Raw genomic sequence first — 114,150 nt, 5'->3', positions numbered from 1 at the left:
GGGTTTAACCAGATGAGGCTAGAAATAGCACGAGGTGTGTTCCTGGTCGGGGCGTTGGGCATTGCAGCCCTCGCCCTGGCTGCGTGGGAACAGCCTCGCACACAGGTACTCAGTGCGGCGCAAGGCGGTGGGCTATGCCTGCAGCCACGTGTCGCCAAGGTCAGTGTGGCGGCCAAGCCCGATCATGAATTGCTGTTATTCATGTTCGGGATGTCTCAAGCGATGAGGCCGCAGAGTTGAAACGATTGAACCCCCCAGGAAGGGCTTCGCGATGCGAGGCCCTTTTTTTTGGGACTCAGCGGGGGCAATCGGGTGAGCGCAAGTCACTGCAGTGAACTGAAGGCGCACCCACCGATCACGCTATTGAGGGGGCACCTTGTCAGCTTTGGTCAGCGCCGTGTACACCGTCGGCAGGACGAACAGGGTGAATAGGGTACCAATCGACATGCCGGTGGCGATCACCATGCCGATATCGAACCGACTGACCGCACCCGCACCGCTGGAAAAAATCAGCGGGACGACGCCCATCACCGTTGCCAGTGTCGTCATCAGAATCGGCCGCAGGCGAATCGCAGCCGCTTGTTCCACCGCAGCGCGCGCGCACAGGCCTTTTTCCTTGCGCAGTTGATTGGCGAACTCGACGATCAGGATGCCGTGCTTGCTGATCAAGCCGATTAACGTGACCAGCCCGATTTGCGTGTAGATATTCAGGGTGGACCAACCCAGAAACAGTGCGACCAATGCACCGCATACCGACAGCGGCACCGTCACCAGTATCACCAGGGCATCGCGCAGGCTTTCAAACTGCGCCGCCAATACCAGGCCGATGAATGCCAACGCCAGGCCAAACGTGCCCCATAGCGCATTTCCCTCCTGCACGAACTGACGTGTCGCGTTGCGGTAATCGAAGGTATAGCCCGCTGGCGCCTCCTCCTGGGCGATGGTTTGCAGGGTCTGCAGTGCGTTGCTCATACCCACAATCGGAAAGGCCGACACCGTGACTGAATTGAGCTGCTGGAACTGATTCAACTGCCGTGGCCGAACCTGTGGGCTGGAGACTGTGGTCAGCGTCGACAAGGGCAGTAATTGGCCCTTGGCGTTTTTGACTGCGTACTGGCTCAGCCAGGCGGGGTTGTCCCGATAGCTGCGCTCCACTTGAGCAATCACTTTGTAGAGATGACCGTCAATACTGAATCGGTTGATTTCCGCTTCAGCCAGCAGGGTGCTCAAGGTCAGGTCCAGATCCTCCATGGACACGCCCATCTGGGCGGCCTTGGTCCGGTCAATTTCGACCGTTACTTCAGGTCGGTCGAAGGCCAGGTCGATATCCACGTAGGCAAACTTTCCTGAGTCGATCGCGCGTTGTTTGATGCGCTCGGCCACGCCGATCATCGAGTTGTGGTCCTGCTGGGAGCTGATGACAAAGCCAAAGGGCAGCCCTTCACCTGTGCCTGGCAAGGAAGGCAGGTTGAACGCGAAGACTTGCAGGCCGGGGTTGTTGTCGAGTTTTTCACGCAAGGGTGTCAGGACGCTCATCTGTGTACGTTCACGTTCCTCCCAGGGTTTGAGCAGGAAGCCGCCAACGCCTGAATGTACGCCGTCCAGGCCGTTGATCTGGAAGGATGCCTGGTATTCGGGAAAGGTTTTGAACGGTTCGATAAAGTCCCGGGTGTAGCGGTTCAGGTACGCCAGGTTGGTCGGTTGGGGCGCATTGGACAGGATAAAAATCAGGCCCTTGTCCTCGTCGGGCGCCAACTCCGAGAGGGTGAACGTGAGCATGACGGGGATCAGGCAGAGTACGAGCGCGGCGAATACCACTACCACGGACTGCGCTTGCATGATCTGGTGCAGACGGCGCTGATAGCGCGTTTTCAACGCGTTGAAGAATCGGTCCAGCACCCGCGTCAGGCCCTGTGGCTGTGTTTCAGGGCGCAGCAAAATGGCACACATCATCGGTGACAGCGTCAACGCCACGATCCCGGAAATTACCACAGCGCCGGCCAGGGTCAGGGCAAACTCTTTGAACAGCGCCCCGGTCAGGCCCTGCATGAAACCGATGGGTGTATAGACTGCGGCCAGCGTGATGGTCATCGACACCACCGGGATGCAAACCTCTCTTGCCCCCTTGATCGCGGCCTCAAGTGGGGATTTACCCTGTTCAATGTGGCGGTGAATGTTTTCCATCATCACGATGGCGTCATCGACCACCAGGCCGATCGCCAGAACCATGGCCAGCAGCGTCAGGACGTTGATGGAATAGCCCATCAGCTGCATGAGGAACAAGGTGCCAATCAGCGACAGCGGAATGGTGATGACGGGAATGATCACCGAGCGCAAGGAGCCCAGGAACAAAAACACCACCAACACTACAATCAGTACGGCTTCTACCAGGCTGGACAGCACTTGGTCGATCGAGGCATTGATGTAAAGCGTCGAATCGTAAGCGATATCCGAATGCAAGTCGGGCGGGAGCTGCGATTGCAGGTGTGGGATCAGTTCGCGGACACGCTTGCCTAACTCCAGGGGGTTGGCGTCGGGTGTGGCTTGAATACTGATATAAACCGCAGGGGTGCCATTGAAGGTGCTGAAACTGTCGTAATTTTGCGAGCCCAGCTCCACGCGTGCGACGTCTCCCAGGCGCACCTGATTGTCGCCGTCGGTTTTCACGGGAATCGCACTGAACCCCTCGGCCGATTGCAGTTCGGTGTTGGTGGTCGCACTGGTGACGACATATTCGCCGGTAAGGTCCCCCGCGACAGATTGTACGTTGTAGCGTCTGATTGCCTGGGTCACGTCAGCGGCGCTCAGACCAAACCCTGCGAGTTTTATCGGGTCGAGCCACAGGCGCATGGCGAAGCTCTGGCTGCCGATGATCTGCGCTTGCGCCATGCCCGGCAGTGTCACCAGTCGCGGCTGGACCACGCGCTGCAGGTAGTCCGTGATCTGAGCATTGTTCATGGTTTTGCTGGAAAAACTCAGGTACATCAGCGCGGTGCTGTCCACTGCAACTTTGCTCAGCACCGGATCCTCAATCCCGCTGGGCAACTGGTTCCTGACTTCATTGGACTTGGCCAGCAGCTCGGTGAACAAGCGGTCACTGTCGGCGTCGAGCCGACTATAGATAGAGATAATCGAGATATTCTGGCGACTGGAAGACGTCATATAGTCGATGCCCTGTGCGCTGGCCAGGCTTTGTTGCAAGGGTTGTGTGATGTAACTCTGGATGGTGTGCGCACTCAGACCCGGGGCGACGGTGGTGACAGTGATCAGCGCGTTCTGCATCTGCGGAAACTGGCGCAGCTGCAGTTTTTCGTAGGCCTGACAGCCCAGCAGCACGATCAACAGACTGACCACCACGGCCAGTACCGGGCGACGGATGAACCGGTCGGTGAAGGTCATTCTGCGCCCTCCTGATGTGGCATCGGCTGCCCATCCGGCTGGCTTCGGTCAATGCTGATCCGCACGGGGGTGCCGTGTTTCAGTTTGAGCTGGCCGGCGGTGACCACCTGTTCGCCCTTGCTCAGCCCCTTGGAAACCACCACCAGGCCATTGCGACGCTCGCCCGTTTCGATCAAGCGCTGCTCGGCTATCAGTTGCGGTGTATCGCCGTTATCGGAGGCCTGCGGCTCGCCGTTGTTGCCTCGGGTTATCACGTAAACGTACTGACCATAAGGGTTGAAGGCGATCGCACTTTCCTGGATCACGGTTTGCGCAGTCGGTTCGTCCAGCAGCACCCGTAAATGGGCGAACATTCCCGGGAGCAGGTCGTCGCGTTGGTTGGGCAGCGTCGCGCGCACCAGCACATTTCGCGTGCTGTCATCGACGATCGGGTTGATGGCGCTCACCTCGGCGAGGCTGAAGGTGCCTGGGCGTGCCGAGACTTCAACCTGAACCGGCTGCCCGATCCTGATCAGTTGAACGGCTTGCTCGGGCACATAAAAGTCCACGTAAAGGCGGCGAGTGTCCTGCAGGCTGGCGATAACCTGGGTACTTTGCAGGTAATCACCCACGTTGACCTGGCGGATGCCGATGGTGCCGGTGAAAGGGGCGGTGATGTGTTTCTTTTCCAGCGCTGCGGTGCGCTGTGCAACGAGGGCAGTGTTGCGGTTGAGTTCAGCACCGAGCCGATCGAATTCGCCTTTGGAGATGGCGCTGATGTCCACCAGTTTTCGACCGCGCTCAAAGTTCTGACGGGCCAGGCGCTGGTCGGCCTTTGCCACGTCCAACTCTGCCTGTTGGGTTTGGTGCTCGAGCTGCAGCAGGGTCTGTCCAGCCTCGACCCTTTGCCCTGACTCAAAGTGCAACTGTGTGACGACACCGGGCACCTCAGTGCTCAGGTTGATACCTTGCAACGCCTTGAGCGTGCCCGCGGCAGGCATTTGGCGCTGCCAGGGGATTTCAAAGGCATTGGACGTCGCCACACTGACGGGTGGCGTTGGCCCATGCAAACGCTGCAGTTGCTGATAAATCCAGTACGTCTTGTAGCCGGCGAGCATCAGCACGACTGACAGAACGAGGCTGAGCATGATAATCATCCGGCGGCCCGGCATGGTCATAATGGAGTCCTTGTGAAGACGTGTGCAGGGTTAACGAAACGCGAGCACGCACGACCAGGCGGCACTGCGCTGAGCGCCGCAGTCTTCGTCAGAACAAGGAAGGGGATAAGGGGTAGCTTCGCAAGTTGTTGTGGGACAAGTCTCTCGGATGAGAAGCAATTCCACAGACTGCGTAGGTGATGTGCCAGGCGTTGGCGGTTGTCGGCGGATAGGCTCCTGGGCGTCGGCGCAGGAGCCTTGAGATCGAGGCGGGTGGTTACGTCATAAGGTGCAGGTGGTTATCCCATAACCCTGCAGGCAAGGTCAGCGGCGTCGCTACCGGCTGTTTCTGACGACAATCGTATAGGCGGCAGCGCCCTTGGCCCGAGGTCACGACAAAGCCGTCCGCCACCGCGCCGACCCCGGCGCAATCGGGCAGCGGGCCGTCCAGGCGCAACTCGCCACTGTCCATGTCCCAGATAAAAAACCGATTACCACGCGGCGCCGTCAACGCCACCAGCCGCAGCTCACTGTGCACCGCGACGCTGGCGGTGTAGTGCCCCATCGCCTGCAACTGCGCATCGGCCACCGCAAAGGCCACGAATGGCTGGCCCGGACGCTTGATCGCGAGCAGCTCGGAGCGCTCCTGGGACGGCCCCATGAACTGCTGCCCGGTGAGGATGGTGCCATCGCTGGCGATTCCCATATGGCGCACGCTGTTCATCTGCTGGCCCAGGGTTTCCTTGCTGATCAGGCTGCCGTCGCGGTGCATCAGCACCAGGCTCGGTTCCATGGCGTTGAGGTTCATCTCCACACGGCTTTCGGCTTCGGTACGAATGCCGCCGTTGGCCACCACCAGGGTTTCGCCATCGGGCATCCAGGAGACCTGGTGCGGGCCGATGCCATGGGTGGAGATTTCCCCGCTGTGCACCAGCCGCTCGCCTTCGAACCGGTACACCCCGAGCAAGCCACGGCCGGGATCGGACGTGTCGTTCTCGGTGGCGTACAGCCAGTCACCGCTCTTGTGGATCACCGCGTGCCCGTAGAAGTGGCGATTGGGGTTCGAGGTGATGGTCTGCAGGAGCGCGCCGTCACGCAGGTCTACCAGGTAACTCTCGGTGCCCGGGCGGCGGGCGACGAACAGCGCGATCGGCAGCGTCGGGTGGTTGACGATGTCGTGGCAGCGCTGGCCGACCTGGGTGGCGAACACCTGCGTGCCGTCCAGGCGATAACCGACGGCGTAGTGCTTGCCGTCGGCGTCATCCCGCGCCGACAGCAGCAGGGGGCTCTTGTCTTTCTGCTTGAACAGCGTCCAGCCGCCCAACGTCAATGCACTGAGCAGCACGCTGCCTACCGCCAAAGCCTGTCGCCTGAGCATCATCAGTCACCGTCGTTGGCGTTGAAGCCCAGTTGGATGCCCAGCGCCTTGGCCAACTCGCCTTCATGCAGGCGATGGACCACGTTGAGGCTGTCGTAGAGATCATTGAGCTGCTGGCGCCCGGCGTCATCGTTCAACAGTTCGTTGAGGGAGCGCTGGTTGCTGGCGAACAGTTTCAGTGACGCGGCATACGCGGCGTCGATCTTGTCGGCCAGGGCTTTCTGATCGGCCGGCAGCAGGCCGCGCAGGCCTTTGTTGTCGACGCCTACCCATACGGTCTGGGCCGCCGCGAGGCTGGCTTCCAGGCTTTGCAGGGACGACTGGCTGCGCCAGGCATCGGCCTGGAACGGTTGCGGGATGCCCTTGGTCTGGCGGCCCATCGGCGTGCCGAGTTTTTTCTTCAGGGTATCCAGGGCGGTCACTTGCACGCGCAGCAGGTCGGCAATCGCTTCGTGGGAATCGGCGTAGCGCTGGTTCGGAAACTTGCTCATCTGCGCCAGCATGCCGTCGGTGCTGTTCCAACTGGCCAGGATCTCTTCGGCCAGGGCTTTCTGGCGTTCGCCGATGGCCATCAGCAGCGGGCAGTAACGGGCTTTCTGGGCTTCGTCGGCGACGTCAGGCTTGGCGTCGTAGAGGATATATTCGTAGGCCGACAGGCCTTGCACCACCACGCTGGATTTAGCGAGGGCGGCGCCGTCGATCTGTGGCTGGCTGGCGACCAACTGTTCGACCTGGCGACCCACCAGGTTTTTCTTGTCCGGCCAGAACTGCACTTGCCATGCGCGGTTGCCTTCGGCCAGCGGGCCGATCAGCAGCGGTTGCAGCTCGGCCCAGGCTTTTTGCGCGTGGAGGAAGTCGGCACGGGCGGTGTCCAGGCTTTCCTTGCCCTGGCAGTAGGCCAGGGCGCTGACGGCCAGTTGGCGGTCGGCTTCAACCCAGCGGCTGTAAGTGGGCAGGATGACTTGCTTGGCGATGGCCGCCGAGGTCACCGCTTGCGGGTCCTGGGGCGAGCAGGCGCCGAGGGCGAGGGCGGCCAGGCTGGTGAACAACAACTTGGGACGGAACATGTCGAGCTCCCTTCTGTAATTGGGGCAAAGCTTATAGAGAATTCAGGAACGCCAGCAACGCGGCGCGCTGCTCGGCGTTGAACGACAACACATGCTGCTGCGCCGCTTGCGCTTGCCCGCCATGCCAGAGCACGGCTTCGAGCAGGTTGCGGGCGCGGCCGTCATGCAGGAACTGGGTGTGACCACTCACGGTTTGCGTCAGGCCGATGCCCCACAACGGCGGGGTACGCCAGTCGCGGCCACCGGCCTTGAATTCGGTACGGTTGTCGGCAAGCCCTTCGCCCATGTCGTGCAGCAGCAAGTCGCTGTAGGGGCGGATCACTTGATTGGCCAGCTCAGGTTCGGCGGCGTTGGCGGCCGTGGTGAACGTCGGCTTATGACAGCCCTGGCAGCCGGCCTGGTAAAACAGGTTTTTACCGGCCAGCACCTGGGGCGCATCGACGTCGCGGCGCACCGGCACGGCGAGGTTACGCGTATAGAACAGCACCAGGCGCAGGATGTTGTCGCTGACTTCCGGCTCGCCTTCGGGGCCGTTGCCGTTGGGTGCCTGTTTGCAGGCGACTTGGGCGTCGGTGCAGTCATCGAAGGGTCTCAGGGAGGTGGTGAGGCCCATATCACCAGAAAACGCGTGAACATTTTGTTGATTGAGGTTGGGTTGCCCGGCTTTCCAGCCAAATCGCCCCAGCACGGTTTTTTGCGCGGCGTCATCCCACACCCGATTCGCCCGGCCGACGATGGCCTCACGGTCAGCGGTTTTCGGATCGGTGTTGCGCAGAATATCGGCGTCGCTGATGGCTTCGAGCAGCCCCAGGCCGATCATCGGCGGGGCGATGCGTGCAGAGAAACGCGTGTCGGGGTGCATCGGGCCGTAGGCGAGCTGGGTGATCTGCAGGTCGGGCTTGCGCAACTCGACCACCGTACCGTCCTTGAACTGGACGTTGACCGGTGTGTAATCGACCCGCACCTTGCCTTCCGGCGCCACGCCGGGCACGGCCATGTCCTGCAGTTGCCCGCCGTACACCGGCTCGGGCACTACGCCGAGCTGTTTGATGAGTTTGGCGTAAGGTGCTGCATCCGGGATAGATAAGCGGACCAGCATCGATACGGCATTGGGCGCATCGGCCAGCGGCGGGTGGCCCCGGCCGTCCTTGATATGGCAGTTCTGGCACGCGTTGGTATTGAACAGCGGGCCCAGGCCGTCACGTGCGGTGGTGGTCGAGGGCGCGATCACCCAGGGGCTGCGAAAGAAACTGTTGCCGACGCTGAAGTCCAGGCGGCGGGTGGGCGCCAGGTTGGCCGAGGGCAGGGAAAACGCGTTCTGGTCGCGCTTGTTCACCGTGGTAGCACCGCCAGCGCGCGCTTCACCCGGCTCGGCCTGGGTAAACTGCGGGGCGTCGTCGCAGGCGGTCAGGCCCAGGGCCATCAACGCTGCGCACAGGTGAAGTAACGAACGGAACATCGAGTTTCCTGAACGAAGGCGGAAAATGTGGGGGCAAAGTCTAACAGGGCGGGGCAGTTTGAATAAGAGCAATTATCGTTTGGTGGCATCCCGTTTCATTCCGCTAGAATGAGCGCACATTTTTTCTGGAGGTGGCCAATGCAGGCTCTCGACGCTTTGCTCAACCGTGTTTCCGTGCCGCGTCTGCTGGAACCGGCACCGACCCAGGAGCAGCGCGACGTGCTGTTCGCCGCCGCCATGCGCGCGCCCGACCACGGCCAACTGCGCCCGTGGCGCTTTCTCACCGTGGAAGGCACGGCCCGCGAGCGGATGGGCACGCTGCTCGCCGAAGCTGCGCGCTTGCAGGATGCCGACGCCCCGCAAGCCGCCATCGACAAAGCCCAGAACGGCCCGTTGCGCGCGCCGCTGGTAGTGGTGGTGATTGCCCGTCTGCAGGAGCACTTCAAGGTGCCCAAATCCGAACAACTGCTGGCAGCCGCCTGCGCGGCCCACGGCATTCTGCTGGCGGCCTACGCCCAGGGGATTGGCGCGGTGTGGCGCACGGGTGAGTTGTCCTACTCGGCCCACGTCGCCAAAGGCCTGGGGCTGGTACCCGGCGAGGAAGTGATTGGCTTCCTCTACCTGGGCACCCCCCAGAACCCGCCGCGCACCGCGCCGAAGGAAGACCTGACCGCGTTCGTCCAAGCCTGGACCGGCCTGTAAGGAAAAAGGTGATACCAGTGTGGGAGGGGGCTTGCTCCCGATAGCAGAGTGTCAGCCGACTTATCTGTCACTGACACATCGCTATCGGGAGCAAGCCCCCTCCCACAGTGAGGTGTGGTGTTATTTAGACCTTGAACTGATCCATCAACTTCATTTGCTGGCTGGCCAGGGCATTGAGCTGGCTGCTGATGGCTGCCGATTCGGTGGCTTGGCCGGTGAGGGTTTCGGTGACGGTGCGGATCGCGGAGACGTTGCGATTGACCTCTTCTGCCACCGCGCTTTGCTGTTCGGCGGCGCTGGCGATTTGCAGGTTCATGTCGCTGATCACCGTCACCGCGTCGCTGATTTTGCCCAGGGCCTGCACGGCCTGGTGGATCTGCCCGGCATTGCTTTGGGCCTGGTGCTGGCTCGAATGCATGGTCGCCACCACGCCACGGGTGCCGCTCTGGATGCGTTCGATCACTAGGCGAATTTCCTCTACCGAATCCTGGGTGCGCTTGGCCAGGTTACGCACCTCATCGGCCACCACCGCAAAACCGCGTCCGCTTTCCCCGGCGCGCGCCGCTTCGATCGCCGCGTTCAACGCCAGCAGGTTGGTCTGTTCGGCGATGCTGCGGATCACCTCCAGGACTGAACCGATCTGTTCGCTGTTGACGGCCAACGCCTCGACTTCGCCGACGGCCTTGCTGACTTCTTCAGCAAGCGTGGTGATATCACGAGTACTTTGTTCGATGATCGACATGCCTTCGCGGGCCGACTGATCCGCACCGCGTGCCGCGCTGGCGGCGTTGGAGGCGCTGTTGGCGACGTCATGGGCGGTGGCGCTCATCTCATTGGACGCGGTGGCCACCTGGTCGATTTCGCGAAATTGCACTTGCATGCCTTCGCTGGTCTGGCGCGCAATGGCCGAGGACTGGTCGGCAGTGCCGCGCGCTTCGGTGATGCTTTGTTTGATCTGCGCGATGGTTGGTTGCAGCTTGTCGAGGAAGCGGTTGAACCAGTTCACCAGCTCGCCCAGTTCGTCTTTTTTGCTGTAGGCCAGGCGCTGGGTGAGGTCGCCGTCGCCGCTGGCGATGTCTTTGAGCATGGCCGCCACGCTGTTGATCGGGCGGGTCACGCCGGTGGCCGTCAGCCAGATCAGCAGCAGGCCCACCAGGGCGGCGGCAGCCGCTACCAGCAAGGCCTTGAGGGTGCCTGTGGCCTGTGCCTCATCAAGCACAGCTTGCAGCTTTACGTTATCGGCCAGCATCACCGCTTTGGGCAGTTTGATCACCACGCCCCAGGATTTGGCGTCGGGAATCGGCTTGACGGGGTACACGGCGCGAATAGTCTCGTCCTGTTCGCGGATCATGGGGCGGTCGTTGGCAAGCAGTTGCACGATCTCTTTGCCTTCGGCGCCAAGCGTGTCGATCAGGTTCTTGCCCACTCTGGCCGGTTCACCGCTGTAGGCCGCGATCAGGCCGGTGCTGGACAGCACCTCCAAGTGCGCCGCGCCGTTGAACAAGTCTTTCTGCGCCGCGTCGGTGACCGCTTGCAGGGCGTTGAGGGCGATATCGACACCGACGACGCCGATAACCTTGCCATCCACGATCAAGGGCAGGGAGATGGTGGTCATCAGCACGGGTTTGCCGGCCACCGTGTCTTCGTACGGGTCCAACAGGCACGTAGTCCGAGTGTCCCGTGGGCAGGTGTACCAAATGTTGTAGGGCGTGCCGCTGAGGTTGAGGCTGGTTTTCGTCAGGTCATCTTCAACCATGATCGTGTTCAGGCTGTCGCCGCCGGCCCGGCTCCAGTAGCTGGAGAAGCGGCCTTTTTCGTTGGAAACGCGCGCTTTGTCGTCGATGAACTCGCTGTCCTTGCCATCCAGTCCGTTGGGTTCGAACGACAGCCAGATGCCCAGCACCTTGGTGTTACGCTCAAAAGCGGTTTTTACGCTCTGGTTGATGTCTTCGCGCAGGGCACCCGCGTCCAGCGAACGCTTGGCCCCTAGGGTGCGCAGGTCTTTGACTTGATCGGCGAGGGCGGTGACCACCAGCAGGTTTTCGTTGAAGGTTTTCTGCAACTGCACGGCCTGTTCGGCCGCCTTGGCTTGCAGCAGTTGTTCTACGCTGGCAGTCAGCATTCGTGAGCTTGAGTCACTGACCAACTGATCGTTCTGGTTGGTGTTGTAGATATTGATGCCAACCACCAGTGCGATCACCCCTAACAGGCAGAGGCCGGACAGCAGCACGATTTTCAAGCGGATGGAGAGGGTGTCGAACATAGGTTCACTCACAAATGGACTTGTTGAGATGCGCAGAGCCAAGTCCATTCGGCGCCATGTCTGAAACATCGGCGTCACAAATCAATTCATGAATAACAGGCGATGAGCGGTAGGAAAACCCCTACACGCAGCGTTATACGGGCCGTGCAAGCTGCTCGGGGCGCGACCAGATCCACAGGTTGCCCAAGCTCATGCCGGCGATTGCCAGGTAGATCGGCCAGCCGTGATCGAGCATCACCAGCATCAGGGCGGCGCACAGAACCATGCTGACGGTGGCGCTGACTTTGGCCCGGCGCGCGATGATCTTGCCATTGCGCCAATTGAACAGGATCGGCCCGAACAGACGGTGGTTTTCCAGCCATGCGCTGAGGCGTGGCGAGCTTTTGGTCGCGGCCCAGGCGGCAAGCAGGATGAATTCGGTGGTGGGCAAACCCGGTATGACAATCGCCACCAAGCCGATCCCCAGGCTGACGTAGGCCAGCAGGCCGTAGAGGATCTGCGCGATTTTCGAGGTGGATTGGGTTTTGCCGGTCATGGTGTGTGCAATCAGGAGGTCACAAGAAATCAGCTTGAAATAGGGTCGAAGTGTGGGAGGGGGCTTGCTCCCGATGAGGGCGTGTCAGTCACTGAATGCGTCGACTGATACGCCGCCATCGGGAGCAAGCCCCCTCCCACAGTTGATTGCATTTCAATTCAGGATCACGCCAGTTCAGGGGCGCTAGCGTACGCCTGTTCCAGCAAGACGGTGAAGCGCACAAACGCATCGATGGCGCCTTTATCCATGGCGGCTTCTTCCTCGGCGCTCAATTGCATTGCATCGAGGGTGCGAGTGAAGCTTTTCCAGCCTTCGGCACGGCCGCCCGCCGGCTCGCCCAAGTGACGCGCGCCGAAGGTTTCGCTCAGGCCCAGGCCCACGGCACGTTTGATCAGGAAGGCAGCCCCCAGTTTGGAGCCTTCGGAGACGAACAGCCAGCCCAGGGCTTGGGCCACACTCGGATTGTTCACCGCCCCGGCAACCGGGGCCGGCACGTCGGTGTCGAGGTCGCCCAGGTCGAGTCTGGCGGCGTCTGCGCGGCAGCGTTCGGCCAGGTTCGGGATGATCCGGTTCAGTTCGGCATCGTTGTACAGCGCCACCAACTCCGATTGGAACAGGTATTGCGCCACCACGAAGCGGGCAAAGTTGGCCTGGGTTGCAAACGGGGCGTGGGCCTTCACCAACGCGTCGAGCCTGGTGTGTGGCGCGTGGGTGATCTGGTTCAGGCGCTGGGAGCGCAGGCTTGGACGTTCTGCGGTAGGAGAAGCGGTCATGAAAAAGTCCTTGAGAGGGGGAGCGCCTTTCTGGCTCTGAAGAGAGCGGTTATCAACTAGACGAACAGGAAGACGCGGCACAGTAAAAATTCCGCATCTCGCCGCTCGATCATTGCGGCGAGATGCAGCGGGTGGCGTCAGATGTCCCAGATCACATTGATCGCGAAGTTGCGACCCGGCTGGGTCAGGCGATCAAGGTTGGCCGGGCCGGTCACCGCGGCTTCGCCGACGCTGTCGTAGCTGCGCACGTCGTCCCAGTTCCAGTACTTCTTGTCGGTGAGGTTGTAGACGCCGCCGTTGATGGTCACGTCGTGGGAGACCTTGTAGTAAGCGCTCAGGTCGAGAATGCCGAACCCCGGCGTCTTGAACGGGCCGCTGGTGTCGCCGTCCGGGGCGTGGAAGGTGCTGCTGTCGACGCGATTCTGTTTCTTCACCAGGGTCCAGCTCAGCAGGCCGCCGTAGCTGTCCTGATCGTAGCCCAGGCCGAAGACGCCCTTGAGCGGGTTGACGCTGTTGAGCGGCTGGCCGTTGTCGTCGTTGCGGCCATGGGCGTAGGACACCGCTCCCTGGGTATACAGGCCTTGCGGTGCACCGAAGGCATCCAGGTTCAGGCGGCCCTTGGCTTCGGCGCCCTTGATGGTGGCGCGTTTGATATTCACCGCCTGGAACTGCTCGACGGTGCCGCCGACCACCGCGTTGTCTTCGTCGATGAAGTCGCGGTATTTGTTATAGAACACCGCGATTTCAAACGAGCCCTCGTCGAACTTGCCGCGAAGCCCGGTTTCGATGCCCTTGCTGGTTTCCGGCTTGAGGTCGGGGTTGGGCTCCACGGTGTAGCCCAGGTTGAGGTTTTCGAAGCGGCCGTACAGCGCTTTGGCGGACGGTGTGCGGAAACCTTCGGCGTATTGGCCGAACCAGGTGTATTGATCGGTCAGGGCATAGGTCAGGCCGAACTTGGGCGTGACGCGGTGCCAGGTTTTGTCCTTGCCGTCGACCGCATATTCACCGGTGGGGTTCACGGTGCTGAGGAATTCCTCGGTCAGCTTGGGCTTGAGCCGGGTGTAGTCGTAGCGTACTGCGGGCAGGAAGGTCCATTTATTCCAGCTGATCTGGTCCTGGGCGAACAGCGAATAGGTGTTGATGGTCGGGTCGGGGAAATCGCTGGATTTCTTCACGCTGTCGCCGGCCGACGGGCTGGGCGCGCCGATGGCGGTGCAGCCGCTGCCGACCGCCAGGCAAGTGGCGCTGCCTTCACGCGAACCGGTGACTTTCTGCTGCTTGAGGGTGGTGCCGTAGGTCACCTGGTGCTCGGTGTCGCCAAGGCTGAAGGCCTTGTCCAGCTGTGCATCGAAGACCCACTGCTTTTCTTCGTACAGGGTGTCGCGGGTGCGCAGTACGCGACGGCCCGACTGATAGATTTCAGCGGTGGTCTGGTCGGTCTTGGCGATCTGGTAATTGAGGCTGGTCTTGATGCGGTCGGCCATCGGCGAGTCGAGGGCGAAGCTGTTTTCCAGGCCGAAACGTTCACGGGTAATGGTGTCGTTGCCGCGACGGTCACGGTAAAGGTTGAAGCCGCGCCCACCAATGAACGGGCCGCCCACCGCATTCTTCAGGTTGATGTCGCGATCGTCCTTGTACTTCTCGTACGTCAGGCCCAGGCGGTTATCGTCGCCATAATTCCAACCCAGTTTGGCCAGCACGTTGGTGGTGCGTGCGTCCTCCGGGTTGGCGCCGGTGCGGGCCAGGCCGGTGGCGTTGTTGCCATCATAGGTCTCGGTTTCGTGGCCGTTGCGCTGGCTCAGGTGCAGCAAACCGTCGACGTCCTGCACACGGCCGGCTACGGTGGCGGACGTCAGCCAGCTTTCGTCGGCGGAGCTGTAGCCGGTCTTCAGGCGGGCGCCGACGTCCTGCCCGGGCTGGATGATGTCATCCGGGTCGAGGGTGAAATAGCTCACCGCGCCGCCAATGGCGCTGCTGCCGTACAGGGCCGAGGCAGGCCCGCGCAGGATCTCCACGCGCTTGACGATTTCCGGGTCGACGTAGTTGCGCCGGGTCTTGGCGTAAGGGCCATTGAAGAAGTTGTCCGGCACTTCCACGCCGTCGACCTGGGTCAGAATGCGGTCGCCGTCGATACCGCGAATGTTGTAGCCGGCATTGCCCGAGCGCGTGCCGGCGCCGCCCACCGACACGCCCGGTTCGTAGCGCACCAGCTCACGGGTAGTGTTGACGTTCTGGCGGTCCAGTTCCTGGCGGTCGTGCACGCTGACCATGCTCGGTACGCTGTCCACATCCTGCTCGGTACGGGTGGCGCTGATGGTCACCTGCTGCAGGTTGAGGGCGCCGCCGGCGGCACGTTTCTCCAGGACGATGTTGTTGTTGCCCAGCTTGCGATAGCTCAGGTTGGTCCCCACCAACAGCCGCTCCAGCGCTTTCTCCGGCGACAACGCACCGCGCACCCCAGGGGACGACACACCCTGGCCCAACTCAGCCGGCAGCCCGACTTGCCAGCCGGTCACGCCGGTGAAAGCGTTCAACGCCGACACCAGGGGCTGCTGTTCGATGCTGAAAGTGTAGGTGCCTTGGCTGCGCGGTGCGGGTTCGGCGGCAGTGGCGGCCATTGCCGGCACGCCGGCCATCAGTATGGCAGCGGTCAGCAGAGACAGGACGGGCGAACAAGACCGGCGGTTGAAACGAGAGGACATCGAGAGCGCTCCGGAGATACGAATCTTATAGTTGCGAACTGAACCAAATAGGAATCAGTTGCATTGGCTATAACGAGACGTATCGCCGGTCAGCATCGAGTAAAAATAATTCTCATTTAGTTCAAGATCACCAGCGCCGGGTATTCCGACAGCTTGGCCGAGGTGATGTGGGCCAGGGAACGCACCACGTCCAGCGGTTGGTCGAGGCGATAGTTACCGGTGACGGCGACACTGGCGAGCCTGTCGTTGTTGTTGACGATCCAGCCCGGGTAATAGCGACGCAGCTCTGCCAGCACTTCGCCCATCGGGCAGTTTTCGAATACCAGCCGGCCCTGGACCCAGGCCAGGTCCTTGCCGGCGTCCAGCTTGGCCGGCTGGCCGAAGCCCTTGGGGCCGATACGGATGCTTTCACCGGCACTCAGGCGCACCCGGGCGTCGTCGACGGTGTTGCTCAGGTCGACATCGCCGCGCTGCACTTGCACCTGGGCTTCGCCGTCGAGATAGCGCACGGCAAACGCGGTGTCACGCACGCTGGCGCGCACCGGGCCGGCGTCGATTTCCAGCGGCAGGCCACGGCTGGGGGCGATGTCGAAAAACGCTTCGCCCTGGTAGAGGCGGGCAATGCGCTGGTGGTCCTTGATGCGGCTGGAAAACGCCGAATTGGTGTTCAGCAATACGTTGGCGCCCTCGTCCAGTTGCAGGCGCTGGCGTTCACCGACCACGGTGAGGTGGTCGGCCTGCAGGCGTACCGGCAGGTTGCTGAAGCTGAACAGGCCGAGCAGCAGCACGGCGGCGGTGGCCAGGGGTTTCCAATGCGGTTTGATCCGGCGCCAGGCGCTCGGTTTGCGTGGTGCGGCCAGGGCCACGGCGGCGCTGTGTACGGGCGCGGCACCCCAGGCGGCCTGGGCTTTGCTGAAGGCGTGGGCGTGCGCGGGGTCCTCGGCCAGCCAGGCTTGGAACGCAGCTTGCTGGCCGGGTTGCGCGCACTGCAAGGCGATCAGCCAATCGAGGGCTTGGTCCATGGCCGTGTCTTGCAGCACCTCGTGAGCCAGCTCGTGGGGGCGCAGTTTATTCGGGTCCGTCACGGTGTTCCTCGGGTCTTCGCCACGTTCTATTCATTTTTCCTACAGCCTGGATCGACACCTCTGTCGGCGTGAAGCTTAAGGCTGATCCAGCCGTTCGGCCACACCTACACAGATGGCCATGATCAACTTCAGTTCCTTTTGTACGGTGCTCAAGGACACCTGCAACTGATCGGCGATTTCCTGGTAGCTGCAACCGTGCAGGCGGCTGAGGATGAAGATCCGCTGCTGGCGAGCACTCAACTGGCCCAGGCTGACGCTCAGGTGCTCGAGCAATTGCTCGGCCTGGGTCGCGTCTTCGGGTGTGCTGATCGGGGCGGCAACGCTTTGCAGGATATCCAGCGGTACATCTTCCTGCAGGGTGCGGGCCTGGATCCTGCGCGAACGCAAATGATCCAGCGCCAGGTTGCGCGCGGTCTGGTAGACGAAGGGTTCAAGGTGGTCGATCGGCCGCTCACTCAGGGCCCGGGTCACGCGCAGGTAGGTTTCCTGCAACAGGTCCTCGGCGGTGCTGTGGTTATTCACCATGCGTTGCAGCGTGCGCAGCAGAATCACCCGTTGGGTGAGAAAGACGTGGTTGAAGCGAGATTGGCTCACAGTGATACCAGACCGATTTGCAGTTAATGATAATGCTTATCATCAACTCAAATGGCAAGTGGCTTGATCGTTCCCACGCTTTGCGTGGGAATTCATCCTGTGACGCTCCGCGTCACGACCTCCGGAGCGGGACGCAGAGCGTCCGGCGTTGCATTCCCACGCAGAGCGTGGGAACGAGCAGGTCGTGTTATTCAGCGTTACACAGCGCCAGGCAGTTATCCAGCATCCGGTTCGAGAAGCCCCACTCGTTGTCATACCAGGCCAGCACTTTAAGCAACTTGCCGCTCACCTTGGTGTGATTGGCATCGAAGATCGAAGACAGCGGGTTATGGTTGAAGTCGCTGGAAACCAGCGGCAGGGTGTTGTAGCCGAGGATTTTCGAGTGCTGGCTGGCGTGCTTCAACAGCGCGTTGACTTCATCGGCCGTGGCTTCTTTTTTCAGCTGCACGGTGAGGTCCACCAGCGACACGTTGATCACCGGCACGCGCACGGCCATGCCGGTCAGCTTGCCCGCCAGTTCCGGCAAGACCAGGCCGACGGCTTCAGCGGCGCCGGTCTTGCTCGGGATCATGTTCTGGGTGGCCGAACGCGCGCGGTACGGGTCGGTGTGGTAGACGTCGGTGAGGTTCTGGTCGTTGGTGTAGGCGTGAATCGTGGTCATCAGGCCGCTTTCGATGCCCAATTCGCGGTGCAGCACTTGGGCCACCGGCGCCAGGCAGTTGGTGGTGCACGACGCGTTGGAGATGATCTGGTGCGATTGACGCAAAATGTCATGGTTTACGCCGTAGACCACGGTCGCATCCGCGCCCTTGGCCGGGGCAGAGATGATCACCTTGCGCGCACCGGCGCTAATATGGGCGGCGGCCTTGTCACGATCGGTGAACAGGCCGGTGCATTCGAACACCACGTCAATCTTGTGCGCGGCCCACGGCAGGTCGGCCGGGTTGCGAATGGCACTCACGGCGATCCGGTCGCCATTGACGGTCAGGCTTTCCTGATCGTGGGCGACCTCTGCTTCGAATGTGCCATGCACGGTGTCATATTTGAGCAGGTGGGCATTGATCGAGCTGTCGCCCAGATCATTGATGGCGACGATCTGCAAATCCTGGCGGTAGCCTTGGGTATACAGTGCGCGCAGAACATTACGGCCGATACGGCCAAAACCGTTGATTGCGATACGTAGAGTCATTGGAAAGTGCCTATCGTCGATTTGTTGTAAGAATTACAAGATTATTCGCATAAAAATAGAAAACAAGCCTTTTTAGTGGCAATATTTTGTTCAATCTACAACGAGTGACCTGAATCAACTGGTCCGATGATCCAAACGACTGCCTGCCATCCATGCGCTGCGGGCGTTTGATCAGCATAGACACTCAGGTCGCCACATCCGTTAGCCTGGAGTTCTATACATGCATCCCCGCGTCCTTGAGGTCACCGAACGGCTTATCGCCCGCAGCCGCGCCACCCGCGAGGCTTACCTTGCGCTCATTCGCGGCGCAGCCAGCGACGGTCCGATGCGCGGCAAGCTGCAGTGCGCCAACTTCGCCCATGGCGTGGCCGGTTGCGGCACCGAAGACAAAAACAGCCTGCGCATGATGAATGCCGCCAATGTGGCAATTGTTTCTTCGTATAACGACATGCTCTCGGCGCATCAGCCGTACGAACATTTCCCTGAACAAATCAAGAAAGCCCTGCGCGAAGTCGGCTCGGTCGGCCAGTTCGCCGGCGGCACGCCCGCCATGTGCGATGGCGTGACCCAAGGCGAGCCGGGCATGGAGCTGAGCCTGCTCAGCCGTGAAGTGATCGCCATGTCCACGGCGGTAGCGCTGTCCCATAACATGTTCGACGCCGCGCTGATGCTGGGCATCTGCGACAAGATCGTCCCCGGCCTGATGATGGGCGCGCTGCGCTACGGCCACCTGCCGATGATCTTCGTGCCCGGCGGGCCGATGCCGTCGGGCATCTCCAACAAGCAGAAAGCCGATGTGCGCCAGCGCTACGCCGAAGGCAAGGCCACCCGCGAAGAGCTGCTGGAATCGGAAATGAAGTCCTACCACAGCCCCGGCACCTGCACCTTTTATGGCACCGCCAACACCAACCAACTGTTGATGGAAGTGATGGGCTTGCACCTGCCGGGCGCCTCGTTCGTCAACCCGTATACGCCGCTGCGCGATGCACTCACCCGCGAGGCCGCGCACCAGGTCACACGCCTGACCAAGGCCAACGGTAATTTCACGCCGATCGGCGAGATCGTCGACGAGAAGTCACTCGTCAACTCCATCGTCGCCCTCAACGCCACGGGCGGGTCCACCAACCACACCCTGCACATGCCGGCCATCGCCATGTCGGCGGGCATCATCCTGACCTGGCAGGACATGGCCGACCTCTCCGAAGTGGTGCCGACCCTGTCGCACGTGTACCCGAACGGCAAGGCTGACATCAACCACTTCCAGGCGGCGGGCGGCATGTCGTTCCTGATCCGCGAACTGCTCGAAGCCGGCCTGCTGCACGAAGACGTCAACACCGTGGCGGGCAGGGGCTTGAGCCGTTACACCCAGGAACCGTTCCTGGTCGACGGCGAACTGATCTGGCGCGACGGCCCCATCGAAAGCCTCGATGAAACCATCCTGCGCCCCGTGGCCCGTGCGTTTTCGCCCGAAGGCGGCCTGCGGGTGATGGAAGGCAACCTCGGCCGTGGCGTGATGAAAGTCTCGGCAGTAGCGCCGGAGCACCAAGTGGTCGAAGCGCCGGCGGTGGTGTTCCAGGATCAACAGGACCTGGCCGACGCCTTCAAGGCGGGCCAGCTGGAAAAAGACTTTGTCGCGGTGATGCGCTTCCAGGGCCCGCGCTCCAACGGCATGCCCGAATTGCACAAAATGACGCCGTTCCTTGGCGTGTTGCAGGACCGTGGGTTCAAAGTCGCCCTGGTGACAGACGGGCGTATGTCCGGCGCCTCGGGTAAGATTCCCGCCGCGATCCACGTCAACCCCGAAGCCCAGAGCGGCGGGCCGCTGGCGCGGGTCCAGGATGGCGATATCATTCGCGTCGATGGCGTTACCGGCACCCTGGAGCTTAAGGTGGACGCCGAAGAATTTGCCGCGCGCACGCCGGCCACGGGCCTGTTGGGCAATAACGTGGGCGCCGGTCGCGAGTTGTTTGCATTCATGCGCTTGGCCGCAAGCTCCGCAGAGCAAGGCGCCAGCGCCTTTACCTGTGCCTTGGAGACGCTTAAGTGAAGTTAGCGCTGGTCGGTGACATCGGGGGTACCAACGCCCGTTTTGCGTTGTGGCGGGATCAGGCACTGCATTCGATCCGCGTGCAGGCCACGGTGGATCACGCCAGCCCTGAGGAGGCCATCAAGGTCTATCTCAGGGAGGTAGGCCTGGCGCTGGGTGACATTGGCGCGGTGTGCCTGTCGGTGGCCGGCCCGGTGAGCGGCGATGAATTCAAGTTCACCAACAATCACTGGCGCTTGAGCAAGACGGCTTTCTGCCAGGCGTTGCAGGTAGACGAATTGCTGCTGGTCAACGATTTCTCGGCCATGGCCCTGGGCATGACCCGCTTGCAGCCCGATGAATTTCGCGTGGTGTGCGAAGGTACCCCGGAGCCGTTGCGCCCGGCCGTGGTGATCGGCCCGGGCACCGGCCTGGGCGTCGGTACCTTGCTGGACCTCGGCGCAGGCCGTTGGGCGGCGTTGCCGGGGGAGGGTGGCCATGTCGACCTGCCCCTGAGCAGCCCGCGTGAAACCCAGTTGTGGCAACACATCTACAGCGAGATCGGCCACGTCAGCGCTGAAACCGCGTTGAGCGGTGGCGGTTTGCCGCGCCTGTACCGGGCGATTTGTGCGGTGGACGGGCACACCCCGGTGCTGCACACGCCCGAGGCCATCACGGCGGCGGGCCTGGCGGGCGATCCGGTGGCGCTGGAAGTGCTCGACCAGTTCTGCATCTGGCTGGGCCGAGTGGCCGGCAACAATGTGCTGACCACGGGCGGGCGTGGCGGTGTGTATATCGTGGGCGGGGTGATACCGAGGTTTGCCGACTTCTTTATCCGCAGCGGTTTCGCCAGGAGCTTTGCCGACAAAGGCTGCATGAGTGACTACTTCAAGGGCATCCCGGTGTGGCTGGTGACCGCGCCGTATTCCGGCTTGACCGGTGCGGGTGTGGCGCTTGAGCAGGCATTTGCTTAGGCTGTGACGGCTTCATAACAACAAGGAGGACCCCGTGAGCGTAATCAGTAAATCGATTCTCCTCGTCGACGACGACCAGGAAATCCGCGAATTGCTGCAAACCTACCTCAGTCGCGCCGGCTTCCAGGTCCGTGGCGTGGCCGATGGCGCGGGGTTCCGCCAGGCGATGAACGAGGCGCCGTGCGACCTGGTCATCCTGGACGTGATGTTGCCCGATGAAGACGGTTTCAGTCTTTGCCGCTGGATCCGCCAGCACCCGCGCCAGGCGCAGGTGCCGATCATCATGCTCACCGCCAGTTCCGACGAAGCCGACCGCGTGATCGGCCTGGAACTGGGCGCCGATGACTATATCGGCAAGCCGTTCAGCCCCCGCGAGCTGCAGGCGCGGATCAAGGCGCTGCTGCGGCGCTGCCAGTTCGGCCAGGAGCGCAGCAGTGGCGGCGAGGTGTTGGCGTTCGATGAATGGCGCCTGGATATGATCAGCCATCGCCTGTTTCACGTGGACGGCGAAGAGGTGATCCTCTCCGGCGCCGACTTTGCCTTGCTCAAGTTGTTTCTCGACCATCCGCAACAGATCCTCGACCGCGACACCATCGGCAACGCTACCCGGGGCCGCGACCTGATGCCGCTGGACCGCATTGTCGACATGGCCGTCAGCCGCCTGCGCCAACGTCTGCGCGATACCGAAAAACCACCCCGGCTGATCCGCACCGTGCGCGGCAGCGGCTATCAACTGGCAGCCAGCGTGGTTGCCGGCAATGCCCACTGAACGCCTGCGTGAACTACGCCGGCGGATCCCGGTACCGCGTTCGCTGCTGGGGCGGATGTTACTGCTGACCCTGTTGGCGGTGCTGTTTGCCCAGGCGTTATCCAGCGTGATCTGGGTGTCGCAACTGCGCGCTACCCAGCTCGAAGGCCTGGTGACGGCTGCCCGTAGCCTGGCGCATTCGATGACCGCCAGCGTGAGTTACTTCCGTTCATTACCAGTGGCCTATCGCCCGCTGGTGCTCGACCAGTTGCGCAGCATGGGCGGCACGCGTTTTGTGGTGACCCTCAACGATCGCCCGCTGGATATGCAGGTATTACCCGAAACCCCGCGCAAGCAGGCGGTGCTGGTGGCCGTAGACGACGTGCTGCGCCAGACCCTCGGCGCCGATGTGCATATCTCGGTGGAATTCGTCAGCGCCGAAGACCTGCGCATCTTCAATGCCGGGCTTAAGCTCGACGAACTGCCGCGCTCCTGGGCTCACTACGCGTTGACCCTGGAGCCGGTCAACCCGCCGGTGCTGGTCACCCAGATCCAGCTCGCTCCCGGTGAATGGTTGTACATCGCCTCGCTGCTGCCAGAACCCTACACCAGCCTTGAAGAACAAGGCCTGCCGGCCCAGCAAGTGTGGTTTATCGTATTGACCAGCGGTTTCCTGCTGCTGTTCATCGGCCTGCTGGTGCATTGGCAGAGCCGCCCGCTCAAGCGCCTGGCGCGGGCGGCGCGGGACATGTCCCTGGGGGCGGATGTTGAGCCGGTGGCCGAAGGCGGCGGCAGTGAAGTGGTGGAAGTCGGCCGTGCGTTCAACGCCATGCGTGAGCGCATCAGCCGTTACCTGACTGAGCGCAGCCAGTTGTTCAGCGCGATTTCCCATGACTTGCGCACACCCATCACACGCCTGCGCCTGCGCGTGGAATTGCTCGAAGACGAAAACCTGCAAGCCAAATTCGGCCGCGACCTGGATGAGCTGGAATTGCTGGTCAAAGGCGCGTTGCAATGTGTGAAAGACACCGATATTCACGAGAACATCCAGCCGGTGGACCTCAACCACGTGCTCGAATGCCTGGTGGAACCCTACCTTGCGCCCAACGGCAATGGGCGAGTGACCCAGCATGGGCAGGCCCTGACCACCTATCCGGGCAAGCCGCTGGCGCTCAAGCGCTGCATCGGCAACCTGATCGACAATGCGCTGAAATACGGGCAGAACGCGCATTTGCACATCGAGGACGATGGCGCCGAGTTCGTCCTGCATGTGGACGACGAAGGCCCCGGCGTGCCGGAGCAGCGGTTGGAGCAGGTGTTCGAACCGCACTTTCGCCTGGCCGGGCAGCAGCAGGGCTATGGGCTGGGGTTGGGGATTGCACGCAATATCGCCCATAGCCATGGCGGTGAGGTGAGTTTGCAGAATTTGCGCGAGGGTGGATTGCGGGTGACCCTCCAGCTGCCCCGCGGCCTCGACTGAACATACGCAGGACCCAATGTGGGAGGGGGCTTGCTCCCGATAGCAGTGTGTCAGTCAGCTGATGTGTAGCTGATACACCGCCATCGGGAGCAAGCCCCCTCCCACATTTTGATCTTCATTGCATCAGATGCTTTGGCGTAACCGGGCCAGGTCCCGCAAAGGCGGCGCGCCAAACAACCGGCTGTACTCCCGGCTGAACTGCGACGGGCTTTCATATCCCACCCGATACCCCGCCGCCGAGGCCTCCAGCCCTTCGGCAATCATCAGCCGCCGAGCTTCCTGCAAGCGCAGTTGTTTCTGGTATTGCAACGGGCTCATGGCGGTGATCGCCTTGAAACGGTGGTGCAGGGTCGAGACGCTCAGGTTCACTTCCCGCGCCAGGTCATCGATTCGCAGCGGCTGTTCGTAGTTGCCGTTCAACCACTTGATCGCCTGGCTCACCCGGTGGCTCTGGCTGTTGGCCACGGCAATTTCATACAGGCGATAGCCTTGGGGCCCGCGCAACAAACGGTAGAGAATTTCGCGGTTGATCAGCGGGGCGAGCATCGCGATATCTTTGGGCGTATCCAGCAGGCGGGTCAGGCGTAGCACGGCATCAAGCAACTGATGGTCGATGCGGTCGACGTACATGCCTCGGGAAGTCGGACGCGACGGCACGCCCATCGGGCCGGCCTCGGCGATCAGTGCGGTGAGCTGGGCCGGGTCGATATTGATGCGCACCGACAGGTTGGGGTCTTCGGGGGTGGCGTCGATTATCCGCCCGGACACCGGCATGGCCACCGAGAACACCAAATAATTGAGCGGGTCGTAGGCGAAGATTTCGTCGGCCAGGCGTACTTCCTTGCTGCCACTGGCGAGGATGCACAGTGCCGGCTCCACCAGCACCGGCATGAAGTCACGCGGCGTGTTGTGGCGGTTCAGGTACAGCGAAGTGATCGCCGTGCCGTAGGAGCCATCTTCCCAGGTATGGCGGTGCACGATGCTGGCCAGTTCGGCACGCTGCTTTTCCATCTCGGCATCGAGGGGCATGGACTTGAGGTCGGGCGACGACATGGGGCGTCCTCTACACACTGGTTGAATGGTGCTCAGCTTAGTGGTGGGTATTCAAAAAGTGTTACGTCGATTCTGCACAATCCTTGCCTGATCCTGCGGCTTAGCGTGAATCAGGCAAGCAAGGCGGCTGTCATCTCCCTGAAATATGCCGTTCGGGGCTGGAATAAATCCAGCGCTGGAACGTCCTGCCTACGCTTCTCGCAGGATTGTGCAATAAGCCTGCAGGAATTGACTAACCGTGCCCACACCGGCGCCGCTATCTTTGATCCTGTGGCAACACGCCCTCACAGTGCTTGCCGAGCATCACTTCTCAACGGGAGAGTCGAACATGTCCACCCCCATTCCCGCGAGCCATATGGCCTTTGTCCGTGCCCGTACCGGGTACAGCACCGAACTCGGTGCACGCTTGAGCAGTTTGATCGAACCGGGCCGACAGGCCCAGGGTTGCCTGCAATTTACCGTGCAGCATTCCCAGACCGACCCCGATGTATGGCTGATCTCGGGCTTCTGGAGCAGCGAGCAGGCGATGAGCGCCTACTTCAATTCCCCGGCCCTGATGATCTTCACCGAGTTGCTGAACGACATGGTCGTGCGCAGCATGGACTTCCAGACCTTCACCGATGCATCCGCCGTCAAAGCCTACGGCGAGTACCTGCAACTGGCCGGCTAGAACGTTAGAATGGCCGACTTTTCATTGGCCAGGACGTTCAAACATGGCACGTAAACAATTTGCCCGCCACGAAGCCGTTTCCGCCGTAGTACCGGAAGAGGGCGGCTACAGCGCCGCCGTCGCCGTCAAGGCACTGGACGGCATGGGCGCACCGCGTTTTCACAAGATTCTCGATGGGCAGACGTTCAAGACGGCTTCCGACGCCGATGATGCGGCGGCGGTGCAGCTTGAACACTTGGTCGACGTGGACGCAGACGGTCAACTCGCCTGGGCAACTGCCTCCAACTAAAGACCACCGACGATCCAAATGTGGGATGGGGCTTGCTCCCGATAGCGGTGTATCAGCTACACATTAGTTGACCGACACACCGCAATCGGGAGCAAGTCGAATCGTCGCACCGCCCCTCCCACAGTTTGACTGTATGTTAGTCAGGCTTTGGTGGCGCCTGGGCGGTACAACTTGAACAGCGCCTCCGGCCCCAGCTGGAAATAATCCGCCGGGCCGCCACCGCGCAAAATCGGCTCGGCGGCGGCGGTGTCGTAGATCCCGTCCTTGAGCAGCCATTTGGCGATGTGCACCGCAACCACTTCGCCCAGCACCAGCCAGCTGGGTACCAACTGCTGGTCGGCGCGTTGCAGCTGGATAATCTGCGTCACCTTGCATTCGAACGACACCGGGCTCTCGCCCACTCGCGGTACGCCGACGACTTTCGACGACACCGGCGTCAGGCCAGACAACTCGAATTCATTCACCTCTGGCGAAACGGCCGCGCAACTCTGGTTCATCTGCTCGGCCAGTGGGCGGGTCGCCAGGTTCCACACAAACTCGCCGGTCTGCTCGATATTGTTCAGGCTGTCTTTGCGCCCCACGCTGGAAAATCCAATGATCGGCGGAATGTAGTTGAACGCATTGAAGAAGCTGTAGGGCGCCAGGTTCAGGCGGCCCTCGCGGTCGTGGGATGAGATCCAGCCGATCGGGCGTGGGCCGACGATGGCATTGAACGGGTCATGGGGCAGGCCGTGGCCGTTGGCGGGTTCGTAGAAGTGGATATCGTCGGACATGGGCCAGTTCTGCTCTCGGTTTCGGGGCAAACATCATACCCAATGTGGGAGGGGGCTTGCTCCCGATAGCAGGGTGTCAGTCAGTAATATATTGATTGACCCACCGCCATCGGGAGCAAGCCCCCTCCCACAGGTTTTATCTCATCATCCAGTTAGTCGGTGGTGATGCGCGAGTGTTTGCGTGTGTCCTTCATGGTCACATAGACCACCAACGACACCGCGATACACGCAGTCACATACCAGTAATAGCCGGTTTCCATGCCGATGCTCTTGAACCACAGCGCGATGTATTCAGCGGTGCCGCCGAAGATCGACACGGTGAGGGCATACGGCAGGCCTACGCCCAGGGCGCGGATTTCAGTCGGGAACAGCTCGGCTTTTACCACTGCGTTGATCGAGGTATAGCCGCTGACGATGATCAGCGCCGCCATGATCAGGAAGAACGCGCCCCACCAGCTCTGGATGGTGTGCAGGGTGGTGAGGATCGGCACCGTGAACAGAGTACCAAGGATGCCGAAGGCGATCAGGATCGGCCGACGGCCAATCTTGTCCGACAGGCCGCCCACCAGGGGTTGCAGGCACATGAACAGAAACAGCGTCGCCGCCGAGATGGTGGTGGAGTCGGAGATGCTCATGCCGACGGTGTTCACCAGGTATTTCTGCATGTAGGTGGTGTAGGTGTAGAACGCCAGGGTGCCGCCCATAGTCAGGCCGACCACGGTGAGCAGTTCCTTGGGGTGGCGCATCAAGGTGCGCATCGCGCTTTCCTTGGCTTTTTCCTTCTTGGTGAACGACTCGGTTTCTTCCATGCCGCGCCGCAGGTACAGCGCAACCACTGCGCAAAGCGCGCCGATGGCGAACGGGATGCGCCAGCCCCAGGCATACAGTTGCTCGGTGGTCAGCACTTGCTGCAGCACGATCAGCACCGCCAGGGCGATGAGCTGGCCCGAGATCAGGGTGACGTACTGGAAGCTGGAATAGAAACCACGGCGCTCCTTGGTCGCCATCTCGCTGAGGTAAGTGGCGGAGGTGCCGTATTCGCCACCGACCGACAGCCCCTGCAGCAGGCGGGCAAACACCAGCAGGATGGGCGCACCGATACCGATAATTTCATAGCCTGGGCTCAGGGCAATCAACAGTGAGCCGAAGCACATCAGGTAGACCGAGGCCATCAGGGCTTTCTTGCGCCCGACCTTGTCGGCGTACAGGCCCATCAGCCAGCCGCCGATCGGGCGCATCAAAAAGCCCACGGCGAAGATCGCGGCGGTATTGAGCAATTGGGCGGTGGTGTCGCCTTTGGGAAAGAAGGCTTTGGCGAAGTACAACGAGAAAGCGGCGTAGACGTACCAGTCGTACCACTCGACCATGTTGCCGACGGAGCCGCTGAAGATCGATCTGATCCGGCTGGAGGTTGTGCGTTCTTTTGCCGGCGCAGCCGCCGACCCCAGAGGCAAGGTGTTGGAGTTATCCATTGAAGGATCCTTCATCTAGTTGTTTTTATGGAGCGTGCCTGAGCACTGCCTGGCTTGGGCTGTAGCAGAAGCTGTGCCAGGTAGAGGAAGGCCCGGAATAGAAGGGTTTCAAGGTTTTTTTGAGCGGAAAGTTGCTGATGGTTTTGGAGTGATGAGCGGAAATCCGCTTATGGCAGCTTGCCCCCGATGGCGATCGGAAGGCCGCTAGAGAAACATCTCCCTTGCCAACCCATGCCGCTGCATCTTTTCATTGAGAGTCCGGCGCGGCAGTTGCAGTTCGGCCAGCACCGCCTTGATATCGCCTTTATGCCGGGTCAGGGCAGCTTTCAGGCAATGCGCCTCGAAGGCTTCCTGCTGCGCCGCCAAGGATTGCCCGGCCTCGATGCCCTCCGGTTCCGGCTCGCCAAGCCCCAGCACCTGGCGTTCGGCCGCGTTGGCCAGTTCGCGTACGTTGCCTGGCCAGTCATGACTGAGCAGGCGTCCCAGCGCGGGGCCGCTCAGCGGCTCGGCGCTGCGGCCCAGGCGCTGGGCGGCGTCCTGGGCAAAATGCTCATACAGCAGCGGAATGTCTTCGCGGCGCTCGCGCAGCGGCGGCAGGCGCAGTTGCGCGACGTTGAGACGATACGCCAGGTCTTCGCGAAAGCGCCCGGCGCGGGCCTCTTCCAACAGGTCCGGCTTGGTGGCCGCGATGATGCGCAAATCCACATGAATGCTCTGATTGGAACCCAGGCGCTCCAGCTTCTGTTCTTGCAGCACGCGCAGCAGTTTTACCTGCTGGGCCAAGGGCATGCTTTCGATTTCATCGAGGAACAGCGTGCCGCCGTGGGCGTATTCCAACTTGCCGATCCGCTTGCCCTGGGCGCCGGTGAATGCGCCGCTTTCATGGCCGAACAGCTCGGCTTCGAACAGCTGCTCGGGGATCGCTGCGCAGTTGAGCGCGACAAACGGCTTTTTCGCTCGCGGGCCGAAATCATGCAGGCAGCGCGCAACCAGCTCTTTGCCGCTGCCGGTCTCGCCGCGGATCAACACATTGACCGGCAGCGTCGCCAGGTCCAGCACTTGGCGTCGCAGGGTTTGCAGGCTCTTGGATACGCCGAGCAGACTGGACTCCAGCTGGGCGCGATGATCGGCTTGGCGATGCAGGCGGCGGTTTTCCAGGATCAGCCCGCGTTTATCCAATGCACGGCGCAGGCTATTGAGCAGCGCATCCGGGCTGAAGGGTTTTTCCAGGAAGTCGTAGGCGCCGTCGCGCATGGCTTCGACGGCCATCGGCACGTCGCCATGGCCAGTGAGCAGGATGACCGGCAAGTCGACATCGCGCCGCTGCACTTCGGCCAGCAGCTCCAGGCCGCTGAGGCCGGGCATGCGCACGTCGCTCAGGATCACGCCGGGGAAGTCCCTGGGCAACTGCGCCAGGCATTCCTCGGCACGGCTGAACAACTGCACCGCAAACCCGGACAGGCTCAACCATTGTTCGACGGCCGTACGAATGCTGGCTTCGTCATCCACCACAATCACCGCGTTCAACATAGGTCGGGCGTCTCCAGCGCGACAGGCAAGGTCAGGGTAAATATCGCGCCGTCGCCCCGGTTGCCGGCGATCAGGCGTCCGCCCAGTTCATGCACGATAGCGTAGGACACCGCCAGCCCCAAGCCGAGCCCGTCACCCACCGGCTTGGTGGTGAAGAAGGGGTCGAATACGTTATTCAAGTGTTCTTCGGCAATCCCGCCGCCGCTGTCGCTGACGCTCAACTGCCAGAGCTGCTGGTCGGCGTGCAGGCGGATTTCCAGGCGTTTGCGCGGCTTGTCGGCCATGGCATCCAGGGCGTTGCGCAGCAGGTTGATCAGCACCTGCTCCAGGCGGATCGCGTCGCCGCGTACCCAGGCCGGGCGGGTCAGGTCCAGCACCACGCCGATGGCTTCATCGCGCAAGCGTGCGTCGAGCAGGTGCAGGGATTGATCGACCACGGTGGCCAGGTCCAGGCGTTCGCGCAGGCCGCTGGGGCTTTTACGCGCGAAGGTCTTGAGATGGCCCGTCAGCGCGGCCATGCGGGTGAGCATGTCATCCAGCGGTGTGAGTGCCTTGTAGGCATCGTCCACGCGGCCGTGGTCGAGCAACAGCCGCAGGGTCGCCAATTGCATGCGCTGGGCGGTCAGCGGTTGGTTGATTTCATGGGCGAGGGCAGCGGACATCTGCCCCAGTGCCGCCAGCTTGGCCGACTGCACCAGGCCATCCTGGGCGGTGCGCAGGGCCTGGGTGCGTTCCTCGACCAATTGCTCAAGCTCTTCACGGCTGCGTTGACGCAGGCGCGCCAGGCGCCAGCGTTGGCTCAAGAACAGCACGAGGAACACCAATGCCAGCCAGGAGCCGGCGGCGGCCAGGCCGGCGTTGCGTTGGTCTTCAAACGGGAACTGAGGTTTGCGCAGCAGGTGCAGGGTCCAGCCTTCGGCTTTGAGCGGCAGCGATTCCCAGATGTAGTTGGCGTTGCCGTCGGGGCCGTTGACGCGCATCAGGTGGCTGTTGTCGCCGAAGCGCTGCAAGGTGCTGGTCTCCAGCGGCTGCAGGTGTTTCTTGTCGTATTGGCGGGTGGCCTTGAGTTCGGCCAGGTCGCTGGCCGACAGCGCACGCAGGTTGCGGTAGCGCCAGCCCGGCTGGTTGGCGATGAACACGATCCCGCGCGCGTCGCTGACCAGCAACAGGTCGTTACCCTGGGCCCATTCACGCTCAAGCTCAGGGAATTCGAGCTTGACCACCATGGCGCCGAGAAACTGCTCGTGTTCGTCGACCACGGCGCTGGAAAGAAAGTAACCCGGTATGCCGGTGGTCACCCCCACCGCGTAAAAGCGCCCGGTGCCCTGGCTCAGGGTCTGGCTGAAATACGGCCGAAACGCGTAGTTGTGCCCCACATAGCTGCTGGGCAGGTTCCAGTTGCTGGCGGCCACGGCCAGGCCGGTGCGGTCCATCAATTCGAGGGTGGAAGACTGGGCGGCGCCATTGATGCGTTCCAGCTTGCGGTTGAGCAGGTCCTGGGTGGTGGCGTCCAGCGGGCCTTTCAAGGCGTTGATCATCTCCGAGTCCAGCGCCAGCACGGCGGGCAGGGCACGGTAGCGTTCGATCAGGGTGTGCAGCGAGTTGGCATACAGCGCCAGCTGTTGATTGGCACGGGCGGCGTCGTCCACCAAGGCCTGGCGCTCGGCATGGCGCGTGGCCAGCGCCGCAGCCAGCAGCGCACCGGCGACGATCAGCAGGGAATAGAAGGTCAGGCGCAGGGGGCGAGGGATTGCGATCATACGAGGATGAACAGGCGCAGTGGGGGCGAGCACCATAGCATGAGCTGCCCGGATCTTGTGTGGGAGGGAGCAAGGCCCCCTCCCACCTTTACTTATTGGACTTCCACCGCCAGGCTTTCACTGATCTTCTTCTGCCAGATCGCAGGACCGGTGATGTGTACGGATTCGCCCTTGCTGTCCACCGCAACGGTGACCGGCATGTCCTTCACGTCGAACTCGTAGATCGCTTCCATGCCCAGTTCGGCGAAAGCGACGACGCGCGATTTCTTGATGGCCTGCGCCACCAGGTAAGCGGCGCCGCCCACGGCCATCAGGTACACGGCCTTGTGGTCCTTGATCGCTTCGATAGCGGTCGGGCCGCGCTCGGATTTGCCGATCATGCCCAGCAGGCCGGTTTGCTCGAGGATCTGACGGGTGAACTTGTCCATCCGCGTCGCAGTGGTCGGGCCCGCCGGGCCAACCACTTCTTCGCGCACCGGATCAACCGGGCCGACGTAGTAGATGAAACGGCCCTTGAGGTCCACCGGCAGAGTTTCGCCCTTGTTCAGCATCTCGACCATGCGCTTGTGCGCCGCGTCGCGACCCGTGAGCATCTTGCCGTTGAGCAACACCGTTTCGCCCGGTTTCCAGCTCTGCACTTCTTCGGGTGTCAGCGTATCGAGGTTGACGCGACGGGCCGATGGGCCGGCTTCCCAGACGATTTCCGGGTAGGCGTCCAGCGGTGGCGCTTCCAGCGACGCCGGGCCCGAACCGTCAAGCACGAAGTGCGCGTGGCGGGTGGCGGCGCAGTTGGGGATCATGCACACCGGCAAGGACGCGGCGTGGGTCGGGTAGTCCATGATCTTTACGTCGAGCACGGTGGTCAGGCCACCCAGGCCCTGGGCGCCGATGCCCAGTTGGTTGACCTTTTCGAACAGCTCCAGGCGCATCTCTTCGATGCGGTTCTGCGGGCCGCGCTTTTTCAGCTCGTGGATGTCGATGGATTCCATCAACACTTCCTTGGCCATCACCGCAGCTTTCTCGGCGGTGCCGCCGATGCCGATGCCGAGCATGCCCGGTGGGCACCAGCCGGCGCCCATGGTCGGAACGGTCTTGAGCACCCAGTCGACGATTGAGTCGGACGGGTTGAGCATGGCCATTTTCGACTTGTTCTCGGAACCACCGCCCTTGGCGGCCACGTCCACTTCCACGGTGTTACCCGGGACGATGGAGTAGTGGATCACCGCCGGGGTGTTGTCCTTGGTGTTCTTGCGCGCGCCCGCCGGGTCGGCAAGGATGGAAGCGCGCAGGACGTTTTCCGGCAGGTTGTAGGCGCGACGCACGCCTTCGTTGATCATGTCGTCCAGGCCCATGGTGGCGCCATCCCAATGTACATCCATGCCCACGCGCACGAACACGGTCACGATACCGGTATCCTGGCAGATTGGCCGATGGCCGGTGGCGCACATGCGCGAGTTGATCAGGATCTGGGCGATGGAGTCACGGGCGGCCGGCGATTCTTCGCGCAGATAGGCCTCGTGCATCGCCTGGATGAAATCAACGGGGTGGTAGTAGGAAATGAATTGCAGGGCGTCGGCAACGCTCTGAATCAGGTCGTCTTGCTTGATCACGGTCATGAGTCGCGCTCCTCTATAAGGGAACATTCAATAAGGTGGCTTCAGTGAGGGTGCATCGGTCGGCTGAAACCACCTTTCCAAGGCACGCCACTGGTGCAGGCGCGACGCTAAAAAGGCGCGGCAGTATAACCCGGCACGGTGGCTGATACACCCGACTATGGTCAAACTGTCGCAGGCATGATTCCCTGTGCGCGCCCCTTGTGATTGAGTCCTTGTATGCCTGAACTGTACGTCGGCGAACGCCATTGGCCGGTGACTACCGGCAGCAACCTGCTGGACGCCTTGAACCAGGCGGGGGTGGCTGTGCCCTTCAGTTGCCGCGCCGGAAGTTGCCATGCCTGCCTGGTGCGTTGCCAGGGCGAGGTTGAAGACAAGCAACCTCAGGCGTTGAGCCCGGCGCAACGCCAGGACGGCTGGCGCCTGGCGTGCCAGTGTCGGGTGGTCGGCGACCTTCGGGTCGAAGCCTTTGACCCGCTGCGCGACGGCATGGCGGCGCAGGTGGTGGGCGCCGATTGGCTGAGTCCGACGGTGCTGCGCCTGCGCCTTCAACCCGAGCGTGGCCTGCGATACCGCGCCGGGCAGCATCTGGTGTTGTGGGCAGGGCAGGTGGCACGTCCGTATTCCCTGGCGAGTTTGCCCCAGCAGGACCCGTACCTGGAGTTTCATATCGATTGCCGTCAACCCGGGGCATTCAGTGATGCCGCTCGCCACTTCAAGATCGGCGATGCTTTAAACCTGGGTGAGTTACGGGGCGGGGCGCTGCAGTATGATCCCGACTGGCAAGCCCGGCCGCTTTGGCTGCTGGCCTCCGGCACTGGGCTGGGTCCGTTGTGGGGGGTGTTGCGTGAAGCGTTGCGCCAGGATCACCAAGGTGCCATCCGCGTCATTCACCTGGCTCATGATGCCCAGGCTCACTACCTGGCCGAACCCCTGACGGCGCTGGCCGCGCAGCATCAGAACCTTACGGTGGAGTTGTGGACCGCAGATGAGTTGGCCCAGGCATTGGGGCAGCTGCGGCTTATTTCGAGGCAAACGCTGGCCTTGGTCTGCGGGCATCCTGACAGCGTCGAAGCCCTTTCCAAGCGCTTGTTTCTGGCAGGACTGCCGCGCAATCAACTGCTGGCCGATGTGTTCCTGCCTCGTGGTTGAGTACTGAATCCTACCGCCGCGAGATTCGCCTTGACTGACGCCATTGCAGGCCACAGTCGACCGAGTTGTTTGAAAGGTGCACGTTCAAATGTGGGAGGGGGCTTGCTCCCGATAGCGGTGGATCAGTCACACATAAACTGACTGATACACCGCTATCGGGAGCAAGCCCCCTCCCACATGTTTTTCAGCGTGTCACTCAGTACTGCGGGTCGCCCACGTGCAGGATCTTCATGCCATTGGTGCCGCCGGTGGTGTGGTAGCTGTCGCCCTTGGTCAGGATGACCCAGTCACCTTTCTCGACGACGCCGCGCTTGACCAACTCGTCGATAGCTTTCTGGCTGACTTCGTTCGGGGCCAGCGAAGCCGGATCGAACGGAATGGTATAGACGCCACGGAACAGCGCCGCACGGGCCTGGGCTTCGCGGTGGGGGGTGAACGCGTAGATCGGCACCGACGAGCGGATGCGCGACATGATCAACGGCGTATAGCCACTTTCGGTCAAGGCGATGATCGCCTTAACGCCCGGGAAGTGGTTGGCGGTGTACATGGCGGCCAACGCGATGCTCTGGTCGCAGCTTTCGAAGACCTTGCCGATGCGGTGGCTGGAGGTCTTGCTGGTGGGGTGCTTTTCAGCACCGACGCAGATACGCGCCATGGCCTGGACGGCCTCCAGCGGATACGGGCCAGCGGCACTTTCAGCCGAGAGCATCACGGCGTCGGTGTAGTCGAGCACGGCGTTGGCCACGTCGGACACTTCGGCGCGGGTCGGCATCGGGTTCTGGATCATCGACTCCATCATCTGGGTCGCAACGATCACCGCTTTGTTGTGGCGGCGTGCGTGCAGGATGATCTTCTTCTGGATACCGATCAGCTCGGCATCGCCGATTTCCACGCCCAGGTCGCCACGGGCAACCATGACGGCGTCGGAAGCCTTGATCAGGCCATCCAGGGTTTCGTCATCAGCCACGGCTTCGGCACGTTCGATCTTGGCCACCAGCCAGGCGGTACCACCGGCTTCGTCGCGCAGTTTACGTGCGTATTCCATGTCGGCGGCGTCGCGCGGGAAGGACACGGCGAGGTAGTCCACTTCCATTTCGGCGGCGAGCTTGATGTCTGCCTTGTCTTTTTCAGTCAGGGCTGGTGCCGTCAGGCCACCGCCGCGACGGTTGATGCCTTTGTGGTCGGACAGCGGGCCGCCGATGATCACGGTGCAATGCAGTTCGGTCGGGGTAGCGGTGTCGACGCGCATTACCACGCGACCGTCGTCCAGCAGCAGTTCGTCGCCGACGCCGCAGTCCTTGACCAGATCCGGGTAGTCGATGCCTACGACGTCCTGGGTGCCTTCGGTCAACGGATGGCTGGTGGAGAAGGTGAATTTGTCACCGATCTTCAGCTCGATCCGCTTGTTGGCGAATTTGGCGATACGGATCTTCGGGCCTTGCAGGTCACCCAGCAACGCCACGAAGCGGCCGTGTTTGGCAGCCAGGTCCCGCACCAGCTTGGCGCGAGCCTTGTGCTCGTCCGGGGTGCCGTGGGAGAAGTTCAGACGGGCAACGTCCAAACCAGCCAGAATCAGCTGTTCGAGGACTTCCGGCGAGTTGCTGGCCGGGCCAAGGGTGGCGACGATTTTGGTACGACGGACGGACATGCACAGACTCCTGAGTTCAAGCGCTGGGGAAGGCTACTATGCTCTTTCGTTGTAGTCATTGTTCGTTTGCACTACTTATCGACGATCGGCTTGTTTTTGCTGCGGTGCAAAGGTGAACGCCCTTGAAGATTTTGGGCGATAGGTCGATACACTGCACAAGACAGGAGAACCCCCATGCGAATTTTGCTCGTTGCTGCCCTGGCCGTCAGTGTTGTCGGCTGCACCCGCTGGTCGATGGACCATCATTTGAACAACGCTTACCGCGCCTATGGGGTGGGTGACTGCGCACGGGTCACCCTGGAATTATCCCAGGTAGACCGGGAGAGCCGCACCCGCCGTTATGTGCAGCCCGAGGTTTCGATGTTGCGCGGGCAGTGCCTGGAGCGCCAGAAACTGTTCGTCGATGCTGCGCAAACCTACCAATTCATCATCAGCCAATACCCATCAAGCGAGTACGCTTACCGAGCCCAAGCCCGGCTCGATACCCTGCGCCAGCTGGGGCATTTCTCTGGCGTGACCGCGGCGCAACCACGGCCGGCGTCTTTATGATGGTATTCGTCGCTTCATAACTGGCCTCTTTCCAGTCTTGGGTTATTCTTTGAATAGATGTTTGTACAACTTTCTGTTCAAAAGAATGTAATGCCCGGATTCGGCAGCTGTCTCGTGGCAACGATTTCTTGTCACACCGATATCCAGGGAGAGCGATGGGCTTGTTCCGAATCACTGGCTTTATTGGATGGCGACCTCACCATGTTTATCGAACGACGGATCGAACGGCATCAGCTACCTTATTTCCTGCAGGTGTTCAATCGGCTTACGGACAAGCCAATCGGCTATCTGGGCGACGTCTCTGAAGAAGGGCTGATGCTGATCAGTCAGTTGCCAATGATGATCGGCGCAGATTTTGAGCTGCGCCTGAAGATTCCAGGGCCGGACGGCGAGTTCCAGGCGGTTGACCTTACCGCGACCTGTTTGTGGAGCCGTGAAGATGTCAACCCGCAGCATTACGACTCGGGGTTCCGCGTGCGTCAGGCGTGCGAAGAATACGCACAGCTGATCAGCGCCTTGTTGCATTACTTCAGTTTCGACCCTCAGCAGGCCCCTGTCTGATTATTCATGTGCAGTCGGCCATGGGGGGCCTGTGCCTACCGTGGCCGTGCGCTTGCCGTCAGAACACTCCGGCTTTTTTCCAGCGCAGGTAACGTGTCACCAACGCGGCGCCCAACTCTGACGGCAGGCTATCCAACACCGACAACCCATGAGCGCCCAGGCGATCATGCAGCTGGTTGCGCATGTTGAGGTAGTCAACCGCGCCGCTGTAAGCCAGTGCTTCGGGTAGGGTTTGTACCGGGGCCTGGCGCAGTTGGTCGAGTACTTCCTCTCGCAGACTGGCGACCAGTACCCGATGGTGTCGACCGATCCGCTTGATGGCACCCATCAATGCTTCGTCGTCTTCATCACGCAGGTTGGTCACCACGATCACCAAGGCGCGGCGTTTTTGCCGAGCCAGCAATTGGCTGGCGGCGGCCTCATAGTCAGCGGTCTGGCGTGTGCTTTCCAGGTCATAGACTGCATTGAGCAAGACGTTCAATTGGCCGCTGCCCTTGACCGGCGCCAGGTAACGCGGCTGATCGCTGGCAAAGGTACAGAGCCCGACTGCATCGCCTTGGCGCAAGGCGACATAACTCAGCAACAGGCAGGCATCCAGCGCGTGGTCGAAGTGGGACAACTCGTCGTCCTGGCTGCGCATGCGTCGGCCGCAATCGAGCATGAATACAATCTGCTGGTCACGCTCATCCTCATACTCGCGGGCAATCGGCGTGCGCTGGCGTGCCGTGGCTTTCCAGTCGATCTGACGCAGGCTGTCACCGTCGCGAAATTCGCGTAATTGATGAAACTCCAGGCCTGGTCCGCGCCGCTGGTGCTGACGTACGCCCAGTTGGCTCAGCCAGTTATCCACACCCTGCAACCGGGCACCGGATAAACGCGCGAAGTCCGGATACACGCGAGTGGCATCCGAGGCTTCGATCCAGCGTCGCGCCGACCACAGCCCCAACGGGCTGGGCAAGTGGATTTCGCAGCGGCTGAAATTGAAATGCCCACGTCGCAGGGGGCGCACGCGATAGCCCAACTCGCCGCGCTCACCGGGGCGCAGTGAGATGGATTGCGGCAGGTTATCCACTACCAGTCCTTCGGGCACGTGATCGAACACCAGCACGGTCAGCGGCTGTGGATAATCGTGTTCCAGTGACAGGCGCACTTCTCCCCAGCGCCCCAGCGCCAGGCTACCGGGCAACATCCGCTGTATACGGGCCGAAGGGCGGCGGCGCAAGCGCATGGCATCCAGTATCGCCAGCAACAGCAGGGCCAACAGCAGGCCCCAGGCGATTGCGTGCAAGGTATCGGGCACCTTGAACTGCAACGCCGCCGACGCGCCCAGCAGAATATTGAGGGCCAGCAGAACACCCAGCCAGGTCAGGAGCAGACGGGTCGGTTTCATGCCGGCGTTACTGCCTGGGGGCCGCGATCTGGTCGAGCAACTGCTTGATCACCTGGTCCACCTCCAAACCATCGATATCCAGCTCCGGCGAAAGACGCACTCGGTGACGCAGTACCGCCAGGGCGCAACCCTTGACGTCATCCGGGATCACGAATTCGCCGCCGCGCAACAGCGCCCGCGCACGGGCGCCGCGAACCAGGGCGATAGACGCTCGTGGACCGGCACCGATGGTCAAGCCTGGCCAACTGCGCGTCGCCCGCGCCAGGCGCACGGCATAGTCGAGGACCTGTTCATCCAGAGGCATGCCGCTGGCAATCTGCTGCATCTGCACCACGTCCTCGGCTTGCAGCACGGTGCGCAAAGGTTGCACATCGAGCATGTCGGCCCTGGACGAGCGGGTCACTTCGCGCACCATATCCACTTCCTGTTGCGCCTCGGGATAGTCCATGCGCACCTTGAGCATGAAGCGGTCCAGCTCGGCTTCGGGCAATGGGTAGGTGCCTTCCTGCTCGATGGGGTTCTGGGTGGCCAGCACCATGAACGGCTCGCCGATGGGCAATGCCTCGCCCTCCAGCGTGACCTGGCGCTCCTGCATGGCTTCGAGCAGTGCCGCCTGGGTTTTGGCCGGGGCGCGGTTGATTTCGTCGGCGAGCAGCAGGTGAGTGAATAACGGCCCCTTGCGCAGCTTGAACTGTTCGGTCTGCAGGTCGTACACCGCGTGGCCGGTGACATCGCTGGGCATCAGGTCCGGGGTGAACTGGATGCGGGCGAAATCACCGCCAAAACAACGGGCCAGCGCACGCACCAGCAACGTTTTGCCGAGGCCGGGTACGCCCTCGAGCAACACATGGCCACCGGCAATCAACGCGGTGAGCACGTCATCGATCACCGTGTCCTGGCCAATGACTGCCTTGCGCAATTCAACGCGCAGGGCCTGGGCCTGTTGGCTGGCGTATTGAACGTTTTTTTCGGCGTTCAGGGCTGTGGCCATTGGAGAGTCGCTCATAGGGCATTCCTGAGGGTTTGCAGGCACGCCACCTGTCGGCTGAAGTCGGCGCTGGACAGCCGTTTCAGCGCAGGTGCGCCGAGTGCCTGGCTGATGATAGGGGAAGGTTGTCGCGTCAGAAGTGCCAGCACCTGGCATTGTTCCGTCGTGTCGAGGTGTTCAAAGCCGGGGTGGCGTCGCCGGGCGGTGCGCAGGAGGTCGTGCTGCAAGGCCTGCAGCAATGCGCCCTGGCCGTTGCGGCGTAGCAGGAAGTCGGCGCTGGCGCGCAAATGCTCCTGCAGCTGTCGACGCGCCTTGGGCACGGGTGCCCGAATCGGGCCCTGGCGCATGCCGGCGTGCCAGAGTGCCAGGGCAATCAGTGCAACAAGCGCGACAAGGGCCTGGGGGAAGTAACGGATCAGCAGGGTAAGCAGGTTGTCCACGTCGCTGTTGAACAGCAAAGTGACGTCGGTACCCTGGTTCAAGTACCACAGCAGCCAGGCGTTGTCGTGTTTGCCGATGCTCGGGGTTTTCCACAGGTCGCTGTCGGTGATCACCGTGACGCGGCCCAGCCCCAGGTCCAGTTGCATCAGGTGGCTGGACTTGGCGCTGTTGGCTGAAAACTGCGCCAGGTGCCGGGGGTCGATAAGGTTGAAGTCGGTGTCGAAACTGAAATAGGCCGGCTTGGTTTCATTGTCGACATACAGTTTGGTGAGGTCTGGCGCGCTCTTTTTGCGCGGTGGCGCCGGCTCGTCGAAGTCATCACTCAAGGCCTGGCGAAGCTCGAGACGATCAAGCAGCAGGTCGCCGCTTTTGCCGGTTTCTTCATCCCATAACGCCTCGGCCACCAGTAGCAGGTGGCCCCCGGCTTTGGCCCAGGCCAGCAACTGTTCGACCTGGCGTGGGGTCATGTTGCCGCGTTCTCCCAGCAACAGCAGGCTATGGCCTGGTGCAGGCAGGTCGGCAAGCCGCTCTAGGCCGTTGGCATGCGCTACCGTCAAACCTTGCTGGCCCAGGAAATGCTCGGCCGCGAGGTAAGGATTAGCCAGCGCGTCCGGCGCCGGGCCGTGATCCACAACCTCCCCATAGGGAATTGCCTTGTGCCAGGCATACAGACCGCCCACTCCCAACAGGCAAGCCAGCAGCAGTGCCATCCACAGTAAGGGTCGCTTCATTGGCTGGCCCCGCCACTGAAGAGTGCGCGCCAGTCGCTGCAGAGCTTTTGCTGGGCGGCGCCGGGAGGCAGCCGGTGGCCATAGGCGAGGTTTTGCCAGTGCCGGGTCAACTCGTGACTGAATGCCAGCAACTGCGGTTGCTGCAACTGATGGACGCGCTCCAGTACCTGGCCCTCGGTGTCGGCACTTTTGAGCGGCAGGTTGAACTCATGCAGCAGCCGGCTGAGCAGGCCGCGGTACAGCAGGCCAAGGGCTTGCCTCGGTTGGGTGGGCCACAGCTGTTCGGCGGTGCTGGCGATGTCGTCGGGCAACGTCTCGACCCCCAGCTCCAACCCGAACAACTGGGCAGGCGCAGGTTTTGCGGCGTTGGGGCGAGGTCGCCGCCTGTGGCTGACAAACGTGCGCAGCCATTCACGGTAGCGCCAAACCACCCAGGCCAGCCCGCCGATCAGCAAGCTCCATAGCAGTATCTCCAGGCCTTGGGCCACGTGCTTGAAGGTGTTGCTGTTGAGGTTGTCGAGCAAGTGCTGGAGCCAGCCAGGTAGCTTACCGTCGCCGCCCTGGACTTTGGGGTCAGTGGCGGGTTTTTCTTCGCCAAAACGATAGCGGGTGACGGTTTGCGGATTCTTGAACGGCGGTTTTTCCAGTAATGCCTTGATCGATTGGCTGGCCGCCTGGGTGCTGAGCGGCTTTGGATCAGCCGGTTCATCCGCCATCGCCGTTGGGCTCAGTTGCGCCAGCGTCAGCCCGACGACCAGCAGCAACAGCGGCGCGACACTGCTCAGGCGTTGGCGCAACCGACGGAACACCAGCTCCAGGTCCCAAGCCTCCAGGACGGTGCGACGGTTGAGATAGAGGCTGAAACCGCAGGCGACGTAGATGGGTTCCCAGAACACCAGGATCAGCGCATAGAAGGCATTACTCAGGTGTTCCAGCCATAGCCCCTGCGGGCCTGTCGCCAATGCCAGCCGCTGCCAGTCCCAATCCAGTTCGACCTGTTCCGGGATGAATAGATAGAACAGCGCCATGCAACCGAACCACAGGCCGATTTCCAGGTGCACCCCGATGATCGTCAGCCAGCGCGCGCCACCCGCGTTGCGCTGTTGCAGTACGCCCAGGCGCTGTTGACGCGCTTGACCCTCCAGGCCTTCAAGCTGGCTCACGGGCATCACGAAGCTGCGGCTCAGGCTCAGCCGGCGCCAGGTGAGGCTGGCGAGCAGTTGCCCCTTGAGCAGGCGCGGCCACTGGCGAACGGACTGTTTCAGACTGGGCGTCTCACCAAACAGCGCCTTGGAAAGAATGTACAGCGGCAAGCGCTCGAAGGCCGGCTTCAGCCACCAGAACAAGAAGATGGCGTAGGACGGGTACTGCCACAGCAGCGCACTGAGCAGCACGAACACCGGCAGGCTGACCAGCGCCCAACTGCTCATCAGCAATACACGATGTTCCCGGGCCATCAGTACGCCGAGGTCCATGGCTTCCCAGGAGGTGCGGGGGCGGATGACCACGCTGGAGTCAGTCAGGCGCATGGCGAGTCCTGCCGGCGAAGATCAGATAGGCGGCCACGAACAGCCAAAGTACGCTGCCCACGAGGTATTTGATCCAGGGCGCAATGCTCGTGGTGGATGACCAGTAGGCTTCGATGAACGCTGCGATCAGCAGCAATAGCATGACCCCACACAGCATCTGCACGCTTTTGCGGGCCGCCAGGCGCAGGGATTCGCTACGTGCCAGGGGCCCGGGAGCGATCAGCGACCAACCCAGTTGCAGGCCTGCCGCACCGGCCAGTGCGATGGCGCTGAGTTCGAAGGCGCCATGACCGATCACGAACGACCAGAACGTCTGGCCGTAGCCGATTTCACTGAGATGCCCGCAGACCGCGCCGATGATCAAGCCGTTGAATACCAGAAAGAACACGCTGCCCAGGCCGAACAGCAAGCCGGCGGCAAAGGTCTGGAAGGCGATGCCGATGTTGTGCATCACGTAATAGCCAAACATCATCCAGTCTTCACTGGAAGCCCGTTCGGCCGCGCGCCCCAGGCGGCTGGCGGCGGGGTCGTACATGCTTTGCATCTCGGCCACTTGTTGCGGGCTGACGATGCTGTAGATCAGGTCGGGGAACAGGTACACCAATAACGCTATGCCCAGCAGGCTGCCGAAGAACAGCAGACTGGAAATCAGTACGAAGCGCCATTGCTCGCGTACCAGGCGCGGAAAACCGGCGAGGATGAACGCCAGTACGTTGGCTGTCGTTTGACTGCGATGGCGATACAGTTGTTGATGGCCGCGCAGCGCCAGTTGTTGCAGGTGGTCCACTAGGTAACTGCTATAGCCGCGCGCCTGGGCCAGGGCCAGGTGCTGGCACAGGCGTCGATATTGATAAGGGAAGTCGGTTGCCTCGCAGGCTTTGCCTTGCTCTACCTGTTTGAGCAGTTCGGCGAAGGTTTGCCATTGCTGCTGGTGGCGGCTTTCAAAAAGGCTCTGCTTCATGTCGGCCCCAACAAACCGTGGGCCACACCGTTGAGTTGCTCCACGGCGCGAGCCGGAGACACCTGCAAGGGCGCGGCGAGGATGGCAGCCAGTTCATGGACCCGCTCGGCAGACAATTCAGCCTGGCGTTCGGCGAAACCGAGTATGGCCCGCTGTTCGCTCAGCTCCAGTGCGAAGGGCAGGCGCAGGGCGGCTGCCTGAGGGATGCGCGGGCGGGCCGACGCCTGATCGCGGTAGACCACCAGCGTACCCGCTGCCAGGTCGCCGAGTCGCTTGAAGTGGGGATGTTGCAGGCAAGTAATGGCACCGAAGAAGTAGCCGAAGGGCAGCATGTCGACAAAGCGCAGCAGGTTGCGGATCAGCGACGCCGACCAGCCAATGGGGGTGCCGTCGTCCTGTACCACCCGCAGGCCCATGACCTGCTTGCCGGGAGAGCAGCCCTGGTTGAACACTTCGAACAGCACCATGTACCACCAGCTGACCAGGAACAGCAGCAGGGAGCCCAAGCCGAGCCCGAGGTTGCCAAGCAGCGCCAGGGGCACCAGCAGGACGCCCATGATCACGCCGCGCACGAGCAGGTCGAAGGCAAAGGCCACTGCCCTTGACAGCAGGCCGGCAGGGCGCAAGGGCAGGTCGATACCCTCGGGGGTCTCGATCTGGTAGCAGGTATCCAGAGGAGCTGTTGGCATTGCGATCCTTGGCAGTGCAAAGCGACTGAGAGAGACGGATGCTAGCAGTGTCGAGGCTGGAAGCAACCCTTCAAGCTTTTGCTGGATGTTTGTCCAGTAAGGTATCGCTGGCCCCTGACACCTTGCAGCGCCTAGACTTTGCCGGTCTTCAGCACAGGAACAGCCCGTGACCTCCATTTTCTGGTACGACTACGAAACCACCGGGATCAACCCACGCAGCGATCGCCCGCTGCAGGTGGCCGGCATTCGTACCGACCTCGAGCTCAACGAGGTCGGTCCGCCGATCAATCTTTATTGCCAGCCCGCCGACGATATCCTGCCCCACCCGGCGGCGTGTGCGATCACCGGTATCACGCCGCAGGTCCTGGCGCAGAAGGGCCTTGCCGAAGCGGATTTCATGACGCGGGTGCATGCCGAACTGTCTGCCCCCGGTACGTGCGGGGCGGGTTATAACACCCTGCGATTTGACGATGAAATGACGCGCTACAGTCTGTATCGCAACTTTTTCGACCCTTACGCGCGCGAATGGCAAGGCGGCAACAGCCGCTGGGACCTGATCGATGTGATGCGTACCGCCTATGCCCTGCGCCCGGAAGGGATTGTGTGGCCCGAGCAGGACGGGCGCGTGACGCTCAAGCTCGAGCGCCTGACCCAAGCCAATGGCATCGACCACGGCCAGGCCCACGATGCATTGTCTGACGTGCGCGCAACCATTGCCCTGGCGCGATTGGTGCGGGACAAACAACCCAAACTGTATGAATGGCTGTTCCAGCTGCGCAGCAAGCAACGGGTGATGGACCAGGTGCGATTGCTGCAGCCGCTGGTGCACATTTCCGGACGCTTCAGCGCCGAGCGGCATTACTTGGGCGTGGTGTTGCCTCTGGCTTGGCATCCGCGCAATCGCAATGCATTGATTGTCTGTGACCTGGGGCTCGACCCGCAGGGCCTGCTGGAACTGGATGCCGACACGTTGCGCAAGCGCCTATATACGCGGCGTGAAGAACTGGCGGAAGGTGAGCTGCTGGTACCCCTGAAGTTGCTGCACATCAACCGCTGCCCGGTCGTCGCGCCCTTGAAGGTGCTGCGCGCGCAAGATCGCGAGCGCCTGCAATTGGATATGGACGTTTATCAGGCGCGGGCGCTGCGACTAACTGACGCACAGGAAGTTTGGCGTGACAAGTTGGCGAGCGTTTACGCCGAGGAGGAATTTGCGCCGAATGCCGATCCGGAGCAGCAGCTCTACGAGGGTTTTATCGGCGACCGTGACCGACGCTTATGTGAACAAGTTCGCCTGGCAGAGCCGCTGCAACTAGGGCGTCAGCAATGGCCTTTCGATGATCATCGGTTGCCGGAATTATTATTTCGCTACCGCGCGCGTAACTTTCCTGAAACCTTGAACAATGAGGAACAACAGCGCTGGAGACTTTTCTGTCAGCAACGTTTGTCAGACCCGGTGTGGGGCGCACCCAATACCCTGTCGGCATTTAAGGCGGCGCGCCAGGAGTTGCAAAACAATGCGACAGCGTTTCAGTGCCAGGTACTGGGTGAATGGCAAGACTATGCCGACTCTTTAGCCGCTCGCCTGAGTCTGTAGCTGCATAACTGCAAAACATCCAGACAATAAAAAACGCCAGCAAGCTGGCGTTTTTAATGTGTCGCGTATCGGGTGTGGATCCGACCAGGCTTAGCCCAGCAGGGTCGCCCAACCTTCAACCACGTCACCGCCCCACTTGGCTTTCCACTCTTTCAGAGTCTTGTGGTTGCCACCTTTGGTTTCAATCACTTCACCGTTGTGCGGGTTTTTGTATTGCTTGACCTTGCGAGCACGTTTGGTGCCGGTAGTTTTCACAGCGCCGCGAGGTGCTTTAACTTTCGATTCCGGATCCAGCAGTGCGATGATGTCACGCAGGGATTTGGAGTATTCGCCCATCAGGGTGCGCAGTTTGCCTTCGAATTCCAGCTCGGTTTTCAGCTTGTCGTCTTGCGACAGGTTCTTCAAACGGGCTTGCAGCTCTTTGATAGCTTCTTCGGTGGCGCGGTATTCGTTGATCAGGGACATGTGGACTACCTTATGTAGAACGCTGATTGACAGGGTGAGTGGCCCAATAATAGTCAGGCAATTTCACCAAGTAAACATTTAAGCAGCTATTTATGTGAATTACATTGAATGTTTGTGGCAATGCGCTGCAGTCGAGTTAATTATCAGGTGAGTGGCTGAGAATAATCAGCTTAATGCGGCTAAGTGCCGAGCTTAGCCGTGCACGTACATATAGCGGTGGTAAAACCTTACGCTATTAAGGGCTGTTGCCACGGCCGGGACTCAGAATAAGCCGCAAGGAGTACTGCAGTTTTTCTGCGCAATCGCTAGAATGGCGGCCTTTGCGAAGTTCTGGAGTTTCCCCCTAATGCGCACTTTTCGGCTGGTGATTGCTTGCCCGGACCGGGTTGGCATCGTTGCCAAGGTCAGTAACTTTCTGGCCTCTCATAACGGTTGGATCACCGAGGCGAGCCATCACTCGGATGATCTCAGCGGCTGGTTCTTCATGCGTCACGAAATTCGTGCCGATACACTGCCTTTTGGTCTGGAAGCCTTTCGTGAGGCGTTTGCGCCGATTGCCGAGGAGTTTTCGATGACCTGGCACATCACCGACACGGAGCAGAAAAAACGTGTCGTCCTGATGGCCAGCCGTGAATCCCACTGCCTGGCGGACCTTCTGCACCGCTGGCACAGCGATGAGCTCGATTGCGAGATCGCCTGTGTGATCTCCAACCATGATGACCTGCGCAGCATGGTCGAATGGCACGGCATCCCGTATTACCACGTGCCGGTCAACCCGCAGGACAAGGAACCGGCGTTCGCCGAGGTGTCGCGCCTGGTCAAGCAGCACGACGCCGATGTGGTAGTGCTGGCGCGCTACATGCAGATCCTGCCGCCGGAACTGTGCCGCGAATATGCCGGTAAGGTGATCAACATTCACCACAGCTTCCTGCCTTCGTTCGTGGGGGCCAAGCCTTATCACCAGGCCTCCCTGCGCGGCGTGAAACTGATCGGCGCGACCTGCCACTACGTTACCGAGGAGCTGGACGCCGGTCCGATCATCGAGCAGGACGTGGTACGCGTCAGCCACAGCGACAGCATCGAAGACATGGTGCGTTTCGGGCGTGACGTCGAGAAGATGGTGCTGGCGCGCGGCCTGCGTTATCACCTGGAAGATCGCGTGTTGGTGCACGGCAACAAGACCGTGGTGTTCTGATCGACGCTTGTTGATTGAATAAGCGGGGGCCCGGGAGTAAAACTCTCCGGGCCCTTTTTATTTCAGGACGCGACCATGACCGACCCACTCGATAAGGCGACTTCCAGGCCACCGGCTACCCTGGGCGAGGGGTGTCTGAGTCGCTACGACCCGGACGCGCTGGGTGCCGATGATGGTACTGACTTTCCTGGCGCTGCCCAGTTGTGGGAGCAGTTACAGGCGCCTGAGAAGCCGCCCGAGGCCCCTGAAAAAGACGTTTGAGCAGCGGTTTGCCCACCATCAGCAAAAACACTGGCGCACCGGCCAGCAGATAGAAGTAGTAGGTCACTGCCCGCCAGATCAGAATCGCCGCCGCCGCCGTGGATTTGCCCACCATGGGCGCCAGCAATGCCGCCGACGTCAACTCCGCCGCCCCGGCCCCGCCTGGCAACAGGCTGAATTGCCCTGCGGTCAACGACAGCATCTGGATCAAGAAACTCCAGGCCCACTGCACGTCACCCCCCAGGCCGCGCAGCGCCAGGTACAACACGCTATAGCGTAATAGCCAATGCAGGCTGGTCAGCGCAAACACCCCGAGCAGCGTGTGCCAAGGCAATTTCAGGGTTTGGCTGAATGCCGCGAGGAAGCGCAGCAACCGGCGAGCCCAGCGCCGACGGGTGCTGACACGCACGTGCAAGGCTTTGAGTGCCAACCCGGCCAGGCGAATCAGCCGACGATGAAAGCGCACCACCAGCAGGCCAACGACGACGCCACCCACCATCGACACGGCACTGAGCCCCAGCAGCCATTCCAGGCGCGGGCTGAGGCTGTGGAACAGCGCATACAGCACGATGCCCACCAGTGCGCAGAGAAAAAACAGCAAGTCGCTCAGTTGGTCCATGGCGAACACCGCGCTGCCGTGGGCGGGTCGTATGCCATTGCGTGCCAGCAGGCCCATCAACGTCAGTGGCCCGCCGCTGCCCCCAGGCGTCGCACACATCGCGAACTCGGTCGATATCACGACGCCCAGGCTTTTACGCCATCCCAACCGGCCGCGCTGTTCGCCAAGCAACAAGCGCAGGCGCAGGCTGTTGATCAACCAGCAGCCGATGATCATGGCAAACATCGCCAGTAACTGGGGCAGGGGGAACTGCCGCAGGCGCGCAACGGTTTCGCCGCCACCCAGCCACACGGGAATCACCAGCGCGACTATCAGCGCCAGCACCAGCCAGATCAGTCGGCGCATGGCAGCGTCGACAGCCAGGCGGCCTTGGTCCGTGGCGTGCGTCCGTCGTCGAGCAGGCGCTGCAGGGTTTGCAGCCAATAATGACGGGAAAACCCGTGGCGCATGTCCACGGGGTGCAAGCCGAGCCGAATCACCGGGGCCGCCTGCCAGCGCTGTTCGCGGCGGTCGCTGAGCACTTTGGACAGGCCCCGGCGCCACGCACTGCGCGCGCTCCACACCAGGCCCGGAGCATGAATTCGCGTGAAGTCAGGCAGCCGATACAAATGCTGCGGGTCGCTGGTATAGCCGAGCGGTAACTGGCGCAGCGCCAGCCGGGTGCCTTCGCTCATCAACCAGGCGGGTGCGACGAACCCTTGCAGCGGCCAATCATTGCGCTGGAATATCTCAATGCCGTCACTCAGGCGCTGCAACGCCTCGGGCTCCGACAACTGGTAGAACTCGCCCTCATGGGTATAGATGCGCCGCATGAACCATTCTTTTGGCGTGCGCGGCCGGGGTTGTTCGTCGCAGTGGTAGTAACCGTGCAAGGTCAGTTCATCGCCTCTGGCTACGCGGCTATCAAGCAGGCGCCGGAAGTCAACGTGGGCGCCCAGGGCGTTATGGTGATGGAAGTCCGGGACGACCAGCCAAGTGATAGGCACATTGCCGATGGCATCGACGGCCTCGACAAAAGGCCGGTAATCGGCCCAGGTGTTCGGCGCCACATCGTGCAGCACCAGCATGACCGAACGTTCAGCCATGGGCGAGCATCGGTTTGTGCGTGCCCAGCACGGCGTGGTAGTGCCCTAAAAGGCTGTCCACCACCGCATCCCACGCGTACTGCTGTTCGACATGGCGCCGAGCCTGTTCCCCGAGGCGGCGACTGTCGGCGCCAAACAGTTCGCGTACCGCATCGGCCATCGCCTTGGGGTTGTTGGGCGCGCAGAGCAGGCCACAGCGCTCGTCGACGATCTCAGTGAAAGCGCCCGCCGCAACGGCGACCACCGGGATGCCACAGGCCATGGCTTCCAGAATCACCAGGCCGAAGGTTTCCTGGTCGCCGCCGTGCAGCAACGCGTCGGCGCTGGCCATCAAGCGGGCAACATGATTGGCCGGGACGAAGCCATCGACGACGGTGACGTTGTCCGGCACGCTGGCCGGCATGCCGGAGCCCACCAGCAACAAGTGGTAACCCTCGCCCAGGCGTTTCATGCAATTGAGCAGCACCGGCAGGTTTTTCTCCTTGGAACCACGCCCGGCGAAAATCAGTAGCCGGGTGTCTTCAGCAATCCCCAGTTCGGCGCGCAGGCCGGGGTCGCGTACGGCGGGATTGAAGGTTTGCAGGTCGACGCCCAGGGGTTGTACGAAGACGTTTTTCACCCCAAGCCCGGTAAGTTTATCGGCCATCACCTGGCTGGGGGCCAGTACTCGGTCAAAATTCCCATAGAGTTTGCTGACATAGGCTTCGACGTTGGGGGTAAACCAGGCGCCCATGCGGTTACGCACCAGCAGCGGTAGATCGGAGTGGTAAAAACCGATGACTGGCACATCCAGCTGGCGCCGTGCGTCGAGGGCGGCCCAGGCGGTCAGGTACGGATCGCCGACTTCGATCAGATCAGGCTGTAAATCGTGCAGGACATTTCGCCAAGGAGCCAAGCGCAGGGGGAAGCGATAACCCTTGCCGAAGGGTAGCGGTGGCGCCGGCACCTCGAAAATCCCGTCCCGCTCGCTCAAATGGGCGCCAGGCACCAACAGGCTGTGGCGAATCCCGGGCTTGAGCGCCAGGCGCCGGTGCTTGGCGTCCAGATAAGTGCGTACGCCACCGCTGGCCGGGGCGTAGAACATGGTTATGTCAGCGATATGCACGATGAACATCCCTCCGATCCATTGCTCTCTTAACGTGGACCTGAGCTAAGGATAGATGTTCGATCGGGATTGGCTGTGGGAGAGCGCAGGCCCCCTCCCACATTCGCCTCAGATGCGGAAGCTGCCCACCATTTGCTTCAAGCGTGCGGCTTGCCGTTCGAGGTCCGAGCAGGCGCGCAGAGTCGATTGCAGGTTTTCCACGCCTTCCTGGTTGAGGGTGTTGATTTCGGTGATGTCCATATTGATCGACTCCACCACCGAGGTCTGCTCCTCGGTGGCGGTGGCCACGGACTGGTTCATGCCGTCGATCTCGCCAATGCGCTGAGTCACACTGTTCAAGCGCTCGCCGGCCAGGTTGGCGATCTCCAGGCTGTCCTGGCTGTGGCGCTGGCTTTCACTCATGGTGCTCACCGAATCCCGGGCGCCGACTTGCAACTCCTCGATCATCTTCTGCACCTGTTGCGCCGATTCCTGGGTGCGATGCGCCAGATTGCGCACTTCATCGGCCACCACCGCGAAGCCGCGGCCGGCCTCACCGGCACGCGCGGCTTCGATGGCAGCGTTGAGCGCGAGCAAGTTGGTTTGCTGGGAAATACTGGTGATCACTTCAAGAATCTGGCCGATATTCACCGTCTTGCTGTTCAGCGCCTCGATATTGGTGCTGGAGGCGCTGATCATGGTCGACAGCTGGGTCATTGCCTTGATATTGCGCTCTACCACCTGCTGGCCGTCTTCGGCCAAATGCCGTGCATCACTGGCCTGATTGGAGGCTTGCGCGGCGTTGCGGGCGATTTCCTGGGCAGCGGCGCCCAGTTGGTTGATGGCAGCGGCGACGCTGTTGGTGCGGTTGGCCTGTTCGTCTGAATTGACCATCGACGAGTTGGATGCGCTGACCACCCGCAGTGCCACTTCATTGACTTGCTCGGTAGCCGACGACACTTCGCGGATCGAGGTATGAATGCGCTCTACGAAACGGTTGAACGCAGTACCCAAGGTGCCGAACTCGTCGTTGTTCTGGATGGTCAGGCGTCGGGTCAGGTCGCCTTCGCCGTCGGCGATGTCCTGCATGGCCCGGGTCATCACGTGCAGCGGTTGCAGCAACACGCGGATCAACATGCCCAGCAAGGCGATGATGATCACCACGGCGATGATGGTAGCGATGACCGCCGAGGTGCGGAATTCACTGAGCATGGCGAACGACTTGGCTTTATCCACCGAAATACCCAGGTACCAGTTCACCGAAGGCAGGCCCTTGATCGGGGTGAACGTGACGATATTGGTCTTGCCATTGGCCTGCACTTCGCTGAAGGCAGCGCTGATCTTCGGTGTGTCTTTCGGGTACACGTCAGCCAGAGTCTTCATCACCAGGGCCTTGTCCGGGTGCACCAGTACTTTGCCGTCGGCGCTGACCAGAAATGCGTAACCCATGCCGCCGAAATCCAGCGCGCCAATGTTGTCCACCAGGGTTTGCAGGCTCAGATCGCCGCCCACCACGCCGATGCTCTGGCCGGCCTTGGCACTCGGAGTGGCGATGGAAATAATCAGTTGCCCCGTTGCCGCGTCGATATAGGGCTCGGTCAAGGTCGAGCCGTTGCTGGTCTGGGCGCCTTTGTACCAGGGGCGAACGCGCGGGTCGAAACCGTCGGGCATCTTGGTGTCAGGGCGGATGGTGAAGGTGCCCTGGCTGTCGCCGACGTAGGTTGCCATGAACGACGATGTCAGCGCTTTCTGTTCCAGCAGGCTGGCAACCACCGATGGTTCGGGGTTGAGGGCAATATTCTGCGCGGCATTTTCTACCAGGGCGATGCGCCCGGTGAGCCAGGTCTGAATACTGCCGGCGGTGACGTCGCCCATTTCATGCAGGTAGTTATCGAGGTCGTCACGGATCGCGTTGCGCTGGAGGTAGTCGTTATAGAGGGTAAATAACGCGAAGGCGGCGATGACGATAAGGGAGGCTGCAAGCAAAATTTTATGGCTGAAGCGCAGGTTTTTATTCATGGCTTGTAGGGTCCGCTAAGGTCTTGATATCCGAGGCGCGTCTTTAGGGGATGCGCAAAAATGGCAGCGTCAAAAAAAGGTGTGATACTTCTGGTGCTAGCGCCAGGGGGCTCTGTGGGAAATATCTGTCCTGTTTTTAGATTTTGTGGGTCTCACAGTGCCTGTATCGACCTGGCTGCATTAAAGATTAACCAAAGGTGACGAAATGCCTGACTCCACACAACTGCTTATCGGTGCCGGCCCAGACGGCCAGCCCATCGCCCAGCCCATGCGCCTGGCCAACCGGCATGGGTTGATCGCCGGCGCCACGGGCACCGGCAAGACCGTCACCTTGCAGCGCCTGGCGGAAGCCTTCAGTGATGCCGGCGTGGCGGTATTCGCCGCCGACATCAAGGGTGACCTGTGCGGCCTGGGCGCAGCGGCCAATCCCCAGGGCAAAGTCGCCGAACGCATTGCCGGGATGCCCTTCCTTAATTACGCACCGAAGGCTTATCCGGTTACGTTGTGGGATATCCACGGGCAGTCCGGTCATCCATTGCGCACCACTATCAGCGAAATGGGGCCGTTGTTGCTCGGCAGCCTGCTGGAACTCACCGACAGCCAGCAGTCGGCGCTGTACGCGACCTTCAAGGTAGCCGACCGTGAAGGCTTGTTACTGCTGGACCTGAAAGACCTCAAGGCACTGCTCAACCACCTGCGTTATCACCCTGAACTGTTGGGCGACGACGCGGCGTTGATGACCACCGGTTCCAGCCAGGCGTTGTTGCGGCGCCTGGCGGTGCTGGAGCAGCAGGGTGCCGAAGCCCTGTTTGGCGAGCCGGCCCTGCAGCTAGAGGATATTTTGCAGCCCGCCAGCGACGGGCGCGGCCGTATCCACTTGCTGGACGCCAGCCGCCTGGTGCATGACGCGCCGAAGGTCTATGCCACGTTCCTGCTGTGGCTGTTGGCGGAACTGTTCGAGCAGCTGCCGGAGCGCGGTGATGCCGAAAAGCCGCTGCTGGCGCTGTTTTTCGACGAGGCGCATCTGTTGTTCGCCGATACGCCCAAGGCGTTGCAGGACCGTTTGGAACAGGTGGTGCGGTTGATTCGCTCCAAAGGGGTGGGGGTGTACTTCGTCACTCAATCTCCGGGGGATTTGCCTGACACGGTGCTGGCGCAGCTGGGGCTACGTATCCAGCATGGCCTGCGCGCATTCACCACCAAAGAGCAAAAATCCCTGCGGGCGGTGGCGGACGGTTTCCGGCCCAATCCGGCATTCGATGCCTTGGCGGTGCTGACCGAGTTGGGCACCGGTGAGGCGCTGGTGGGTACCCTGCAGGAAAAAGGCACGCCGGAGGTGGTCCAGCGCGTATTGGTCGCACCGCCACAGTCGCGGATCGGGCCGCTCACCGAGGCCGAACGTGCGGCGTTGGTCGCCAGTTCGCCGCTGCAGGGCCGTTATGACAAGCCGATTGACCGCGAATCAGCCTACGAAGTGCTGATGGCGCGCAAAGAATTGGGGCCGACCGAGGAGGCCAAGCCGGCGACCGAAGAACCCAGCTTCACCGACAAAGCCGGTGCGTTCCTGGGTACCACGGCAGGCAAGGCGCTGAAATCCGCCATGCAGCAGGCCGCCAATCAGATGGGGCGGCAGTTGGTGCGTGGCTTGTTGGGCTCGCTGCTGGGTGGCAGCAAGCGCAAGTAAGACTCAGGATTTGGGCCTGGCATGGGCGGCCAGCCGCTCCAGTGCCGCGCGCAAACCCGGATCGCTGATCCCTTCGGCGGTGGCCTGGAGGGTTTCGGCTGCCTGTTCCGACAGGTCCAGCGTATGTCCGGCCGGGCTTCGCAGCACTGTAGGCGGCTGCACTTTGAACTGGATGCGCGTCAGGCCGGCAAACTCATCGAACACCATCAATTGGCGCTGCAAGCGTTTTTGCTGATAACGCAAACGGGTGGCCCAATGCCCGTCAGTGACAATTAATAGCAAGTTGCCTTCACGCCAGGACGCCACATGGCAATGTTCGCGTGCGGCCGGTTGCAGCTGGCTTTCGAGCAGGCGTTGCAAATGCGCCAGGCGTTGCGCGTGGCCAAAGATGGCTTTCAGCGGCTTGGCTTCGCGAAGCAACACGCCGGGAGCGCGGGCTGTAAGAGGGCGAAATGCCATGTCTAGACACCTTAAGTAACAGAGCCGTCATCTTAGCAGAAAGCGCCGGTGAGCCCCGAGACCCTGCAAGGACAGGGCTTTTCTCATGAAATCAATAAGTAACTTCTGCCTTTCATGGGTTGAAGTTCCGCCAAAAGCCCTTATTTTAAACAAGCCCTCTCACAGCGCCGTGCCCGCATCGGGGAACAACGCCACTTTCCTCACCCACGATTCCGGGTAGAATGCGCGTTCGCATGCGGCCGTGAGGGCTGCTCGGGCCACTCACGGTGCGCCCTCCATCCCTATGTGTGGAAGAACCTGCCGATATGTTTGCGCCTTTGTTAAAGAAACTTTTTGGAAGCAAGAATGAGCGCGAAGTCAAACGCATGCTCAAGACGGTGCAGCTGGTCAATGCCTTCGAAGAGCAGATGGTTGCCCTGTCGGATGAGCAATTGCGCGCCAAGACCGAAGAGTTCAAGGCCCGCATAGCCAAAGGTGAAACCCTCGACAAGCTGCTCCCCGAAGCCTTTGCGGTCGCCCGTGAAGCCGGTAAGCGCGTCATGGGCATGCGCCACTTCGACGTCCAGTTGATCGGCGGCATGACCTTGCACGAAGGCATGATTGCCGAAATGCGTACCGGTGAAGGCAAGACCCTGGTGGCAACCCTGGGTGTTTACCTCAACGCACTGTCCGGCAAGGGCGTGCACGTTGTGACGGTGAACGACTACCTGGCTCGCCGGGATGCCAACTGGATGCGCCCGCTGTATGAATTCCTCGGCCTGACCGTCGGCGTAGTGACGCCGTTCCAGCCGCCCGAAGAAAAGCGCGCCGCCTACGCTTGCGACATTACCTACGGTACCAACAACGAATTCGGTTTCGACTATCTGCGCGACAACATGGCGTTCAGCATGGATGAAAAATTCCAGCGCGAACTCAACTTTGCCGTGATCGACGAAGTCGACTCCATCCTCATCGACGAAGCCCGTACCCCGCTGATCATCTCCGGCCAGGCCGAGGACAGCTCGCGCCTGTACACCGAGATCAACAAGTTGATCCCGCGCCTGGAGCAGCACATCGAGGAAGTCGAAGGCGTGGTGACCAAAGAAGGCCACTTCACCATCGACGAGAAGACCCGCCAGGTCGAACTCAACGAGGCCGGCCACCAGTTCGTTGAAGAAATGCTGACCCAGATCGGTGAGCTGGCCGAAGGAGAAAGCCTGTACTCGGCTCACAACCTGGGCCTGCTGACCCACGTATATGCCGGCCTGCGCGCCCACAAGCTGTTCCACCGCAACGTCGAATACATCGTCCAGGACGGCCAGGTCGTCCTGGTCGACGAACACACCGGCCGTACCATGCCCGGTCGTCGCTTGTCCGAAGGCCTGCACCAGGCCATCGAAGCCAAGGAAATGCTCAACATCCAGGCCGAAAGCCAGACGTTGGCGTCCACCACGTTCCAGAACTACTTCCGTCTGTACAACAAACTGTCCGGCATGACCGGCACGGCCGACACCGAAGCGTTCGAATTCCATCAGATCTATGGCCTGTCGGTGGTGGTTATCCCGCCGAACAAGCCCCTGGCGCGTAAAGACTATAACGACCTGGTGTTCCTGACCGCCGAAGAGAAATACGCGGCGATCATCAATGACATCAAGGACGGCCTGGCCAAGGGCCGCCCGATCCTGGTGGGTACTGCGACCATCGAGACGTCCGAGCACGTGTCCAACCTGCTCAACAAGGAAGGCATCGAGCACAAGGTGCTCAACGCCAAGTTCCACGAAAAAGAAGCCGAGATCATCGCCCAGGCCGGTCGCCCCGGCGCCCTGACCATCGCCACCAACATGGCCGGTCGTGGTACCGACATCCTGTTGGGCGGCAACTGGGAAGTGGAAGTGGCCTCGCTCGACAACCCGACCCCTGAGCAGATCGCCCAGATCAAGGCTGACTGGCAGAAACGCCACCAGGCCGTGCTCGAGTCCGGCGGTTTGCAGGTGATTGCGTCCGAGCGTCACGAATCGCGCCGTATCGACAACCAGTTGCGCGGTCGTGCCGGTCGCCAGGGTGATGCCGGTTCCAGCCGTTTCTACCTGTCCCTGGAAGACAGCCTGATGCGTATCTTTGCCTCGGATCGGGTGAAGAACTTCATGAAGGCCCTGGGCATGCAGTCCGGCGAAGCGATCGAGCACCGCATGGTGACCAACGCCATCGAGAAGGCCCAGCGCAAGGTAGAAGGGCGTAACTTCGACATTCGTAAACAACTGCTCGAGTTCGACGACGTCAACAACGAACAACGTAAAGTGATTTATCACATGCGTAACACGTTGCTGGCCGCCGACAACATTGGCGAGACCATCGCTGACTTCCGTCAGGACGTGCTCAACGCCACGGTCAGCGCGCATATCCCGCCACAGTCGCTGCCTGAGCAGTGGGATGTGGCCGGTCTGGAAGCCGCGTTGAAGAGCGATTTTGGCGTCGACTTGCCGGTTCAGCAGTGGCTGGACGAAGACGATCACCTGTACGAAGAAACCCTGCGCGAAAAACTGATGGCCGAATTGCTGGCTGCGTACAACGAGAAAGAAGAGCAGGCGAGTGCCGAAGCCTTGCGCACCTTCGAGAAGCAAATCGTGCTGCGCGTGCTGGACGACCTGTGGAAAGACCACCTGTCGACCATGGACCACCTGCGCCACGGTATCCATTTGCGTGGCTACGCCCAGAAAAACCCGAAGCAGGAGTACAAGCGCGAGTCGTTCACGTTGTTCTCCGAGCTGCTGGATTCGATCAAGCGCGATTCGATCCGCGTGCTGTCCCACGTTCAGGTGCGTCGCGAAGACCCGATCGAGGAAGAAGCGCGCCTGCGCCAGGAAGCCGAGGCACTGGCTGCGCGCATGCAGTTCCAGCACGACGAAGCGCCGGGCCTGGACGCACCGGAGGTGTTGGGCGAAGAGGTCGATGTGGCTCTGGCTCAAACCCCGGTGCGCAATGACCAGAAGCTGGGCCGCAATGAGCTGTGCTACTGCGGTTCGGGTAAGAAATTCAAACACTGCCACGGCCAGATCGAATAAGATTTTCGCCTGACGCTGCAACACCCCACGCCGCGACCGGCATCAGCCGTCGCGGCGTTTTGCCATTAATCCCCCGTCGATAGCGACGGCACACACATCATCTCTTCAAGGAGCGCATACATGGCTGTTGGTCTTGGTCCTTTGCCCACATTGCACCCGGTCGCCGGTTTTGAACTCGGTATCGCTTCGGCCGGCATCAAGCGTGCGGGGCGCAAGGATGTGGTGGTGATGCGCTGCGCCGAAGGCTCGACCGTCGCCGGTGTGTTCACCCTCAACGCTTTTTGCGCCGCGCCGGTGATTCTGGCCAAGCAACGTGTGGCCGGGTCGATTCGTTACCTGCTGACCAACACCGGCAACGCCAACGCCGGTACCGGCGAGCCTGGCCTGGTGGCGGCTGCGCGCACGTGCGCCAAGCTGGCCCAGCTGACCGGCGTGGATGCGAGCCAGGTGCTGCCGTATTCCACCGGCGTGATCGGTGAGCCGCTGCCGGTGGAGAAAATCGAAGGCGCCCTGCAAGCCGCGCTGGATGACCTGTCTGTGGATAACTGGGCGGCTGCAGCCACCGGCATCATGACTACCGACACCTTGCCCAAAGGCGCAAGCCGGCAGTTCGTGCACGATGGCGTGACCGTCACCGTGACCGGTATCAGCAAGGGCGCAGGCATGATCCGTCCGAACATGGCCACCATGCTCGGCTATATCGCCACCGACGCCAAAGTCTCCCGCGATGTATTGCAACGCCTGATGCTGGACGGCGCCAACAAGTCGTTCAACCGCATCACCATCGACGGTGACACGTCCACCAACGACTGCTGCATGCTGATCGCCACCGGCCAGGCCAACCTGCCGGAAATCACCTCCACCGAAGGCCCGTTGTTCGCCGCATTGAAGCAGGCGGTTTTTGAGGTGTGCATGGACGTGGCCCAGGCCATCGTGCGTGACGGCGAGGGCGCTACCAAGTTCGTCACGGTACAAGTCAACGGCGGCGCCAACCACCAGGAGTGCCTGGACGTGGGTTATACCGTGGCGCACTCGCCGCTGATCAAGACCGCCTTGTTCGCTTCCGACCCGAACTGGGGCCGTATCCTCGCGGCCGTTGGTCGTGCCGGCGTGCCTGACCTGGATGTAAGCAAGATCGACGTCTTCCTAGGCGACGTGTGCATTGCCAGCCGTGGCGCCCGCGCCGACACCTACACCGAAGCCCAGGGCTCGGCGGTGATGCAGCAGGAAGAAATCACCATCCGCATCGAGTTGGGGCGCGGCGACTGCAGCGAAACCATCTGGACCACGGACCTGTCCCACGAATACGTGAAGATCAACGCGGAATATCGCACCTGAAACCCGGAGGAAATCGGCGGTGAAACGAGTGCATGTAGCAGCAGCGGTGATCCGCGGTGTCGATGGCAGGATCCTGCTGGCACGCCGCGCCGATACCCAGCATCAAGGCGGCCTCTGGGAGTTTCCCGGCGGCAAGGTGGAGGCTGACGAGTCAGTCGCCACGGCCTTGTCCCGTGAGTTGAAGGAAGAGCTGGGCATCCAGGTCACCACGGCGCGGCCGTTGATTCAGGTGCAGCATGACTACCCGGACAAGCAGGTGTTACTGGATGTCTGGGAAGTCTCGGCGTTTGCCGGCGAGCCCCACGGGGTCGAAGGGCAGCCTCTGGAGTGGGTGGCCCCGCGGGACCTGATCAACTATGAGTTTCCGGCGGCTAACGCGCCCATTGTCGCGGCAGCGCGTCTGCCTGCCGACTACCTGATCACGCCCGGTGAGCTGGAAACCGGGCCCTTGTTGCGTGGCCTTCAAACAGCCATCGCCGGTGGCATCAAGCTGGTTCAACTGCGCGCGCCCAACGGTTACGACCCCAAATACCGCGACCTCGCCGTGGACGCCGTGGGGCTGTGTGCGGGCAAGGCGCAGTTGATGCTCAAGGGGCCGTTCGAATGGCTGGGGGATTTTCCAGCGGCCGGCTGGCACATGACCTCGGCGCAATTGCGTAAATACGCGAGCAAGGGCCGACCGCTGCCGAAGGACCGTTGGTTGGCGGCCTCGTGTCACAACGCTGAAGAACTGGCGCTGGCGCAGTTGATGGATGTGGACTTCGTCACGCTGTCGCCGGTTCAGCCGACCGAGACTCATCCCGAGGCTCAGCCGTTGGGTTGGGAACAGGCGGCCGAGCTGATCCGTGGGTTCAGCAAGCCGGTGTTTCTGTTGGGCGGGGTTGGGCCTGCGCAGCGGGAGCAGGCTTGGGCGGCTGGAGCGCAAGGTGTTGCGGGGATTCGGGCATTTTGGCCGCAAGCTTGAAGCATGATCGTTCCCACGCTCCGCGTGGTAACGCATGCTGTGACGCTCTGCGTCATGACTTTAAAGGCGGACGCGGAGCGTCCCGGGCGGCATTCCCACGCAGAGCGTGGGAACGATCAACAGGCACCTGAAAACGATCAATGGGGCTTCGCCGCCGCCTGCCACAACACCTCGGCAACCCCCTGGCGCTTGGCAATCACCCTGGCCGCTACAAACAGCAGATCCGACAGTCGATTGATATACGCCAACCCAACCCCTTCCAACGGCTCCACCGCATTCAATTGCTGACAGCGGCGTTCGGCACTGCGCGCCAGGCTGCGGCACACATGGGCCTGGGCGACCAGCGCAGAGCCGCCGGGCAGGATGAAATTCTCCAGTGGCCCCACCTCTTCATTCCAGCGGTCGATCGCCGCTTCCAGCCGATCCACTTCCGCTGCATTCAACGCCTTGTACACCGGCATGGCCAGCTCGCCGCCCAGATCGAACAAGCGATGCTGGCAGGGTGTGAGCACCTCCACCACATCGTTCAGTTCGGGGTGCTTGCCGCTCTGCTCGTCCAGGTTGGCCAATAACAACCCCAACTGGCTGTTCAGCGTATCCACCTCGCCAATGGCCTCCACCCGTGGGTGATCCTTGGGCACGCGGCGACCGTCGCCGAGGCCGGTTTCGCCCTGGTCACCGGTGCGGGTGTAGATCTTCGACAGGCGAAAGCCCATGGTCATTGCTCCAGTTGGGTGAGTTCTGCGGGGGACAATTGGCTGCCGGCCAGTGGCAGGCGCAAAGTGAAACAGGTGCCTTGGCCCAGGGTGGAGTGCACTTCCATCTGGCCCTTGTGGTTATTGGTGATGATGAAATATGACACCGACAGCCCAAGCCCGGTGCCCTGGCCGATCTCCTTGGTGGTGAAGAACGGCTCGAAGGTGCGTTTGCGCACGTTTTCGCTCATGCCGATGCCGTTGTCTTCCACCTGGATCTCGGCCCAGGGCGGGTTGAGGCGGGTGCGCAGGATGATGCGCCCCGGTTCGCTGCCGTCTTCACGCAGGTGAATCGCCTGGGCGGCGTTTTTCAGCAGGTTGAGCAGCACCTGCTCCAGTTCGTTGGCTGTGCCGGGCACGGGCCCCAGTTGCGGGTCGAACTGGCGGATGATCGCCTGGCCCTTGAAATCGAAACCGATGGCCAGGTCGAAATCGTTACCGGCGATCTCCACGGCCTGGTCGATCAGGGCCGGCAAATCGCAGGGGGCCATTTGCCGGTTGCTGCGCCGGCTGAAGCTGAGCATGTGCGTGACGATTTTCGCTGCACGCGCGCCGGCCTGTTGAATCCCATCCAGCAACTGCGGGACTTCGCGCGCTTGCAGGTATTGATTGACCAGCGCCAGCTCGATGCCCGCCTGCTCGGCGTGTTCCAGGTTCTTGGGCAGCTCGGGTGACAGGCGGCGCCGGATATTCTGCACGTTGTGCAGGATCGCCCCCAGCGGGTTGTTGATTTCGTGGGCCATGCCGGCAGCCAGCCCGCCGACCGAGAGCATTTTTTCCGATTGCACCATCATTTCTTCCAGGGACAGGCGCTGGGTGATGTCATCGATACGGATCACCACGCCGCGCCCGGCACCGCCCATCAAGGGGTAGAACGTCAGGGCGTAATGCTTTGGCTCGTCGTCCTTGACCCAGGTGACCCGCTCGATCCGCTCCACCGTGTGCTGTTCCACCGTGGCCTTGATTTGCGGCAGGTACGGCTTGAGCGGTTGGAATGCGAGAAAGATCGGCTGGTTGAGCGCTTCATCCAGGCGCGTGCCCGAAAGCGCGGTGGCTTCCTGGTTCCATTGGGTGACGTAGAGCTGTTCATCCAGGGCGATCAGCGCCGAAGGCATTGAGTCGATAATGCTGTTGAGGTAGTTCTGAAAGCCGGTGAGCTTTTTCTCGATCTTGCTGCGCACCTGCACTTCCAGTTCCAGCTTGCGGTTGGTATGGCGGGTTTCTTCGGCCAGGCCTTGGGCCTGGTCGTAGGCGGCCTGGGAATCATCCCGCGCGCGCTTGAGTTGCTGCTCGCGAGCCTCGATGCGCGACAGCATGGTGTTGAACGCTTCGGCCAGGCTGCCGATTTCATCGTGGTTGCCGGGGCCTGCGCGCAGGGCGTAGTTCTCTTCGCGAGTCACCTGGCGCGACAGTTCTTCGAGTTCATGGATCGGCCGGGTGATCAGGCGTTTGATCTGCCGGGCGATGACCAGCCACAGCAACACACTGAAAATCAGGATGCCCAGGCTTGCGGTGAGGGTGCCGGTATAGAACGCCACCGGAAGCTCGCTGCTGGCCACCAGCAGCAAATGCCCCGAAGGCTGGTCGGTGCGGGGCAGGGTGATGACCTGGTTGCTGCGAAATTCGGTGAGACGCCAGGCCTCGATATGCCGGTAGTTGTCGGGCAGGTGCAGGCGGTCGCCGTGTTGCATCTGCGCCAGGCGATTGCCTTCGCCGTCGTACAGGGCGGCGGCGCGCAGCGGTGAATAACTGGTCAGCTCATTGAGCAGCGCGTTGGCCTTGGCCGGGGATTGCAGGGCTTCAGCCGCGAGTGCCGGGTTGGACACCAGCCGACCGATGGCCTGCAAGGCCTGGGGCGCCATGCTTTCCTGGGAGATCCAGTAGGCGGCGCTGATAAAGGTCAGGTTGGCCACCAGCAACACGGTGGTCAGCAGTACCAGCAGGGCGGCCAGCAGTTTCTGCCCTACTGGTAGGTTTTCAAGACGCTGGCGCAGTGGCATCAGGTTTTTCGCAGGCAATAGACATACGGCAGGGTAGCGCGTGCCTCAGTCGCTGGGCAATCCGCGTGCAACCAACTGCTCGACCAAGCGCGTTTGCAACTGCTGCAGATGCGGCAGTACCCGTTGATGGCGGGCGGCCGCCTGGCAGACGTAGCCCAGCAGGTAGCTGATTTCGGTACGCCGTGCGTTGGCCACGTCCTGGTACATGGAGGAATAGTTGGCCGCAGTGGCCTGGATCACCCGTTGCACTTCACTGTGCAAATCTTGCGCAGCCGCAGGCTGGCCGCAGCATTCCAGCAATTCGCTCAATTCAGCGCACAGGGTGGCGACTTCACATTGATGGGCCTGCAGGCCGCCGTTGCGGCACTGATAGAGCACGGTCAACGGATTGATCGCGCAATTGAGCGCCAGCTTGCGCCACAGCCGCGTGAGGATATCGGTGCTCCATTCATGGGGGATGGCGGCGGCCTGCAAGTCATCCAGACACAGCGGCGCGGTAGGGTGAGCCGCATCCCCCAGCCAGGTGTAGCCATGGCCGGCAAAGACCACACGCCATTCGCCCTCGCGAAACGCGCCTTCGGTGCTGGAGGCAAAGATGCAACGCGCCTGTGGCAACTGGGCGGCCACCGCATCCTGGCTGCCGAGGCCGTTTTGCAGCAGGATCAGTTCCGCGTCCGGCGCCAGGCGATGCTGTAACTGTGCGACGGCACTTTGGGCATCGTAGGCTTTGCACGCCACCAACAGGCGCTGGATCGGCTCCGGGCTGTCGGATGTTTCGCCGATTACCGGGTAGGTGTGCGCAATACCGTGCTCAACCAGGGTCAGGCCGTTGCCCGACGCATAGCTGGCCAGGCGCGCCTGATCGCGCAGGATCAGCCGCACCGGCACGCCCGCGCGCGCCAGCCGCGTGGCCCAGAGGGTGCCCAGGCTACCGGCGCCGAGAATATGCCAGGTGGTCGACATCAGTGTGTGCTCCGTAAGGTCGCCAGCGGTGAACGCGGCGAAAGAACCGCTATAATGCCCCGGCATTTTAGCTCGGGCGCGCTCCATCTCTACTGAGCCCGCCCCTTATATTGGAGAAATGACATGCCTTCGTTCGACGTGGTATCCGAACTGGACAAACACGAAGTCACCAACGCCGTCGAGAACGCCGTCAAGGAACTCGACCGTCGCTATGACTTGAAAGGCAAGGGCAGCTTCGAATTCAAGGAAAAGGAACTGACCGTCAACCTGACCGCTGAAGCCGATTTCCAGCTGGAAGCGATGATCGAGATCCTCAAGCTGGCCCTGGTCAAGCGCAAGATCGACGTGCAGTGCCTTGAAGTCAAGGACGCCTATGCATCCGGCAAGCTGATGAAGCAGGAAGCCGTGCTCAAGGAAGGCATCGACAAGGAACTGGCCAAGAAGATCGTCGCGCACATCAAGGATGCCAAGCTGAAAGTCCAGGCGGCCATCCAGGGTGAACAGGTGCGTGTTACCGGCAAGAAGCGTGATGACCTGCAAGAGGCCATTGCGGCCCTGCGCGCCAAGACCTTCGACATGCCGCTGCAGTTCAACAACTTCCGCGACTGATGGCAGCTCGCGGAACCTGTGGCCGTTTTCGACGTCCCACGCCGCAGCAACAATGCCTACAATTGAGCCCTACGGGGCTCATTTGCGTTTTCAGGCAGTCAATGAAGCCGCATATCCGCACAACAGGAGAAGATAGATGGATTTGAACGCTGAAGTGGATCACTTGATCAAGACCTCACAGTCCTGGATCCCGATGATCATGGAATACGGCAGCCGGGTACTGCTGGCCGTTATCACCCTGGCCATCGGTTGGTGGCTGATCAACGTCTTTACCCACCGAGTGGGGCGCTTGCTGGCCCTGCGTAACGCCGACCTGGCGCTGCAGCACTTCATCACCAGCCTTGCGAACATTGCGCTGAAAGTCATGTTGATCGTCAGCGTGGCCTCGATGATCGGCGTGGCAACCACCTCGTTCGTCGCCGCCATCGGTGCCGCTACCCTGGCGATCGGCCTGGCCTTGCAGGGCAGCCTGGCCAATTTCGCCGGCGGCGTGCTGATCCTGTTGTTCCGTCCGTTTCGCATCGGTGACTGGATCGAAGCCCAGGGCACCTCGGGTACCGTCGACAGTATCCAGATTTTCCACACGGTGCTGCGTACCGGCGACAACAAGACGGTGATCGTACCGAACGGCATCCTGTCCAACGGCATCATCACCAACACCAACCGCCAGCCGACCCGCAAGGTGGTGTTTGACGTAGGCGTGGACTACGAGGCTGACCTGCAGAAAGCCCGTGAAGTGTTGCTGGAACTGGCCAAGGACCCGCGCGTGCTGGCCGACCCGGCGCCCGTCGCAGTGGTATCGACCTTGGGCGACAGCTCCATCACCGTGTCCCTGCGTTGCTGGACCAATACGGCGGATTATTGGGATGTAGTGTTCATGCTCAATGAACTGGCGCGCGACCGTTTGAAAGGGGCGGGGATTGATATTCCGTTTCCGCAGCGGGTTATTCGCGTGATGCAGGAAGCACCCGCTAAGTCTTGAGACAGTCTCGCATTCAAGTTGGCCGAAAGGTCAGGTTAAATGCGACAGGCTCATATAGTTACTTAGCTTGCTAGTTATTTGGTTGTTGGACATATAATTGCAATAAAAAAGCCGCTCCCTTGCAAACAGGGGAGCGGCTTTTTATTCAAGGTCGAAACCTTAAGTCATCGTTGTAATTACTCGCGTGATTACAAGATGTTCAGCGGGTAGTTCGCGATCAGACGCAGTTCGTCGATCGAAGGCGAACCGTAGTAAACGCCATCACCGGAACGATAAGTCGCTTGGCGCAGACGCAGGCTGAGGTTTTTAGCCGGGCCGCTCTGAACCACGTACTTGGCTTCGATATCGCGTTCCCACTCTTTACCGTTGCTGGTGGTGGCTGTGTTGGCGCCGCTACCGGTCACGTAACGCGTCATGAAGCTCAGGCCCGGAACGCCAAAGGTCGCCATGTTGATGTCGTAACGCGCCTGGTACGACTTCTCGCCTTCGGCGTTGAAGTCGGAACGGGCGATGGAGTTGGCCAGGAATACAGTGCCGCCGCCATCTACGCCGTAGCCGTAGTCGCCGTCACCGGTAACCTTCTGGGCAGCCAGGGTGAAGGTGTGAGCGCCGATGGTGTACGCGCCCTGCAAGCTGAATGCGCGGTTGTCGAGCTTGGTGCGCTCAGCGAACGGCAGGCTGCTGTCTTTGGAAGCACGTTGCAGGCCTTCACCTTCGCTCTTGGTGTCGTAGATGTTGAAGTCCAGCGCGAAGGACTGGTCATCGCTCAGGGCGTGGGTCCAGTTCAGGTTGCTGTAGTACTTGCGGAAGTAGTCTTCGGTTTTCGCGTAGTACAGGCTGCCGGTGACTTCCGGGGTGAAGGCATAGACGCCGCCGACGAAGTCAGTCTTCGTCAGGCCCAAGCTGTCGTGGTAGGTCTGGTTCTGCGCGACGCTGGAAGTGAAGTGACCGCCTTCGAGCTTCAGGCCCTTGATCTCGTTGCTGGTGATCGAGATACCTTGTGGCAGTTCTGGGAGCAAGCGGCTGTCATCGGAGGCGAATACAGGCGCTGTGGTGTATTGGTCACCGACTTTCAGCACAGTATTGGAAATGCGGAACTTAACCGCGCCGCCGCCTTTTGAGTACTCGTCTTGCGAACGACCGTCGGAACCGGTAGGGAACAGACCGGTGCCGGCACGGCCCTTGCCGCTGTCGAGCTTGACGCCCATCAAGCCGATCACGTCAACGCCGACACCGATGGTGCCTTGGGTGAAGCCCGATTCGTACAAGGCGTTGAAGCCCAGACCGCTTTCTTCCGCACGGCTCTGAGAGTCTGGCCCCGACGGATTGTTACGGAAATCGCGGCTGAAGTACAAAGCGCGAGTGTTGATGCTGAAAGTGCTGTCTTCAACAAAGCCCTTGGAATCGTCTTGGGCGGACGCCATTGCGAACTGCGAGGTGCCTGCTGAAACAGCCAGGGCGATCATGCTCCACTTCATCACGCGCATCGTGATTTGCTCCTTTGGTTTTAGAAGAGTACTGCCGTCCCACCTGTATTTTTATCTGGGCGGCTCTTTCTTTATGTGTGTCGGCGCAAAGTTATCTCACACCGGCGCTGTTGACGATACTTGCCAAACTATCCTTTCAGCTTCTTTACGAGGCTGTCGTAAATTGCTAGCTCCGTGTCGCAAATCACAGCCCGACGGTAACCAGGCTGACAACTTCAATGTTCTTTTCAAACACCTTCAAAGTTCGAAATCGTCCCTGGCACACATTGAAACGCTATTGTTTCTTATCGCGAAACCCTGGCATCCACCCAAGTGTCGTTGCCGACGATAGCAAGGTGAATGCAACAAGCGTGCACAAAGCGCCAACCGAATGTCATTTTTTCGTGAAAAACGTTACGGCAGTGTAAAAACCGCATAAACACGGGCCTCTCGGGCAGTCTGGTTCAGGCTCGACATTCAGGTGTTACCGTCGTGCGATGGCGCGCAAAACCTGCGCCTGAGCAAAACGTTACCGATTGACCCTCCAAAGTGGGTAGCGGCCGGCTCCCTTTGAAGCACAAGTGGGTCATTTTGGTGCATCCCTTCGAAGCCCGAGTTAGCGTGGTTCACACGTGCGACTGCTTCGAAAGGGTGCATCCATGGAATGGGTTTGCCTCAGGCTGCTCGCGCATTCGCCGTGAAGCCTCGCGCATTCGGCGGTATGCTGGGCGCCTGTAATTGACCTGCCGAACGGAGTGCCCACGTGTTCGCTTTAGATCAACGCCTGCATCAAGACACATTGGCCATTGGGGACTTCCCGCTCTGCCGCCTGCTGCTGTCCAATGATTCGAATTATCCTTGGTTCATCCTAGTACCGCGCATTGACGGTATCAGCGAAGTGTTTCAACTGGATGTCGCCGAGCAACAGACGTTGTGGCAGGAAACGACCGCCCTCGCACAGCTGCTGAACGAAGGCCTGGCCGCCGATAAGATGAACATCGGCGCGCTGGGTAACGTGGTCAGCCAGCTGCATGTGCATGTCATCGTGCGCAAGCGCGATGACGTGGCATGGCCGGCGCCGGTGTGGGGCAAGCATCCGGCCCGTCCTTACAGCGCAGAGCAGGTGGCGGCGATCCGCAGCCGATTACGTGAATTATTGCCTGCCGACTTCATTTTTACCCAGGACTGAACCATGGATCTGCAAGATCGCGTCACCGACCTGGAAAGCCGCCTGGCTTTCCAGGACGACACCATCGAAACCCTCAATGATATTCTGGTCGCCCAGCAGCAAGCGGTGGAGCGCCTGCAATTGCAGATGATCGCCTTGCTCAAGCGCCAGGAAGAGATGGGCGGCCAGTTCGAAACCTCGGAAGAAGAAGCCCCGCCGCCGCACTATTAAATGAGCGTGCAATAAAAAACCGCGATCCGGCCTACGCCGGATCGCGGTTTTTTTTGCAGCGCAGGCTGGAATCAGCGACGCGGCAGGGCAGCGATGACATCTTCAGCTTGCAGGCCTTTGTCGCGGTTCATCACCGAGAACTCCACGCGCTGGCCTTCGACCAGGACGCGGTGGCCTTCACCGCGGATAGCTCGGAAGTGGACGAAGATATCGTCACCCGAGTCGCGCGAAATAAAGCCGAAGCCTTTGGAGGTGTTGAACCACTTGACGGTCCCGGTATCCCGGTTGGTCATGTCGTAGTTTTGCGACGCGGCCGCTGGGGACGAACGGTAGAAGCTGATGACCAGGTGAAGAACGATGGCGACCACAGCGATTACCAGGCTGAGCAGGATGGCCGGGTGGCCGCCCACTTCAGGCATGGGTGCCAGCAGGGTAAGGGTTTGAACGACGACGGTCAGTACCAGCAGCGCGCTGACCAGGTTTTGCAGTTGATGACGCGTGCCTTTGTTCCAGTAGGGAATTACCGGTGCCAGGGTCAGGTTGAGAAGGCCGAACAAGGCCAGATATAGAGCGTCGTGTTGTTGCAGGTAGGGCAGGCTTTCAGGCTGCAGGCTCGGGATAAAGGACAGCAGCAAAGCTGCAACGCCCGTTAGCAGGTGGACGATTTTCAACATTTTGATTAACTCACGTTAAGACGGATCACAAGGAAGAGCTGACTGGCACGGTTCGCTTCTGAACAATGGGAGGCGTTGGGCACGTGCGCGGGTAGCAGCCTATGTGACGTGCCGCAGAAATGAACGGCAGCCACACGCCGCCTATTTAACAGCAAAGGCTGTGCCTACTCAAATCAAGCATTTCGGGGTGTTGCAATCGAGGTGGCATTTTTGCGTCGAAGGCTTGTCCTAGACAGGTGCAGGTAATTTGAGCGGCCTTTCGAGCGTTTTTCTTACAGGATGACCGGCTCTTCGGCCGCTGCCCTCGCAACCGGTGCGGGGCAATTTGCCGCACATTGCCTGGGTGCGTCGGGCTGCACGCGGCCAGCACTCTTGCTAGAGTGATCCTGCACCTGATCAATGAATGCTCGTCAATTGAAGGGGAAAAACATGGCAATCGATATTGGTATCAGTGAAGAAGATCGTAAATCCATCGTCGACGGACTTTCACGGCTGCTGTCCGATACCTATGTGCTGTACCTGAAGACCCACAACTTCCACTGGAACGTCACGGGCCCCATGTTTCGTACGCTGCACTTGATGTTCGAAGAGCAGTACAACGAGCTGGCGCTGGCGGTGGATTCCATTGCCGAGCGTATCCGTGCCCTGGGCTTCCCGGCACCGGGTGCCTATTCGATCTACGCCCGCCTGTCTTCGATCAAGGAAGAAGAGGGTGTGCCGAGCGCCGAAGAGATGATCAAGCAACTGGTGGCGGGCCAGGAGGCCGTCACCCGTACCGCGCGAGGCATTTTCCCGTTGCTCGACAAGGTCAGCGATGAGCCGACTGCGGACTTGTTGACCCAACGGATGCAAGTTCACGAAAAAACCGCGTGGATGCTGCGTTCGCTGCTCGAAAACCAATAACCGTCGAACCCGGGCGGCGTCTTCGGGGCGCCGCTCACTGGTTTCTCTGCGCTTGCTGGCGTTGTCCTACGACGCCCAGCGCCCGCGTCTTCTGGCTGCTCGTCGCTTCCTGCGGTTTTATAGGCTGACCGTCCAATGGGAGAAACCCATGGACTGCTGTTTTGGCAAGGGAGTGTCAGGTGTATGTCATGTGGTAAGGGCGTGGAAACCAGTGGTTTTCACAAGATAAAGGTCGATCCCTTCGCAAAAGGGTTCGACATGGGGCTCGCCAAGCCATTATCGCGGTCGGTGCGGCTCAACGGGTTTTCCACCTGCCTGCGGCTGGAACAGATCTACTGGAATATCCTGACGGAAATGGCCAGGATCAATACCTGCTCGGTCAGTGCGTTGTTGTCCTATGTCGATCGGGAAGTGCATTTGCGCTATGGCGGTGTGAAGAACTTCAGCGGGCTGGTGCGGGTGGTGTGTGTCGTTCACCTGTTGAAAGACCGCCTTAGCGCCTCTGGCCCCTTCTGATGGAGGCTGCAGGGCGCGGCCCTTCCTTCCGGCGGGCCGCGCCTCGGGCAGAAAGCCGGCTGCGCTGCCTCGATTTACCAGATATAATCCCGCGCTTTGTTGCGCATGCCGGGCTTTATGCACATCGGCAGGGCGTAGCGCAGTAACGATCTGATCGCCGAGACAACTCCATGCCCATGTACGACTATCAATGTGCTTCCTGTGGTCATCAGTTGGAAGCCATTCAGAAGATCAGCGCCGCGCCGCTGGTCGATTGCCCAGCCTGCCAGGCACCTGAGTTGAAAAAGATGTTGTCCATGCCGGGCTTCCGCCTGAGCGGCAGCGGCTGGTACGAGACCGATTTCAAGACCGGCGCCAAGAAGAACCTGGCGGGCGGCGACAAAGCAGACTGAGTTGAACTCTACGCGCAGGCTCCTGCATTATCCGTCCCCTGCTTTAATGTACGGTGACGAGGCACGCCTGCCACCGAATTTCGAATTACGAGAAGTGAAACCACGACCATGATGCGCAGCCACTATTGCGGCCAACTGAACGAGACCCTGGAAGGTCAGGAAATCACCCTTTGCGGATGGGTTCACCGTCGCCGCGACCACGGCGGGGTGATCTTCCTCGATATCCGTGATCGTGATGGTCTGGCCCAGGTAGTGTTCGACCCGGATCGCGCCGAGAGCTTCGCCGCCGCCGACCGCGTGCGCAGCGAATACGTCGTGAAGATCACCGGCAAGGTGCGCCTGCGCCCGGCTGGTGCCGTAAACAAGAACATGGCGTCCGGCGGCATTGAAGTGCTGGGCTACGAGCTGGAAGTGCTGAACGAGTCGGAAACCCCGCCGTTCCCACTGAACGAATATTCCGACGTTGGCGAGGAAACCCGCCTGCGTTATCGCTTCCTGGACCTGCGTCGTCCGGAAATGGCTGAGAAGCTGCGTCTGCGTTCGCGCATGACCACCAGCATCCGCCGCTTCCTCGACGAGAACGGCTTCCTCGACGTGGAAACGCCGATTCTTACCCGCGCCACCCCGGAAGGCGCACGCGACTACCTGGTACCGAGCCGTACCCACCCGGGTAGCTTCTTCGCCTTGCCGCAATCGCCGCAGCTGTTCAAGCAACTGCTGATGGTGGCCGGCTTCGACCGTTACTACCAGATCGCCAAGTGCTTCCGTGACGAAGACCTGCGCGCCGACCGCCAGCCAGAATTCACCCAGATCGACATCGAGACCAGCTTCCTCGATGAAAAAGAGATCATGGGCCTCACCGAACAAATGATCCGCAACCTGTTCAAGGAAGTGCTGGACCTGGAGTTCGGCGAATTCCCGCACATGACCTTCGAAGAGGCCATGCGTCGCTACGGTTCCGACAAGCCAGACCTGCGTAACCCGCTGGAACTGGTCGACGTGGCCGACCAGCTCAAGGACGTCGACTTCAAGGTGTTCAGCGGCCCGGCCAATGACCCGAAATGCCGCATCGCCGCCCTGCGCGTGCCTGGCGGCGCGAGCATGCCGCGCAAGCAGATCGACGACTACACCAAGTTCGTCGGCATCTACGGTGCCAAGGGCCTGGCGTACATCAAGGTCAACGAGCGCGCCAATGGCGTTGACGGCCTGCAGTCGCCGATCGTGAAGAACATCCCCGAAGCCAACCTGAACACGATCCTTGATCGCGTCGGTGCGGTCGATGGCGATATCGTGTTCTTCGGTGCCGACAAGGCCAAGATCGTCAGCGAAGCCCTGGGCGCACTGCGGATCAAGCTGGGTCACGACCTGAACCTGCTGACCTGCGAATGGGCGCCGATGTGGGTGGTCGACTTCCCGATGTTCGAAGAGAACGACGACGGCAGCTTCAGCGCCTTGCACCACCCGTTCACCGCGCCGAAGTGCTCCCCGGCCGAGCTGGAAGCCAACCCGGCCGGCGCGTTGTCCCGTGCCTACGACATGGTGCTCAACGGCACTGAGTTGGGTGGCGGTTCGATCCGTATTCACCGCAAAGAGATGCAGCAAGCGGTGTTCCGTCTGCTGGGCATCAACGAAGCGGAACAGGAAGAGAAGTTCGGCTTCCTGCTCGACGCGCTCAAGTACGGTGCGCCGCCGCACGGTGGCCTGGCCTTCGGCCTGGACCGTCTGGTGATGCTGATGACCGGTGCCCAGTCGATCCGTGAAGTGATTGCCTTCCCGAAAACCCAGAGTGCTGCGGACGTCATGACCCAGGCGCCGGGCGTCGTGGATGCCAAGGCACTGCGCGAATTGCACATCCGTCTGCGCGAGACGCCGAAGGCTGAGTAAGGCTGCTGCGTGAAAGCGCACTGAGGTTTACGCAGTCTTAAAGGCGCATCTTCGGATGCGCCTTTGCGTTACAAAGGCCGCACTTAAAAAGAGAAGTCCGCCCGGAGCGGGATAGATAAAGGTTTCTAGAGAATTTCGGAGTTGTGTTATGGCTGGCCATTCCAAGTGGGCGAACATCAAGCACCGCAAAGAGCGTCAGGATGCCAAGAAAGGCAAGATCTTCACCAAGTGGATCCGCGAGCTGACCGTCGCCGCCCGCCAGGGTGGCGGTGACCCGGGCTCCAACCCGCGCCTGCGCCTGGCGCTGGACAAGGCGCTCGGCGCCAACATGAGCCGTGACATCATCGACCGCGCCGTGGCCCGTGGCGCCGGCGCCGCCGACACCGACGACATGGTCGAGCTGACCTACGAAGGCTATGGGCCAGGCGGCGTGGCGGTGATGGTCGAATGCATGACCGATAACCGCAACCGTACTGCAGCTGCGGTGCGTCATGCGTTCAGCAAGTGCGGCGGCAACCTGGGTACCGACGGTTCGGTGGCCTACCTGTTCGAGCGCAAGGGGCAGATTACCTTTGCAGCGGGCACGGATGAAGACGCGCTGATGGAAGCCGCGATGGAGGCAGATGCCGACGACGTGGTCACAAACGAAGATGCCTCCATCGACGTGTTCACCTCGTTCGCCAGCTTCTACGCGGTGCGCAACGCCCTGGAGGCCGCTGGTTTCAAAGGTACCGACGCGGAAATCGTAATGTTGCCGACCACCAGTGCGGAACTGGACCTGGACGGTGCGCAAAAGGTGTTGAAGCTGCTGGATATGCTTGAGGACCTGGATGATGTGCAGAATGTGTATTCGAATGCCGACATTCCGGAATCCGTGGCCGAACAGCTAGGCTGAAGGTTGATGTAGATCCAAATGTGGGAGGGGGCTTGCTCCCGATAGCGGTGGGTCAGCCAAAAATATTCTGACTGATCCACTGCCATCGGGGGCAAGCCCCCTCCCACATTGAACTTCGCTGTATCAAAAAATATGTTTATCCAACCCGCAGGCGTTATGACTTTAATCCTAGGTATCGACCCCGGTTCGCGCATTACCGGTTTTGGCGTGGTGCAACACACGCCGCGTGGCTGCGTTTATGTAGCCTCGGGCTGCATTCGCACCGGCGCGGGAGAACTGGCCGAGCGCCTGCAGATCGTCTATCGCGGCGTGCGTGAAGTCATCCAGACCTACGGCCCGGTGACCATGGGCATCGAAAAAGTCTTCATGGCCAAGAATGCCGACTCGGCGTTGAAGCTCGGCCAGGCCCGTGGTGCGGCCATTGTGGCGGGGGCCGAGGAGGGCATGGAGATTGCCGAATACACCGCGACCCAGGTCAAGCAGGCCGTCGTCGGCACGGGTGGGGCGAATAAGGAACAGGTGCAAATGATGGTCATGCACATGCTCAAGCTCACCTCTAAACCCCAGATCGACGCCTCCGACGCCCTGGCCATTGCCATTTGCCACGCCCACACCCGCTCCAGCCTGCTGCCCCATGGTCTGGGCGCGGCACGCAGTCGTGGCGGACGCCTGCGTCTCTGATAGCATCAGTGCAATCGTTATTTCCGGTCAGGCCTGTTCTGACCCCAAGCTTTAAGGATCTGAACCGTGATTGGACGCTTGCGCGGCACCCTGGCTGAGAAACAGCCGCCGCACCTGATTCTGGATGTGAATGGATTGGGGTATGAGCTTGAAGTGCCCATGACCACCTTGTACCGCTTGCCGTCGGTCGGCGAGCCGATAACTTTGCACACGCATTTAGTCGTGCGAGAGGACGCGCAACTGCTCTATGGTTTCATTGGCAAGCGCGACCGTGACTTCTTTCGCGAACTGATTCGCCTCAACGGCGTCGGGCCCAAGCTGGCCCTGGCGTTGATGTCGAGCCTGGAAGTGGATGAGCTGGTGCGTGCCGTTTCGGCCCAGGACACCTCGGCGCTGACCAAGGTGCCCGGTGTCGGCAAGAAAACCGCCGAGCGCCTGCTGGTGGAACTCAAGGACCGTTTCAAGGCCTGGGAAGTGGTGCCGAGCATGTTCGCCCTGGTGCCCAATCAGCCGGATATGCCGGCGACTCAGGTTGCCAGTGCCGAAAGCGATGCTGTCAGTGCGTTGATCTCCCTGGGCTACAAGCCGCAGGAGGCCAGCAAAGCGGTGTCGGCCATCAAGGACAAGAACCTGAGCAGCGAAGACATGATCCGCCGAGCCCTGAAGGGAATGATTTAAGTGATTGAAGCTGATCGTCTGATCGCGGCCACCGGCCCGCGCGACCGTGAAGAAGTCCAGGACCGCGCCATCCGCCCCTTGAGCCTGGCCGACTACATCGGCCAGCCCACCGTGCGCGAGCAGATGGAACTGTTCATCCAGGCCGCGCGCGGGCGCAGCGAGTCGCTGGATCACACACTGATCTTCGGCCCGCCGGGCCTGGGTAAAACCACCCTGGCCAATATCATTGCCCAGGAAATGGGCGTGTCGATCAAGTCCACGTCCGGCCCGGTGCTGGAGCGCCCCGGCGACCTGGCCGCGCTGCTGACCAATCTCGAGCCTCACGACGTGCTGTTTATCGACGAGATCCACCGGCTGTCGCCCATCGTCGAAGAAGTGCTGTACCCGGCGATGGAGGACTTCCAGCTCGACATCATGATCGGCGAAGGCCCGGCAGCCCGCTCGATCAAACTCGATCTGCCACCGTTCACCCTGGTCGGCGCGACGACCCGTGCCGGCATGCTGACCAACCCGCTGCGAGACCGTTTCGGTATCGTTCAACGTCTTGAGTTCTATAGCACCGCCGACCTTGCGACGATCGTCAGCCGTTCGGCGAGTATCCTCGGCTTGCCGCTGGACCCTGAAGGCGCATTCGAAATCGCCCGACGCGCGCGCGGTACGCCGCGGATCGCCAACCGTTTGCTGCGCCGCGTACGCGATTTTGCCGAGGTACGGGCCAAGGGGCATATCACCAAGGCGGTCGCGGACCTGGCGTTGAACCTGCTGGATGTGGATGAACATGGCTTCGATCACCAGGATCGGCGCTTGCTGCTGACCATGATCGAGAAATTCGACGGTGGCCCGGTGGGCGTGGACAGCCTGGCCGCCGCCATCAGTGAAGAGCGGCATACCATTGAGGATGTGCTGGAACCCTACCTGATCCAGCAGGGCTACATCATGCGCACGCCACGGGGCAGGGTGGTAACGCGTCACGCCTATCTGCACTTCGGGCTAAACATTCCGTCACGATTGGGAGAGATGCCCGTGGTAGACGAATTTCTCGATGCAGTGGACGATTAAAAAATTGTAGGAGCGAGCTTGCTCGCGAAAAACCTCAACGATGACCCAGCGTGTCTGGTTGTACGCGGCGCGCTCAGGGGCTTTGCAAGCAAGCTCGCTCCTGCAGGGTATTTGTCATGTGGGGTGATTTATCTGAAGTTTGTGCTGTCCCAGTGTCTGGCGTCGTCATTCAGGCAATGGAAATGTGTTCAGGTATTGAAAAAACAGTTGTCCAGCCGGATTGGCAACCTGAGGAGTAAGCACTAGAGTATGCGCGCGCAAAACGGGGATCAGTCGTTCGCACATCGCTGTCGCGTTTATTACGAGGACACTGATGCCGGCGGCATCGTTTATTACGTCAATTACCTGAAATTCATGGAGCGGGCTCGAACCGAGCGGCTACGGGAGCTGGGCTTTGCCCAATCCTTGCTGGCAGGGGAGGACCTGTTATTCGTCGTGCATTCCAGCGAGGCGCGTTACCACGCACCGGCGCGGCTGGACGATGAACTGCTGGTCAGCGCTGAAGTCATCGAATTGAACCGTGCCAGCCTGCGATTCAAGCAGCAGGTCAGGCGGGCTACGGATGCAACGCTGCTCTGTGAGGGGCAGTTCCTGGTGGCGTGTGTACGCACCAACAGTTTGAAACCTCGGGCCATTCCCGAAACTCTACGTGCGGCCTTTGCCGCCGTGAGCGGCGCGGGTAAACAATCAAAGCAGGAGATTTAGCGTGGAACCTACCGTCGTCGACCATTCCTCCATGTGGAGCCTGGTCAGCAATGCCAGTGTCGTGGTGCAACTGGTCATGCTGACCCTGGTAGCCGCATCGGTTACCTCTTGGGTCATGATTTTTCAGCGCAGCAACCTGCTGCGTGCCGGTCGACGTGCCCTGGAGAGCTTCGAAGAGCGCTTCTGGTCGGGTATCGACCTGTCCAAGCTGTATCGCCAGGCCGGCAGCAATCCGGACCCGGATTCGGGCGTCGAGCAAATCTTCCGCGCCGGCTTCAAGGAGTTCTCGCGCCTGCGCCAGCAACCGGGCGTTGACCCGGAAGCCGTGATGGAAGGCGTGGCACGGGCCATGCGCGTCGCCATCTCCCGCGAAGAAGAGAAGCTGGAGCAGAGCCTGCCGTTCCTGGCGACCGTGGGTTCTGTCAGCCCGTACATCGGCCTGTTCGGTACCGTATGGGGCATCATGAACTCCTTCCGTGGCCTGGCCCAGGCCCAGCAAGCGACCCTGGCCACCGTGGCCCCGGGCATCGCCGAAGCCCTGATCGCCACCGCGATCGGCCTGTTCGCCGCTATCCCCGCAGTAATTGCCTACAACCGTTTTGCCGCCACCAGCGAAACGTTGATCAGCCGTTACTACACCTTCGCCGATGAATTCCAGGCGATCCTGCACCGTAAAGTGCACACCAGCGAAGAATAAGCAGGTAATTCCCAATGGCTTTAATCGCTCGAGCTCGCAAAAAGCGCAAGCCGGTCGCCGAGATGAACGTAGTGCCCTACATCGACGTGATGCTGGTGCTGCTGGTGATCTTCATGGTGACCGCGCCGATGCTCAACCAGGGCGTGAAGGTTGATCTGCCCAAGGTTTCCAGTGAAGCCCTGCCGCAAGACAACAACACTCAGGTCCTGACCATTTCGATCAAGGCTGACAAGACCTACTACTGGAACCTTGGCAGCGAAGTCGACACGCAGAAGCAGCAGGACAAGGCCTTGACCTTGCCGGCGATGACTGACGCCGTGACCAAGATCATTCGCTCCGGCAACGAAGGCGGCAAGCACACCCAGGTGTTCATTCGCGGTGACAAGTCGGTCGACTATGGCTCCGTCATGGGCGCCATGGGCGAGCTGCAGAAGGCCGGCGTCGGTAACGTTGGCTTGATTACCGAGGCGCCCTGATGCAGCAACAGCGAGAGCCGTCCGCCTCGGAAAGCTACTTCTGGCCTGGCGTGTGGGCAATTGCCCTGCACATCCTGGTGTTCGGCATGCTGTTCGTCAGCTTTGCCATGACCCCGGACCTGCCGCCAGCCAAGCCGATCGTGCAGGCGACCCTGTATCAGCTGAAATCGAAAAGTCAGGCCACCACCCAGACCAATCAGAAGATTGCGGGTGAGGCCCAGAAGTCGGCTGCGCGCCAGACCGAAGTCGAGCAGATGGAACAGAAGAAGGTCGAGCAGGAAGCGGTGAAGGCTGCTGCGGAACAAAAGAAAGAAGAGGCGGCTCAAAAGGCCGAGGAATCGAAAAAGGCTGACGAAGCGAAGAAAGCTGACGAGGCGAAAAAGGCTGATGAAGCCAAGAAGTCCGAGAAAGCTGCCGAAGCCAAAAAGGCCGAAGAGAAACAATTGGCTGATATAGCCAAGAAGAAATCCGAAGAAGAAGCCAAGAAAGCTGCCGAGGAAGAGGCCAAGAAAAAGGCCGCTGAAGAAGCCAAGAAAAAGATCGTCGAAGACGCGAAGAAGAAAGCCGCCGAAGACGCCAAGAAAAAAGCTGAAGCAGACGAGGCGAAAAAGAAAGTCGCCGACGAAGCGAAGAAGAAAGCTGCCGCCGACGCCTCCAAGAAAAAGGCCCAGGAAGCAGCCCGTAAATCCGCCGAAGAGAAAAAGGCCCAGGCCCTGGCAGATTTGCTTTCTGACACGCCGCAGCGTCAGCAAGCCTTGGCCGATGAGCGTGGCGATGAAGTCGCGGGCAGTTTCGACGACCTGATCCGGGCCCGGGCAGCGGAAGGCTGGACACGTCCACCTTCGGCACGTAAAGGCATGACAGTAGTGCTGCAGATCGGCATGTTGCCGGACGGCACGGTGACTTCGGTCAGCGTGGCCAAGTCCAGTGGTGACGGTTCGTTCGACAGTTCGGCGGTTGCCGCAGTCAAGAATATTGGCCGGTTGACCGAGATGCAGGGAATGAAACCAAGCGACTTCGCTCCCTATCGTTCATTCAAGATGACATTCACACCTGAGGATCTAGCCTTGTGAGAAACCTTCTTCGAGGAATGCTTGTCGTTATTTGCTGCATGGCAGGGATAGCGGCGGCGGATGAAAAGAACATCCTGGTTACCAGCGGCAGCGATCGGGCCACCCCGATCGCGGTAGTGCCGTTCGGCTGGCAGGGCGGCAGCGTGCTGCCGGACGACATGGCCCAGATCGTCAGCGACGACCTGCGCAACTCCGGCTACTACGCACCGATTCCGAAAGGCAACATGATCAGCCAGCCGACCCAGGCCAGCGAAGTCATCTTCCGCGACTGGAAGGCCGTGGGCGCGCAGTACCTGATGGTCGGCAGCATCACACCGGCCGGCGGTCGCCTGCAGATCCAGTACACGTTGTTCAACGTGGCCACCGAACAGCAGGTCCTGACCGGCAACGTTTCGGGCACCGCCGAGCAACTGCGTGACATGGCCCACTACATTTCGGACCAGTCGTTTGAAAAGCTCACCGGTATCAAGGGTGCGTTCTCCACACGCATGCTCTACGTGACCGCCGAGCGTTTTTCCGTAGACAACACGCGTTACACCCTGCAGCGCTCCGACTATGACGGTGCACGCGCCGTGACCCTGTTGCAGTCGCGCGAGCCAATCCTGTCGCCGCGTTTTGCGCCGGACGGCAAGCGTATTGCCTATGTGTCGTTCGAACAGAAGCGTCCGCGTATCTTCGTCCAGCACATCGATACTGGCCGTCGTGAGCAGATCACCAACTTCGAAGGCCTCAACGGTGCGCCAGCCTGGTCGCCGGATGGTTCGCGCCTGGCATTCGTGCTGTCCAAGGACGGTAACCCGGACATCTACGTGATGAACATGGCTTCGCGCCAGCTCACTCGCGTGACCAGCGGCCCTGGCATCAACACCGAACCGTTCTGGGGTAAGGATGGCTCGACCATCTACTTCACCTCCGACCGTGGCGGCAAGCCTCAAATCTATAAAGCCAGCGTGGGTGGTGGTGGCGCGGAACGCGTGACCTTTATTGGTAACTACAACGCCAACCCCAAGCTTTCGGCCGATGAAAAGACGTTGGTAATGATTCACCGTCAGGATGGTTTCACTAATTTCCGGGTTGCGGCCCAGGATTTGCAGCGCGGAACCGTAAAAATCCTTACAGATACCAACCTTGATGAGTCAGCCACTGTTGCGCCCAACGGCACCATGGTAATCTACGCCACCCGCCAGCAGGGCCGGGGAGTCTTGATGCTCGTGTCCATTAATGGACGCGTAAGGCTCCCGCTTCCTACCGCACAAGGCGAAGTCAGAGAACCATCCTGGTCCCCTTACCTGAACTGACGCGGCGCTACAAAAAGAAGTACTTAACACACTGGGGTTCATTAGGAGTTTCACGATGGAAATGCTGAAGTTTGGTAAGTTTGCTGCTCTGGCTCTGGCTCTGTCCGTAGCCGTTGGTTGCTCCTCTAAAGGCGGCGACAATGCCGGTGAAGGCGCAGCTGTTGATCCAAACGCTGGTTACGGCGCTAACACTGGTGCAGTCGACGGCTCCCTGAGCGAAGAAGCTGCTCTGCGCGCGATCACCACTTTCTACTTCGAATACGACAGTTCGGACCTGAAGCCAGAAGCCATGCGCGCTCTGGACGTTCACGCCAAGGACCTGAAAGCTAACGGCGCTCGCGTTGTTCTGGAAGGTAACACTGACGCCCGTGGTACTCGTGAGTACAACATGGCACTGGGCGAGCGTCGTGCGAAAGCCGTTCAACGCTACCTGGTACTGCAAGGTGTTGCTCCAGGCCAACTGGAACTGGTTTCCTACGGTAAAGAGCGTCCAGTTGCAACTGGCAACGACGAACAGTCGTGGGCTCAGAACCGTCGCGTCGAACTGCGTAAGTAATTCGTCATGCGAACGTGCCGTCGTGCTCTAACTGTATTGGCTTTCAGCCTCGCACCGCTTGCGGTGTGGGCTGCGGTTCCTGTAACGGATAGCAACTCTGGCTATAACAATAGCGGCAGCAGTTATCCGCCAGCGGGTTATGGCACGAACGGCGCCTATGCTGGGGGGGCGGCTACGGCCGCGCCTTCGGCACAGGGCGAACTGTTCAACCAGCTGCAACGCATGCAGAATCAATTGGCCCAGCAACAAGGCGCCATTGAAGTTCTGCAGAATCAAGTGAACCAGCTTAAGCAAGAAGGCCTGGAGCGTTACCAGGATCTTGATCGACGTATTGGAGCCGGTGTTGCACCTGCCGCTACTCCTGATAATTCTTCTACCGGTGGCACGCCCAGTGCTGCCGCCGGTGGCGCAGCAGCGGGGGCCGCGGCAGCCAGCCAGGCCCCGGCCGCCAGCAGTGAACCGGGCGATCCGGCGAAGGAAAAACTGTATTACGATGCAGCCTTCGACCTGATCAAGGCCAAGGACTTCGATAAGGCCAGCCAGGCGTTTACCGCATTCCTGCGCAAGTACCCCAACAGCCAATACGCGGGCAATGCCCAGTACTGGTTGGGTGAGGTCAACCTGGCAAAGGGTGATTTGCAGGGGGCAGGCCAGGCGTTTGCCAAGGTCAGCCAGCTGTACCCCAAGCACGCCAAGGTACCGGACTCGCTGTACAAACTCGCTGACGTGGAACGCCGTCTTGGCCATGCCGACAAGGTCAAAGGCATTCTGCAGCAGGTCGTCGCCCAGTATCCGGGTACTTCCGCTGCGCAGTTGGCCCAACGGGATCTGCAACGCTTGTAAGCAATGCAGTCCGTTTAGAAGAAACCCGCGCCTGGCGCGGGTTTTTTCGTTAGAATCCACGCCCTTTTATGACACACGCTTCCTGGGGTTGACGCGTTGGCGCAATCCCTTGAAGTGCCTGACGGAGGCGGACAGCCTGTTTAGCTGTTACGCCCGTGGCGACTATGCAAGACACATTACGTATTACCGAAGTTTTTTACTCATTACAGGGTGAAACGCGCACCGCAGGGCTGCCTACCGTATTTGTACGACTCACCGGCTGCCCCTTGCGTTGCCAATACTGTGACAGCGCTTATGCCTTCAGCGGCGGCACTGTGCGCACCCTGGACGACATCATGGAGCAGGTTGCCGGCTACCGACCGCGCTACGTCTGTGTGACAGGCGGCGAGCCATTGGCGCAGCCCAATGCCATTCCTTTGCTCAAGCAGCTGTGTGACGCCGGATACGAGGTTTCGCTGGAAACCAGCGGCGCCTTGGATATCTCCGCGGTAGACCCGCGTGTGAGCCGAGTGGTCGACCTCAAGACCCCCGACTCCAAGGAAGCTCACCGCAACCGCTACGAGAACATCGACTTGCTGACGGCCAACGATCAGGTCAAGTTCGTCATCTGTTCTCGAGACGATTATGACTGGGCGACGTCCAAGCTGATCCAGTATGGCCTCGAGCGTCGTGCAGGCGAGGTGCTGTTCTCCCCAAGCCATCACGACCTGAACGCCCGTGAGCTGGCGGATTGGGTGGTCGCGGACAACCTGCCGGTGCGCCTGCAATTGCAGTTGCACAAATACCTGTGGAACGACGAGCCGGGGCGTTGATACGCCTGATCAGGCGCTGATGCGCGGCGTTCAACCCGCCGAAATATGACCCCTGCGTATAATTTTGAATTATTTTCAAATAAGGTGTTGAATAATCCTTAGAAATCAGTATTATACGCGCCACCACACAGCGGGTCGTTAGCTCAGTTGGTAGAGCAGTTGGCTTTTAACCAATTGGTCGTAGGTTCGAATCCCACACGACCCACCATTTTTGGCGGTTTAGAAAATCCGGAAGGCCCACGCAAGTGAGGATTTCCGGGTTTTTTTTTGCCTGAAATTTGCTGAACAGACGCTCTATGCGCTACGAACATCAGTCGCGACCTCTTTAGCGAGCGGCTCGACCGCCATCACCTATCCCCCTCAGTAGCCTTTTTGCCATTTTCCGCGCCCCGTCGCGCTCAATTTTGATCATCGTCTAAATCCTGCTCTTAAAGGGTTTATTGCTCTATAAATTTGTATATTGAAAGAAATCACCACTACTTTTTCAATTTCTGATTTTTTATGTAATTTCTTTCACGTTGTCGCGCCAAATACGCAATTCATGTCAAGCTCTCTATGTTTAGTATTGGATCCAATGTCGGGTGCGTTCAGCGAGGCTGTCTGTGCTACCGACGATCAGTTCTAAAAGGAGAAGCGACATGATGCTCAAGGACCCTTCCAGCAAATACCGCCATTTCACTACCGTGGACCTCCCGGACCGCCAATGGCCAAGTGTCATGCAGGCTGCAGCGCCAACCTGGTGCAGTGTCGACATGCGTGACGGCAACCAGGCATTGATCGAACCCATGAATGCCGAGCGCAAGCGCCGTTTCTTCGAGCTGCTGGTCAAGGTGGGGTTCAAGGAGATCGAGGTAGGCTTTCCTGCCGCTTCCCAGACCGATTTCGATTACGTGCGTGAATTGATCGACAGTGGCGCGATTCCCGACGATGTGACTATCCAAGTGATGACGCAGGCGCGCAGCCATTTGATCGAGCGCACGTTTGAAGCCTTGAAAGGCGCCCCGCGCGCGATCGTGCATGTGTACAACGCCACCGCGCCGGTGTTCCGGGAGGTGGTGTTCGGCGTGGACCGGGCCGGTTGCATCGACATTGCCACCCAGGCAACGCATGAGATCAAGCGCCACATGGACAACAATCCAGATACGCAGTGGACGTTCCAGTATTCCCCTGAAACCTTCTGCTTCACCGAACTGGACTTTGCGTTGGAGGTCTGCGAAGCGGTGACCGATGCTTTCGGCCCGACCCCGTCGAACAAAATGATCCTGAATCTGCCCACCACGGTGGAGGTCTCCACGGCCAATGTCTTCGCCGATCAGATCGAGTGGTTCTGCCGCCATTTCAGTCGGCGCGACAGCGTAGTCATCAGTGTCCACCCGCATAATGATCGCGGTACCGGGGTCGCTACCGCCGAACAGGCTTGCCTGGCCGGAGCCGAGCGGGTCGAGGGCACGTTGTTCGGCAACGGTGAGCGAACCGGCAATGTGGATATCCTGACGCTGGCAATGAACCTCTACACCAGCGGCATCGACCCGCAACTGGATTTCTCGGACATCATCCACGTGCAGCGTGAAGTCGAGTTCTGCAACCAACTGCCCACGCACCCGCGCCATCCCTACGCCGGGGAGCTGGTGTTCACGGCGTTTTCGGGCTCGCACCAGGATGCGATCAAAAAAGGCTTCGCGGCCCGCCAGGCCAATCCCGATGGGCTGTGGGAAGTGCCCTACTTGCCGATCGATCCCGCCGACATGGGGCGCAGCTATGAAGCGGTGATTCGCGTCAACAGCCAGTCGGGCAAAGGTGGCGTGGCGTATCTGCTGGAACAACATGGCATCGTGATGCCGCGGCGCCTGCAGATGGAATTCAGCAGCCTGGTGCAGCAGGAAGCCGATGCCTCCGGTCAGGAAGTCAGTGGCGAGATGATCCTGGCCTGCTTTACCCGGCACTACCTTGACCAAGGCAAGCCTTACACCTTGTTGCAGCCCAAACTGGTCAGCGAGGGCAACGTGACTTATCTGGAAGGCACGCTGATCGGCGGCGCGAGCCCCCTTGAACTGAGCGGTGAAGGTAACGGCCCGCTGGCGGCGCTGGTCGACGCATTCGCGCAGCGCGGCATCCACTTCGACATCGCCGATTACCACGAACATGCCACCCGTGACGGTGCCCAGGCTGAAGCACTGGCTTATGTGGAGATCCGCGTGAACAACCAGTTGCTGTTCGGTGCCGCCCGCGATGGCAGCATCTTGCTGGCGTCCCTCAAGGCGGTGACGAGTGCCGTCAATCGCGCATCGCGTCTGGGCCTGCTCAGCGTGGCGAGTGCTGCGGTGCCTTCCTGAGATGAATGCGCATACCGCATTGGCGGCGCTTACCGGTAACTATGGTCACGGCGATATCGTTGCCTCGCATCGACACGACGAAGGCCAGTTGGTCTACGCCATCAACGGCGTCATGCTGGTATCGGTCGTCGGCACCACTTGGGTGGTGCCGTCCGGGCATGCGCTGTGGGTCCCCTCCGGGCAGGAGCACCAGATCCGCATGACGGGCGAGGTGCGCATGCGCACGTTGCTGATCAGCCCCGGCGCCCACCGCGCCTTGACGGAGGAGTGCCATGTCATCCGTGTGTCGCCACTGCTGCGTGAGTTGATCATCGCCGCCGCCGAAACACCTGACAGCGAGCCGGCGGTGGTGCGTCACAGGCAGATTGTCGACCTGATCTTCTCTGAACTCGACAGGGCACAGAAAGTATTGGCGCATGTGCCGATTCCAGACGAGCCGCGGCTCAAGTCGCTGTGTGCCGACTTTATCGACAACCCGTCCCAGGAATCGAAACTGGAGAGCTGGGCGGTGCAACTCAATATGAGTTCGCGCACCCTGGCTCGGCTGTTCCAGAAAGAGTTGGGCATGAGTTATGGCGAGTGGCGCAAGCGCACGCGACTGCTGCTGAGCATGCAGCGCCTGGCCTGCGGCGTGTCCATTCTGGAAGTGGCGCTTGAGCATGGCTACCAAAGCCCCAGCGCTTTCACGGCAATGTTCAAACGCACCATGGGCTACACACCCAGCAACTGCCGTTTGGTCTGATCGACCCCGCGCTACCCCCACCTACTGGACATGGCCCGCCTCTGCGCAGGGCCATGCGTGCGTGCGCCTGGACGGCGGGCGCTCTGGATCCGGCTGCGCAGCCAAGTTGTCCCAATCGAAACGATGGTTGTCTGGAACTCGGGAGATGCGCAGCACGGTGCTCTCTTAACCTGCGTCTCTACTCAGCACTCTGGATTTCTGCGATGGGTTCGCCTTCATTTTCCACGCGGCACTGCCGTCTTTCGCTCCTGGGCGTGGCTGTCGTCTGGTTGGCAGGATGTTCTTCCTGGGTCACCCATGTGCCGGCGCAACCGCACCCGCCGCGCATCGATGCCTTGAGCCGCCTGCCGCAGGGTGTGTCGGCCCAGGTTTTGCCCGACCGTTGGTGGCAGTTGTACAACGACCCCAAGCTCGACGCGCTGGTGCAGCAAGCGCTGGAACACAACCGCGACCTGGCGGCGGCGCAGGCCCATGTGCAGTTGATGCTGGCCGGCATCATGCAGGCCGACGCCGAGCGTTGGCCGTCCACCCAGGCGTCACTGGGCGCCGTCTACGGCAAGACTGCCGACGATCAGACCCTGGCCAAGGCCACCGACAGCCACGCACCGTCGCAGTGGGCCTTCAACCCTGGTTTCGAATTGGCTTACCAAGTGGATGTGTGGGGCCAGGTCCAGCGCAGCATCGAGCGGGCGCAGGTGCAAGCGGCGGCGGCTCAGGACGCCGAAGACTTGCTGCGCATCACCGTCGCCGCGCAAACCACCCGCGCCTACGTGAATGCCTGCGCCCTGGGCGCGCGCGCCAAAGTGCAGCGCCATTCACTGGAAGTGGTCGGGCGCAGCCTGGCGCTGACCGATCGCCAGCGTCAGGCCGGCGTGGTGACAGACCTTGAATACAGCCGCATGCAGGCCCTGCAGGGCGAAACCCTGGCCCTGTTGCCGATGCTGGAGGCGCGCCGCGAGTCGGCGTTGTATGAACTGGCGATGCTGACCGGCGTGGCTGACTTGGAGCAGGGTTCAGGCGCGGCGACGTGCGAAGTGGTACCGCAACTCAGTGCCGCGCTGCCGGTGGGCGATGGCTGGCAATTACTGGCGCGCCGCCCTGATATCCGTCAGGCCGAGCGAGCATTGCGAGCCGCCACCTTGCAAGTGGATATCGTCCAGGCCGACCTGTATCCGAAGGTGACTTTTGGCGCCTCCGTGTCTTCCTCGGCCAGCAAGTCCCATGAACTGGGGGACAGCAGCGCGGTGATGTTTGGCATCGGTCCGCTGATTACCTGGCAGTTCCCCAACTGGCGTGCCAACCGTGCGCGGGTCAACCAGGCGCGCGCGCTCGAGCAGGTGGAAGTCGCGCAATTCGAAAACAGCGTGCTCAGGGCCCTCAAGGACGTACGCCAGGCCCTGGCGCTGTACGACGGCGAGCGCCAGCGCCACGCCGCCTTGAGTCAGGCACTGGATAGCAGTCGGCATGCCTACAAGCTGGCGCAGTTCAACTACAACGCCGGCTCCATCGACTTTCTCGATGTGCTAGACAGCGAGCGTGAGCTGATCCGCCTGCAAGCCACGCGCGCCGATGCCGATGGCCAATTGCTGCAGCGCCAGATCAGCCTGTTTCGCGCCCTGGGGGGCGGTTGGCAATCCGCTTCCGCCCAGGCTCCGGCCGCTGCACTCACCCACGCTTCCGCCCATTTTTCCGGTACCCAGCCATGAATATCGCTGTTGATGAAAAAACCGCTGTGCAGGATGAGCAGGAGCATGTGCTCGAGCAGCTCATGCACGCCCGCAAGCAACGCCGCAAACGCAACCTGATCCTGCTCGGTGGCGCTGCGTTGTTGATCGCAGCGGTGGCGTTCGGCGTGTATTGGATGACCGTCGGGCGTTACCTGGAACAGACTGACGACGCCTACGTGCGTGCCGACTGGATCCCCATCAGCCCCAGGGTGTCCGGGTACGTAGCCCAGGTGTTGGTGGAGGATGACCAGCCCGTCAAGGCCGGGGATGTGCTGGTGCGCATCGAGGACCGTGACTATCAGGCGCGCTTGGCCCAAGCCCGTGCGGAGTTGGCGCAAGCACAAGCCTCGATTGCGGCCGAGCAGGCCAACCTGCACGTTACCGACAGCCTGATCGCACAGCAAAAGGCCGGCTTCGCCCAGGCCGAGGCGCATACCCGCAGCGTGGGGGCGGAGTTGCGCCGCGCCAGCCTGGATCAACATCGCTATGAAGGCCTGGTCCGCGAGCACGCCGCCAGCGCCCAGCGCCTGGAAAGCGCCGCGGCCAGTTACACCCAGGCCAGCGCCGCGGTGGACATTGCCCGGGCGATGCAGCGCCAGCAGGAAACCCGGCTGAATGTCGCCACTACCCGCCGCCAATTGGCCGATGCCTCGCTGCAGCAGCAGATAGCCCGGCGCGACCAGGCCGAGGCCCAGTTGAAACTGGCGACCCATGCGCTCGAAGACACCTTGATCCGCTCGCCGATCGACGGGGTAGTGGGGCAGCGCAAGGTGCGCACCCGCCAATATGTCGCGCCGGGCCTGCCGCTGCTGGCCGTGGTGCCCTTGCAGCAGGCCTACGTGGTGGCCAACTACAAGGAAACCCAATTGCGTGACATGCGCGCCGGGCAAACGGTGGATATCAGCGTCGACAGCTATTCAGGGCGCAAGCTCAAGGGCCATGTGGTGAGTTTTTCGCCCGGTTCGGGTGCGGTATTTGCGCTGCTGCCGTCGGACAACGCCACCGGCAACTTCACCAAGATCGTGCAGCGTTTTCCGGTGAAGATCGTGATCGATCAGCACGATGACGGCGGCCCCATCCTGCCGGGCATGTCGGTGATCACGACGGTGGATACCCGTCCTGCTGCCCAGGGCGCCGCGCATGACTGAGATTGGCGAGAAAACCGTCTCCTTTCGCGCCTGGGTGGCCGTGATCGGCGGGCTGTTCGGCTGTTTCATGGCCGGCATGAACGTGCACGTGACCAGCGCCGCGCTGCCGGAAATCGAAGGCTCGCTGGGGGCGACCTTTGAAGAAGGCTCGTGGATTTCCACGGCGTATCTGGTTGCGGAAATCGTCATGATCCCGCTGACCGCCTGGCTGGTGCAGGTGTTCTCCCTGCGCCGGGTGATGCTGGTGGGCTCGTTTGTATTTCTAGTGGCTTCCATTGCCTGCTCCTGGGCACCCAACCTGGAAGTGATGATCATCATTCGGGTGATCCAGGGCGCCGCCGGCGCGGTGCTGATCCCGTTGTCGTTCCAGCTGATCATCACGGAACTGCCGCCCAGCAAGATCGCCATGGGCATGGCCCTGTTCGCCCTGTCCAACAGCGTGGCCCAGGCCGCCGGTCCGTCCATCGGCGGCTGGCTGACGGATGCGTATTCCTGGCGCTGGATTTTTTACCTGCAACTGGCCCCCGGCATTCTCCTGCTGCTGGCGGTGGCATGGTCCATCGATGCCAAACCCATGCAGTTGAGCCTGCTCAAGCGCGGTGACTGGGGCGGCATCCTGGCCATGATTGTCGGCCTCGGCGGGTTGCAGATCGTGCTTGAAGAAGGCGGGCGCAAGGACTGGTTCGGCTCCGATTTCATCGTATGGATGTCGCTCACCGCCGGCGTCGCCCTGGTGTATTTCGTGCTGTCACAGCTCTACGGCAGCCGCTCATTCATCAACCTGCGCCTGCTCAAGAGCTACAACTTCGGCGTGGCGAGCGCAGCGATGTTCATTTTTGGCGGGGCCACGTTCGGCCTGGTCTTTCTGGTGCCCAATTACCTGTCCCAACTGCAGGGCTACAACGCCCGGGAAATCGGGATCAGCCTGATTGCCTACGGCATGGTGCAACTGGTGCTGGCGCCGTTCATGCCGCGCCTGATGAAGTGGCTCAACCCGAAACTGATGGTTGCCAGCGGCTTTTTCATCATGGCCCTGGGCTGCTATCTCGGCGCGCATCTGGACATGGACAGCGCCGCCAACGTGATCATCCCGTCCACTGTGGTACGGGGCATCGGGCAACCGTTGATCATGGTGGCGCTTTCGGTGCTGGCCGTGTCCGGGTTGGCCAAGGATGAAGCCGGTTCTGCCTCCGCTCTGTTTTCCATGCTGCGCAACCTGGGCGGCGCCGTGGGCACTGCCGGGTTGACGCAGATCGTCGCCATGCGCGAGCGCTTTCATTCAGAGCGCGTCGGCGAGTCGATCACCATGTTTTCCCCGTCATTCCAGGAGCGCCTGCGCGCCGGCATGGCAGACAGCGAAGCCTTCGTCTTCAACCAACTGCTGCCCGCCCAGCAGCAAGTCCTCGAGGGCTTGATGCGTACCGTGCGCCGCGAGGCCTACCTGATGGCCTACAGCGATGCGTTCTACGTGTCCTGTATCGCCTTGGTCCTGTGTGGTGTAGCGGCATTGGCATTACGTCAGCAAGCGAAGCATTGAATGCACGCAGCTCGCGATATTCGCAACGGCTACAACCCTTCCAACCGGATGACAGAGCGCATCACCTTGGTGGTGTTTCGCACCACTGGTCACGATTTCCAGTGGGAGCAGGTGACACAATGGTGGCGGCACCTGTCAACGATCGACGGTGACAATGCGTTATTCGTTGTCTGTCGGCGTCTCCCCCAAGGATGTTGAGGCAGGCATCGGCGATATCGCTCTCATCCAAGCTAAAAAAGGAGCTGTTCATGCTACATCTGGAACCCGATACCCTGGTGCGCAACCCCGTGGGCAACCCTTTGGTCGCCAGCGTCAGCGTCAATGGCGACGCGCGCAGCGTGTGGAATATCGTCGGTGACTTTTCCGGTTTCGCAAAATTCATTCCGGCGCTGTCCCACATCGAAATGACCGGGGAGGGCGTGCGCTCGGTACGCAAGAAGCTGTTCAAGGACGGCAACGTGGTGATCGAGCAACTCAACAGTCATGACAACGACGGCATGACCATGACCTGGTCGCTGATTTACACCTCACTGAATATCGGCAACCTGTGGGCCGTCATGGAAGTGGTGCCCCAAGGCCCGAATCAAAGCCTGGCGACCTGGACCATCATCGGTGAGCCCTACACCGGTGGCCCGGAGGACGTGCCGGCGTTCGAGGCGTTCCTGCAAGGGTTCGCCGATGATGCGATGAGCAATGTCCAGAAGCTGTTTGCCTGACCACTTGCACCACCCCGCGAATGCCTGGGTATTCGCGGGGCACCAATCCCGCCGTCATCCCCCCGCAAAATGCCCCGTGCAAGGCCAGATTAGGCTTTTGAATCCATTCGATATTCTGTAGCCTTGCGCAGCTTCAGCTTTACCCGTGCTTGATGAATACACACTTCGTCCGGCGGCGCCCGAAGGGCTCCTGAGCCGGTGGTACACTCGACTTTCGCGCTACTGCGCCTGCAGGTCTTGCGAACATGACGCACATTTCCGAACGCCTACTGGTTCAAGCCCACCTCGACGCCAAGCAGCCCAAGGCCCTCAGCGCCGATGAAGAGGCGAGCCTGCGGGCCGCCATCGCCGCCGAGCTTAAAGCGCAGGACGCGGTGCTGGTCGCCCACTTCTACTGTGACCCGGTGATTCAGGCCTTGGCCGAACAAACCGGTGGCTGCGTTTCCGACTCCCTGGAAATGGCGCGCTTCGGCGCTGCTCACCCGGCCAAGACCGTGCTGGTGGCGGGGGTGCGGTTCATGGGCGAAACCGCGAAAATTCTGACCCCTGAAAAACGTATCCTGATGCCGACCCTGGAAGCCACCTGCTCCCTGGACCTGGGTTGCCCGGTGGAGGAGTTTTCCGCCTTCTGCGATCAACACCCCGAGCGCACGGTGGTGGTCTACGCCAACACCTCGGCGGCGGTCAAAGCCCGCGCCGATTGGGTGGTGACCTCCAGTTGCGCGCTGGAGATCGTCGAAAGCCTGATGGATAACGGCGAGACGATTATCTGGGGCCCGGACAAACACCTGGGCACCTACATCCAGCGCCAGACCGGTGCCGACATGCTGCTGTGGGACGGTGCGTGCATCGTCCACGAAGAGTTCAAGTCCAAGCAGCTGGAAGACATGAAGGCGCTGTATCCGGACGCCGCGATCCTGGTGCACCCGGAGTCGCCGACAGCGGTTATCGAATTGGCGGACGCCGTCGGTTCCACCAGCCAGCTGATTGCCGCGGCACAACGGTTGCCGAACAAGACGTTCATCGTCGCCACTGACCGCGGCATCTTCTACAAGATGCAGCAGCTGTGCCCGGACAAGGTCTTCATCGAAGCGCCTACCGCCGGTAACGGCGCCGCGTGCCGCAGTTGCGCGCACTGCCCGTGGATGGCGATGAACACCCTGGAACGCACGCTGCAATGTCTGCGCGAGGGCAGTAACGAAATATTCGTCGAGCCGTCAGTGATCCCGCAGGCGGTACGCCCGCTCAAACGCATGTTGGACTTCACCCAGGCGGCGCGCCTCAAACTGGCCGGCAACGCGTGACTCGAGGCTGACATGAATAAAAAATGTGGGAGGGGGCTTGCTCCCGATAGCGGTGTGACAGTCACTCTATATTTTGACTGAACCACTGCTATCGGGAGCAAGCCCCCTCCCACATTTCGGTCTCCGCTATTGTGCGATTATTTTTTCTGCTTCGGGATACGCACCAGCTGCGTGTCCGAATAGATGTCATGCCAACTGCGCTTGTGCTTATCGAATAGCGACCAGATAAATCCCAGCCCTACACACAGCCACGAGGCGATCGACACCACAAAGCGCAACAGCGCCTGCCACAGACTGATGCGCGAGCCATCGGCGTTCTGCACGCGCACGCCCCACACCTGCATGCCCAGGGTCTGCCCGGAGTGGGTCCAGAATTTGGCGAAGAAACCGAACAGCACAAACAACAGAAGGGTCGATAGCAGCGGGTCACCGTCCAGGGCGCCGGATTCGGTAAGGGTGCGCATCTTCGCTTCGCCGACGAAGGCGATCCATACCAGCTTGTAGATAAACGCGGTGACGATCAGCAGCGCGGTGCATAAAAGAAAATCATAGAACATCGCTGCCAGGCGACGACCCAGGCCAACTGCGGGAAACTCGCCTTGGGGGCTCAACAGGGCTTTGGGCATGGCAGGGCTCTCTGGGGAAAACTACAGTTTACGCAATGGCGCCCATAAAAAAGCCCCTGATGTCATATCAGGGGCTTTTTGTCGCAGGAAGGATCAGCCTTCTGCTTGTACTTCGTCAGCTTGCATGCCTTTCTGGCCTTGCACGGCCTTGAAGGTGACCTTCTGGCCTTCTTTCAGGCTCTTGAAGCCGTTGCCCTGGATAGCGCGGAAGTGCACGAACAGATCCGGACCGCTTTCTGGTGTGATAAAACCAAACCCTTTTTCGTCGTTAAACCACTTGACGGTACCGCTCTGACGATCAGACATTTTCTTCTTTCCTTTGACGCTAAAAATTAATGACAGCCCCTTTCACATGAAAGAGTACTGGGCTGGGTTGCAGGAAAGTAAGAGACGTCGAACGGGTTGTAGCATTACTACTTCAGCTACTGCCCAGGTCCAGGTTCCAAGCGACCCATGCAAACACAGTGGAGAAACTCTACGCCAACTAATATGAAAAAAACAAGCCCTGCCAAACAGCCCGGGATTGCTCGGGCTGATGACAGTTTTGTTGAAGTTGCGCAGCTGTCTTATTCGATAGATTCGATCACTTGTTATAGGGAAGTACCCCTAACAATTACTATCACGCGTGCACTGTTATATGGCGCTTGCGTTACAGTTTAGTGCACGGCACGCAAGCGCGTTACTTATTGAAACAAACATTCAGCCGCGGAAGTAACGCTGCGGCACGAATGGCATTTTACTTACACGCAATGGCACCTTTTTCCCACGCACCAACGCAGAGACTTCGGTATCCAGTGTGACAAATGCACTGTCTAGGTACCCCATCGCCAGCGGGCCGCCCAAGCTTGGGCCAAAGCCTCCGCTGCACACGCTGCCGATCACCGTGCCCTGTTCATCAACGATTTGTGCACCTTCACGCACCGGGGTGCGCTCCTGGGGCAGCAAGCCTACGCGTTTGCGGCCTACGCCCGTTTGCTGCTGGGTGAAGATCCGGTCTGCGCCCGGGAAGCCGCCGGCACGCGCGCCATCGGCACGGCGGGCCTTGGAGATGGCCCACAACAGGCTGGCTTCAATCGGGGTGGTGTCGGTGTTCATATCATGGCCGTACAGGCACAAGCCCGCTTCCAGGCGCAGGGAGTCACGAGCGCCCAGGCCGATCGCCTGTACTTCGGCCTCGGCCAGCAGGCTGCGGGCCAGGCTTTCGGCGTTTTCAGCCGGTACGGAGATTTCAAAACCGTCTTCCCCGGTGTAGCCGGAGCGGCTGACGTAGCAGTCCACGCCCAACAGCCGCAGGGAGGCAAACTGCATGAACGTCATCTCGTTGACTTGCGGTGCCAGGCGCGCCAGCACCTTCACCGCCGCCGGGCCTTGCAGGGCCAGCAGCGCGCGCTCTTCGAACAGCGGTTCGATGCTGCACTGGTCGCCGATGTGCGCGCGCAGGTGTGCCAGGTCCTGATCCTTGCAGGCGGCGTTGACCACCAGGAACAGTTCGTCGTTGCCCAGGTTGGCCACCATCAGGTCGTCGAGAATGCCGCCCTGGTCATTAGTGAACATCGCGTAGCGCTGCATGCCTACCGGCAGGTCGATGATGTCGACCGGTACCAGGGTTTCCAGGGCCTTGGCGGCGTTGGCGCCGGTCAGGCGGATCTGGCCCATGTGCGATACATCGAACAACCCGGCCTGTTCACGGGTGTGCAAGTGTTCCTTCATTACGCCCAACGGGTACTGCACCGGCATGTCGTAGCCGGCGAAGGGCACCATGCGCGCGCCCAGCTCGATGTGCAGGGCGTGCAATGGGGTTTTCAACAGGGTTTCGGTGGACATGTTCAGCTCCTGAAAAACGTGCCGGCGCGGTCAGGCGTCAGCACTCGATAATGTTGACCGCCAAACCGCCACGGGCGGTTTCCTTGTATTTACTCTTCATATCGGCGCCGGTCTGGCGCATGGTGCGGATCACTTTGTCGAGGGACACAAAATGTTGCCCATCGCCGCGCAAGGCCATGCGCACGGCGTTGATCGCCTTGACCGAGCCCATGGCATTGCGCTCGATGCAGGGCACCTGCACCAACCCGCCAATCGGGTCGCAGGTCAGGCCGAGGTTGTGTTCCATGCCGATCTCGGCGGCGTTTTCCACCTGTGACACGCTGCCGCCCAGCACTTCGCAGAGCGCGCCGGCGGCCATGGAACAGGCCACGCCGACCTCGCCCTCGCAACCGACTCCGGCGCCGGAGATCGAGGCGTTTTCGTTAGTCAGCATCACCTGGCTGATGGACAGCCCGTAGGTGGCGCAATGGCCGAGCAAGTCCTTGGCATGTTTGAAAGGGAAGGTCAGTGGGGTGGCATCCTCGACAATTCGGTCGGCGCCGGCCGCGTCTTCATCCACCACGAAACCGCCGCCGACCGAGTAGTACTCGCGGCTGCGCACCTGGATGCCGGCGGCATCGAAGGCGCGAAAAATCATGCCGTTGGGATGGTAGGCGAGGGGTTTGCGAATCATCGCCAGGCGTGCGGCCACGGTTTCGGTATTCACGGTGTCCGGATGGTCGCCTTCCAGGCCGAGCAGCACGGCCTTGTCGCTGCCGTGGCCTTTGCCGGTGGCGCCGAGCGAGCCATAGAGTTCCACCTTGATGCTGTGGGTGGCGCTGAGCAGGTTGTCACGCTTGAGCCCTTCGACGAAACGAGCGGCGGCGCGCATCGGGCCGACGGTGTGGGAACTGGAAGGGCCGATGCCAATCTTGAACAGGTCGAACACGCTTAAAGACATGAGTTGTTCTCCGGTTTCTTATTATGTATCGGGTGGACTCGGTCAGTGTGGGAGGGGGCTTGCTCCCGATGGCGGTTGTACATTCAACCTATCTGTTGACTGACACTCCGTCATCGGGAGCAAGCCCCCTCCCACCTTTCAAGCGAGTACACCCCCGAAGTTACGCGTAGCTTTCGATCGATGGACATGCGCAAACCAGGTTGCGGTCGCCAAACACATTATCGACCCGGCCAACCGGCGGCCAGTACTTGCCTTCGATCAGCGACGCAACCGGGTACACCGCCTGCTCGCGGCTGTACGGGTGGCTCCACTCGCCCACCAGTTCCGCCGCAGTGTGCGGAGCGTTCTTGAGCGGGTTGTCGTCCTTGTCCAGCGTGCCGTTTTCCACTGCGCGGATTTCTTCGCGAATGGCGATCATGGCATCGCAGAAGCGGTCCAGTTCTTCCTTGGATTCACTTTCGGTCGGCTCGATCATCAAGGTGCCGGCCACCGGGAACGACATGGTCGGCGCATGGAAGCCGAAGTCGATCAGGCGCTTGGCCACGTCATCCACGCTGATGCCGCTGCTGTCTTTCAACGGGCGCAGGTCGAGGATGCATTCATGCGCCACCAGGCCATTGCTGCCGGTGTACAGCACGGGATAGTGCTCTTCCAGGCGACGGGAAATGTAGTTGGCATTCAGGATCGCCAACTGTGAGGCGCGCTTGAGGCCGGCGCCGCCCATCATGCTGATGTACATCCAGGTGATCGGCAGGATGCTCGCGCTGCCGAAAGGCGCTGCGCACACGGCGCCTTCCTTGCGTTCCATGGCCGCATGGCCAGGCAGGAACGGCGTGAGGTGCGACTTGACGCCAATCGGGCCAACGCCCGGGCCGCCACCGCCGTGGGGGATGCAGAAGGTTTTGTGCAGGTTCAGGTGGGACACATCGCCGCCGAACTTGCCCGGCGCGCAGAGGCCGACCATCGCGTTCATGTTGGCGCCGTCGATGTACACCTGGCCGCCGTTGTCGTGAATGATCGCGCAGATGTCGCGGATGCCTTCTTCGAACACGCCGTGGGTGGACGGGTAGGTGATCATCAGCGCGGCGAGGTGCTCGCGGTGTTCGATGGCCTTGGCGCGCAGGTCTTCGATGTCGACGTTGCCACGCGCGTCGCAGGCGGTGACTACCACGCGCATGCCGGCCATGTTGGCAGTCGCAGGGTTGGTGCCGTGGGCCGACGAGGGGATCAGGCAGATGTCGCGACGCGCTTCGCCACGGCTCTGGTGATAGGCGCGGATGGCCAGCAGGCCGGCGTATTCACCCTGGGAGCCAGCGTTCGGCTGCAGGGAGATGGCGTCGTAGCCGGTGGCCGCGCAGAGCATGGCTTCCAGGTCCGAGGTCAGTTGCAAGTAGCCGGCGCTTTGTTCGGCCGGGGCGAACGGGTGCAGGGCGCCGAATTCGGCCCAGGTCACCGGGATCATTTCGCTGGCGGCGTTGAGCTTCATGGTGCACGAGCCCAGCGGGATCATGGTGCGGTCCAGCGCCAGGTCCTTGTCGGCCAGCTTGCGCAGGTAGCGCATCAGCTCGGTTTCCGAGTGGTAGCGGTTGAACACCGGGTGGCTGAGGATCGGCGACTGGCGCAGCAGGGCGCTTGGCAGGGTGCTTTCGGTGGCCGCGAAGGCGGGCAGCGCCTTGCCGTCGGCGAAGATCGCCCACAAGGCTTGGATATCCGCCTGGGTCGTGGTTTCGTCGACCGACAGGCCGACACGTTCAGCGTCTACCACGCGCAGGTTGATGCGCTGGGCACGGGCCTTGTCGTGCAGGGCGGCAGTGTTGGCGCCGGTGTTGAGGGTCAGGGTGTCGAAGAAGTGCTGTTGTTCGACCTTCAGGCCCAGAGCGGTCAGGCCCTTGGCCAGGATCGCGGTCAGCTGGTGAATGCGCTGGGCGATCTGGGTCAGGCCTTTGGGGCCGTGGTACACGGCGTACATGCTGGCGATGTTGGCCAGCAGCACTTGGGCGGTGCAGATGTTGCTGGTGGCTTTCTCGCGACGGATGTGTTGTTCGCGGGTCTGCATGGCCAGGCGCAGGGCCGGCTTGCCGAAGCGGTCTACCGAGACACCGACCAGACGGCCCGGCATGTCGCGCTTGAACGCGTCCTTGGTGGAGAAGTACGCCGCATGCGGGCCGCCAAAGCCCAATGGCACGCCGAAGCGTTGCGCGCTGCCGATGGCCACGTCGGCGCCGAACTCGCCCGGCGGGGTCAGCAAGGTCAAGGCCAGCAAGTCGGCGGCCACGGCGACTAGGGCGTTGGCGGCGTGGAAACGCTCGGTCAGTTCGCGGTAATCAAACACGTCACCATTGCTGGCCGGGTATTGCAGCAGGGCACCGAAGAACGGGCTGACGTCGGTCAGTTCGCGCTCATCGCCCACTACTACGTCGATGCCCAACGGCTCGGCACGGGTGCGCAGCACGTCGAGGGTTTGCGGGTGGCTGTGCACCGAAGCGAAGAACGCGTTGCTGCCCTTGTTCTTGCTCAGGCGCTTGCAGAAGGTCATGGCTTCGGCGGCGGCGGTGGCTTCGTCGAGCAGGGAGGCGTTGGCGATCGGCAGGCCGGTGAGGTCGCTGATCAGGGTCTGGAAATTCAACAGCGCTTCCAGGCGGCCCTGGGAAATCTCTGGTTGGTACGGGGTGTAGGCGGTGTACCAGGCCGGGTTTTCCAGCAGGTTGCGCAGGATCGGCGACGGCGTATGGCAGTTGTAGTAGCCCTGGCCGATGTAGGTCTTGAACAGTTGGTTCTGGCTGGCGATGGCTTTGATTTTGGCCAGGGCCTCGGCTTCGCTCAGGCCGTCTTCCAGGCCGAGCACGCTGGTGCCCTTGATGCTTTCCGGGATCACGCTGGCGCTCAGGGCTTCCAGGGAATCGAAGCCTAAGCTCGCGAGCATCTGCTGCTCATCTTCCTGGCGCGGGCCGATGTGACGGGCGATGAATTCGTTGGCGGTGCTCAAGTTGATCGTCATGGCGCGCTCCTCAGGCTTCGGCGTTGGCTTTGATCAGGCGGTCGTACGCATCCTGATCCAGCAGTTTAGCGACCGCCTCGGCATCAGCCGGTTTAAAGCGGAAGAACCAACCTTCGCCCATCGGGTCTTCGTTGACCAGCTCCGGGCTGCCATCGAGTTTGTCGTTCACTTCCAGTACTTCACCGTCCAACGGCATGTACACGCCACTGGCGGCTTTTACCGACTCCACAGTGGAGGCTTCAGCGCCCTTGGCGTAGGCCTGCAACTCCGGCAGTTGCACGAAAACCACATCACCCAGCGCGTTCTGCGCGAAAGCGGTGATACCCACGGTGACGCTGCCATCGGCTTCGGCGCGCAGCCATTCGTGATCTTCAGTGAAACGCAACTCGCTCATGGAAACTCCTCAGGGCCAGATTCGTCTGGTGGACGGGATTGGAATAATGGGGAGTTGCTTAGCAATATTGCGGCCAATGTTATTAAGTCCTTATAAATCAAGAATTTAATAAATTTTGTCAGGCGGGTGGTGTGTTTGGCTGTAGCGATTTCGCTACAGTCGGGCGCGTGAAAAAAAGCCTATGTGGATCAAAGCCTTGCATGGCGCGCAAAAAGCAGGGTTGTAGCGTTATCGTTCCACTGTAGCGCTTTCAGTACACTGGATGTCGTTCCCAGACCAAAATTTGAAATGCATTCCAAATGTGGGAGGGGGCTTGCTCCCGATGGCAGTGTGTCAGTCAATTGATTTGTAACTGAACCACCGCTATCGGGAGCAAGCCCCCTCCCACATTGGTTTGCATTCCATATATCGAATCAGGGTTTGGTGGGAATGCCGTATTTGCGCAGACGATGTGCGATAGCCGTGTGCGAGGTTTGCAGCCGGTTGGCCAGTTGGCGGGTCGAGGGGTAGCTGGTGTAGAGCTGTTCCAGCAGGCCGCGCTCGAAGTCTTCCACCGCCTGTTCCAGGCTGTCGACTTCGCCATCGCTCTGGCGGGCGACGGAGGTGCCGGCAATGTCCAGGTCGCCGATATCCACCAGGCTGCTTTCGCAGATGGCGGCGGCGCGGAAGATCACGTTCTGCAATTGGCGCACGTTGCCTGGCCAGCGGTTGCCCAACAGCGCCGGATAGGTACCCGGCGCCAGGCGGCACACCGGGCGCTGGATCTGTGCGCACGCTTGCTGCATGAAATAGCGGGCCAGCAGCAGGATGTCCTGGCCGCGCTCGCGCAACGGCGGCACCTCAACGTTGAGTACGTTGAGGCGGTAGAACAGGTCTTCGCGAAAGGTGCCTTCGCTGACCATCTTTTCCAGGTCGCGGTGGGTGGCGCTGAGGATGCGCACATTGACCTTCACTTCGCGGTCGCCGCCCACCCGGCGAAAGCTGCCGTCATTCAAAAAGCGCAGCAACTTGGCCTGCAGGTACGGCGACATTTCGCCGATCTCGTCGAGAAATACCGTGCCTTGGTTGGCCAGCTCCATCAGCCCCGGCTTGCCACCCCGTTGTGCGCCGGTAAAGGCCCCGGGGGCGTAGCCGAACAATTCACTTTCGGCGAGATTTTCCGGCAGCGCGGCACAGTTCAAGGCCAGAAAGGGTGCACTGTGACGCGCGCTGATCGCATGACAGGCGCGTGCCACCAACTCTTTGCCGGTGCCAGTTTCACCCTGGATCAACAGCGGCGCATCCAGTGCGGCCACGCGTTGCGCACGCGCCTTGAGGGTGCGGATCGCCGGTGATTCGCCCAATAGCGCATCAAAACCTTCGGCATGGTCGTGGTGCAGCGCCGAGAGTTGTTCACCGATGCGGTTCGGCTGGTAAAGCGTGAGCAGGGCGCCGGCATCGGTGATCGGCGTGGCGTCCAGCAACAAGGTCTGGCCGTTCACGCTGATCTCGCGCAATGGCAGGCGAAAGCCGTGCTCCAGCAAGGTGTCGAGCAGCCCTGGATCGTTGAACAGCTCGGCGATGCTTTCCCCGGCCGGTTCGCGCCCGTAAAGCGCGATCAGCGCCGGGTTGGCCAGCAGGATCTTGCCCGCGCTGTCCAAGGCCAGCACCGGGTCGGTCATGGCCGCCAACAGTGCGTCGAGTTGCAGGTGGCGGCGTTGGCCGGGGAGGATGTCGACCACGGTCACCGCCTGCACGCCCTGCACGCTGAACAACGCATCGCGCAGTTCCTCAAGCACCTCGGCGCTCAAGGTCGGCGCGTCGATATAGACGTTGGGCGGCACCATCTCCACCGCATCCAGATTGAGATTGCGCCCACCGAGCAAGGCCAGGACTTCCTGGGTGATGCCGACGCGGTCGATGAAGCTGACGTGGATACGCATGGGGCGATTGGCAATTCTGGAGAGCAGAGGCGGCAAGTATGCCTGACAGGTGATGGAGATCAAAAATGTGGGAGGGGGCTTGCTCCCGATGGCGGTGGATCAGCTGATAAATCTTTGGCTGACACACCGCTATCGGGAGCAAGCCCCCTCCCACATTTTTGAACAGTGTTGTGTCAGTGCACCCTGACTATGCCAAGTGCTCAGGCTTGATCGGGTCGCCCGATTTCACATCCAGCTGATGCCGCACATCTTCGAACATCAAGTCGTACTGCTTGTGCATCGAGCCATTCAACACGGCCGTTTTCGGCATACCGTATTTCTGCGCGATATTCATCGCATGCCGCGCAAAGTCGAAGGCCTGGTCCTTGGGCAGGAAAAACTCCTCCTTGAGGTCCTTGCCCTGCACCGAACCGTGCAGTTTGAACAACATGCCCTTGCCTTCCTTGGGGTCCTGGCTGACCTCATAGTCGATGCACAGGTTGTAGCTGTAGTCATCTTTGTTCAGCGCGTGACGTTCGACGTGCAAGTGTCCCGGTTCAAAGGTAGCCATAGGCAAATCTCCTCTACTTCACAGATAGCTGATGCCAGGGGTTGCCGTGCTGATGCGGGTGCCGGCGCTGCCCTGGACGATGGCTTCGATGTCCGAGAGTGAACCGATCACCGCGGTTTTGCCAGTCTGGCGGGCGAACTCGCAGGCCGCTTGCACCTTGGGGCCCATGGAACCGGCGGCGAAGCCGAGTTGTTCCATGGCGTCGGGGTGAGCCTGGCCGATGGCCTTCTGGGTGGGCTTGCCGAAGTCAATGAACGCCGCGTTGACGTCGGTGGCAATCACCAGCAAATCGGCGTCCAGTTGCGCGGCCAGCAGCGATGAGCAGAGGTCTTTGTCGATCACCGCTTCAATGCCTTTGAGCTTGCCGTCTTCGCCATACATCGTGGGAATACCACCGCCGCCAGCGCAGATCACAATGGCTTTTTTCTCGAGCAGCCATTTGATCGGGCTGATTTCGAAGATGCGTTTCGGGCGCGGACTGGCGACCACGCGGCGGTATTTGTCGCCGTCGGGGGCGATGGCCCAGCCTTTTTCGGCGGCAAGTTTTTCCGCTTCGGCCTTGGCGTACACCGGGCCGATCGGCTTGGTCGGGTTCTGGAACGCGGGGTCGTTGGCGTCGACTTCCACTTGCGTGAGCAGGGTGGCGAAGGGCACTTCGAAGTCCAGCAGATTGCCCAGTTCCTGTTCGATGATGTAGCCGATCATGCCTTCGGTCTCGGCCCCGAGTACGTCCAGCGGGTACGGCGAAACGCTGGTGTAGGCCGCGGCCTGCAACGACAGCAGGCCGACCTGCGGGCCGTTGCCGTGGGCGATCACCAGCTCGTTGCCGGGGTGGATCTTGGCAATCTGTTCGGTGGCGATACGGATATTGGCGCGTTGGTTGTCTGCGGTCATGGGTTCACCACGGCGCAGGAGGGCGTTGCCGCCCAGGGCTACGACGATGCGCATAGAAAATGTCCTTCTGAAATGATCGTTCCCACGCTCTGCGTGGGAATGCAGCCAGTGGCGCTCTGCGCCACAAAAGCGGACGCAGAGCGTCCAGTGAGGCATTCCCACGCAGAGCGTGGGAACGATCAGTTAGATATCCGCCAACGCCGACACCAGGATCGCCTTGATCGTATGCATGCGGTTTTCCGCCTGCTCGAAGGCAATGTTGGCCGGCGATTCAAAGACTTCCTCGGTGACTTCCACGCCACCGGCCAGGTGCGGATAGCGCGCGGCGATGTCTTTGCCGACCTTGGTTTCGCTGTTATGGAACGCCGGCAGGCAGTGCATGAACTTCACGCGCGGGTTGCCCGAGGCTTTCATCATCTTGGCGTTGACCTGGTACGGCAGCAGTTGCTCGATACGCTCGTCCCACGCTTCTACCGGTTCGCCCATCGACACCCAGATATCGGTGTGAATGAAATCCACGCCCTTGACCGCCTCGGCCGGGTCTTCGGTGATGGTGACGCGTGCGCCGCTTTCTTGTGCGAACGCCTGGCACTGCTTGATGAAGTCGTCGTGGGGCCACAGGGCTTTCGGCGCGCCGATGCGCACGTCCATGCCGAGCTTGGCGCCGATCATCAGCAGCGAGTTGCCCATGTTGTAGCGCGCATCGCCGAGGTAGGCGTAGCTGATGTCATGCAGCGGCTTGTCGCTGTGTTCGCGCATGGTCAGGGTGTCGGCGATCATCTGCGTCGGGTGGAATTCGGCGGTGAGGCCGTTGAACACCGGCACGCCGGCGAACTTGGCCAGCTCTTCGACGATTTCCTGCTCAAAGCCCCGGTACTCGATGGCGTCGAACATGCGCCCAAGCACGCGGGCGGTGTCTTTCATGCTTTCCTTGTGGCCGATCTGCGACGACACCGGGTCGATGTAGGTGACGTGCGCGCCCTGGTCGTGGGCCGCCACTTCGAACGCGCAGCGGGTGCGGGTCGAGGTCTTTTCGAAGATCAGCGCGATGTTCTTGCCTTTGAGGTGCGGACGCTCGGTGCCGGTGTATTTGGCGCGCTTGAGGTCACGGGACAGGTCCAGCAGGTAATGCAGCTCGCGGGTGGTGTGGTGCATCAGCGACAGCAGGCTGCGGTTGCGCATATTGAAAGCCATGATGGAGTCTCCTTAATAGTCGATAGGGTCGCGGATGATCGGGCAGGTCATGCAGTGGCCGCCGCCACGGCCCCGGCCGAGTTCACCGGCGCTGATGGTGATGACTTCCACCCCGGCCTTGCGCAGCAGGGTGTTGGTGTAGGTGTTGCGGTCGTAGCCGATCACCACGCCCGGCTCCACGGCCACCACGTTGTTGCCGTCATCCCATTGCTCGCGCTCGGCGGCGAAGCTGTTGCCGCCGGTCTCGACCACGCGCAGCGCCTTGAGGTTGAGCGCTGCGGCGACGGTGTCGAGGAAGTTGGTGGTCTCCCGTTGGATATCGATACCGTGGGGTTTGCTGTCGTCAGGGCGCAGGGTGAAGGGCACGATCTGGTTGACCACTTCAGGGAAGATGGTGACCAGGTCGCGGTCGCAGAAACTGAACACCGTGTCCAGGTGCATCGCCGCGCGGGACTTGGGCAGGCCGGCCACGATCACGCGTTCCACGGCGTTGTTCTTGAACAGGTTGCGCGCCAGTTGGCCGATGGCCTGGTGCGATGAGCGCTCGCCCATGCCGATCAAGACCACGCCGTTGCCAATCGGCATCACGTCGCCACCTTCCAGCGTGGCGGCGCCATGGTCCTGGTCGGGGTCGCCGTACCAGATCTGGAAGTCGGCGTTGGTGAATTCGGGGTGGAATTTGTAGATGGCGCTGGTCAGCAGGGTTTCCTGGCGTCGCGCCGGCCAGTACATCGGGTTGAGCGTCACGCCGCCGTAGATCCAGCAGGTGGTGTCCCGGGTGAACTGGGTATTGGGCAACGGCGGCAGGATGAAACTGGCGTGGCCGAGGAAGTCGCGGAACATCTCGATGGTCCGGCCGCCGAAGCTGCTCGGCAAGTCATCGGCCGACACGCCGCCGATCAGGAACTCGGTGATCTTGCGTGGCTCCAGGCTGCGCAGCCAGGAACCGACTTCGTCAACCAGGCCCAGGCCGACGGTATTGGCGGTGATCTTGCGCTGCAGAATCCAGTCAAGCGCTTCGGGGATAGCGACGATGTCGGTCAGCAGGTTGTGCATTTCCAGCACATCAATGTCCCGCTCGCGCATCTTGGTCACGAAGTCGAAATGGTCGCGCTTGGCTTGGGCGACCCACAGCACGTCATCGAACAGCAGTTCGTCGCAGTTGTTGGGGGTCAGCCGCTGGTGGGCCAAGCCTGGGGAGCACACCATGACTTTGCGCAATTTGCCGGCTTCGGAATGAACGCCGTACTTCACTTTTTCCGTGGTCATTTCAGATCCTCCAGTGGACATGCAATTACAGCGTCAGGAAGCCGTCATAGAGGCCATAGGCAGCCACCAGGGCGCCAACGATCACTGCGGCGAAAATCAGCTTCTCGACGGTGGTGAATATCGGTTTGCCCAGTTCACGCTTGGCCTTGGCGAACAGGATCGCGCCGGGGGCGTAGAGCAGGGCGGACAGCAGCAGGTATTTGGTGCCGCCGGCGTAGAGCAGCCAGATCGCGTAGATCAGGGCGACGGCGCCGATGAACAGGTCTTTCTTGCGCTCTTTGAGGGCGTTTTCGTAAGTCTCGCCGCGCACCGCCAGCAACAGCGCATACGCCGCCGACCACAGGTACGGCACCAGGATCATCGAGGTGGCAAGGTAGATCAGCGACAGGTAGGTGCTGGCGGAAAACAGCGTGATCACCAGGAACACTTGCACCATTGCGTTGGTCAGCCACAGGGCGTTGACCGGCACGTGGTTGGCGTTTTCCTTGCGCAGGAAGGCCGGCATGGTGTGGTCCTTGGCGGCGGCGAACATGATCTCCGCGCACAGCAACACCCACGACAGCAGTGCCCCCAGCAGCGAAATGATCAAGCCGACACTGATCAACACCGCGCCCCAGTGGCCCACCACATGCTCCAGCACGGCGGCCATCGATGGGTTCTGCAGCTTGGCCAGTTCCGGCTGGGTCATGATCCCCAGGGACAGCACGTTCACCAGCATCAAAAACAGCAGCACGGTGATAAAGCCAATCACCGTGGCCTTGCCCACATCGGAGCGTTTCTCCGCCCGGGACGAGAAGATGCTCGCGCCTTCGATACCGATGAACACCCACACGGTGACCAGCATCATGTTGCGCACCTGGTTCATCACGCTGCCCAGGTCCGGATTTTTCACGCCCCAGATGTCAGCGGTGAAGATGTCCAGCTTGAACGCGAACAGCGCGATCAATACGAACAGCACCAGTGGCACCACTTTGGCGACGGTGGTCACCAGGTTGATGAACGCCGCTTCCTTGATCCCGCGCAGCACCAGAAAATGCACGGCCCACAGCAACAGCGAGGCGCCAATCACGGCGGCCGGGGTGTTGCCCTCGCCGAAGACCGGGAAAAAATAGCCGAGGGTGCTGAACAGCAGCACGAAGTAACCAACGTTGCCCAGCCAGGCACTGATCCAGTAACCCCAGGCCGACGAGAAACCCATGTAGTCACCGAAACCGGCCTTGGCGTAGGCGTAGACACCGCCGTCGAGGTCCGGCTTGCGGTTAGCGAGGGTCTGGAACACGAACGCGAGGGTCAGCATGCCGACAGCGGTAATCACCCAGCCAATCAACACCGCGCCCACATCGGCACTGGCGGCCATGTTTTGCGGCAGTGAGAAGATCCCGCCGCCAATCATCGAGCCCACGACCAGCGCCACCAACGCGCCAAGCCTAAGTTTTCCGGGTGAATCAGACATTGTGTGACTCCAATGCAGGAGAGAGAGATCACAGAATAATTCCGTGGGCTAATCAAACAGCTGACTTAGATCACATCATCTGCACATTTCATTATGAATTAATGACTTGGGGATGAAGGTTCGCGGGCGATGAGAATCCCGAAGAGGCGCTTTGCAGAGCGCTTCCTCCTTCCTGGTTAATCATTTGGTGGTCATGGATGTATGACGCTAGTTCGTATTCGCCAATGTGCAAACTTTTTGAATAAGGTCTGACGACTGGTTTATGCCGCACTTATTTAAATTATAAATACGCCTAAAGTTCCTGTTATTACATGCCCTTATGTTATGAAGGCTATGTTCATTAAACTGAATTAGTTGAGTGCGCAGCTGTCAGCTGAAAAATTTAAATCAAGGAATCGTCATGTCCCACCCTGCACAGAAACTTCGGCTCAGTGCCCTGATCGCCCTGGTGGTGGGTTCGATGATTGGCGGTGGCATCTTCTCACTGCCGCAGAACATGGCTGCACGCGCTGGCGCGGGCGCGGTGTTGATTGGCTGGGGTATCACGGCGGTCGGCATGCTGACCCTGGCCTTCGTGTTCCAGACTTTGGCCAACCGCAAGCCCGAGCTGGACTCTGGCGTGTATGCCTACGCCAAGGCCGGGTTTGGCGACTACATGGGGTTCTCGTCCGCCTGGGGTTACTGGATCAGTGCGTGGATGGGCAACGTTGGTTACTTCGTGCTGCTGTTCAGCACCCTCGGCTACTTTTTTCCGGCGTTCGGCGAGGGCAATACGCCGCTGGCCATCGGCTGTGCGTCGCTGTTGCTGTGGGCTGTGCATTTTCTGGTGATGCGCGGGATCAAGGAAGCGGCGTTCATCAACTTGGTGACCACCGTGGCGAAGATCGTGCCGCTGCTGATGTTTATCGTGATTGCCGCCGTGGCGTTCAAGGCGGATATCTTCAGCCGCGATATCTGGGGCTTGGGCAACCCGCAAATGGGCAGTGTGACGGACCAGGTGCGCCACATGATGCTGGTCACAGTGTTTGTGTTTATCGGCATTGAGGGTGCCAGCGTTTACTCGGCGCGGGCCGAGAAGCGCGCGGACGTGGGCCGGGCCACCGTGATCGGTTTTCTCGGCGTACTCGCGCTGCTGGTGCTGGTGAATGTGCTGTCCCTGGGGATCATGAGCCAGCCGGAACTGGCGCAATTGCAAAACCCGTCCCTGGCCGGGGTGCTGGAGCATATCGTCGGGCGCTGGGGGGCGATATTGATCAGCCTCGGCCTGGCGGTGTCGCTGTTGGGCGCGCTGTTGTCCTGGGCGTTGCTGTGTGCGGAAATCCTCTACGCCACCGCCCAGGACAAGACCATGCCGGCATTCCTGAAGAAGGAAAACGCCAACCAGGTGCCGGTCAACGCCCTGTGGCTGACCAACCTGATGATCCAGGCGTTCCTGGTGATCACGCTGTTTTCCGCCAGCACCTACACCACCCTGATTTACCTGGCTTCGTCGATGATTCTGGTGCCCTACCTGTGGTCGGCGGCCTATGCGGTGCTGTTGAGCGGGCGTGGCGAAACCTACGAAGGCGCCCAGCGTCGGCGAATGAAGGACTTGCTGGTGGGCCTGATTGCCCTGGTTTACGCCGTATGGCTGCTGTATGCGGGCGGCCTGAAATACCTGCTGCTGTCGGCGCTGTTGTATGCGCCCGGGGTGATCCTGTTCGCCCAGGCCAAGCGCGAACAGGGCCAGCCGTTGTTCACCGTTGTGGAAAAAGGCATTTTCGGGTGCGTGGTTGCAGGGGCCGGCTTGGCGGCTTATGGGCTGTATAGCGGGGTGTTGTCGTTGTGAGGACAGGCTGTGCGGGCCTCATCGGGGGCTTGCCCTAATGCCAGTCAGTTAAGGCTTTTTGTAGGAGCGAGCTTGCTCGCGAAAAACTCACAGGCACCGCGTTCATTCAGAAAGCACGCGTTATCGTTGACGTTTTTCGCGAGCAAGCTCGCTCCTACAGACGGCGGTGTACGCTTAACTGACTGGCATTAGGGCTTGCCTCCGATGGCGCTCTTCCCGTCACCACTGAGGCCGGTGCGCCCCCAGTTCGCCAGCGGGCAAATCCCACTGCAGCGGTGCGCCGCTGATACTCAGCGGCGCCAGCAACCGGTGGGCCTGGCCCCAGGCAGTCTGCTCAACCACCAGGCCTTGATCGCGCGTATCTTCGGCCCGCAGCGGCGGTTGCTCCGGCACTTGCCCTGCATCCACCAGCAGTTTCGCCGTGCGTGCCAATGACAAGCGCGCCGACCCACCCCGGCCGCAGGCCAGGCGCTCGGTCAAGGCCCGGATCGCACTGGCGGCCATCAGGTACCCGGTGGCGTGATCCAGCGCCTGCACGGGCAACGGCAGCGGTTTATCCGCGTGCTTCCAGGCCATGCCCGCATCGGCAATGCCGCTGCTCATCTGCACCAGGCTGTCGAAGCCGCGACGGTTACGCCACGGGCCACTCCAGCCATAGGCGTTGAGGCTGACGTCGATAAGGCCCGGCGCGATGCGTTGCAGTGCGTCGACCGAATAGCCCAACTGCTCTAACGCATCGGCGCGGTAACCGTGGAACACCATATCGGCGTCCATGAGCAACGCTTCGAATACCTGGCGGCCTTCGGGGCTTTTCAGATCCAGCCGCGCGCAGCGCTTGCCCAGGGTCATTTCCGGCACCACGCCGGGCTCGTCCCAGGTCGGCGAGTCGATGCGCAGTACATCGGCACCCAAACCCGCGAGAAAACGACTGGCGACGGGGCCGGCCAATACGCGGGTCAAGTCCAGCACCGTGATACCGGCCAGTGGGCGCGCAGGCGAACCGAGCCAGGGTTTATCGATGCCGCTGTCGAAGACCTGGCGCTGTATCAGCTCTTCGGTATTCACGGCCAAGCCCTGTGGATGCTGCTGCCAGGCGTGCCACGAACGCATCTGCGCCGCGCAACCGCCCGCGTCGACAATCGCCTGTTCCAGTTCAGCCGCGTTCCATTTGGCAACGTGACGCGCCATTTGCGTACGCTCAGTGACCCTGCCCAACACCCGTTCGGCCGCCGCGCGGTGATGAGGCGCATTGGTGTGCAAGCGAATCCAGCCGTCGGCGCTGGCGTAGTCACCGGCTATCGGGTCCCACAGCGGGGGCACCTGCCAACCCAGCGGGCGAATCGATGAGGCAAACCAGAATGAGGCGAGGCGACGGTCCACGCTGACGCTTGGCAAGCGCGCGGTCTGTTGCCGGATAAGCTCGGCGACGGCCTGGCCGGCGGCGCCGATGCTGGCGGCGGCCAGGTCAGTCACGGCGAAGGCCGAGGGCAGGGCGCCGGGCTCGTTCAGAGGCAACGGGGTGTGCGGTAGATCGAGTGCCGCTTGGATGGGTGTCAGCAGGTCAGTCATCTAAGGCCCTCCGTGAGAGAAGGGCCACTATAGAAGATCGTCAGGCCGGTGTGACAACCCCCGGCACCAACGGCAGTTCGATACTGGCGACAAAGCCGCCGTCGGCATGATTGGCCAGGATCAGGTTGCCGCCATGGCGTTCGGCGGCGCGACGGGCGATCGCCAGGCCCAGGCCGTGACCTTGCGCTGTCTGGCCCGGGGCGCGGTAGAACGGCTCGCCCAGTTGGCTCAGATGCTCGGCTTCAACGCCGGGACCATGGTCGCGCACGCTGATCAAAATGCGCTCGCCGCGCTGCTGTGCCTGCAGCTCGATGGGCTGGCCGGCCGGGTTGAAACGCTGGGCATTGCGCAGCAGGTTATCCACGGCGCGTTCGATCATGGTCGGCCAGCCTTTGAGGTGCAGGTCGGGTTCAGTGCTCAGTTGCACGGCTTGCTCGGGCGCGCTGAGCTGGGCGTCCTTTTGCAGCGTCTGGAGCAACAGGTTGAGGTCGACCTCTTCGGCGCTGGCGTTGTCGGCATCCACCCGGGCCAGTACCAGGATCTCACTGATCAGGGCTTCCAGACGGTCGCATTCGCGGGTCAGGCGCGGCCACAGTTTTTCCCGTTCTTCGGGGCTGGCGCGCTCGGCCAGGGCCAGGGCGATACGCAAGCGGGCCAGGGGCGAACGCAGTTCGTGGGAAACGTCGCGCAGCAGTTGGCGCTGGCTGGCGATCAGGCTTTGCAGGCGTGCGCCCATGCGGTTGAAATCGGTGGCCAGCACGCCGAATTCATCGCGGCGGTTGGCCAATTGCGCCAGGCTGTTCTGCTGGTACGTGGCTTGGCCCAGGTCATGCACCGCGCCGCGCAGTCGGCTCAGCGGACGGGTGATGGACAATGTCACCAACAGGCTGAACAGGGTCAGCACCACCAAGGCAATGGCCAGGGCGCTGAACGGCCACAGCAGGCTGCTGCGGTGCCAGGCATCGAGTTCCGGGTGCGGAATGCGGTAAATCAGCAGGTAGGTGTCGCCGGTTTTTTCGCTGGTGTACTCGGCGGTCAGGCGCCGCCAGGGCAGGTGGCCGTCCTGGCTGTCATTCTGCCGGGCTTCGAAGGCCGCGGCGCGGCGCGGGAAGGTGCCGCGTACCACCGGCTCGCCGCCTTCGTTCAGCACTTGCACGTCAATGTGATACTGGCGCTTGCGTTGCTGCAGCAACTCCTGGGCGGCGTCTTCGCCTTGGGCTTCGTAGAGTTGCGTCCACTCTTGCGCCAGGTTGTTGAGACCGGGGTGACGGCTGAGAATCCAGGCGTCCTGGTTCAGCATATGCCCAAGCAGGATCGACAATCCGGCAACCAGGGCGATGGCCAGCCAGAAACTCGCCAGGATGCGCCAGAACAATGAACGCACGGGAAACCCTCAAATAGGAAAAGCCCAGTGGCGGGGCCACTGGGCTGGGAGCATTAACGCGAGGGCATTATTGCGCTTTTTGCGGTTGTTGCGCTTTCCAGGCCTGGAATTCTTTCCATTCGGCACGACGCTGCTCTTGCTGCTTGACGATCTCGTCGAACTTCTTCTGCTGGTCGGGTTTGAGCACGGCGCGGATGTCGGCCTGGGTTTTCTGCTTGCCGGCGGCGATCTCGTCCTGCATGACTTTCTGGTCAGCGGCGGGCAGTTTGGCCAGGTACTTTTGGGTCAGGTCTTTGCGAGCGTGCCATTGGTCACCCATCAGCTTGCGGATCTGCTCGCGTTGTTCCTTGCTCAAATCCAACTGGCTGAACGGGCCACCTTTACCACGCGGGCCATGTTCACCATGGCCTGGGCCACCCATCATATGGCCTTCGGGGCCGCCCATCGGGCCTGGACCTTCGGGCATGGCGGCCATGGCGACGGTAGGCAGTGCAGCGGCGAACATCAAAGCGATAAGGGTCTTGCGCATGGGGATTCTCCTGTCTCTATTCCGGTGAGTCCGGATGTGAGTAGATTACCCAGGACAAGGTCAGCGGCCGTCAGCGGAGGGTAAAGGTTTGGTAAGGGTGAGGCGGCGGCCCCGATCGTTCCCACGCTCTGCGTGGGAATGCATCCCGTGATGCTCCGCGTCACCCAAGCGCAAGGCGGACGCAGAGCATCCGGGCGGCGTTCCCACGCGGAGCATGGGAACGATTATTCAAGGGGCGTAGTAGTAACCACGGCTGCGCAGCGCCACGATCCGCGGACGGCCGTCCGGGTGTGGGCCGATCTTCTTGCGCAGGTTGCTGACGTGCATGTCCAGGCTGCGATCGTACAGGGTCAACTTGCGGCCCAGGGCGATTTGCGCCAGTTCCTGTTTATCCAGCGGTTCGCCGGGCTGGCGCAGCAAGGCTTCGAGCAGGCGGCTTTCGGAGACGGTCAGGGTAAATTCCTGTGCGTCGATGCTGACCACGCCGCGCACCGGGCTGAAGCACAAGTCGCCCAGTTCCAGTTGGGTCGACACGGCTGCCGGATGACTGCGGCGCAGCACGGCACGCAAGCGAGCGGTGAGTTCGCGCGGATCGCAAGGCTTGGCCAGGTAATCGTCGGCGCCCAGTTCCAGGCCGAGGATGCGGTCCAGGGGTTCGCCCCGGGCCGAGAGCATCAGCACCGGCAATTCCGGGTGGTCGTTGCGCAGTTGCTTGAGCAACTCCAGGCCGCTGCCGTCGGGCAGCATCACGTCGAGCACCACCGCCGCCGGGGCGGTTTCGGCCAAGGCCTTGCGGGCACTGGAGCCGTCGTGGCAGGCGCGTACCTGGAAACCTTCCTGGCTCAGCCAACTGGTCAGCAGCTCACAGAGCTCCTGGTCATCATCTATCAGTAACAGCTCGCTCATGACTCACTCAATTTAGCCATTGTCGACGACGACGGTGCCCACCGCTGGCAAAGATGCCGCACAGCAAGGCGATCAGGGCGACGCCCGCGCCGGTGACAAACCATTGCTGCTGCTCGGTCAGCCATCGGGTCAAGGCACCGCCTTGTGTCTCTTTGAGTTGCTGGGCCAGGCGTTGGTTCTCCTGGCGCAAACGACTCAGTTGCGCGCTTTCACGGGTAGCCTGCGTGCTTTGCAGTTGCTTGCTCAGCGCTTCGCGTAGCCCTTCGCTTTCTTTCAAGCGTTGCTGCAATTCGGTGATCTGGCTGCCGGCACTCAAGGACAGAGGCGTGGAACTGCCGCTGCTCGAGGACTCTTCAGCGTGGGCCGTCGCCCCGATCGTAAACACTGCCAACAGACACAACTGACGTAAGCGCATCGGAACTCCTGATTCCACACGGATATTCAGAACGTTGTCGGCAGGTTACCGGGAATGATGAGCCAGCGGGTTGGCGCCGAACCGTTTGGGTTCGGCGCCACCGGGGTCACGGCAGGACTTGCTTGAACGGCTTGATCACGACATCAGCGTAGACGCCCGCCGCCACATAAGGATCAGCCTTGGCCCACGCCTGGGCATCGGCCAGGGAAGCGAACTCGGCAACGATCAGGCTGCCAGTGAAACCCGCTTCGCCCGGCTCGTTGCTGTCGGTGGCCGGGTGCGGGCCGGCCAGTACGATGCGGCCTTCGGTTTGCAGCTGCTTGAGGCGCTCGACGTGGGCCGGGCGCACGCTCAGGCGTTTTTCCAGCGAGTTGGCAACATCGGTGGCAATGATGGCGTAGAGCATGTCAGTCCTCGGTTTTCGGCGTGGTGGCGGCAGTGTCATGCAGGTGGCGCGACAGGTAGATACCTTGGCCGACCAGGAACAGCAGGGTCATGGCCAGGCTGCCGAACACCTTGAAGTCGACCCAGTATTCCTGAAAGGTAAAGGCCACGAACAGGTTGGCGGCACCGCAAAAGATGAAAAACACGATCCACGCCACGTTCAGACGCACCCAGATCGGGTCGGGCAGGCTCAGCGCGTGGCCCATGATCCGCTTGATCAGCAGGCGATCACCAATGAAGTGGCTGCCGATGAACACCAGGGCGAACAGCCAGTTGACCACCGGGGCTTTCCATTTGAGGAAGGTTTCGCTGTGGAAGGCCAGGGTCAGGCCGCCGAACACCAGGCAGGCGATGAGGGTCAGCCATTGGCTTTTTTCCAGCTTGCGCTGGGAGATGAAGATGGCGCCGTACACCACGATGGAGCTGATGATCAGCACGGCGGTGGCGCTGTAGATGCCGCCGAACGAGAGTTCGTGACCGGCGATGTCGATGACCCTGGGGTCGAGTTTGGTAACGATGAAAAACAGCAACAGCGGGATGAAGTCGATGAATTGTTTCACAGTAAGAGCCAGAAGCTGGATGTGGCGGCATAATAACAAACATCCTTGGTTGCGATAGCGCCAGCTGACTTGAGGTTACACACTCCCGTGAATGTTGATTTGCACTGCCACAGCACGGCCTCCGACGGCGCCCTGGCGCCTGCGGTACTGGTTGCGCGTGCGTTTGAAAAAGGCGTGCGAGTCCTCGCGTTGACCGACCACGACACCCTCGAAGGCCTCGATGAGGCCCGCGCGGCGGCCCAGGCCTTGGGCATGCAGCTGGTCAACGGCGTGGAATTGTCCTGTACCTGGGGCGGCGCCACCATTCATGTGCTCGGCTACGGTTTCGAGCAAAACGCCCCGGCCCTGGTGGCGGCCATCGCCCGATTGCACGATGGCCGCTGGCTGCGGTCCGAAGAAATAAGCCGCAAGCTCAGCCTCAAAGGCATGCCTGGCGCCCTCGACGGCGCTCGGGCTATCCAGCAGGCGTTGGGCGACAGCGGTAATGCACCGGCCCGTCCGCACTTCGCCGACTGGATGGTGCAGGCAGGTTTCGTCAAGGACCGCGCCGAAGCCTTCCGTAAATGGTTGGGCGCGGGCAAGTTGGGCGATGTGAAGCAACATTGGCCGACCCTGGAGGACACCGTCGAGACCCTGCGGGCCGCCGGGGCCTGGGTCAGCCTGGCGCATCCCTGGCATTACGATTTCACCCGCAGCAAGCGCCGCAAGCTGATCAGTGACTATATGGGAGCGGGCGGCCACGCGATCGAAGTGGTCAACGGACATCAACCCGCCGAGCAGGTCGGCAGCCTGGCGATCCTTGCCCGCGAATTTGGTCTGCTGGTCAGTGCCGGCAGTGATTTTCATGGCCCAGGCGGCTGGTCCGAGATCGGCGAGTATCGCCAGGTTCCGCAAGACCTGCCGCTGTTGTGGGGGCGATTCAAGCATGACCCCATTATTGCCACCGTCTGAACAGGTAGAGCTCGTGAGTCAATTCTTCCAGATTCATCCGGAAAACCCCCAGGCGCGCCTGATCAAACAGGCCGTGGAAATCATTCGCGCCGGCGGCGTGGTGATCTATCCAACTGATTCGTCCTACGCCATCGGTTGCCAGATCGGCGACAAGGGTGCGGTCGAGCGCGTAAGACGTCTGCGCCAACTGGATGACAAGCACAACTTTGCGCTGATCTGCAGCGACTTGTCCCAGCTCGGGCTGTTCGCCAAGGTCGACACCGGCACCTTCCGCTTGCTCAAGGCCCATACGCCAGGGCCGTACACCTTCATTCTCAACGCCACCCGCGAAGTGCCGCGCCTGTTGCTGCACCCGAAAAAACGCACCATCGGCCTGCGCGTGCCGGAGCACCCGATCGCCCTGGCGCTGCTGGCCGAACTGGGCGAGCCGCTGATGAGCGTGTCGCTGATCCTGCCCGGCGAAACCGAGCCGCTGTATGACCCTTACGAAATGCGCCGCCTGTTGGAGAAACATGTCGACTTGATCATCGACGGTGGCTACGGCGGCAACAAAGCCTCCA

At 61.1% G+C, this 114,150-nt stretch carries 103 protein-coding genes, 1 tRNA gene and 2 pseudogenes (2 of these 106 running past the window's edge); 49 read left to right on the top strand and 57 right to left on the bottom strand.

The features are described from left to right. Nucleotides 1-16: the final stretch of a lipopolysaccharide kinase InaA family protein gene (locus C4J87_RS20460; protein WP_124368214.1), read on the top strand. The gene continues 704 nt to the left of window position 1, outside the view; only the last 16 of its 720 coding nucleotides appear in the window; its start codon lies beyond the left edge, outside the window; it ends in the stop codon at nucleotides 14-16. After that, entirely contained in the window at nucleotides 13-240 is a 228-nt protein-coding gene (locus tag C4J87_RS20455) for a hypothetical protein (RefSeq protein ID WP_124368213.1), read from the top strand. The genes C4J87_RS20460 and C4J87_RS20455 overlap by 4 nt, the downstream gene beginning before the upstream one ends. A 120-nt stretch (nucleotides 241-360) precedes the next feature. Here C4J87_RS20455 and C4J87_RS20450 read toward each other — a convergent pair whose 3' ends face one another. The 5 genes from C4J87_RS20450 to C4J87_RS20430 form a co-directional block, all read right to left on the bottom strand. After that, nucleotides 361-3,399: a multidrug efflux RND transporter permease subunit gene (locus C4J87_RS20450; protein ID WP_124368212.1), complete on the bottom strand. Its 3,039-nt coding sequence runs from the start codon at nucleotides 3,397-3,399 to the stop codon at nucleotides 361-363. Beyond that, entirely contained in the window at nucleotides 3,396-4,550 is a 1,155-nt protein-coding gene (locus tag C4J87_RS20445; RefSeq protein WP_124369018.1) for an efflux RND transporter periplasmic adaptor subunit, read from the bottom strand. Before C4J87_RS20445 ends, C4J87_RS20450 begins: the two co-directional genes overlap by 4 nt. Before the next feature lie 262 nt (nucleotides 4,551-4,812). Next, nucleotides 4,813-5,913 (bottom strand): DUF1513 domain-containing protein, encoded by a 1,101-nt coding sequence (locus tag C4J87_RS20440; protein WP_124369017.1) that lies wholly within the window; start codon nucleotides 5,911-5,913, stop codon nucleotides 4,813-4,815. 2 nt (nucleotides 5,914-5,915) lie between these two features. Next, nucleotides 5,916-6,980, bottom strand: coding sequence for an imelysin family protein (locus C4J87_RS20435; RefSeq protein ID WP_124364232.1), 1,065 nt, complete (start codon nucleotides 6,978-6,980; stop codon nucleotides 5,916-5,918). A gap of 31 nt (nucleotides 6,981-7,011) precedes the next feature. Then, nucleotides 7,012-8,439 carry a di-heme oxidoredictase family protein gene (locus C4J87_RS20430; protein ID WP_124368211.1) on the bottom strand — a complete coding sequence of 476 codons (1,428 nt, stop codon included), beginning with the start codon at nucleotides 8,437-8,439 and terminating at the stop codon, nucleotides 7,012-7,014. Between the two features lie 138 nt (nucleotides 8,440-8,577). On the opposite strand from C4J87_RS20430, the gene C4J87_RS20425 reads away from it, so the two are divergent. Further along, nucleotides 8,578-9,141 carry an NAD(P)H nitroreductase gene (locus C4J87_RS20425; RefSeq protein ID WP_124368210.1) on the top strand — a complete coding sequence of 188 codons (564 nt, stop codon included), beginning with the start codon at nucleotides 8,578-8,580 and terminating at the stop codon, nucleotides 9,139-9,141. Nucleotides 9,142-9,265: 124 nt separating this feature from the next. Here C4J87_RS20425 and C4J87_RS26750 read toward each other — a convergent pair whose 3' ends face one another. The 8 genes and pseudogenes from C4J87_RS26750 to gap form a co-directional block, all read right to left on the bottom strand. Then, nucleotides 9,266-10,021: a methyl-accepting chemotaxis protein gene (locus C4J87_RS26750; protein ID WP_372238023.1), complete on the bottom strand. Its 756-nt coding sequence runs from the start codon at nucleotides 10,019-10,021 to the stop codon at nucleotides 9,266-9,268. A 102-nt stretch (nucleotides 10,022-10,123) separates the two neighbouring features. Further along, nucleotides 10,124-11,263 (bottom strand): annotated as a pseudogene (locus tag C4J87_RS26745) (HAMP domain-containing protein); the annotation flags it as partial. Between the two features lie 274 nt (nucleotides 11,264-11,537). Further along, nucleotides 11,538-11,939, bottom strand: a complete 402-nt coding sequence (locus C4J87_RS20415; protein WP_124368208.1) for a YbaN family protein — start codon at nucleotides 11,937-11,939, stop codon at nucleotides 11,538-11,540. Between the two features lie 164 nt (nucleotides 11,940-12,103). After that, the gene (locus C4J87_RS20410; RefSeq protein WP_124368207.1) at nucleotides 12,104-12,712 is read right to left on the bottom strand and encodes a biliverdin-producing heme oxygenase; all 609 of its coding nucleotides are present in this window, start codon (nucleotides 12,710-12,712) and stop codon (nucleotides 12,104-12,106) included. Between the two features lie 137 nt (nucleotides 12,713-12,849). Continuing rightward, nucleotides 12,850-15,414: a TonB-dependent receptor gene (locus C4J87_RS20405; protein WP_124368206.1), complete on the bottom strand. Its 2,565-nt coding sequence runs from the start codon at nucleotides 15,412-15,414 to the stop codon at nucleotides 12,850-12,852. Between the two features lie 116 nt (nucleotides 15,415-15,530). Continuing rightward, on the bottom strand, nucleotides 15,531-16,499 hold the full coding sequence (locus C4J87_RS20400; protein WP_124368205.1) for a FecR domain-containing protein: 969 nt from the start codon (nucleotides 16,497-16,499) through the stop codon (nucleotides 15,531-15,533). A 75-nt stretch (nucleotides 16,500-16,574) separates the two neighbouring features. Further along, nucleotides 16,575-17,093 carry an RNA polymerase sigma factor gene (locus C4J87_RS20395; protein ID WP_124368204.1) on the bottom strand — a complete coding sequence of 173 codons (519 nt, stop codon included), beginning with the start codon at nucleotides 17,091-17,093 and terminating at the stop codon, nucleotides 16,575-16,577. 187 nt (nucleotides 17,094-17,280) lie between these two features. Further along, on the bottom strand, nucleotides 17,281-18,282 hold the full coding sequence (gene gap / locus C4J87_RS20390; RefSeq protein WP_124364224.1) for a type I glyceraldehyde-3-phosphate dehydrogenase: 1,002 nt from the start codon (nucleotides 18,280-18,282) through the stop codon (nucleotides 17,281-17,283). Between the two features lie 220 nt (nucleotides 18,283-18,502). On the opposite strand from gap, the gene edd reads away from it, so the two are divergent. Genes edd through C4J87_RS20370 form a run of 4 tightly spaced genes read left to right on the top strand, consistent with a single transcriptional unit; the run spans nucleotide 18,503 to nucleotide 23,510 of the window. Beyond that, a complete protein-coding gene (gene edd, locus C4J87_RS20385; protein WP_124368203.1) occupies nucleotides 18,503-20,329 on the top strand; it encodes a phosphogluconate dehydratase in 1,827 nt (608 codons plus the stop codon). Then, entirely contained in the window at nucleotides 20,326-21,282 is a 957-nt protein-coding gene (locus C4J87_RS20380; protein ID WP_124368202.1) for a glucokinase, read from the top strand. The genes edd and C4J87_RS20380 overlap by 4 nt, the downstream gene beginning before the upstream one ends. Nucleotides 21,283-21,316: 34 nt before the next feature. Further along, a complete protein-coding gene (locus C4J87_RS20375) occupies nucleotides 21,317-22,051 on the top strand; it encodes a response regulator (protein ID WP_124368201.1) in 735 nt (244 codons plus the stop codon). Then, entirely contained in the window at nucleotides 22,041-23,510 is a 1,470-nt protein-coding gene (locus tag C4J87_RS20370; protein WP_124368200.1) for an ATP-binding protein, read from the top strand. Before C4J87_RS20375 ends, C4J87_RS20370 begins: the two co-directional genes overlap by 11 nt. Nucleotides 23,511-23,633: 123 nt before the next feature. Here the strand turns inward: C4J87_RS20370 and C4J87_RS20365 are convergent, their stop codons facing one another. Continuing rightward, nucleotides 23,634-24,563: an AraC family transcriptional regulator gene (locus tag C4J87_RS20365; protein WP_124368199.1), complete on the bottom strand. Its 930-nt coding sequence runs from the start codon at nucleotides 24,561-24,563 to the stop codon at nucleotides 23,634-23,636. 328 nt (nucleotides 24,564-24,891) lie between these two features. Here C4J87_RS20365 and C4J87_RS20360 point away from each other — a divergent pair, with 328 nt between their 5' ends. Continuing rightward, nucleotides 24,892-25,233, top strand: coding sequence for an antibiotic biosynthesis monooxygenase family protein (locus tag C4J87_RS20360; protein WP_124368198.1), 342 nt, complete (start codon nucleotides 24,892-24,894; stop codon nucleotides 25,231-25,233). Between the two features lie 43 nt (nucleotides 25,234-25,276). Beyond that, nucleotides 25,277-25,522, top strand: coding sequence for a hypothetical protein (locus tag C4J87_RS20355; RefSeq protein ID WP_124368197.1), 246 nt, complete (start codon nucleotides 25,277-25,279; stop codon nucleotides 25,520-25,522). Between the two features lie 140 nt (nucleotides 25,523-25,662). On the opposite strand, the gene C4J87_RS20350 is transcribed toward C4J87_RS20355, so the two are convergent. From C4J87_RS20350 to C4J87_RS20330, 5 genes are all read right to left on the bottom strand, one after another. Then, entirely contained in the window at nucleotides 25,663-26,295 is a 633-nt protein-coding gene (locus C4J87_RS20350; RefSeq protein ID WP_124368196.1) for a flavin reductase family protein, read from the bottom strand. A gap of 152 nt (nucleotides 26,296-26,447) precedes the next feature. Next, nucleotides 26,448-27,767, bottom strand: coding sequence for an MFS transporter (locus C4J87_RS20345; RefSeq protein WP_124368195.1), 1,320 nt, complete (start codon nucleotides 27,765-27,767; stop codon nucleotides 26,448-26,450). A gap of 204 nt (nucleotides 27,768-27,971) precedes the next feature. Further along, nucleotides 27,972-29,297, bottom strand: a complete 1,326-nt coding sequence (locus C4J87_RS20340; protein WP_124368194.1) for a sigma-54 dependent transcriptional regulator — start codon at nucleotides 29,295-29,297, stop codon at nucleotides 27,972-27,974. Continuing rightward, nucleotides 29,291-31,057, bottom strand: a complete 1,767-nt coding sequence (locus tag C4J87_RS20335) for an ATP-binding protein (RefSeq protein ID WP_124368193.1) — start codon at nucleotides 31,055-31,057, stop codon at nucleotides 29,291-29,293. Before C4J87_RS20335 ends, C4J87_RS20340 begins: the two co-directional genes overlap by 7 nt. Nucleotides 31,058-31,149: 92 nt before the next feature. Continuing rightward, the gene (locus tag C4J87_RS20330; protein ID WP_124368192.1) at nucleotides 31,150-32,673 is read right to left on the bottom strand and encodes a fumarate hydratase; all 1,524 of its coding nucleotides are present in this window, start codon (nucleotides 32,671-32,673) and stop codon (nucleotides 31,150-31,152) included. 216 nt (nucleotides 32,674-32,889) lie between these two features. On the opposite strand from C4J87_RS20330, the gene C4J87_RS20325 reads away from it, so the two are divergent. Next, nucleotides 32,890-33,822 (top strand): iron-sulfur-binding ferredoxin reductase, encoded by a 933-nt coding sequence (locus tag C4J87_RS20325; RefSeq protein WP_124368191.1) that lies wholly within the window; start codon nucleotides 32,890-32,892, stop codon nucleotides 33,820-33,822. Between the two features lie 196 nt (nucleotides 33,823-34,018). Here the strand turns inward: C4J87_RS20325 and pyk are convergent, their stop codons facing one another. After that, complete coding sequence (gene pyk / locus C4J87_RS20320; RefSeq protein ID WP_124368190.1) at nucleotides 34,019-35,470, bottom strand: pyruvate kinase; 1,452 nt, start codon at nucleotides 35,468-35,470, stop codon at nucleotides 34,019-34,021. 174 nt (nucleotides 35,471-35,644) lie between these two features. Between pyk and C4J87_RS20315 the strand changes: the two genes are divergently transcribed. Further along, nucleotides 35,645-36,019 (top strand): tol-pal system YbgF family protein, encoded by a 375-nt coding sequence (locus tag C4J87_RS20315; RefSeq protein ID WP_124364211.1) that lies wholly within the window; start codon nucleotides 35,645-35,647, stop codon nucleotides 36,017-36,019. A 201-nt stretch (nucleotides 36,020-36,220) separates the two neighbouring features. Next, a complete protein-coding gene (locus C4J87_RS20310) occupies nucleotides 36,221-36,580 on the top strand; it encodes a PilZ domain-containing protein (protein ID WP_124369016.1) in 360 nt (119 codons plus the stop codon). 58 nt (nucleotides 36,581-36,638) lie between these two features. Here the strand turns inward: C4J87_RS20310 and C4J87_RS20305 are convergent, their stop codons facing one another. Genes C4J87_RS20305 through C4J87_RS20280 form a run of 6 tightly spaced genes read right to left on the bottom strand, consistent with a single transcriptional unit; the run spans nucleotide 36,639 to nucleotide 43,309 of the window. After that, entirely contained in the window at nucleotides 36,639-37,970 is a 1,332-nt protein-coding gene (locus tag C4J87_RS20305; RefSeq protein ID WP_124368189.1) for a DUF58 domain-containing protein, read from the bottom strand. A 7-nt stretch (nucleotides 37,971-37,977) separates the two neighbouring features. Further along, the gene (locus C4J87_RS20300) at nucleotides 37,978-38,976 is read right to left on the bottom strand and encodes a MoxR family ATPase (protein ID WP_124368188.1); all 999 of its coding nucleotides are present in this window, start codon (nucleotides 38,974-38,976) and stop codon (nucleotides 37,978-37,980) included. Then, nucleotides 38,973-40,130 carry a DUF4350 domain-containing protein gene (locus tag C4J87_RS20295; protein WP_124368187.1) on the bottom strand — a complete coding sequence of 386 codons (1,158 nt, stop codon included), beginning with the start codon at nucleotides 40,128-40,130 and terminating at the stop codon, nucleotides 38,973-38,975. The genes C4J87_RS20300 and C4J87_RS20295 overlap by 4 nt, the downstream gene beginning before the upstream one ends. Further along, on the bottom strand, nucleotides 40,127-41,659 hold the full coding sequence (locus C4J87_RS20290; RefSeq protein WP_124368186.1) for a DUF4129 domain-containing protein: 1,533 nt from the start codon (nucleotides 41,657-41,659) through the stop codon (nucleotides 40,127-40,129). Before C4J87_RS20290 ends, C4J87_RS20295 begins: the two co-directional genes overlap by 4 nt. Continuing rightward, nucleotides 41,646-42,620 (bottom strand): stage II sporulation protein M, encoded by a 975-nt coding sequence (locus C4J87_RS20285; protein ID WP_124368185.1) that lies wholly within the window; start codon nucleotides 42,618-42,620, stop codon nucleotides 41,646-41,648. Before C4J87_RS20285 ends, C4J87_RS20290 begins: the two co-directional genes overlap by 14 nt. Further along, the gene (locus tag C4J87_RS20280) at nucleotides 42,617-43,309 is read right to left on the bottom strand and encodes an RDD family protein (protein ID WP_124368184.1); all 693 of its coding nucleotides are present in this window, start codon (nucleotides 43,307-43,309) and stop codon (nucleotides 42,617-42,619) included. Before C4J87_RS20280 ends, C4J87_RS20285 begins: the two co-directional genes overlap by 4 nt. Nucleotides 43,310-43,475: 166 nt before the next feature. Between C4J87_RS20280 and sbcB the strand changes: the two genes are divergently transcribed. After that, complete coding sequence (gene sbcB / locus C4J87_RS20275; RefSeq protein ID WP_124368183.1) at nucleotides 43,476-44,903, top strand: exodeoxyribonuclease I; 1,428 nt, start codon at nucleotides 43,476-43,478, stop codon at nucleotides 44,901-44,903. Nucleotides 44,904-44,993: 90 nt separating this feature from the next. On the opposite strand, the gene mvaT is transcribed toward sbcB, so the two are convergent. Then, nucleotides 44,994-45,368: a histone-like nucleoid-structuring protein MvaT gene (mvaT, locus tag C4J87_RS20270; protein WP_003175830.1), complete on the bottom strand. Its 375-nt coding sequence runs from the start codon at nucleotides 45,366-45,368 to the stop codon at nucleotides 44,994-44,996. A gap of 346 nt (nucleotides 45,369-45,714) precedes the next feature. Between mvaT and purU the strand changes: the two genes are divergently transcribed. Continuing rightward, complete coding sequence (gene purU, locus C4J87_RS20265; protein ID WP_019821236.1) at nucleotides 45,715-46,563, top strand: formyltetrahydrofolate deformylase; 849 nt, start codon at nucleotides 45,715-45,717, stop codon at nucleotides 46,561-46,563. A 115-nt stretch (nucleotides 46,564-46,678) separates the two neighbouring features. Here purU and C4J87_RS20260 read toward each other — a convergent pair whose 3' ends face one another. The 5 genes and pseudogenes from C4J87_RS20260 to C4J87_RS26735 all read right to left on the bottom strand — a co-directional run. After that, entirely contained in the window at nucleotides 46,679-47,788 is a 1,110-nt protein-coding gene (locus C4J87_RS20260; protein ID WP_124368182.1) for a lysylphosphatidylglycerol synthase transmembrane domain-containing protein, read from the bottom strand. After that, on the bottom strand, nucleotides 47,776-48,528 hold the full coding sequence (locus C4J87_RS20255; protein ID WP_124368181.1) for a DUF2334 domain-containing protein: 753 nt from the start codon (nucleotides 48,526-48,528) through the stop codon (nucleotides 47,776-47,778). The genes C4J87_RS20260 and C4J87_RS20255 overlap by 13 nt, the downstream gene beginning before the upstream one ends. Next, nucleotides 48,521-49,633, bottom strand: coding sequence for a glycosyltransferase family 1 protein (locus C4J87_RS20250; protein ID WP_164487692.1), 1,113 nt, complete (start codon nucleotides 49,631-49,633; stop codon nucleotides 48,521-48,523). Before C4J87_RS20250 ends, C4J87_RS20255 begins: the two co-directional genes overlap by 8 nt. 108 nt (nucleotides 49,634-49,741) lie before the next feature. After that, a complete protein-coding gene (locus tag C4J87_RS26740; RefSeq protein WP_372237509.1) occupies nucleotides 49,742-50,506 on the bottom strand; it encodes a methyl-accepting chemotaxis protein in 765 nt (254 codons plus the stop codon). A 93-nt stretch (nucleotides 50,507-50,599) separates the two neighbouring features. Next, a pseudogene (locus C4J87_RS26735) lies at nucleotides 50,600-51,631 on the bottom strand (cache domain-containing protein); the annotation flags it as partial. Between the two features lie 205 nt (nucleotides 51,632-51,836). Between C4J87_RS26735 and C4J87_RS20240 the strand changes: the two are divergent. Further along, complete coding sequence (locus tag C4J87_RS20240; RefSeq protein WP_124368178.1) at nucleotides 51,837-53,315, top strand: helicase HerA-like domain-containing protein; 1,479 nt, start codon at nucleotides 51,837-51,839, stop codon at nucleotides 53,313-53,315. A gap of 3 nt (nucleotides 53,316-53,318) precedes the next feature. Here C4J87_RS20240 and C4J87_RS20235 read toward each other — a convergent pair whose 3' ends face one another. Beyond that, the gene (locus C4J87_RS20235) at nucleotides 53,319-53,774 is read right to left on the bottom strand and encodes a DUF721 domain-containing protein (RefSeq protein ID WP_124368177.1); all 456 of its coding nucleotides are present in this window, start codon (nucleotides 53,772-53,774) and stop codon (nucleotides 53,319-53,321) included. A gap of 305 nt (nucleotides 53,775-54,079) precedes the next feature. Here C4J87_RS20235 and secA point away from each other — a divergent pair, with 305 nt between their 5' ends. The 3 genes from secA to C4J87_RS20220 all read left to right on the top strand — a co-directional run bounded on the left by secA (nucleotide 54,080) and on the right by C4J87_RS20220 (nucleotide 59,117). Next, the gene (gene secA / locus C4J87_RS20230) at nucleotides 54,080-56,815 is read left to right on the top strand and encodes a preprotein translocase subunit SecA (RefSeq protein WP_124368176.1); all 2,736 of its coding nucleotides are present in this window, start codon (nucleotides 54,080-54,082) and stop codon (nucleotides 56,813-56,815) included. Between the two features lie 120 nt (nucleotides 56,816-56,935). Continuing rightward, nucleotides 56,936-58,153 (top strand): bifunctional glutamate N-acetyltransferase/amino-acid acetyltransferase ArgJ, encoded by a 1,218-nt coding sequence (argJ, locus tag C4J87_RS20225; protein WP_124368175.1) that lies wholly within the window; start codon nucleotides 56,936-56,938, stop codon nucleotides 58,151-58,153. 19 nt (nucleotides 58,154-58,172) lie between these two features. After that, the gene (locus C4J87_RS20220; RefSeq protein ID WP_124368174.1) at nucleotides 58,173-59,117 is read left to right on the top strand and encodes a Nudix family hydrolase; all 945 of its coding nucleotides are present in this window, start codon (nucleotides 58,173-58,175) and stop codon (nucleotides 59,115-59,117) included. A gap of 137 nt (nucleotides 59,118-59,254) precedes the next feature. Here the strand turns inward: C4J87_RS20220 and C4J87_RS20210 are convergent, their stop codons facing one another. Genes C4J87_RS20210 through C4J87_RS20200 form a run of 3 tightly spaced genes read right to left on the bottom strand, consistent with a single transcriptional unit; the run spans nucleotide 59,255 to nucleotide 62,835 of the window. After that, the gene (locus C4J87_RS20210) at nucleotides 59,255-59,833 is read right to left on the bottom strand and encodes a cob(I)yrinic acid a,c-diamide adenosyltransferase (RefSeq protein ID WP_124368173.1); all 579 of its coding nucleotides are present in this window, start codon (nucleotides 59,831-59,833) and stop codon (nucleotides 59,255-59,257) included. Between the two features lie 2 nt (nucleotides 59,834-59,835). Beyond that, on the bottom strand, nucleotides 59,836-61,872 hold the full coding sequence (locus C4J87_RS20205) for an ATP-binding protein (RefSeq protein ID WP_124368172.1): 2,037 nt from the start codon (nucleotides 61,870-61,872) through the stop codon (nucleotides 59,836-59,838). Between the two features lie 45 nt (nucleotides 61,873-61,917). After that, entirely contained in the window at nucleotides 61,918-62,835 is a 918-nt protein-coding gene (locus C4J87_RS20200; RefSeq protein WP_124368171.1) for a putative 2-dehydropantoate 2-reductase, read from the bottom strand. 123 nt (nucleotides 62,836-62,958) lie between these two features. On the opposite strand from C4J87_RS20200, the gene C4J87_RS20195 reads away from it, so the two are divergent. Both C4J87_RS20195 and C4J87_RS20190 read left to right on the top strand, forming a co-directional pair. After that, nucleotides 62,959-63,444 (top strand): YajQ family cyclic di-GMP-binding protein, encoded by a 486-nt coding sequence (locus C4J87_RS20195; protein WP_003193880.1) that lies wholly within the window; start codon nucleotides 62,959-62,961, stop codon nucleotides 63,442-63,444. A gap of 136 nt (nucleotides 63,445-63,580) precedes the next feature. Then, on the top strand, nucleotides 63,581-64,426 hold the full coding sequence (locus tag C4J87_RS20190; RefSeq protein ID WP_124368170.1) for a mechanosensitive ion channel family protein: 846 nt from the start codon (nucleotides 63,581-63,583) through the stop codon (nucleotides 64,424-64,426). Nucleotides 64,427-64,614: 188 nt separating this feature from the next. Here C4J87_RS20190 and C4J87_RS20185 read toward each other — a convergent pair whose 3' ends face one another. Continuing rightward, nucleotides 64,615-65,913, bottom strand: a complete 1,299-nt coding sequence (locus C4J87_RS20185; RefSeq protein WP_124368169.1) for an OprD family porin — start codon at nucleotides 65,911-65,913, stop codon at nucleotides 64,615-64,617. Nucleotides 65,914-66,655: 742 nt separating this feature from the next. Between C4J87_RS20185 and C4J87_RS20180 the strand changes: the two genes are divergently transcribed. Together C4J87_RS20180 and C4J87_RS20175 are read left to right on the top strand one after the other, a co-directional pair. Then, nucleotides 66,656-67,081, top strand: a complete 426-nt coding sequence (locus C4J87_RS20180) for an HIT domain-containing protein (protein ID WP_124368168.1) — start codon at nucleotides 66,656-66,658, stop codon at nucleotides 67,079-67,081. Nucleotides 67,082-67,084: 3 nt separating this feature from the next. Continuing rightward, nucleotides 67,085-67,291, top strand: coding sequence for a SlyX family protein (locus tag C4J87_RS20175; protein ID WP_124364187.1), 207 nt, complete (start codon nucleotides 67,085-67,087; stop codon nucleotides 67,289-67,291). Between the two features lie 71 nt (nucleotides 67,292-67,362). On the opposite strand, the gene C4J87_RS26550 is transcribed toward C4J87_RS20175, so the two are convergent. Next, entirely contained in the window at nucleotides 67,363-67,965 is a 603-nt protein-coding gene (locus C4J87_RS26550; protein ID WP_124368167.1) for a cold-shock protein, read from the bottom strand. A gap of 429 nt (nucleotides 67,966-68,394) precedes the next feature. Here C4J87_RS26550 and C4J87_RS20165 point away from each other — a divergent pair, with 429 nt between their 5' ends. From C4J87_RS20165 to nadA, 24 genes are all read left to right on the top strand, one after another. Beyond that, a complete protein-coding gene (locus C4J87_RS20165) occupies nucleotides 68,395-68,868 on the top strand; it encodes a Dps family protein (protein WP_003193874.1) in 474 nt (157 codons plus the stop codon). A gap of 183 nt (nucleotides 68,869-69,051) precedes the next feature. Beyond that, nucleotides 69,052-69,384, top strand: a complete 333-nt coding sequence (locus C4J87_RS20160) for a ribbon-helix-helix domain-containing protein (RefSeq protein ID WP_124368166.1) — start codon at nucleotides 69,052-69,054, stop codon at nucleotides 69,382-69,384. Between the two features lie 170 nt (nucleotides 69,385-69,554). Then, nucleotides 69,555-69,776, top strand: a complete 222-nt coding sequence (locus C4J87_RS20155; protein ID WP_003193872.1) for an FmdB family zinc ribbon protein — start codon at nucleotides 69,555-69,557, stop codon at nucleotides 69,774-69,776. Between the two features lie 108 nt (nucleotides 69,777-69,884). Next, a complete protein-coding gene (gene aspS, locus C4J87_RS20150; RefSeq protein ID WP_057013724.1) occupies nucleotides 69,885-71,660 on the top strand; it encodes an aspartate--tRNA ligase in 1,776 nt (591 codons plus the stop codon). A 148-nt stretch (nucleotides 71,661-71,808) separates the two neighbouring features. Next, nucleotides 71,809-72,555, top strand: a complete 747-nt coding sequence (locus C4J87_RS20145; protein ID WP_124368165.1) for a YebC/PmpR family DNA-binding transcriptional regulator — start codon at nucleotides 71,809-71,811, stop codon at nucleotides 72,553-72,555. A gap of 156 nt (nucleotides 72,556-72,711) precedes the next feature. Further along, nucleotides 72,712-73,236, top strand: a complete 525-nt coding sequence (gene ruvC / locus C4J87_RS20140; RefSeq protein ID WP_057723842.1) for a crossover junction endodeoxyribonuclease RuvC — start codon at nucleotides 72,712-72,714, stop codon at nucleotides 73,234-73,236. Between the two features lie 66 nt (nucleotides 73,237-73,302). Further along, entirely contained in the window at nucleotides 73,303-73,914 is a 612-nt protein-coding gene (ruvA, locus tag C4J87_RS20135) for a Holliday junction branch migration protein RuvA (RefSeq protein WP_124364184.1), read from the top strand. Further along, on the top strand, nucleotides 73,915-74,973 hold the full coding sequence (ruvB, locus tag C4J87_RS20130) for a Holliday junction branch migration DNA helicase RuvB (protein WP_003175801.1): 1,059 nt from the start codon (nucleotides 73,915-73,917) through the stop codon (nucleotides 74,971-74,973). Nucleotides 74,974-75,222: 249 nt separating this feature from the next. After that, nucleotides 75,223-75,678, top strand: coding sequence for a tol-pal system-associated acyl-CoA thioesterase (gene ybgC, locus C4J87_RS20120; RefSeq protein WP_124364183.1), 456 nt, complete (start codon nucleotides 75,223-75,225; stop codon nucleotides 75,676-75,678). A gap of 1 nt (nucleotide 75,679) precedes the next feature. Then, nucleotides 75,680-76,375, top strand: a complete 696-nt coding sequence (tolQ, locus tag C4J87_RS20115; RefSeq protein ID WP_053135845.1) for a protein TolQ — start codon at nucleotides 75,680-75,682, stop codon at nucleotides 76,373-76,375. A 23-nt stretch (nucleotides 76,376-76,398) separates the two neighbouring features. Continuing rightward, complete coding sequence (tolR, locus tag C4J87_RS20110) at nucleotides 76,399-76,851, top strand: protein TolR (protein WP_164487691.1); 453 nt, start codon at nucleotides 76,399-76,401, stop codon at nucleotides 76,849-76,851. After that, on the top strand, nucleotides 76,851-77,924 hold the full coding sequence (gene tolA / locus C4J87_RS20105) for a cell envelope integrity protein TolA (protein WP_124364182.1): 1,074 nt from the start codon (nucleotides 76,851-76,853) through the stop codon (nucleotides 77,922-77,924). The genes tolR and tolA overlap by 1 nt, the downstream gene beginning before the upstream one ends. A 17-nt stretch (nucleotides 77,925-77,941) precedes the next feature. Next, nucleotides 77,942-79,222 carry a Tol-Pal system beta propeller repeat protein TolB gene (gene tolB / locus C4J87_RS20100; RefSeq protein WP_177412755.1) on the top strand — a complete coding sequence of 427 codons (1,281 nt, stop codon included), beginning with the start codon at nucleotides 77,942-77,944 and terminating at the stop codon, nucleotides 79,220-79,222. A gap of 55 nt (nucleotides 79,223-79,277) precedes the next feature. Then, complete coding sequence (gene pal, locus C4J87_RS20095) at nucleotides 79,278-79,778, top strand: peptidoglycan-associated lipoprotein Pal (protein WP_003193861.1); 501 nt, start codon at nucleotides 79,278-79,280, stop codon at nucleotides 79,776-79,778. A 6-nt stretch (nucleotides 79,779-79,784) separates the two neighbouring features. Further along, the gene (gene ybgF, locus C4J87_RS20090) at nucleotides 79,785-80,621 is read left to right on the top strand and encodes a tol-pal system protein YbgF (protein WP_124368162.1); all 837 of its coding nucleotides are present in this window, start codon (nucleotides 79,785-79,787) and stop codon (nucleotides 80,619-80,621) included. Between the two features lie 164 nt (nucleotides 80,622-80,785). Next, nucleotides 80,786-81,433, top strand: coding sequence for a 7-carboxy-7-deazaguanine synthase QueE (queE, locus tag C4J87_RS20085; protein WP_124368161.1), 648 nt, complete (start codon nucleotides 80,786-80,788; stop codon nucleotides 81,431-81,433). A 132-nt stretch (nucleotides 81,434-81,565) separates the two neighbouring features. Then, a tRNA-Lys gene (locus tag C4J87_RS20080) sits at nucleotides 81,566-81,641 on the top strand. A 430-nt stretch (nucleotides 81,642-82,071) separates the two neighbouring features. Then, a complete protein-coding gene (gene leuA / locus C4J87_RS20075; RefSeq protein WP_124368160.1) occupies nucleotides 82,072-83,766 on the top strand; it encodes a 2-isopropylmalate synthase in 1,695 nt (564 codons plus the stop codon). 1 nt (nucleotide 83,767) lies between these two features. Further along, nucleotides 83,768-84,508 carry a helix-turn-helix domain-containing protein gene (locus tag C4J87_RS20070; protein WP_124364177.1) on the top strand — a complete coding sequence of 247 codons (741 nt, stop codon included), beginning with the start codon at nucleotides 83,768-83,770 and terminating at the stop codon, nucleotides 84,506-84,508. 203 nt (nucleotides 84,509-84,711) lie between these two features. Next, nucleotides 84,712-86,214: a TolC family protein gene (locus C4J87_RS20065; RefSeq protein ID WP_124368159.1), complete on the top strand. Its 1,503-nt coding sequence runs from the start codon at nucleotides 84,712-84,714 to the stop codon at nucleotides 86,212-86,214. Beyond that, complete coding sequence (locus C4J87_RS20060; RefSeq protein ID WP_124368158.1) at nucleotides 86,211-87,383, top strand: HlyD family secretion protein; 1,173 nt, start codon at nucleotides 86,211-86,213, stop codon at nucleotides 87,381-87,383. The genes C4J87_RS20065 and C4J87_RS20060 overlap by 4 nt, the downstream gene beginning before the upstream one ends. Further along, nucleotides 87,376-88,920, top strand: coding sequence for a DHA2 family efflux MFS transporter permease subunit (locus C4J87_RS20055; RefSeq protein ID WP_124368157.1), 1,545 nt, complete (start codon nucleotides 87,376-87,378; stop codon nucleotides 88,918-88,920). The genes C4J87_RS20060 and C4J87_RS20055 overlap by 8 nt, the downstream gene beginning before the upstream one ends. Before the next feature lie 248 nt (nucleotides 88,921-89,168). After that, complete coding sequence (locus tag C4J87_RS20050; RefSeq protein WP_124368156.1) at nucleotides 89,169-89,636, top strand: SRPBCC family protein; 468 nt, start codon at nucleotides 89,169-89,171, stop codon at nucleotides 89,634-89,636. Between the two features lie 245 nt (nucleotides 89,637-89,881). Continuing rightward, the gene (nadA, locus tag C4J87_RS20045) at nucleotides 89,882-90,940 is read left to right on the top strand and encodes a quinolinate synthase NadA (RefSeq protein WP_124368155.1); all 1,059 of its coding nucleotides are present in this window, start codon (nucleotides 89,882-89,884) and stop codon (nucleotides 90,938-90,940) included. Between the two features lie 137 nt (nucleotides 90,941-91,077). On the opposite strand, the gene C4J87_RS20040 is transcribed toward nadA, so the two are convergent. The 12 genes from C4J87_RS20040 to arcD (C4J87_RS19985) all read right to left on the bottom strand — a co-directional run bounded on the left by C4J87_RS20040 (nucleotide 91,078) and on the right by arcD (C4J87_RS19985) (nucleotide 105,004). Then, the gene (locus tag C4J87_RS20040) at nucleotides 91,078-91,566 is read right to left on the bottom strand and encodes an RDD family protein (protein WP_124368154.1); all 489 of its coding nucleotides are present in this window, start codon (nucleotides 91,564-91,566) and stop codon (nucleotides 91,078-91,080) included. 93 nt (nucleotides 91,567-91,659) lie between these two features. Then, entirely contained in the window at nucleotides 91,660-91,872 is a 213-nt protein-coding gene (locus C4J87_RS20035; protein ID WP_034109143.1) for a cold-shock protein, read from the bottom strand. 393 nt (nucleotides 91,873-92,265) lie between these two features. Next, complete coding sequence (gene gcvT, locus C4J87_RS20030) at nucleotides 92,266-93,390, bottom strand: glycine cleavage system aminomethyltransferase GcvT (RefSeq protein WP_124368153.1); 1,125 nt, start codon at nucleotides 93,388-93,390, stop codon at nucleotides 92,266-92,268. Between the two features lie 37 nt (nucleotides 93,391-93,427). Then, entirely contained in the window at nucleotides 93,428-94,330 is a 903-nt protein-coding gene (locus C4J87_RS20025) for an L-serine ammonia-lyase, iron-sulfur-dependent, subunit alpha (RefSeq protein WP_124368152.1), read from the bottom strand. 160 nt (nucleotides 94,331-94,490) lie between these two features. Beyond that, a complete protein-coding gene (gene gcvP, locus C4J87_RS20020) occupies nucleotides 94,491-97,328 on the bottom strand; it encodes an aminomethyl-transferring glycine dehydrogenase (RefSeq protein ID WP_124368151.1) in 2,838 nt (945 codons plus the stop codon). A gap of 10 nt (nucleotides 97,329-97,338) precedes the next feature. Next, nucleotides 97,339-97,722 carry a glycine cleavage system protein GcvH gene (gene gcvH / locus C4J87_RS20015; protein ID WP_057007158.1) on the bottom strand — a complete coding sequence of 128 codons (384 nt, stop codon included), beginning with the start codon at nucleotides 97,720-97,722 and terminating at the stop codon, nucleotides 97,339-97,341. Between the two features lie 413 nt (nucleotides 97,723-98,135). Continuing rightward, nucleotides 98,136-99,644, bottom strand: a complete 1,509-nt coding sequence (locus tag C4J87_RS20010; RefSeq protein ID WP_124368150.1) for a sigma-54-dependent transcriptional regulator — start codon at nucleotides 99,642-99,644, stop codon at nucleotides 98,136-98,138. A 187-nt stretch (nucleotides 99,645-99,831) separates the two neighbouring features. After that, nucleotides 99,832-100,194 carry a DUF5064 family protein gene (locus tag C4J87_RS20005; protein ID WP_124368149.1) on the bottom strand — a complete coding sequence of 121 codons (363 nt, stop codon included), beginning with the start codon at nucleotides 100,192-100,194 and terminating at the stop codon, nucleotides 99,832-99,834. An 18-nt stretch (nucleotides 100,195-100,212) separates the two neighbouring features. Next, nucleotides 100,213-101,142: a carbamate kinase gene (arcC, locus tag C4J87_RS20000; RefSeq protein ID WP_124368148.1), complete on the bottom strand. Its 930-nt coding sequence runs from the start codon at nucleotides 101,140-101,142 to the stop codon at nucleotides 100,213-100,215. Between the two features lie 129 nt (nucleotides 101,143-101,271). Continuing rightward, on the bottom strand, nucleotides 101,272-102,282 hold the full coding sequence (locus C4J87_RS19995) for an ornithine carbamoyltransferase (protein ID WP_124368147.1): 1,011 nt from the start codon (nucleotides 102,280-102,282) through the stop codon (nucleotides 101,272-101,274). A 12-nt stretch (nucleotides 102,283-102,294) separates the two neighbouring features. Next, nucleotides 102,295-103,551: an arginine deiminase gene (gene arcA / locus C4J87_RS19990; RefSeq protein ID WP_124368146.1), complete on the bottom strand. Its 1,257-nt coding sequence runs from the start codon at nucleotides 103,549-103,551 to the stop codon at nucleotides 102,295-102,297. Between the two features lie 25 nt (nucleotides 103,552-103,576). After that, the gene (arcD, locus tag C4J87_RS19985) at nucleotides 103,577-105,004 is read right to left on the bottom strand and encodes an arginine-ornithine antiporter (RefSeq protein WP_124368145.1); all 1,428 of its coding nucleotides are present in this window, start codon (nucleotides 105,002-105,004) and stop codon (nucleotides 103,577-103,579) included. Between the two features lie 400 nt (nucleotides 105,005-105,404). Here arcD (C4J87_RS19985) and arcD (C4J87_RS19980) point away from each other — a divergent pair, with 400 nt between their 5' ends. Then, a complete protein-coding gene (arcD, locus tag C4J87_RS19980) occupies nucleotides 105,405-106,832 on the top strand; it encodes an arginine-ornithine antiporter (RefSeq protein ID WP_124368144.1) in 1,428 nt (475 codons plus the stop codon). A 219-nt stretch (nucleotides 106,833-107,051) separates the two neighbouring features. Here arcD (C4J87_RS19980) and C4J87_RS19970 read toward each other — a convergent pair whose 3' ends face one another. The 7 genes from C4J87_RS19970 to C4J87_RS19940 form a co-directional block, all read right to left on the bottom strand. Then, nucleotides 107,052-108,401, bottom strand: coding sequence for a CoA transferase (locus C4J87_RS19970; RefSeq protein WP_124368142.1), 1,350 nt, complete (start codon nucleotides 108,399-108,401; stop codon nucleotides 107,052-107,054). A 40-nt stretch (nucleotides 108,402-108,441) separates the two neighbouring features. After that, nucleotides 108,442-109,785 (bottom strand): HAMP domain-containing sensor histidine kinase, encoded by a 1,344-nt coding sequence (locus C4J87_RS19965; RefSeq protein WP_124368141.1) that lies wholly within the window; start codon nucleotides 109,783-109,785, stop codon nucleotides 108,442-108,444. Between the two features lie 67 nt (nucleotides 109,786-109,852). Beyond that, nucleotides 109,853-110,314, bottom strand: a complete 462-nt coding sequence (locus tag C4J87_RS19960) for an LTXXQ domain protein (protein ID WP_124368140.1) — start codon at nucleotides 110,312-110,314, stop codon at nucleotides 109,853-109,855. Nucleotides 110,315-110,542: 228 nt separating this feature from the next. Beyond that, on the bottom strand, nucleotides 110,543-111,220 hold the full coding sequence (locus C4J87_RS19955) for a response regulator transcription factor (protein WP_124364152.1): 678 nt from the start codon (nucleotides 111,218-111,220) through the stop codon (nucleotides 110,543-110,545). Nucleotides 111,221-111,227: 7 nt separating this feature from the next. Next, on the bottom strand, nucleotides 111,228-111,635 hold the full coding sequence (locus C4J87_RS19950; protein WP_124368139.1) for a translation initiation factor 2: 408 nt from the start codon (nucleotides 111,633-111,635) through the stop codon (nucleotides 111,228-111,230). A 106-nt stretch (nucleotides 111,636-111,741) separates the two neighbouring features. Beyond that, entirely contained in the window at nucleotides 111,742-112,041 is a 300-nt protein-coding gene (locus C4J87_RS19945) for a YciI family protein (protein WP_124364150.1), read from the bottom strand. Nucleotide 112,042: 1 nt separating this feature from the next. Further along, nucleotides 112,043-112,639, bottom strand: a complete 597-nt coding sequence (locus C4J87_RS19940; protein ID WP_124364149.1) for a septation protein A — start codon at nucleotides 112,637-112,639, stop codon at nucleotides 112,043-112,045. Between the two features lie 87 nt (nucleotides 112,640-112,726). Here C4J87_RS19940 and C4J87_RS19935 point away from each other — a divergent pair, with 87 nt between their 5' ends. Both C4J87_RS19935 and C4J87_RS19930 read left to right on the top strand, forming a co-directional pair. After that, nucleotides 112,727-113,590, top strand: coding sequence for a PHP domain-containing protein (locus C4J87_RS19935; protein WP_124368138.1), 864 nt, complete (start codon nucleotides 112,727-112,729; stop codon nucleotides 113,588-113,590). A gap of 13 nt (nucleotides 113,591-113,603) precedes the next feature. Further along, nucleotides 113,604-114,150: the 5' portion of an L-threonylcarbamoyladenylate synthase gene (locus tag C4J87_RS19930; RefSeq protein WP_124364147.1), read on the top strand. It continues 83 nt past the right edge of the window; 547 of the gene's 630 nt are visible here — the first part of the coding sequence; it begins with the start codon at nucleotides 113,604-113,606; its stop codon lies off the right edge, out of view.

Origin of the sequence: Pseudomonas sp. R1-43-08 (genome assembly GCF_003852255.1) — a bacterium.
Classification (GTDB): Bacteria; Pseudomonadota; Gammaproteobacteria; order Pseudomonadales; family Pseudomonadaceae; genus Aquipseudomonas.
Note: the sequence above shows the minus strand (reverse complement) of the source record. Positions and strands in the feature narration are given on the sequence as shown.

Excerpts from the sequence above, each read along its gene's own strand:
- C4J87_RS20455 (WP_124368213.1), top strand. The coding sequence starts at position 13 with ATGAGGCTAGAAATAGCACGAGGTGTGTTCCTGGTCGGGGCGTTGGGC.
- C4J87_RS20450 (WP_124368212.1), bottom strand. The coding sequence starts at position 3,399 with ATGACCTTCACCGACCGGTTCATCCGTCGCCCGGTACTGGCCGTGGTG.
- C4J87_RS20445 (WP_124369018.1), bottom strand. The coding sequence starts at position 4,550 with ATGCCGGGCCGCCGGATGATTATCATGCTCAGCCTCGTTCTGTCAGTC.
- C4J87_RS20440 (WP_124369017.1), bottom strand. The coding sequence starts at position 5,913 with ATGCTCAGGCGACAGGCTTTGGCGGTAGGCAGCGTGCTGCTCAGTGCA.
- C4J87_RS20435 (WP_124364232.1), bottom strand. The coding sequence starts at position 6,980 with ATGTTCCGTCCCAAGTTGTTGTTCACCAGCCTGGCCGCCCTCGCCCTC.
- C4J87_RS20430 (WP_124368211.1), bottom strand. The coding sequence starts at position 8,439 with ATGTTCCGTTCGTTACTTCACCTGTGCGCAGCGTTGATGGCCCTGGGC.
- C4J87_RS20425 (WP_124368210.1), top strand. The coding sequence starts at position 8,578 with ATGCAGGCTCTCGACGCTTTGCTCAACCGTGTTTCCGTGCCGCGTCTG.
- C4J87_RS26750 (WP_372238023.1), bottom strand. The coding sequence starts at position 10,021 with ATGCAAGTGCAATTTCGCGAAATCGACCAGGTGGCCACCGCGTCCAAT.
- C4J87_RS20415 (WP_124368208.1), bottom strand. The coding sequence starts at position 11,939 with ATGACCGGCAAAACCCAATCCACCTCGAAAATCGCGCAGATCCTCTAC.
- C4J87_RS20410 (WP_124368207.1), bottom strand. The coding sequence starts at position 12,712 with ATGACCGCTTCTCCTACCGCAGAACGTCCAAGCCTGCGCTCCCAGCGC.
- C4J87_RS20405 (WP_124368206.1), bottom strand. The coding sequence starts at position 15,414 with ATGTCCTCTCGTTTCAACCGCCGGTCTTGTTCGCCCGTCCTGTCTCTG.
- gap (WP_124364224.1), bottom strand. The coding sequence starts at position 18,282 with ATGACTCTACGTATCGCAATCAACGGTTTTGGCCGTATCGGCCGTAAT.
- edd (WP_124368203.1), top strand. The coding sequence starts at position 18,503 with ATGCATCCCCGCGTCCTTGAGGTCACCGAACGGCTTATCGCCCGCAGC.
- C4J87_RS20370 (WP_124368200.1), top strand. The coding sequence starts at position 22,041 with ATGCCCACTGAACGCCTGCGTGAACTACGCCGGCGGATCCCGGTACCG.
- C4J87_RS20365 (WP_124368199.1), bottom strand. The coding sequence starts at position 24,563 with ATGTCGTCGCCCGACCTCAAGTCCATGCCCCTCGATGCCGAGATGGAA.
- C4J87_RS20360 (WP_124368198.1), top strand. The coding sequence starts at position 24,892 with ATGTCCACCCCCATTCCCGCGAGCCATATGGCCTTTGTCCGTGCCCGT.
- C4J87_RS20355 (WP_124368197.1), top strand. The coding sequence starts at position 25,277 with ATGGCACGTAAACAATTTGCCCGCCACGAAGCCGTTTCCGCCGTAGTA.
- C4J87_RS20350 (WP_124368196.1), bottom strand. The coding sequence starts at position 26,295 with ATGTCCGACGATATCCACTTCTACGAACCCGCCAACGGCCACGGCCTG.
- C4J87_RS20345 (WP_124368195.1), bottom strand. The coding sequence starts at position 27,767 with ATGGATAACTCCAACACCTTGCCTCTGGGGTCGGCGGCTGCGCCGGCA.
- C4J87_RS20340 (WP_124368194.1), bottom strand. The coding sequence starts at position 29,297 with ATGTTGAACGCGGTGATTGTGGTGGATGACGAAGCCAGCATTCGTACG.
- C4J87_RS20335 (WP_124368193.1), bottom strand. The coding sequence starts at position 31,057 with ATGATCGCAATCCCTCGCCCCCTGCGCCTGACCTTCTATTCCCTGCTG.
- C4J87_RS20330 (WP_124368192.1), bottom strand. The coding sequence starts at position 32,673 with ATGACCGTGATCAAGCAAGACGACCTGATTCAGAGCGTTGCCGACGCC.
- C4J87_RS20325 (WP_124368191.1), top strand. The coding sequence starts at position 32,890 with ATGCCTGAACTGTACGTCGGCGAACGCCATTGGCCGGTGACTACCGGC.
- pyk (WP_124368190.1), bottom strand. The coding sequence starts at position 35,470 with ATGTCCGTCCGTCGTACCAAAATCGTCGCCACCCTTGGCCCGGCCAGC.
- C4J87_RS20315 (WP_124364211.1), top strand. The coding sequence starts at position 35,645 with ATGCGAATTTTGCTCGTTGCTGCCCTGGCCGTCAGTGTTGTCGGCTGC.
- C4J87_RS20310 (WP_124369016.1), top strand. The coding sequence starts at position 36,221 with ATGTTTATCGAACGACGGATCGAACGGCATCAGCTACCTTATTTCCTG.
- C4J87_RS20305 (WP_124368189.1), bottom strand. The coding sequence starts at position 37,970 with ATGAAACCGACCCGTCTGCTCCTGACCTGGCTGGGTGTTCTGCTGGCC.
- C4J87_RS20300 (WP_124368188.1), bottom strand. The coding sequence starts at position 38,976 with ATGAGCGACTCTCCAATGGCCACAGCCCTGAACGCCGAAAAAAACGTT.
- C4J87_RS20295 (WP_124368187.1), bottom strand. The coding sequence starts at position 40,130 with ATGAAGCGACCCTTACTGTGGATGGCACTGCTGCTGGCTTGCCTGTTG.
- C4J87_RS20290 (WP_124368186.1), bottom strand. The coding sequence starts at position 41,659 with ATGCGCCTGACTGACTCCAGCGTGGTCATCCGCCCCCGCACCTCCTGG.
- C4J87_RS20285 (WP_124368185.1), bottom strand. The coding sequence starts at position 42,620 with ATGAAGCAGAGCCTTTTTGAAAGCCGCCACCAGCAGCAATGGCAAACC.
- C4J87_RS20280 (WP_124368184.1), bottom strand. The coding sequence starts at position 43,309 with ATGCCAACAGCTCCTCTGGATACCTGCTACCAGATCGAGACCCCCGAG.
- mvaT (WP_003175830.1), bottom strand. The coding sequence starts at position 45,368 with ATGTCCCTGATCAACGAATACCGCGCCACCGAAGAAGCTATCAAAGAG.
- purU (WP_019821236.1), top strand. The coding sequence starts at position 45,715 with ATGCGCACTTTTCGGCTGGTGATTGCTTGCCCGGACCGGGTTGGCATC.
- C4J87_RS20260 (WP_124368182.1), bottom strand. The coding sequence starts at position 47,788 with ATGCGCCGACTGATCTGGCTGGTGCTGGCGCTGATAGTCGCGCTGGTG.
- C4J87_RS20255 (WP_124368181.1), bottom strand. The coding sequence starts at position 48,528 with ATGGCTGAACGTTCGGTCATGCTGGTGCTGCACGATGTGGCGCCGAAC.
- C4J87_RS26740 (WP_372237509.1), bottom strand. The coding sequence starts at position 50,506 with ATGGTCAATTCAGACGAACAGGCCAACCGCACCAACAGCGTCGCCGCT.
- C4J87_RS20240 (WP_124368178.1), top strand. The coding sequence starts at position 51,837 with ATGCCTGACTCCACACAACTGCTTATCGGTGCCGGCCCAGACGGCCAG.
- C4J87_RS20235 (WP_124368177.1), bottom strand. The coding sequence starts at position 53,774 with ATGGCATTTCGCCCTCTTACAGCCCGCGCTCCCGGCGTGTTGCTTCGC.
- secA (WP_124368176.1), top strand. The coding sequence starts at position 54,080 with ATGTTTGCGCCTTTGTTAAAGAAACTTTTTGGAAGCAAGAATGAGCGC.
- argJ (WP_124368175.1), top strand. The coding sequence starts at position 56,936 with ATGGCTGTTGGTCTTGGTCCTTTGCCCACATTGCACCCGGTCGCCGGT.
- C4J87_RS20210 (WP_124368173.1), bottom strand. The coding sequence starts at position 59,833 with ATGGGCTTTCGCCTGTCGAAGATCTACACCCGCACCGGTGACCAGGGC.
- C4J87_RS20205 (WP_124368172.1), bottom strand. The coding sequence starts at position 61,872 with ATGCCACTGCGCCAGCGTCTTGAAAACCTACCAGTAGGGCAGAAACTG.
- C4J87_RS20200 (WP_124368171.1), bottom strand. The coding sequence starts at position 62,835 with ATGTCGACCACCTGGCATATTCTCGGCGCCGGTAGCCTGGGCACCCTC.
- C4J87_RS20195 (WP_003193880.1), top strand. The coding sequence starts at position 62,959 with ATGCCTTCGTTCGACGTGGTATCCGAACTGGACAAACACGAAGTCACC.
- C4J87_RS20190 (WP_124368170.1), top strand. The coding sequence starts at position 63,581 with ATGGATTTGAACGCTGAAGTGGATCACTTGATCAAGACCTCACAGTCC.
- C4J87_RS20185 (WP_124368169.1), bottom strand. The coding sequence starts at position 65,913 with ATGCGCGTGATGAAGTGGAGCATGATCGCCCTGGCTGTTTCAGCAGGC.
- C4J87_RS20175 (WP_124364187.1), top strand. The coding sequence starts at position 67,085 with ATGGATCTGCAAGATCGCGTCACCGACCTGGAAAGCCGCCTGGCTTTC.
- C4J87_RS26550 (WP_124368167.1), bottom strand. The coding sequence starts at position 67,965 with ATGTTGAAAATCGTCCACCTGCTAACGGGCGTTGCAGCTTTGCTGCTG.
- C4J87_RS20165 (WP_003193874.1), top strand. The coding sequence starts at position 68,395 with ATGGCAATCGATATTGGTATCAGTGAAGAAGATCGTAAATCCATCGTC.
- C4J87_RS20160 (WP_124368166.1), top strand. The coding sequence starts at position 69,052 with ATGTCATGTGGTAAGGGCGTGGAAACCAGTGGTTTTCACAAGATAAAG.
- C4J87_RS20155 (WP_003193872.1), top strand. The coding sequence starts at position 69,555 with ATGCCCATGTACGACTATCAATGTGCTTCCTGTGGTCATCAGTTGGAA.
- aspS (WP_057013724.1), top strand. The coding sequence starts at position 69,885 with ATGATGCGCAGCCACTATTGCGGCCAACTGAACGAGACCCTGGAAGGT.
- C4J87_RS20145 (WP_124368165.1), top strand. The coding sequence starts at position 71,809 with ATGGCTGGCCATTCCAAGTGGGCGAACATCAAGCACCGCAAAGAGCGT.
- ruvC (WP_057723842.1), top strand. The coding sequence starts at position 72,712 with ATGACTTTAATCCTAGGTATCGACCCCGGTTCGCGCATTACCGGTTTT.
- ybgC (WP_124364183.1), top strand. The coding sequence starts at position 75,223 with ATGCGCGCGCAAAACGGGGATCAGTCGTTCGCACATCGCTGTCGCGTT.
- tolA (WP_124364182.1), top strand. The coding sequence starts at position 76,851 with ATGCAGCAACAGCGAGAGCCGTCCGCCTCGGAAAGCTACTTCTGGCCT.
- tolB (WP_177412755.1), top strand. The coding sequence starts at position 77,942 with ATGCTTGTCGTTATTTGCTGCATGGCAGGGATAGCGGCGGCGGATGAA.
- pal (WP_003193861.1), top strand. The coding sequence starts at position 79,278 with ATGGAAATGCTGAAGTTTGGTAAGTTTGCTGCTCTGGCTCTGGCTCTG.
- ybgF (WP_124368162.1), top strand. The coding sequence starts at position 79,785 with ATGCGAACGTGCCGTCGTGCTCTAACTGTATTGGCTTTCAGCCTCGCA.
- queE (WP_124368161.1), top strand. The coding sequence starts at position 80,786 with ATGCAAGACACATTACGTATTACCGAAGTTTTTTACTCATTACAGGGT.
- leuA (WP_124368160.1), top strand. The coding sequence starts at position 82,072 with ATGATGCTCAAGGACCCTTCCAGCAAATACCGCCATTTCACTACCGTG.
- C4J87_RS20070 (WP_124364177.1), top strand. The coding sequence starts at position 83,768 with ATGAATGCGCATACCGCATTGGCGGCGCTTACCGGTAACTATGGTCAC.
- C4J87_RS20065 (WP_124368159.1), top strand. The coding sequence starts at position 84,712 with ATGGGTTCGCCTTCATTTTCCACGCGGCACTGCCGTCTTTCGCTCCTG.
- C4J87_RS20060 (WP_124368158.1), top strand. The coding sequence starts at position 86,211 with ATGAATATCGCTGTTGATGAAAAAACCGCTGTGCAGGATGAGCAGGAG.
- C4J87_RS20055 (WP_124368157.1), top strand. The coding sequence starts at position 87,376 with ATGACTGAGATTGGCGAGAAAACCGTCTCCTTTCGCGCCTGGGTGGCC.
- C4J87_RS20050 (WP_124368156.1), top strand. The coding sequence starts at position 89,169 with ATGCTACATCTGGAACCCGATACCCTGGTGCGCAACCCCGTGGGCAAC.
- nadA (WP_124368155.1), top strand. The coding sequence starts at position 89,882 with ATGACGCACATTTCCGAACGCCTACTGGTTCAAGCCCACCTCGACGCC.
- C4J87_RS20040 (WP_124368154.1), bottom strand. The coding sequence starts at position 91,566 with ATGCCCAAAGCCCTGTTGAGCCCCCAAGGCGAGTTTCCCGCAGTTGGC.
- C4J87_RS20035 (WP_034109143.1), bottom strand. The coding sequence starts at position 91,872 with ATGTCTGATCGTCAGAGCGGTACCGTCAAGTGGTTTAACGACGAAAAA.
- gcvT (WP_124368153.1), bottom strand. The coding sequence starts at position 93,390 with ATGTCCACCGAAACCCTGTTGAAAACCCCATTGCACGCCCTGCACATC.
- C4J87_RS20025 (WP_124368152.1), bottom strand. The coding sequence starts at position 94,330 with ATGTCTTTAAGCGTGTTCGACCTGTTCAAGATTGGCATCGGCCCTTCC.
- gcvP (WP_124368151.1), bottom strand. The coding sequence starts at position 97,328 with ATGACGATCAACTTGAGCACCGCCAACGAATTCATCGCCCGTCACATC.
- gcvH (WP_057007158.1), bottom strand. The coding sequence starts at position 97,722 with ATGAGCGAGTTGCGTTTCACTGAAGATCACGAATGGCTGCGCGCCGAA.
- C4J87_RS20010 (WP_124368150.1), bottom strand. The coding sequence starts at position 99,644 with ATGCGTATCCACGTCAGCTTCATCGACCGCGTCGGCATCACCCAGGAA.
- C4J87_RS20005 (WP_124368149.1), bottom strand. The coding sequence starts at position 100,194 with ATGGCTACCTTTGAACCGGGACACTTGCACGTCGAACGTCACGCGCTG.
- arcC (WP_124368148.1), bottom strand. The coding sequence starts at position 101,142 with ATGCGCATCGTCGTAGCCCTGGGCGGCAACGCCCTCCTGCGCCGTGGT.
- C4J87_RS19995 (WP_124368147.1), bottom strand. The coding sequence starts at position 102,282 with ATGGCTTTCAATATGCGCAACCGCAGCCTGCTGTCGCTGATGCACCAC.
- arcA (WP_124368146.1), bottom strand. The coding sequence starts at position 103,551 with ATGACCACGGAAAAAGTGAAGTACGGCGTTCATTCCGAAGCCGGCAAA.
- arcD (WP_124368145.1), bottom strand. The coding sequence starts at position 105,004 with ATGTCTGATTCACCCGGAAAACTTAGGCTTGGCGCGTTGGTGGCGCTG.
- arcD (WP_124368144.1), top strand. The coding sequence starts at position 105,405 with ATGTCCCACCCTGCACAGAAACTTCGGCTCAGTGCCCTGATCGCCCTG.
- C4J87_RS19970 (WP_124368142.1), bottom strand. The coding sequence starts at position 108,401 with ATGACTGACCTGCTGACACCCATCCAAGCGGCACTCGATCTACCGCAC.
- C4J87_RS19960 (WP_124368140.1), bottom strand. The coding sequence starts at position 110,314 with ATGCGCAAGACCCTTATCGCTTTGATGTTCGCCGCTGCACTGCCTACC.
- C4J87_RS19955 (WP_124364152.1), bottom strand. The coding sequence starts at position 111,220 with ATGAGCGAGCTGTTACTGATAGATGATGACCAGGAGCTCTGTGAGCTG.
- C4J87_RS19950 (WP_124368139.1), bottom strand. The coding sequence starts at position 111,635 with ATGCGCTTACGTCAGTTGTGTCTGTTGGCAGTGTTTACGATCGGGGCG.
- C4J87_RS19945 (WP_124364150.1), bottom strand. The coding sequence starts at position 112,041 with ATGCTCTACGCCATCATTGCCACCGATGTTGCCAACTCGCTGGAAAAA.